The organism is Qaidamihabitans albus, assembly GCF_016464705.1.
GTDB classification, from domain to species: Bacteria; Actinomycetota; Actinomycetes; order Mycobacteriales; family Pseudonocardiaceae; genus Qaidamihabitans; species Qaidamihabitans albus.
In genome coordinates this window covers 114,971-228,141 of record NZ_JAEHOB010000010.1, presented here as the reverse complement: position 1 = coordinate 228,141, position 113,171 = coordinate 114,971, and the positions used below count along the sequence as shown (strand labels likewise).

General features: G+C 71.5%; 108 protein-coding genes and 1 pseudogene (1 of these 109 cut by a window edge). 74 read left to right on the top strand and 35 right to left on the bottom strand.

Annotated elements, in window-relative coordinates; all coding sequences use genetic code 11:
- Positions 1-155: ATP-grasp domain-containing protein (locus JAP66_RS20430; protein ID WP_199433419.1), on the bottom strand; the 155-nt coding region annotated here is incomplete at its 3' end.
- Positions 156-434: 279 nt separating this feature from the next.
- Between JAP66_RS20430 and JAP66_RS20425 the strand changes: the two genes are divergently transcribed.
- Complete coding sequence (locus JAP66_RS20425) at positions 435-1,181, top strand: GntR family transcriptional regulator (RefSeq protein ID WP_199433397.1); 747 nt, start codon at positions 435-437, stop codon at positions 1,179-1,181.
- Positions 1,182-1,316: 135 nt separating this feature from the next.
- Positions 1,317-1,505: a hypothetical protein gene (locus JAP66_RS20420; protein ID WP_235999169.1), complete on the top strand. Its 189-nt coding sequence runs from the start codon at positions 1,317-1,319 to the stop codon at positions 1,503-1,505.
- 67 nt (positions 1,506-1,572) lie between these two features.
- On the opposite strand, the gene JAP66_RS20415 is transcribed toward JAP66_RS20420, so the two are convergent.
- From JAP66_RS20415 to JAP66_RS20385, 7 genes are all read right to left on the bottom strand, one after another.
- Positions 1,573-2,577 carry a TerC family protein gene (locus tag JAP66_RS20415; RefSeq protein WP_199433396.1) on the bottom strand — a complete coding sequence of 335 codons (1,005 nt, stop codon included), beginning with the start codon at positions 2,575-2,577 and terminating at the stop codon, positions 1,573-1,575.
- Between the two features lie 31 nt (positions 2,578-2,608).
- Entirely contained in the window at positions 2,609-3,172 is a 564-nt protein-coding gene (locus JAP66_RS20410; protein ID WP_199433395.1) for a hypothetical protein, read from the bottom strand.
- A complete protein-coding gene (locus JAP66_RS20405; RefSeq protein WP_235999168.1) occupies positions 3,173-4,579 on the bottom strand; it encodes an Nramp family divalent metal transporter in 1,407 nt (468 codons plus the stop codon).
- 192 nt (positions 4,580-4,771) lie between these two features.
- Positions 4,772-6,907, bottom strand: coding sequence for an acetate--CoA ligase family protein (locus JAP66_RS20400; protein WP_199433393.1), 2,136 nt, complete (start codon positions 6,905-6,907; stop codon positions 4,772-4,774).
- A gap of 3 nt (positions 6,908-6,910) precedes the next feature.
- Positions 6,911-8,140, bottom strand: a complete 1,230-nt coding sequence (gene frc / locus JAP66_RS20395; protein WP_199433392.1) for a formyl-CoA transferase — start codon at positions 8,138-8,140, stop codon at positions 6,911-6,913.
- A gap of 12 nt (positions 8,141-8,152) precedes the next feature.
- Positions 8,153-9,892 carry a thiamine pyrophosphate-binding protein gene (locus JAP66_RS20390; RefSeq protein ID WP_199433417.1) on the bottom strand — a complete coding sequence of 580 codons (1,740 nt, stop codon included), beginning with the start codon at positions 9,890-9,892 and terminating at the stop codon, positions 8,153-8,155.
- 154 nt (positions 9,893-10,046) lie between these two features.
- Positions 10,047-10,292 (bottom strand): DUF6457 domain-containing protein, encoded by a 246-nt coding sequence (locus tag JAP66_RS20385; protein ID WP_199433391.1) that lies wholly within the window; start codon positions 10,290-10,292, stop codon positions 10,047-10,049.
- Between the two features lie 184 nt (positions 10,293-10,476).
- Between JAP66_RS20385 and JAP66_RS20380 the strand changes: the two genes are divergently transcribed.
- Positions 10,477-11,481, top strand: coding sequence for a 2-dehydropantoate 2-reductase (locus JAP66_RS20380; RefSeq protein WP_199433390.1), 1,005 nt, complete (start codon positions 10,477-10,479; stop codon positions 11,479-11,481).
- Positions 11,478-13,019: an aldehyde dehydrogenase family protein gene (locus JAP66_RS20375; RefSeq protein WP_199433389.1), complete on the top strand. Its 1,542-nt coding sequence runs from the start codon at positions 11,478-11,480 to the stop codon at positions 13,017-13,019. The genes JAP66_RS20380 and JAP66_RS20375 overlap by 4 nt, the downstream gene beginning before the upstream one ends.
- A gap of 181 nt (positions 13,020-13,200) precedes the next feature.
- Here JAP66_RS20375 and JAP66_RS20370 read toward each other — a convergent pair whose 3' ends face one another.
- Positions 13,201-14,532 carry a DUF349 domain-containing protein gene (locus tag JAP66_RS20370; protein WP_199433388.1) on the bottom strand — a complete coding sequence of 444 codons (1,332 nt, stop codon included), beginning with the start codon at positions 14,530-14,532 and terminating at the stop codon, positions 13,201-13,203.
- Positions 14,533-14,702: 170 nt separating this feature from the next.
- Between JAP66_RS20370 and JAP66_RS20365 the strand changes: the two genes are divergently transcribed.
- The 3 genes from JAP66_RS20365 to dapF are packed head-to-tail and all read left to right on the top strand — an operon-like array spanning position 14,703 to position 17,144.
- Positions 14,703-15,410, top strand: a complete 708-nt coding sequence (locus tag JAP66_RS20365) for a class III extradiol ring-cleavage dioxygenase family protein (RefSeq protein WP_199433387.1) — start codon at positions 14,703-14,705, stop codon at positions 15,408-15,410.
- The gene (gene miaA, locus JAP66_RS20360; protein ID WP_199433386.1) at positions 15,407-16,309 is read left to right on the top strand and encodes a tRNA (adenosine(37)-N6)-dimethylallyltransferase MiaA; all 903 of its coding nucleotides are present in this window, start codon (positions 15,407-15,409) and stop codon (positions 16,307-16,309) included. Before JAP66_RS20365 ends, miaA begins: the two co-directional genes overlap by 4 nt.
- 10 nt (positions 16,310-16,319) lie before the next feature.
- Positions 16,320-17,144: a diaminopimelate epimerase gene (dapF, locus tag JAP66_RS20355; RefSeq protein WP_199433385.1), complete on the top strand. Its 825-nt coding sequence runs from the start codon at positions 16,320-16,322 to the stop codon at positions 17,142-17,144.
- Here dapF and JAP66_RS20350 read toward each other — a convergent pair.
- Genes JAP66_RS20350 through JAP66_RS20340 form a run of 3 tightly spaced genes read right to left on the bottom strand, consistent with a single transcriptional unit; the run spans position 17,137 to position 19,625 of the window.
- Positions 17,137-17,976: a class I SAM-dependent methyltransferase gene (locus tag JAP66_RS20350; RefSeq protein ID WP_307849639.1), complete on the bottom strand. Its 840-nt coding sequence runs from the start codon at positions 17,974-17,976 to the stop codon at positions 17,137-17,139. The genes dapF and JAP66_RS20350 overlap by 8 nt on opposite strands.
- A gap of 14 nt (positions 17,977-17,990) precedes the next feature.
- Positions 17,991-18,350, bottom strand: coding sequence for a DoxX family protein (locus tag JAP66_RS20345; protein WP_199433384.1), 360 nt, complete (start codon positions 18,348-18,350; stop codon positions 17,991-17,993).
- A gap of 18 nt (positions 18,351-18,368) precedes the next feature.
- Positions 18,369-19,625: an MFS transporter gene (locus JAP66_RS20340; protein WP_199433383.1), complete on the bottom strand. Its 1,257-nt coding sequence runs from the start codon at positions 19,623-19,625 to the stop codon at positions 18,369-18,371.
- Positions 19,626-19,684: 59 nt separating this feature from the next.
- On the opposite strand from JAP66_RS20340, the gene JAP66_RS20335 reads away from it, so the two are divergent.
- A complete protein-coding gene (locus JAP66_RS20335; protein ID WP_199433382.1) occupies positions 19,685-20,188 on the top strand; it encodes an ArsR/SmtB family transcription factor in 504 nt (167 codons plus the stop codon).
- A 43-nt stretch (positions 20,189-20,231) separates the two neighbouring features.
- Positions 20,232-21,668, top strand: coding sequence for a GTPase HflX (gene hflX / locus JAP66_RS20330; protein WP_199433381.1), 1,437 nt, complete (start codon positions 20,232-20,234; stop codon positions 21,666-21,668).
- Between the two features lie 15 nt (positions 21,669-21,683).
- Here hflX and JAP66_RS20325 read toward each other — a convergent pair whose 3' ends face one another.
- Positions 21,684-22,385: an SDR family oxidoreductase gene (locus tag JAP66_RS20325; protein ID WP_199433380.1), complete on the bottom strand. Its 702-nt coding sequence runs from the start codon at positions 22,383-22,385 to the stop codon at positions 21,684-21,686.
- A 136-nt stretch (positions 22,386-22,521) separates the two neighbouring features.
- Here JAP66_RS20325 and JAP66_RS20320 point away from each other — a divergent pair, with 136 nt between their 5' ends.
- Together JAP66_RS20320 and JAP66_RS20315 are read left to right on the top strand one after the other, a co-directional pair.
- On the top strand, positions 22,522-23,379 hold the full coding sequence (locus tag JAP66_RS20320; RefSeq protein ID WP_307849638.1) for a helix-turn-helix transcriptional regulator: 858 nt from the start codon (positions 22,522-22,524) through the stop codon (positions 23,377-23,379).
- A gap of 66 nt (positions 23,380-23,445) precedes the next feature.
- Positions 23,446-24,444, top strand: coding sequence for an esterase-like activity of phytase family protein (locus JAP66_RS20315; RefSeq protein ID WP_235999167.1), 999 nt, complete (start codon positions 23,446-23,448; stop codon positions 24,442-24,444).
- A gap of 66 nt (positions 24,445-24,510) precedes the next feature.
- Here JAP66_RS20315 and lexA read toward each other — a convergent pair whose 3' ends face one another.
- The gene (lexA, locus tag JAP66_RS20310; RefSeq protein WP_199433414.1) at positions 24,511-25,194 is read right to left on the bottom strand and encodes a transcriptional repressor LexA; all 684 of its coding nucleotides are present in this window, start codon (positions 25,192-25,194) and stop codon (positions 24,511-24,513) included.
- A gap of 368 nt (positions 25,195-25,562) precedes the next feature.
- Here lexA and JAP66_RS20305 point away from each other — a divergent pair, with 368 nt between their 5' ends.
- From JAP66_RS20305 to JAP66_RS20290, 4 genes are all read left to right on the top strand, one after another.
- Positions 25,563-26,054: a LysM peptidoglycan-binding domain-containing protein gene (locus JAP66_RS20305; RefSeq protein WP_199433378.1), complete on the top strand. Its 492-nt coding sequence runs from the start codon at positions 25,563-25,565 to the stop codon at positions 26,052-26,054.
- Positions 26,055-26,342: 288 nt separating this feature from the next.
- A complete protein-coding gene (nrdR, locus tag JAP66_RS20300; RefSeq protein ID WP_199433377.1) occupies positions 26,343-26,837 on the top strand; it encodes a transcriptional regulator NrdR in 495 nt (164 codons plus the stop codon).
- Positions 26,838-26,871: 34 nt separating this feature from the next.
- Positions 26,872-29,730, top strand: coding sequence for a vitamin B12-dependent ribonucleotide reductase (locus tag JAP66_RS20295; protein ID WP_199433376.1), 2,859 nt, complete (start codon positions 26,872-26,874; stop codon positions 29,728-29,730).
- Between the two features lie 78 nt (positions 29,731-29,808).
- Positions 29,809-30,522 carry a ferritin-like domain-containing protein gene (locus tag JAP66_RS20290; RefSeq protein WP_199433375.1) on the top strand — a complete coding sequence of 238 codons (714 nt, stop codon included), beginning with the start codon at positions 29,809-29,811 and terminating at the stop codon, positions 30,520-30,522.
- Here the strand turns inward: JAP66_RS20290 and JAP66_RS20285 are convergent.
- The gene (locus tag JAP66_RS20285; RefSeq protein ID WP_199433374.1) at positions 30,503-32,536 is read right to left on the bottom strand and encodes a prolyl oligopeptidase family serine peptidase; all 2,034 of its coding nucleotides are present in this window, start codon (positions 32,534-32,536) and stop codon (positions 30,503-30,505) included. The two genes, JAP66_RS20290 and JAP66_RS20285, sit on opposite strands and share 20 nt — an antisense overlap.
- Positions 32,537-32,633: 97 nt before the next feature.
- On the opposite strand from JAP66_RS20285, the gene JAP66_RS20280 reads away from it, so the two are divergent.
- Both JAP66_RS20280 and JAP66_RS20275 read left to right on the top strand, forming a co-directional pair.
- Positions 32,634-33,563 carry a neutral zinc metallopeptidase gene (locus tag JAP66_RS20280; RefSeq protein WP_307849642.1) on the top strand — a complete coding sequence of 310 codons (930 nt, stop codon included), beginning with the start codon at positions 32,634-32,636 and terminating at the stop codon, positions 33,561-33,563.
- A gap of 91 nt (positions 33,564-33,654) precedes the next feature.
- Complete coding sequence (locus tag JAP66_RS20275) at positions 33,655-34,104, top strand: CBS domain-containing protein (protein WP_199433372.1); 450 nt, start codon at positions 33,655-33,657, stop codon at positions 34,102-34,104.
- On the opposite strand, the gene JAP66_RS20270 is transcribed toward JAP66_RS20275, so the two are convergent.
- Together JAP66_RS20270 and JAP66_RS20265 are read right to left on the bottom strand one after the other, a co-directional pair.
- The gene (locus tag JAP66_RS20270; RefSeq protein ID WP_307849637.1) at positions 34,075-35,076 is read right to left on the bottom strand and encodes a DUF2293 domain-containing protein; all 1,002 of its coding nucleotides are present in this window, start codon (positions 35,074-35,076) and stop codon (positions 34,075-34,077) included. The two genes, JAP66_RS20275 and JAP66_RS20270, sit on opposite strands and share 30 nt — an antisense overlap.
- 161 nt (positions 35,077-35,237) lie before the next feature.
- Entirely contained in the window at positions 35,238-36,143 is a 906-nt protein-coding gene (locus JAP66_RS20265) for a serine hydrolase (protein WP_199433371.1), read from the bottom strand.
- Between the two features lie 166 nt (positions 36,144-36,309).
- Between JAP66_RS20265 and JAP66_RS20260 the strand changes: the two genes are divergently transcribed.
- The 3 genes from JAP66_RS20260 (at position 36,310) to JAP66_RS20250 (ending at position 40,270) form a co-directional block, all read left to right on the top strand.
- Positions 36,310-38,061 carry a Xaa-Pro dipeptidyl-peptidase gene (locus JAP66_RS20260; RefSeq protein WP_199433370.1) on the top strand — a complete coding sequence of 584 codons (1,752 nt, stop codon included), beginning with the start codon at positions 36,310-36,312 and terminating at the stop codon, positions 38,059-38,061.
- Positions 38,062-38,169: 108 nt separating this feature from the next.
- Entirely contained in the window at positions 38,170-39,021 is an 852-nt protein-coding gene (locus JAP66_RS20255; protein WP_199433412.1) for a M23 family metallopeptidase, read from the top strand.
- A 181-nt stretch (positions 39,022-39,202) separates the two neighbouring features.
- Entirely contained in the window at positions 39,203-40,270 is a 1,068-nt protein-coding gene (locus JAP66_RS20250; protein ID WP_199433369.1) for a DUF4192 domain-containing protein, read from the top strand.
- Between the two features lie 146 nt (positions 40,271-40,416).
- Here JAP66_RS20250 and galE read toward each other — a convergent pair whose 3' ends face one another.
- The 3 genes from galE to JAP66_RS20235 all read right to left on the bottom strand — a co-directional run bounded on the left by galE (position 40,417) and on the right by JAP66_RS20235 (position 43,487).
- Entirely contained in the window at positions 40,417-41,424 is a 1,008-nt protein-coding gene (gene galE / locus JAP66_RS20245) for a UDP-glucose 4-epimerase GalE (RefSeq protein WP_199433368.1), read from the bottom strand.
- A gap of 168 nt (positions 41,425-41,592) precedes the next feature.
- Entirely contained in the window at positions 41,593-42,795 is a 1,203-nt protein-coding gene (gene galK / locus JAP66_RS20240) for a galactokinase (protein ID WP_199433367.1), read from the bottom strand.
- Complete coding sequence (locus tag JAP66_RS20235) at positions 42,792-43,487, bottom strand: iron-dependent transcriptional repressor DtxR (protein WP_199433366.1); 696 nt, start codon at positions 43,485-43,487, stop codon at positions 42,792-42,794. The genes galK and JAP66_RS20235 overlap by 4 nt, the downstream gene beginning before the upstream one ends.
- 138 nt (positions 43,488-43,625) lie before the next feature.
- Between JAP66_RS20235 and JAP66_RS20230 the strand changes: the two genes are divergently transcribed.
- The 3 genes from JAP66_RS20230 to JAP66_RS20220 are packed head-to-tail and all read left to right on the top strand — an operon-like array spanning position 43,626 to position 48,385.
- Positions 43,626-44,480 carry a sulfurtransferase gene (locus tag JAP66_RS20230; protein ID WP_199433365.1) on the top strand — a complete coding sequence of 285 codons (855 nt, stop codon included), beginning with the start codon at positions 43,626-43,628 and terminating at the stop codon, positions 44,478-44,480.
- An 11-nt stretch (positions 44,481-44,491) separates the two neighbouring features.
- Entirely contained in the window at positions 44,492-45,673 is a 1,182-nt protein-coding gene (locus tag JAP66_RS20225) for an acetoin utilization protein AcuC (RefSeq protein ID WP_199433364.1), read from the top strand.
- Positions 45,674-45,679: 6 nt separating this feature from the next.
- Positions 45,680-48,385, top strand: a complete 2,706-nt coding sequence (locus JAP66_RS20220; protein ID WP_199433363.1) for a bifunctional acetate--CoA ligase family protein/GNAT family N-acetyltransferase — start codon at positions 45,680-45,682, stop codon at positions 48,383-48,385.
- Positions 48,386-48,437: 52 nt separating this feature from the next.
- Here the strand turns inward: JAP66_RS20220 and JAP66_RS20215 are convergent, their stop codons facing one another.
- From JAP66_RS20215 to JAP66_RS20205, 3 genes are read right to left on the bottom strand one after another with little or no spacing between them, the layout of a single operon-like run.
- A complete protein-coding gene (locus JAP66_RS20215; RefSeq protein ID WP_199433362.1) occupies positions 48,438-50,048 on the bottom strand; it encodes a long-chain-fatty-acid--CoA ligase in 1,611 nt (536 codons plus the stop codon).
- Positions 50,045-51,121, bottom strand: a complete 1,077-nt coding sequence (locus tag JAP66_RS20210; protein ID WP_199433361.1) for an acyl-CoA dehydrogenase family protein — start codon at positions 51,119-51,121, stop codon at positions 50,045-50,047. Before JAP66_RS20210 ends, JAP66_RS20215 begins: the two co-directional genes overlap by 4 nt.
- Before the next feature lie 18 nt (positions 51,122-51,139).
- Entirely contained in the window at positions 51,140-52,321 is a 1,182-nt protein-coding gene (locus JAP66_RS20205; RefSeq protein WP_199433360.1) for an acyl-CoA dehydrogenase family protein, read from the bottom strand.
- Between the two features lie 107 nt (positions 52,322-52,428).
- On the opposite strand from JAP66_RS20205, the gene JAP66_RS20200 reads away from it, so the two are divergent.
- The 23 genes from JAP66_RS20200 to JAP66_RS20090 all read left to right on the top strand — a co-directional run bounded on the left by JAP66_RS20200 (position 52,429) and on the right by JAP66_RS20090 (position 77,279).
- Positions 52,429-52,620 carry a ferredoxin gene (locus JAP66_RS20200; RefSeq protein ID WP_199433359.1) on the top strand — a complete coding sequence of 64 codons (192 nt, stop codon included), beginning with the start codon at positions 52,429-52,431 and terminating at the stop codon, positions 52,618-52,620.
- A gap of 101 nt (positions 52,621-52,721) precedes the next feature.
- Positions 52,722-53,810, top strand: coding sequence for a Zn-dependent alcohol dehydrogenase (locus tag JAP66_RS20195; RefSeq protein WP_199433358.1), 1,089 nt, complete (start codon positions 52,722-52,724; stop codon positions 53,808-53,810).
- Positions 53,807-54,700 (top strand): 3-oxoacyl-ACP reductase, encoded by an 894-nt coding sequence (locus tag JAP66_RS20190; protein WP_199433357.1) that lies wholly within the window; start codon positions 53,807-53,809, stop codon positions 54,698-54,700. The genes JAP66_RS20195 and JAP66_RS20190 overlap by 4 nt, the downstream gene beginning before the upstream one ends.
- Before the next feature lie 13 nt (positions 54,701-54,713).
- A complete protein-coding gene (locus tag JAP66_RS20185) occupies positions 54,714-56,222 on the top strand; it encodes an aldehyde dehydrogenase family protein (RefSeq protein ID WP_199433356.1) in 1,509 nt (502 codons plus the stop codon).
- A complete protein-coding gene (locus JAP66_RS20180; RefSeq protein ID WP_199433355.1) occupies positions 56,219-56,989 on the top strand; it encodes a glucose 1-dehydrogenase in 771 nt (256 codons plus the stop codon). Before JAP66_RS20185 ends, JAP66_RS20180 begins: the two co-directional genes overlap by 4 nt.
- 26 nt (positions 56,990-57,015) lie before the next feature.
- On the top strand, positions 57,016-57,828 hold the full coding sequence (locus tag JAP66_RS20175) for an MlaE family ABC transporter permease (protein ID WP_199433354.1): 813 nt from the start codon (positions 57,016-57,018) through the stop codon (positions 57,826-57,828).
- A complete protein-coding gene (locus tag JAP66_RS20170) occupies positions 57,828-58,676 on the top strand; it encodes an MlaE family ABC transporter permease (protein ID WP_199433353.1) in 849 nt (282 codons plus the stop codon). Before JAP66_RS20175 ends, JAP66_RS20170 begins: the two co-directional genes overlap by 1 nt.
- Positions 58,673-59,992: an MCE family protein gene (locus JAP66_RS20165; RefSeq protein WP_199433352.1), complete on the top strand. Its 1,320-nt coding sequence runs from the start codon at positions 58,673-58,675 to the stop codon at positions 59,990-59,992. Before JAP66_RS20170 ends, JAP66_RS20165 begins: the two co-directional genes overlap by 4 nt.
- Positions 59,993-60,051: 59 nt before the next feature.
- Positions 60,052-61,086 carry an MCE family protein gene (locus JAP66_RS20160; protein ID WP_199433351.1) on the top strand — a complete coding sequence of 345 codons (1,035 nt, stop codon included), beginning with the start codon at positions 60,052-60,054 and terminating at the stop codon, positions 61,084-61,086.
- A complete protein-coding gene (locus JAP66_RS20155; protein ID WP_199433350.1) occupies positions 61,083-62,114 on the top strand; it encodes an MCE family protein in 1,032 nt (343 codons plus the stop codon). The genes JAP66_RS20160 and JAP66_RS20155 overlap by 4 nt, the downstream gene beginning before the upstream one ends.
- On the top strand, positions 62,111-63,307 hold the full coding sequence (locus tag JAP66_RS20150) for an MCE family protein (protein ID WP_199433349.1): 1,197 nt from the start codon (positions 62,111-62,113) through the stop codon (positions 63,305-63,307). The genes JAP66_RS20155 and JAP66_RS20150 overlap by 4 nt, the downstream gene beginning before the upstream one ends.
- Positions 63,304-64,485, top strand: coding sequence for an MCE family protein (locus JAP66_RS20145; protein WP_199433348.1), 1,182 nt, complete (start codon positions 63,304-63,306; stop codon positions 64,483-64,485). The genes JAP66_RS20150 and JAP66_RS20145 overlap by 4 nt, the downstream gene beginning before the upstream one ends.
- Positions 64,485-65,738 (top strand): MCE family protein, encoded by a 1,254-nt coding sequence (locus tag JAP66_RS20140; RefSeq protein ID WP_199433347.1) that lies wholly within the window; start codon positions 64,485-64,487, stop codon positions 65,736-65,738. Before JAP66_RS20145 ends, JAP66_RS20140 begins: the two co-directional genes overlap by 1 nt.
- A complete protein-coding gene (locus JAP66_RS20135; protein ID WP_199433346.1) occupies positions 65,735-66,217 on the top strand; it encodes an Rv1363c family protein in 483 nt (160 codons plus the stop codon). The genes JAP66_RS20140 and JAP66_RS20135 overlap by 4 nt, the downstream gene beginning before the upstream one ends.
- On the top strand, positions 66,214-66,738 hold the full coding sequence (locus JAP66_RS20130) for a hypothetical protein (RefSeq protein ID WP_199433345.1): 525 nt from the start codon (positions 66,214-66,216) through the stop codon (positions 66,736-66,738). The genes JAP66_RS20135 and JAP66_RS20130 overlap by 4 nt, the downstream gene beginning before the upstream one ends.
- A 143-nt stretch (positions 66,739-66,881) precedes the next feature.
- Positions 66,882-68,480, top strand: a complete 1,599-nt coding sequence (locus JAP66_RS20125) for a UDP-N-acetylmuramoyl-L-alanyl-D-glutamate--2,6-diaminopimelate ligase (RefSeq protein WP_199433344.1) — start codon at positions 66,882-66,884, stop codon at positions 68,478-68,480.
- Complete coding sequence (locus JAP66_RS20120) at positions 68,477-69,952, top strand: UDP-N-acetylmuramoyl-tripeptide--D-alanyl-D-alanine ligase (protein WP_199433343.1); 1,476 nt, start codon at positions 68,477-68,479, stop codon at positions 69,950-69,952. Before JAP66_RS20125 ends, JAP66_RS20120 begins: the two co-directional genes overlap by 4 nt.
- Positions 69,949-71,034, top strand: a complete 1,086-nt coding sequence (gene mraY, locus JAP66_RS20115; RefSeq protein ID WP_199433342.1) for a phospho-N-acetylmuramoyl-pentapeptide-transferase — start codon at positions 69,949-69,951, stop codon at positions 71,032-71,034. Before JAP66_RS20120 ends, mraY begins: the two co-directional genes overlap by 4 nt.
- A 37-nt stretch (positions 71,035-71,071) precedes the next feature.
- A complete protein-coding gene (gene murD, locus JAP66_RS20110) occupies positions 71,072-72,472 on the top strand; it encodes a UDP-N-acetylmuramoyl-L-alanine--D-glutamate ligase (protein ID WP_210770412.1) in 1,401 nt (466 codons plus the stop codon).
- Positions 72,459-73,934, top strand: a complete 1,476-nt coding sequence (gene ftsW, locus JAP66_RS20105) for a putative lipid II flippase FtsW (RefSeq protein ID WP_199433340.1) — start codon at positions 72,459-72,461, stop codon at positions 73,932-73,934. The genes murD and ftsW overlap by 14 nt, the downstream gene beginning before the upstream one ends.
- Positions 73,931-75,055: an undecaprenyldiphospho-muramoylpentapeptide beta-N-acetylglucosaminyltransferase gene (gene murG / locus JAP66_RS20100; protein WP_199433339.1), complete on the top strand. Its 1,125-nt coding sequence runs from the start codon at positions 73,931-73,933 to the stop codon at positions 75,053-75,055. The genes ftsW and murG overlap by 4 nt, the downstream gene beginning before the upstream one ends.
- Positions 75,052-76,473 (top strand): UDP-N-acetylmuramate--L-alanine ligase, encoded by a 1,422-nt coding sequence (murC, locus tag JAP66_RS20095; protein ID WP_199433338.1) that lies wholly within the window; start codon positions 75,052-75,054, stop codon positions 76,471-76,473. Before murG ends, murC begins: the two co-directional genes overlap by 4 nt.
- An 8-nt stretch (positions 76,474-76,481) precedes the next feature.
- Positions 76,482-77,279, top strand: coding sequence for a cell division protein FtsQ/DivIB (locus tag JAP66_RS20090; RefSeq protein WP_199433337.1), 798 nt, complete (start codon positions 76,482-76,484; stop codon positions 77,277-77,279).
- On the opposite strand, the gene JAP66_RS20085 is transcribed toward JAP66_RS20090, so the two are convergent.
- A complete protein-coding gene (locus JAP66_RS20085; protein ID WP_199433336.1) occupies positions 77,274-77,852 on the bottom strand; it encodes a GNAT family N-acetyltransferase in 579 nt (192 codons plus the stop codon). The two genes, JAP66_RS20090 and JAP66_RS20085, sit on opposite strands and share 6 nt — an antisense overlap.
- Positions 77,853-77,984: 132 nt before the next feature.
- Here JAP66_RS20085 and JAP66_RS20080 point away from each other — a divergent pair, with 132 nt between their 5' ends.
- The 13 genes from JAP66_RS20080 (at position 77,985) to JAP66_RS20020 (ending at position 92,391) form a co-directional block, all read left to right on the top strand.
- Positions 77,985-79,253: an NAD(P)/FAD-dependent oxidoreductase gene (locus JAP66_RS20080; protein ID WP_199433335.1), complete on the top strand. Its 1,269-nt coding sequence runs from the start codon at positions 77,985-77,987 to the stop codon at positions 79,251-79,253.
- Positions 79,247-79,975: a DUF1365 domain-containing protein gene (locus JAP66_RS20075; RefSeq protein WP_199433334.1), complete on the top strand. Its 729-nt coding sequence runs from the start codon at positions 79,247-79,249 to the stop codon at positions 79,973-79,975. Before JAP66_RS20080 ends, JAP66_RS20075 begins: the two co-directional genes overlap by 7 nt.
- Entirely contained in the window at positions 79,968-80,570 is a 603-nt protein-coding gene (gene sigK, locus JAP66_RS20070) for an ECF RNA polymerase sigma factor SigK (protein WP_199433333.1), read from the top strand. Before JAP66_RS20075 ends, sigK begins: the two co-directional genes overlap by 8 nt.
- Positions 80,567-81,343 (top strand): anti-sigma factor, encoded by a 777-nt coding sequence (locus JAP66_RS20065; RefSeq protein WP_199433332.1) that lies wholly within the window; start codon positions 80,567-80,569, stop codon positions 81,341-81,343. Before sigK ends, JAP66_RS20065 begins: the two co-directional genes overlap by 4 nt.
- 248 nt (positions 81,344-81,591) lie before the next feature.
- Positions 81,592-82,917, top strand: coding sequence for a cell division protein FtsZ (ftsZ, locus tag JAP66_RS20060; protein ID WP_199433331.1), 1,326 nt, complete (start codon positions 81,592-81,594; stop codon positions 82,915-82,917).
- A 102-nt stretch (positions 82,918-83,019) separates the two neighbouring features.
- Positions 83,020-83,724: a peptidoglycan editing factor PgeF gene (gene pgeF, locus JAP66_RS20055; RefSeq protein ID WP_199433330.1), complete on the top strand. Its 705-nt coding sequence runs from the start codon at positions 83,020-83,022 to the stop codon at positions 83,722-83,724.
- Between the two features lie 35 nt (positions 83,725-83,759).
- Positions 83,760-84,503 (top strand): YggS family pyridoxal phosphate-dependent enzyme, encoded by a 744-nt coding sequence (locus tag JAP66_RS20050; RefSeq protein ID WP_199433411.1) that lies wholly within the window; start codon positions 83,760-83,762, stop codon positions 84,501-84,503.
- Positions 84,504-84,581: 78 nt separating this feature from the next.
- Positions 84,582-85,187 carry a cell division protein SepF gene (locus tag JAP66_RS20045; RefSeq protein WP_199433329.1) on the top strand — a complete coding sequence of 202 codons (606 nt, stop codon included), beginning with the start codon at positions 84,582-84,584 and terminating at the stop codon, positions 85,185-85,187.
- A 31-nt stretch (positions 85,188-85,218) separates the two neighbouring features.
- On the top strand, positions 85,219-85,503 hold the full coding sequence (locus tag JAP66_RS20040; protein ID WP_199433328.1) for a YggT family protein: 285 nt from the start codon (positions 85,219-85,221) through the stop codon (positions 85,501-85,503).
- A gap of 54 nt (positions 85,504-85,557) precedes the next feature.
- Entirely contained in the window at positions 85,558-86,445 is an 888-nt protein-coding gene (gene wag31 / locus JAP66_RS20035) for a DivIVA-like cell division protein Wag31 (protein ID WP_199433327.1), read from the top strand.
- A 97-nt stretch (positions 86,446-86,542) separates the two neighbouring features.
- Positions 86,543-87,160 (top strand): hypothetical protein, encoded by a 618-nt coding sequence (locus JAP66_RS20030; RefSeq protein WP_199433326.1) that lies wholly within the window; start codon positions 86,543-86,545, stop codon positions 87,158-87,160.
- Positions 87,161-87,537: 377 nt separating this feature from the next.
- Positions 87,538-90,723: an isoleucine--tRNA ligase gene (gene ileS / locus JAP66_RS20025; RefSeq protein WP_199433325.1), complete on the top strand. Its 3,186-nt coding sequence runs from the start codon at positions 87,538-87,540 to the stop codon at positions 90,721-90,723.
- A 57-nt stretch (positions 90,724-90,780) separates the two neighbouring features.
- A complete protein-coding gene (locus JAP66_RS20020) occupies positions 90,781-92,391 on the top strand; it encodes a penicillin-binding transpeptidase domain-containing protein (protein ID WP_210770411.1) in 1,611 nt (536 codons plus the stop codon).
- Between the two features lie 22 nt (positions 92,392-92,413).
- On the opposite strand, the gene JAP66_RS33500 is transcribed toward JAP66_RS20020, so the two are convergent.
- The 3 genes and pseudogenes from JAP66_RS33500 to JAP66_RS20005 all read right to left on the bottom strand — a co-directional run bounded on the left by JAP66_RS33500 (position 92,414) and on the right by JAP66_RS20005 (position 93,715).
- Positions 92,414-92,671 (bottom strand): CysS/YqeB C-terminal domain-containing protein, encoded by a 258-nt coding sequence (locus tag JAP66_RS33500; RefSeq protein ID WP_443706213.1) that lies wholly within the window; start codon positions 92,669-92,671, stop codon positions 92,414-92,416.
- A 21-nt stretch (positions 92,672-92,692) separates the two neighbouring features.
- Positions 92,693-93,072 (bottom strand): annotated as a pseudogene (locus JAP66_RS33495) (YqeB family protein); the annotation flags it as partial.
- Positions 93,073-93,091: 19 nt separating this feature from the next.
- The gene (locus tag JAP66_RS20005; RefSeq protein ID WP_199433322.1) at positions 93,092-93,715 is read right to left on the bottom strand and encodes a TetR/AcrR family transcriptional regulator; all 624 of its coding nucleotides are present in this window, start codon (positions 93,713-93,715) and stop codon (positions 93,092-93,094) included.
- 87 nt (positions 93,716-93,802) lie between these two features.
- Here JAP66_RS20005 and JAP66_RS20000 point away from each other — a divergent pair, with 87 nt between their 5' ends.
- The 5 genes from JAP66_RS20000 to JAP66_RS19980 all read left to right on the top strand — a co-directional run bounded on the left by JAP66_RS20000 (position 93,803) and on the right by JAP66_RS19980 (position 98,025).
- Positions 93,803-94,093, top strand: a complete 291-nt coding sequence (locus tag JAP66_RS20000) for a DUF167 domain-containing protein (RefSeq protein WP_443706212.1) — start codon at positions 93,803-93,805, stop codon at positions 94,091-94,093.
- Between the two features lie 85 nt (positions 94,094-94,178).
- Complete coding sequence (locus JAP66_RS19995) at positions 94,179-95,657, top strand: potassium/proton antiporter (protein ID WP_199433321.1); 1,479 nt, start codon at positions 94,179-94,181, stop codon at positions 95,655-95,657.
- 49 nt (positions 95,658-95,706) lie between these two features.
- The gene (locus JAP66_RS19990; RefSeq protein ID WP_199433320.1) at positions 95,707-96,480 is read left to right on the top strand and encodes a hypothetical protein; all 774 of its coding nucleotides are present in this window, start codon (positions 95,707-95,709) and stop codon (positions 96,478-96,480) included.
- Between the two features lie 22 nt (positions 96,481-96,502).
- Positions 96,503-97,102: a signal peptidase II gene (lspA, locus tag JAP66_RS19985; protein ID WP_199433319.1), complete on the top strand. Its 600-nt coding sequence runs from the start codon at positions 96,503-96,505 to the stop codon at positions 97,100-97,102.
- On the top strand, positions 97,099-98,025 hold the full coding sequence (locus tag JAP66_RS19980; protein WP_199433318.1) for an RluA family pseudouridine synthase: 927 nt from the start codon (positions 97,099-97,101) through the stop codon (positions 98,023-98,025). Before lspA ends, JAP66_RS19980 begins: the two co-directional genes overlap by 4 nt.
- Here JAP66_RS19980 and JAP66_RS19975 read toward each other — a convergent pair.
- Positions 98,022-98,918 carry a sigma-70 family RNA polymerase sigma factor gene (locus tag JAP66_RS19975; RefSeq protein ID WP_199433317.1) on the bottom strand — a complete coding sequence of 299 codons (897 nt, stop codon included), beginning with the start codon at positions 98,916-98,918 and terminating at the stop codon, positions 98,022-98,024. The two genes, JAP66_RS19980 and JAP66_RS19975, sit on opposite strands and share 4 nt — an antisense overlap.
- A 159-nt stretch (positions 98,919-99,077) precedes the next feature.
- Here JAP66_RS19975 and JAP66_RS19970 point away from each other — a divergent pair, with 159 nt between their 5' ends.
- On the top strand, positions 99,078-99,425 hold the full coding sequence (locus JAP66_RS19970) for a DoxX family protein (RefSeq protein WP_199433316.1): 348 nt from the start codon (positions 99,078-99,080) through the stop codon (positions 99,423-99,425).
- Positions 99,426-99,430: 5 nt separating this feature from the next.
- Here JAP66_RS19970 and JAP66_RS19965 read toward each other — a convergent pair whose 3' ends face one another.
- Positions 99,431-100,369, bottom strand: coding sequence for an Lrp/AsnC family transcriptional regulator (locus JAP66_RS19965; RefSeq protein ID WP_199433315.1), 939 nt, complete (start codon positions 100,367-100,369; stop codon positions 99,431-99,433).
- 259 nt (positions 100,370-100,628) lie between these two features.
- On the opposite strand from JAP66_RS19965, the gene JAP66_RS19960 reads away from it, so the two are divergent.
- Positions 100,629-102,293, top strand: a complete 1,665-nt coding sequence (locus tag JAP66_RS19960; RefSeq protein WP_199433314.1) for a DUF885 domain-containing protein — start codon at positions 100,629-100,631, stop codon at positions 102,291-102,293.
- A gap of 55 nt (positions 102,294-102,348) precedes the next feature.
- Here JAP66_RS19960 and JAP66_RS19955 read toward each other — a convergent pair whose 3' ends face one another.
- The gene (locus JAP66_RS19955; RefSeq protein ID WP_307849635.1) at positions 102,349-103,020 is read right to left on the bottom strand and encodes a sortase domain-containing protein; all 672 of its coding nucleotides are present in this window, start codon (positions 103,018-103,020) and stop codon (positions 102,349-102,351) included.
- Positions 103,021-103,287: 267 nt separating this feature from the next.
- Here JAP66_RS19955 and JAP66_RS19950 point away from each other — a divergent pair, with 267 nt between their 5' ends.
- Genes JAP66_RS19950 through JAP66_RS19940 form a run of 3 tightly spaced genes read left to right on the top strand, consistent with a single transcriptional unit; the run spans position 103,288 to position 105,264 of the window.
- Positions 103,288-104,247 carry a Ppx/GppA phosphatase family protein gene (locus JAP66_RS19950; protein ID WP_307849634.1) on the top strand — a complete coding sequence of 320 codons (960 nt, stop codon included), beginning with the start codon at positions 103,288-103,290 and terminating at the stop codon, positions 104,245-104,247.
- Positions 104,248-104,253: 6 nt separating this feature from the next.
- Positions 104,254-105,048, top strand: a complete 795-nt coding sequence (locus JAP66_RS19945; protein ID WP_199433311.1) for an Fpg/Nei family DNA glycosylase — start codon at positions 104,254-104,256, stop codon at positions 105,046-105,048.
- 33 nt (positions 105,049-105,081) lie between these two features.
- On the top strand, positions 105,082-105,264 hold the full coding sequence (locus tag JAP66_RS19940) for a hypothetical protein (RefSeq protein WP_199433310.1): 183 nt from the start codon (positions 105,082-105,084) through the stop codon (positions 105,262-105,264).
- 64 nt (positions 105,265-105,328) lie between these two features.
- Here the strand turns inward: JAP66_RS19940 and JAP66_RS19935 are convergent, their stop codons facing one another.
- Together JAP66_RS19935 and JAP66_RS19930 are read right to left on the bottom strand one after the other, a co-directional pair.
- On the bottom strand, positions 105,329-107,680 hold the full coding sequence (locus tag JAP66_RS19935) for a glycoside hydrolase family 65 protein (RefSeq protein WP_199433309.1): 2,352 nt from the start codon (positions 107,678-107,680) through the stop codon (positions 105,329-105,331).
- Positions 107,677-108,411 (bottom strand): beta-phosphoglucomutase family hydrolase, encoded by a 735-nt coding sequence (locus JAP66_RS19930; protein ID WP_199433308.1) that lies wholly within the window; start codon positions 108,409-108,411, stop codon positions 107,677-107,679. The genes JAP66_RS19935 and JAP66_RS19930 overlap by 4 nt, the downstream gene beginning before the upstream one ends.
- A gap of 150 nt (positions 108,412-108,561) precedes the next feature.
- On the opposite strand from JAP66_RS19930, the gene JAP66_RS19925 reads away from it, so the two are divergent.
- From JAP66_RS19925 to JAP66_RS19910, 4 genes are read left to right on the top strand one after another with little or no spacing between them, the layout of a single operon-like run.
- Complete coding sequence (locus JAP66_RS19925) at positions 108,562-109,248, top strand: energy-coupling factor ABC transporter permease (RefSeq protein WP_199433307.1); 687 nt, start codon at positions 108,562-108,564, stop codon at positions 109,246-109,248.
- Positions 109,245-109,598, top strand: coding sequence for a PDGLE domain-containing protein (locus JAP66_RS19920; protein WP_199433306.1), 354 nt, complete (start codon positions 109,245-109,247; stop codon positions 109,596-109,598). Before JAP66_RS19925 ends, JAP66_RS19920 begins: the two co-directional genes overlap by 4 nt.
- Positions 109,599-109,601: 3 nt before the next feature.
- Complete coding sequence (gene cbiQ / locus JAP66_RS19915) at positions 109,602-110,357, top strand: cobalt ECF transporter T component CbiQ (RefSeq protein ID WP_199433305.1); 756 nt, start codon at positions 109,602-109,604, stop codon at positions 110,355-110,357.
- On the top strand, positions 110,345-111,085 hold the full coding sequence (locus JAP66_RS19910; protein ID WP_372448992.1) for an energy-coupling factor ABC transporter ATP-binding protein: 741 nt from the start codon (positions 110,345-110,347) through the stop codon (positions 111,083-111,085). The genes cbiQ and JAP66_RS19910 overlap by 13 nt, the downstream gene beginning before the upstream one ends.
- Here the strand turns inward: JAP66_RS19910 and JAP66_RS19905 are convergent.
- Together JAP66_RS19905 and JAP66_RS19900 are read right to left on the bottom strand one after the other, a co-directional pair.
- The gene (locus tag JAP66_RS19905; protein ID WP_199433304.1) at positions 111,035-111,586 is read right to left on the bottom strand and encodes a hydrogenase maturation protease; all 552 of its coding nucleotides are present in this window, start codon (positions 111,584-111,586) and stop codon (positions 111,035-111,037) included. The genes JAP66_RS19910 and JAP66_RS19905 overlap by 51 nt on opposite strands.
- Positions 111,587-111,630: 44 nt before the next feature.
- Positions 111,631-111,984: an ArsR/SmtB family transcription factor gene (locus JAP66_RS19900; RefSeq protein ID WP_372448991.1), complete on the bottom strand. Its 354-nt coding sequence runs from the start codon at positions 111,982-111,984 to the stop codon at positions 111,631-111,633.
- Between the two features lie 89 nt (positions 111,985-112,073).
- Here JAP66_RS19900 and JAP66_RS19895 point away from each other — a divergent pair, with 89 nt between their 5' ends.
- Positions 112,074-112,934, top strand: a complete 861-nt coding sequence (locus JAP66_RS19895; RefSeq protein ID WP_199433303.1) for an SCO6745 family protein — start codon at positions 112,074-112,076, stop codon at positions 112,932-112,934.
- Positions 112,935-112,953: 19 nt separating this feature from the next.
- Here JAP66_RS19895 and JAP66_RS19890 read toward each other — a convergent pair whose 3' ends face one another.
- A protein-coding gene (locus JAP66_RS19890) for a cryptochrome/photolyase family protein (protein WP_199433302.1) crosses the window boundary here: on the bottom strand, positions 112,954-113,171 show its 3' portion. 1,147 nt of this gene lie beyond the right edge of the window; 218 of the gene's 1,365 nt are visible here — the last part of the coding sequence; its start codon lies beyond the right edge, outside the window; its stop codon occupies positions 112,954-112,956.

The following is a 113,171-nucleotide window of genomic DNA, read 5'->3' as shown; positions in this document are numbered from 1 at the left end:
CCACCCGTCTTCACCTGCGCCTTCACCACAACCGGACCACCCAGTCGCTCCGCGACCGCCTGTACGCCCTCGGGGTTGTCCGCCACCTCGCCGGCCAGTACCGGGACGCCATGCGCGGCGAAGACGTCCCTTGCCTGGTACTCGTAGAGATCCAATTCAGCCAACCTTTCTCGCCGTCGTGCCGGTGTGTCGCAACCGACATCGAAGTTGAGCTGAGCATACAGTATTCTGTATGCAGAAGCGAGGTTTGCGGGAGCCTACCGCCGTAAATCCTCCGAGGAGGCAACAAGTGAAAACGAGGCCGATGTCACTCCCTGTAGTGATAGGCATCACCGGGAATGGGTATATCGCTCATTGTATGCTGTAGGCAGTCGACCAATAGCCGACGCACGTGGCCTGGTGACCGAAAGGCCGCCCGACTTTTGGAGTAGATCATGCCGTCGACCGAGTTGCCGCAGCAGGCGTCTGCACGCCGTATCGATCGACCGGTTCCGCTGCGTGAGCGTGTTTACGCGGCCATGCAGGAACTGATCATCTCGCGGCAGCTCGCGCCTGGGCAGCACCTCGTGGAGAGCGAGCTCGCGGAGATGCTCGGCGTGTCCCGCCAGCCGATCCGCGAAGCGCTGCAGCTGCTCAACTCCGAGGGCTGGGTGGACCTTCGCCCCGGCTACGGCGCCTTCGTGCACGCGCCGACGGAGACGGAGGTCGACCAGCTGCTGGCCGTACGTGCGGTACTCGAGGGCGAGTCGGCCCGGCTCGCGGCGCAGCAGGTGGACAGCGAGGGGGTTGCCCGCCTCCGCAAGCTCTGTGCCGAGGGCGAGGCTGCCCTCGCCTCGGACGACATCGACGGCATGGTCGCCGCCAACGCGGAGCTGCACCGTTGCGTCACCGAACTGTCCGGCAACCGGGTACTGCTGGACTTCGTGTCGCAGGTGGACCGGCGGGTGCGGTGGTACTACACGCCGATCGCCCGCAACCGCGGTCACCAGTCCTGGGCCGAGCACGGCAGGTTGGTCGACGCCATCGAGCGGGGCGACGCGGATACGGCGTCCCGGATCATGCGGGAGCACACGGAACGCACGCGCCAGTCCTACCTCGAGCAGCGCGAGCAGAACCCGGAGCAGGACGAGCAGCCCGCGCAGGTGCGCTCGCGCCGGCGCCGGGCCGCGCCCCGCGTCTAGCGGTTCCCTTTCTCTTTCCGCTCCCGGCCCCGGCAACGAAGCACGGGCCGTGAGCCGGTGCTGCCCGCCCACGGGACTTGCCGGCGATCGCCGGTGGGACATGGAAATAAAGCATGTCAACAAGGAGGTGAATGAATGATGAGCACCTGGAAGAAGGTCCTGAAGTTCCTCACGGACGAGCCCCGCGGCTTCAACGCCGACGGCCGCTCGCTCGGCCTGGGACTCGCGACGGCCCAGGCCGAGGCCCAGCAGCGGGCCACCGCGGAGGTCGAGGACTTCCTGCGGAGCCGTGCCGCCGAGCCGCGGACGACCACGTCGTCCTGAGAGCCCGGCGGGCCCTCAGGACGACGTGCCGAGGGGTCGTGAGGGCTGAGCTGCCGATGACGCCGGCTCAGTCCACCCTCGCTTCGGTCACGTCCTCCTCCTCGACTCCCGGCTCGTCGGCCGCGCGACGGGCGTCCTTGCGGGACTTGGCGAGGCTGGCGACGGTGGTGATCGCGAGGGTGCCCACGATCACGGCCAGCGAGGCCAGGATCGGGATCTCCGGAGCCCAGGAGACCCCGTGGTGGTGCAGGGTCTCGGAGATCAGCTTCAGGCCGATGAAGCCGAGCACCACGGCGAGGCCCACGCTCAGGTAGACCAGCCGGTCGAGCAGGCCGCCGAGCAGGAAGAACAACTGCCGCAGGCCCATCAGCGCGAACGCGTTCGCGGTGAACACCAGGTAGGGCTCCTTGGTGAGACCGAAGATCGCGGGAATGGAGTCCAGTGCGAACAACAGGTCCGTGGTCCCGATCGCGATCATGACGATGAGCATCGGCGTGACGAGGCGCCTGCCGTCCACCTTCGTGGTCAGCGCCGCGCCGTTGTAGGAGTCGGTGGCCGGCAGGAACCGTTTGGCCACCCGGAGCACGGCGTTCTCCTTGAACTCGTCCTCGTCGGCGTCGGAGTGCATCAGCAACTTCCAGGCCGTGTAGATCAGGAAGGCGCCGAACACGTAGAACAACCAGTCGAACCGCGAGATGGCCTCGGCGCCGACGGCGATGAAGAGACCGCGCAGCAGCAGGGCGATCACGATACCGATCAGCAGCACCTTCTGCCGGTACTCCCTGGGAACCACGAAGCTCGACATGATGATGACGAACACGAACAGGTTGTCCACCGACAGCGAGTACTCGGTGATCCACCCGGCGAAGAACTCGCCGCCGTACTGCGCTCCGGCGAACGCGAGCACGCCGAAGCCGAACAGCACGGCGAGCGACACGTAGCACGACACCCAGATGGCGCACTCGCGCATCGAGGGATGCCGTGGGTTGCGCGACACCAGGTAGAAGTCGAAACACAGCAAGGCACCGAGGCCGGCGACGGTCACCAGCCATGCCCACACGGGAACGTTCATCGTCGCTTGTCTCCAGGATCGTCAGCGGTGATCAGCGTTGTGTGGCTTTACTCCGGGCGGTCTGATCTCCTTTGCGGGCTTGGCGACGCGCCTCCTTGGCCCGGTAGAGCTGTGTCGCATGCTCGACATAGGCCTCGTAGATGTCCTTGGCCGCGGGGTTGCGGTCGGTGATCCGGTACCACCAGCGTGGTGCGATGCGCTCGTGCAGCCACAGGAAGCCGATGGCGAAGCCCGCACTGACGATCGCCTGGTAGGCGAGGAAACCGATCGGATCCGGAGGCAGTCCCGCCTCGCCGGTGAGAACCAGGCGGGCGAGTACCTCGTGCACCAGCCTGGCGATCGGGAAACCGGCGAGCCAGAACAGTGCCACCGGAGCGAAGGCGCCGATCCGTACCTTCCGGTAGACGAGCAGAATCCCGTACCCCGCACCGAAGATCGCGAGCGGGATACCCAGCGTCAGCATGCTCACCAGCGCCCAGCCGGCGGGCTGGCCGACGAGACCGGCCAGCCCGCCGGCGACCGCGCCGGCGATGAGTCCTACGACGAACCCGGGAAGGGCGAGTTCGGCGAGCCGGAGCAGGCGTGTCGTGTCCATCTAGCTCACGACCACGCCGAACCGGACGAGGCTGTAGAACAGCATGCCGAGGTAGAACACCGCACCGAAGCCGATGATCGCGTTCGTCCACCACTTCGGGCGGATCGGCTTGGGCAGCATCCGGTTGTTCACCAGCAGCAGCACGATGCAGTACGCACCCATGGCGAACGTGGACAGGAACGCGAGGATGTCGAGCACGCCCGCGGGACCGTCCGCCGGACCGAACAGCAGGATGAGAATACCGAAGATGATCACACCCCAGAGGAACCCTGCGTAGAGGTGCGACATCTTGAACCGGCGCGCGCCCTTGACGAAGAAGTACGTCATGTCCGCCTGTCCCCGGGAGAACGAGTCGAACAGGCCGAGCGTCGCGTTCAACCCGATCAGGGCGATGAAGCCGAAGAACAGGCCACCGAGCACCGGCCCGCCGACCGAGGCGAACGCATCGGACATCGCGCCGAGCGCCGCGTCCCGGTCGCCACCCTCGATCAGGGTCTTGACGTTCGGGTTCTCCCTGGCCGCCGACTGGGCCAGCACGGTGAACGAGACGGTCACCAGCATCGTGATGCCCCAGAAGAGCAGGAGCGCGTCGAAGGTCACCCAGCGCCGCCAGCCCTTCCACTTCCTCATCTCGTCGGCGTCGTCGGTGTCGAACATGAACCCGCGCGAGGGCATCGACTCCTCCTCGCCGGCGTGCCGCAGGCCCCGGACGCGCGGGATGTGCGCGCCCATGCCGGCCTGGCTGTCGCGCAGGTGCAGCGTGTACCACATCTGCTGCATCCCGGAGGGACCGGCGAACGCCACCGAGCCGACGATGATCGGGAACCAGGTGCTCGACATCGCCTCGGTCGGGAAGTAGCCGAAGGCGAACATGCCGGTGAGCGTGCTCGACAGGTCGGCCCAGCTGCCGACGAGCGAGGCGATGATCGCCGTGCCCACCACCAGCACGCCGATCAGGATCGACAGCACGTTCTCCAGCAGGTTGTAGATCACCTTCGCGAGGCTGAACACGATTCCCACGAGGACGAGACCGATACACGCCGTGACGAGCCAGGGAATGCCCGTTATCTCCTCGAACGCCGCGGCGCCCGCGGATAGGTGCCCTGGCCAGATATAGACCAGTATCGCCACCGCGAAGAAGAACCACATCATGGGTTTGAACACCCTGGCGGCACCCGCGAAGATGCTCTCGCCGGTGGCCATCGCGTACCGGGCCATCTCCAGCATGACCACGGCCTGCAGCGTGACGCCGACCAGGAACAGCCACCTGATCTCGGGGCCGAACACCAGTACGAGCCGCGGCCACATGTAGGACTCGCCCATACCGACACCGAGCGCGACCAGGAAGACCGTTGGCCCGAGCAGGTGGATAGCCGGTGGTGCGTCGGGCAGTTTGCGAATCGGCATGGGATCGAGCCCGCCGGCTCGCCACACCCGTTCAGTTTCGCCCGTCTCGGATCCGGCTTCACCGCCGGACGAGCCCGAAACGGGAACTTGCGAAGAATCCACCATTGGACCTCCAGTTTTCGATGTGGCAGTCCCCCTGGCGCTGCGTGTGCGAAGGGACGCCCGGCCTCCTTGCCGGGCGTCCCGGCCCCCTCAGCCGAGCAGGCCCGCCGCCCTCGCCCACTGGTACTTGGCGCCGAGCACCGCTACCGGTCGCTCGGTGGTGTAGGGGTATGCGATGACCCGGTGCTCGAACAGGTACTCGCTGGCTTTCTCGACCTCGGTGTCGCCGGCCAGCGACGCGACGACGGGTTTGTCGATGCCCTTGGCTCGTGCCTCCTCCACGACTCGTGCCGTGAGCTCCGCGAAGACCATCGGCGGAGTCACGATCGTGTGCCAGTAGCCCAGGATGAGGGCATGGATGCGGGGGTCCTCGAGCCCGAGCCGGATCGTGGCCTCGTAGGTTGACGGCGGCTCACCACCGGTGATGTCGATGGGGTTGCCCGCGGCGCCGAACGGCGGGATGTAGCGCCGGAACGACTCGTCCAGGTCCGGCGGGATGTCCATCAGCGACAGCCCGGCCTCGACGCAGGCGTCGGAGAGCAGCACGCCCGAGCCGCCTGCCCCGGTGATGATGACGACGTTCTCGCCGAGCGGCGTCGGCATCAGCGGCAGTCCCCTGGCGTACTCGAGCATCTCGTTGAGGCCGGGGGCGCGGACGACACCGGCCTGGCGAAGGATGTCGTCGTAGACCTTGTCGTCGCCGGCGAGCGCGCCGGTGTGCGAGCTCGCGGCCCGCGCGCCGAGCGCCGTGCGGCCGGCCTTGAGCACCACCACCGGCTTCTTCTGCGTCATCCGCTTGGCGGTCTCGACGAAGGCCCTGCCGTCCTTGAGGTCCTCGAGGTGCATGGCGACGGCCTGGGTGTTGTCGTCCTGCTCGAAGTAGGTGAGCAGGTCGTCCTCGTCCACGTCGGACTTGTTGCCGAGGCCGACGATGGCCGACACGCCCATCTTCGAGGTACGGGCGAAGCCAAGGATCGCCATGCCGATGCCACCGCTCTGCGAGGTGAGCGCGACCCCGCCCTTGACGTCGTAGGGCGTGCAGAACGTGGCACACAGGTTCTGCGGCGTGTAGTAGTAGCCGTAGATGTTCGGGCCGAGCATGCGGATGCCGTAGCGGTGCGCGATCTCGACGACCTCGTCCTGCAGCTCGTGGTTGCCGGTCTCGGCGAAGCCGGAGGGGATCATCACCGCGGCGGAGACGCCCTTCTCGCCGCATTCGGTGAGTGAGGCGGGCACGAACTTGGCCGGGATCGCGAACACCGCGACGTCCACCTCGCCGGGGATGTCGGTGACCGACGCGTAGGACTTGCGCCCGAGAACCGTGTCGGCCTTGGGGTTGATCGGGTGGATCTCGCCCGCGTAGCCGCCGTTGATCAAGTTCTTCATCACCGAGTTGCCGATCTTGCCCTCCTGCTCGGAGGCACCGACGACCGCGACCGAGCGCGGGTTCATCAGCCGCTGCATCACCCGCAGGATCTCCTCCTGCGGGATGCGGACGGGCTCGCTGACCTCGCCGGTCTCCACCAGGATCCGGATATCGGCGGCGCAGGCACCGTCGGCGCCCGCGAACACCGGGTTGAGGTCGAACTCGCGGATCTCCGGGAAGTCGGTGACCAGGGCCGACACCCGCTCGATCACCCCGGCCAGCGCGTCGGCGTCCGCAGGCTCGGCGCCCCGGGCTCCGCGCAGCACCTCGGCGGCCTTGATCCCGTCGATCATGGACCTGGCCTCGGCCCGGTCCAGCGGAGCGAGCCGGAAGGTGACGTCCTTGAGCACCTCCACCAGCACGCCACCGAGGCCGAAGGCGACGACCTTGCCGAATGTCGGGTCGGTGGTGGCGCCGATGATGACCTCGTGGCCGCCGCCGACCATCTGCTGTACCTGGACGCCGGTGATGGTGGCGGAGGCGTTGTACGCCTTGGCGTTGGCGACGATCTTTTCGAACGCCTCCCGCGCGGCGTCCGGACCCTCGACGCCGACGATGACTCCGCCGGCCTCGGTCTTGTGCAGGATATCCGGGGACACGATCTTGCAGGCGACCGCCTGGCCGATGTCCCCGGTCAGCGCGGCGGCCTCGTCGGCGGTGGTCGCCAGTCCTTCGCGCGGAGTGGGAATGCCGTAGGCGTCCGCGACCCGCTTGCCCTCGGGCGCAGTGAGCGCGTCCCTGCCCTCCGCACGGACCCTGTCCAGGACCTCCCGGACGGCGGCCTTGTCTGGGGCTTCCATTCCTCAGATCACTCCATTCGCTTTGAACTCCGTGTACTGCGCCTCGTCCAGGCCGAGCTCCCGCATGTAGAGGTCTTCGTTGTGCTCGCCGAGCAGCGGGGAGCGCTCCACGTCGACGGTCGAGTCCGACAGCTTTATCGGGCAGCCCACCGTCTTGAACTCGCCCCGCTTCGGATGGTCGACGTTCACCACCATGCCGTTGTCCGCCAGCGAGGTGTCCTCGATAATTTCCTTTGTGGACAGAACAGGGCCGCAAGGGATGTTGTGCTCGTTGAGCCGCGCGAGCACCTCCCACTTGCCGTGGCCGATGCTCCACTCCTCGATGAGCTGGAACATCTTGTCCAGCTTGTCGAGGCGTGCCTCGGGGGTGTTCCACTCCGGATCGTCGGCCAGCTCGGGCCTGCCGATCAGCTTGGTGATGGGCTCCCAGCCGACCGGTTGGACGATCACGTAGATGTAGTCGTTCGGCCCGCCCGGCGCGCACTTCACCGCCCAGCCCGGCTGGCCTCCGCCGGAGGCGTTGCCGGAGCGCGGCACCTCGTCGCCGAACTCCTCGTTGGGGTACTCGGCCAGCGGGCCGTGCTCCAGCCGCTGCTGGTCGCGCAGCTTGACCCGGCAGAGGTTCAGCACCGCGTGCTGCATCGCGACCGTGACCCGCTGGCCACGGCCGGTGTGCTCGCGCTGGTAGAGCGCCGCGAGGATCCCGGCGACCGCGTGCATGCCGGTGCCGGAGTCGCCGATCTGCGCACCCGTGGCCAGTGGCGGGCCGTCCTCGAAGCCGGTGGTGCTCATCGAGCCGCCCATCGCCTGCGCGACGACCTCGTAGGCCTTGAAGTGCGTGTACGGCCCTTCACCGAAGCCCTTGATCGACGCGTAGATCAGCCGCGGGTTGATCTCCTGCAGCCGCTCCCAGGTGAAGCCCATGCGGTCGACGGCGCCGGGCCCGAAATTCTCGGCCAGGATGTCGAACTTCGGCAGCATCTCGGTGAATATCCGCTTGCCCTCTTCGCTCTTCATGTTGAGCGTGACGCTGCGCTTGTTGCAGTTCAGCATCGTGAAGTAGAGGCTGTCCACATCGGGCAGATCGCGCAGCTGCTTACGGGTGATGTCACCGGTCGGCGCCTCGATCTTGACCACGTCCGCGCCCAGCCATGCGAGGATCTGCGTCGCGGACGGCCCGGACTGGACGTGGGTCATGTCGAGAACGCGAACACCCTCGAGTGCCTTTCCCATCGAGCACCGTCCTTACTTGTACATGGTCTGATTCATCGTTCCCGGCGCGTAGACCTCCGGGTCGACCCAGACGTTGATGAGTGAGGGCTTGCCGGACTCCCGCGCGCGCTCCAGTGCGGGCCGGATGTCGGCAGGGTCGCGGACGTCCTCGCCGTACCCGCCGAGCATCCGGGCGAACTCGCCGTAGGGGACGTCGCCGAGGGTGTTGCCCACCCGGCCGCGGTCGGCGCCGTACTTCTGGATCTGGCCGTACCGGATCTGGTTCATCGACGAGTTGTTGCCGACGATGCCGACGAACGGCAGATCGAAGCGGACCAGCGTCTCGAAGTCCCAGCCGGTGAGGCTGAGCGCGCCGTCCCCGAGCAGGCAGACGATCTCCTTGTCCGGCCGCGCGTACTTCGCCGCCATGACGAACGGGATGCCGACGCCGAGTGTCCCGAGTGGACCGGGGTCCATCCAGTGCCCCGGCGACTTCGGCTGCACCACCTGGCCGGAGAAGGTCACGATGTCGCCGCCGTCGCCGATGTAGATCGAGTCCTCGGTGAGGAACTCGTTGATCTCGTGCACCAGGCGGTACGGGTCGATCGGCGTGGAGTCGGAGTACTGGCGGGGCAGGCGCTTCTCGTAGGCCTGCGTCTCCACGGCCCGCAGCTCCTCCAGCCACGGCTTGCGGCCCACGGCGCCGTTGTCGACCCGGCCCGACGTGGCCTGGGTGACCGAGGAGAGGACGAGCCCGGCGTCGCCGACGATGCCGAGGTCGACGTCGCGGTTCTTGCCCACCGTGCGGTAGTCCAGGTCGATCTGGACCACCGTGGCGTCGGTGGAGAGCCGCTTGCCGTAGCCCATCCGGAAGTCGAACGGTGTGCCGACGATGATGATGAGATCGGCGTTCTGGAACGCGTAGCGGCGGGCGAGCTGCAGGTGATGCGGGTCCTTGGGCGCCAGTGTTCCGCGGCCCGAGCCGTTCATGAACGCCGGCACGTTGAGCGTGCGGACGAACTCGATGGCGGCGTCGGTCGCGCGGCACGTCCACACCTGGCTGCCCAGCAGCACGCACGGCTTCTCGGCCTGCACCACGAGGTCGGCCAGCCGCTCGATGGCCGCAGGGTCGCCCGCGCTGCGGGTCGAAGCGCGATAGGCTCCCGCCTTCGGGATCCGCGCCTTCTCCACCGGGACCTTGGCGTCGAGCACGTCACGGGGGATCTCCAGGAACGAGGGTCCCGGCGCGCCGTGGTAGCACTCGCGGAAGGCCATCGACACGATGTCCGCCGCCCGCTCGGTCGCGGGCACGCTCGCGGCGAACTTGGTGATCGGCGTCATCATGTCGACGTGCGGCAGGTCCTGGAGTGAGCCCATCTTGTGCTGGCTCAGCGACCCCTGGCCGCCGATCAGCAGCATCGGGCTCTCGGCGCGCAGCGCGTTCGCGACACCGGTCACCGCGTCCGTCGTGCCGGGACCCGCGGTGACCACGGCGCAGCCCGGCTTGCCGGTGATCCGGGCGTAGCCGTCGGCGGCGTGCGCCGCCACCTGCTCGTGCCGTACGTCGATCACGTCGATGCCCTCGTCGACGCAGCCGTCGTAGATGTCGATGATGTGGCCGCCGCACAGTGTGAAGATCACGTCGACGCCCTCTGCCTTGAGCGCTTTGGCTACCAGGTGCCCGCCGGAGATCAACTGAGGTTCGCCGTCGGTCGCCGCCAGCTCATTCGGCTGACCGGCGCTCTCCGGCTCTGTCTTGGCCGTCTGCCCCATGTGCGTCGTCATCTCCTTAGAACGTGGTGACCCGCGGTCAACACTTGTCAACACTGTGGCTACCGCATACTGCATACCATATGGAGTTATCGTGGACCTCGATCAACGCGTTGTCCAGAGGTCGGAACGGGCCCGTGCGGTTTCGCCGGGATCGCTAGTCCCCCCAGTCGATGCGGGGCCAGCGCTGGGTCAGTTCGCCGAGTCGTTGCGCGGCCTCGGCGGGTGAAAGCCCGTTCGCGACGGCCATTCCGACGAGGTAGACGGTGATGGGTGCCGCGGGCTTCGCCACGACCCGCCCCGCGTCGCGGGCCATGGCGAGGATCAGCCCGTGGTCGACGTGATCCGGGTCGAGGCCCAGATCGGAACACAGAATGGAAGTCCATTCCCGAAGGTCGTCCATTCTCGCCTCCCGGTCCGAACCCGTTGACCCGAGCCCGCCATACCGTATACTGCATACACAACGCTCGCAAGTAAATCCCCGCAGACGCGATCCGTCTCCCGGGCGTGAGCGCCCCATTCTCATCGAGCTGGCTTGAAGCGCTCAGAACACAAGACCGCCACAGACCGCCAGGAATGGAGTCAACGTGAAAGTTGCTGTTCTCGGTGCCGGCGCCATCGGCGCATATGTCGGCGCCAGCCTCCATCGCGCGGGAGTCGAGGTGTCTCTCATCGCCCGCGGTGCCCACCTGCAGGCGATCCGCGAGTCGGGTGTGCGGGTGGAGAGTCCGCGCGGCGACTTCGAGGCGCGGCCGCACGCCACGGACGACCCGGCCGAGGTCGGGCCGGTCGATCACATCTTCCTCGGCCTCAAGGCCAACCAGTACGCGAGCGCGGGACCGCTCGTCGCGCCGATGATGAAGGATGACACCTCGCTGATCGCGGCGCAGAACGGCATTCCCTGGTGGTACTTCCACGGCCTCACCGGTCCGTACGAGGGCAGGCGCATCGAGAGCGTCGACCCCGGCGGCGCCGTGAGTGCGGTGCTGCCGCCGGAGCGGGCCATCGGCTGCGTGGTCTACGCGGCCACCGAGATCGCCGCGCCCGGCGTCATCCGGCACCTGGAGGGCACCCGCCTGTCGATCGGGGAGCCGGACGGCAGCCTTTCCCGGCGCTGCACCGAGTTCGCCGACGCCATGATCGCCGGTGGCCTGAAATGCCCGGTGGAGGCGGACCTTCGCAACGACATCTGGGTCAAGCTGATGGGCAACATCGCGTTCAACCCGATCAGCGCGCTGGCGCGGGCCACGATGGCCGCCATCTGCCGGCACAGCGACACGCGCGCGCTCGTCGTCGAGATGATGCGGGAGACCCTCGATGTCGCGGCCGCGCTCGGTGTCCATCCGGACGTCTCGATCGAGCGCAGGCTCGCCGGCGCCGAACGTACCGGCGAGCACAAGACGTCCACCCTGCAGGATCTGGAGAGGGGCAAGCCGCTCGAGCTGGACGCGCTGCTCGCCGCCGTGGTGGAGCTGGCCGAGCTCGCCGAAGTCGCCGTGCCGACGCTTCGCGTGGTCAACGCCCTGACCGACCTGCTCAACGTGGGCGTCGGTGCGCCGCCCCCGGTCGCCGTGCCGGGAGGTGCTCGATGACCCTTGCGCTCAAGCCCGGTACCGAGTGGGCGAGCGTCTACGGCCGGGCGCGGGCCGCGGCGCCGGAGGCCTTCCACGACGACCGGCTGCTCAACTTCTGGGGCGGCCGCTGGCGGCGGGAGGGCGCTCCGGAGCCCGCCGTGTCGCCGATCGACGGCACCGAGATCGCCGGCCCGCCGATGCTGGACGCCGTCGCGGCGGCGAAGGCGGTGAGGGCGAGCCTCAACGAGCACCGCACGTGGTCGTTCGCCTCGCTGGCCGAACGCAGGGCACGCGTCGGCGCCGCCGCCGACGACCTGGCCGAGCACCGGGAGCTGCTCGCCCTGCTGCTCGTCTGGGAGATCGGCAAGACGTGGCGGTCGGCCACGGCCGACGTCGACCGCTGCGTCGACGGCGTGCGCTGGTACTGCGAGCACATCGACGGGATGCTCGCCGGGCGCACGCCGCTGCCCGGGCCGGTCAGCAACATCGCCAGCTGGAACTACCCGATGAGCGTGCTGATGCACGCCATGCTGGTGCAGGCGCTGGCCGGGAACGCGGCGATCGCCAAGGCGCCGACCGACGGCGGGGTCGGCTGCCTGACCCTGGCCACGGCGCTGGCCGCCCGCCACGGGGTCCCGCTCACGCTCGTCAGCGGCAGCGGCTCCGAGCTGTCCGCTCCGCTCGTCCGCTCGGACATCATCGGCTGCCTCTCCTTCGTCGGCGGCCGCAACACCGGCGGTGCGGTCGCGGCGGACCTGGTCGAGTCGAGCACCCGCCACGTGCTCGAGCAGGAGGGGCTCAACTGCTGGGGCGTCTGGGAGTACAGCGACTGGCCGACGCTGGCGGAACACGTCCGCAGGTCGTTCGAGTACGGCAAGCAGCGCTGTACCGCCTATCCCCGCTACGTCGTGCAGCGGGCACTGTTCGACGAGTTCCTCGCCGCCTACCTGCCCGCCGTCGGTGAGGTGTCGGTCGGCCACCCGCTTGCCGTCACCGCGCCGTCGGACCCGTTGCCGGAGCTCGACTTCGGCCCGCTCATCAGCGATGCGAAGGCCAAGGACCTGCGCGACACGGTCGACGACGCGATCAGCAGGGGCGGGGTGCCGATCCATCGCGGCGAGCTCGATCCCGGCCGCTTCCTGCCGGGGCAGCAGAGATCGGCGTACTTCGCGCCGGTGGCGATCCTCGAACCGCCCGCGTCGTCTCCGCTGCACCACGCGGAGCCGTTCGGCCCGGTGGACACGATCGTGCTCGTCGACACCGAGGCGGAGCTGCTGTCAGCCATGAACGCCAGCAACGGCGCGCTGGTGGCCTCCATCGCGTGCGACGACGAGTCGACCGCGCAGCGGCTGGCCGCCGACCTGCAGGCGTTCAAGGTGGGCATCAACCGGCCGCGTTCGCGCGGCGACCGCGACGAGGTGTTCGGCGGCAGGGGCGCGTCGTGGCGCGGTGCATTCGTCGGCGGCGAGCTGCTCGTGCACTCCGTCACGGTCGGCCCGCCCGGCGAGCGGCTGTACGGCAATTTTCCCTCGTACTCGCTCTATCCACCGACCTGACTGTCCCGCCNTGGCGCGGTGCATTCGTCGGCGGCGAGCTGCTCGTGCACTCCGTCACGGTCGGCCCGCCCGGCGAGCGGCTGTACGGCAATTTTCCCTCGTACTCGCTCTATCCACCGACCTGACTGTCCCGCCCTCGTGAGTGCGGAGACGAGTTCTAACTCGTCTCCGCACTCACGAGCTAGCGGTCGGCGATGGCCTTCTCGGCGGCGTCCAGCCACTCCCGCCACTGCGCGGCCTGCTCGTCGGCCTTCTTCGCCCTGCGCTCGTCCCCGGCGGCGCGCGCCTTGGCCGCCTGCGACTCGAACTGCTCGACCCGCTCGCGGAACTGCTCGGCCCGCGCCTGCGCCTCGGGATCGGTGCGCCGCCACTTCGAGTCCTCCGCCGAGCGCACCCGGTCCTGCACGGTCTTGAGCCTGCCGTCGAGCTCCCGGATGCGCTCACGCGGCACCTTGCCGATCTCGTCCCAGCGCTCCTGGATCTTGCGCAGCTGTGACTTCGCCGCGTCGAGGTTGGCCGCGGGGTCGATCTTCTCCGCCTCGGTGAGCAGCTCCTCCTTGCGGGCGGCGTTCTCGGCGAACTCCGCGTCCCGTTCGGAGAACGCCGCCGAGCGCCGGGCGAAGAACGCGTCCTGCGCGGCCCGGAACCGCTGCCACAGTGCGTCGTCGGTGTCCTTGGGCGCCCGGCCGGCGGCTTTCCACTCCGCCATCAGTTCCTTGTACCGGCCCGCGGTGGGGCCCCAGTCGGTGGAGTCGGAGATCGCCTCCGCCTCCTCGATCAGCTCCTCCTTGCGGCGCTTGGCCACCGCGCGCTGCTTGTCCAGCTCGGCGAAGTGCGAGCCGCGGCGGCGGTTGAAGCCCTCCCGCGCCTTCGAGAACCGCTTCCACAGCTCGTCGTCGGTCTTGCGGTCGACGCCCTTGATCGTCTTCCACTCGTCCAGGATCGCCCGCAGCCGGTCACCCGCGGCCTTCCACTGGGTGGACTCCGCGGCGATCGTCTCGGCCTCCTCCGCCAGCTCCCGCTTGCGCTCGATCGCCTGCGCACGCGCCTGCTCGCGCTGCTCCTTGACCTGCTCCAGCGCGCGCTCCGCGTGCCCGATGACATGCTCGACCCGTGCCCGCAGTGCCCGCAGATCCCCGACGACGGCCGCGTCGGCGAGCCCGTCGCGCAGGTGGACGGCGCTGGCGAGGGCCTGCTTGGGATCGCCCGCGCCCGAGGTCAGCCGGGTCTCCAGCAGCTCGACCTCGGTACGCAGGTCGTCGAAGCGCCGGGCGAAGTGCACAAGGCCCTCGTCGGGCGAACCGGCCTGCCAGACCCCGACCACACGCTCGCCGTCCTCGGTGCGCACGTACACAGTGCCCTCGCTGTCGATCCGGCCCCAGCGCGACGGGTGCGGTTCGGCGGCCGGTACCGGGGGTGCGGCGTGCGCCGCGCCGGCGGTACCGGCCGCGGCGTGGGGCACCTTGTGCGGGGCCGGGACGTCGGTGCCGTTCGGGGTGTTCTGCTCGGCCATTGCCGGCTCCTTCTCACCAGTCGGCCCGCGGGGGCGGGCGCCCCGCGGGCGGGCGGGGCCGGGTCTTGCGTGTTCGGTTTCCTGGGCGCATTCAAACAGGTCAGCGCGTTTCTCGGTACTCCGTGCCTCGTTCGGTGGGGCGAATCCCCCGCCGGGTAACCTCGGAACGCGTGATCACGCGAGCCGTCGTGGTGCCCCATCCTCCCCTGCTGGTACCCGAGCTGGTACCGGGTTCGGTCGAATCGACCGCTGCCGTACGCGAGGCGTGCGTCGCGGCGGCGGTCCGGCTGGCGGAGGCCGCGCCCAACTGGATCGCCGTGGGCGCAGGCCCTCGGTGGGAGACGATCGGGCCCGGGGTGTGCGGCTCCTTCCGGGGATACGGGGTGGACGTTCCGGTCAGCCTGAGCGCGGGCCCTGCCGCCGGCCCCACCGCCGACCTGCCGCTGCCGGTCCTCGTCGCGGGCTGGCTGCGGGCACAGGCCGGTGCCGGCTCGGTCCGGGCCGAGCTGCTGCCAGCCGGGGCGAGCCCGGCCGACTGCGCGGAGACCGGCACGCGGCTGGCGCGGGCCGACGGCGATCTCGGCCTCCTGGTGCTCGGCGACGGGTCGTACCGGCACGGCCCCTCGGCCCCTGGCAGCGCCGACGAGCGGGCCGGTGACTTCGATGCGAAGGTCGCCGCCGCCCTGGCCGGCGCGGACGCCGATGCACTGTTGGCCATCGAGCCGGAGCTGGCCGCCGAGCTGGGCGCGGTGGGCCGCGCGCCGTGGCAGGTGCTGGCCGGTCTCGCCCGCGCGGCCCCTGGCTGGCACGGCGAGCTGCGTTACTCGGCTGCGCCGTTCGGGGTCGCCTACCACGTCGCGGTCTGGGAGCGGTCGTGATCCGGCCGGTCGCCGTCGTCGGCCCCACCGCCACCGGCAAGACGGCGCTCGGCGTCGAGGTCGCGCTGGCCCTCGGTGGCGAGGTGCTCAACGCCGATGCCATGCAGCTCTACCGCGGGATGGACATCGGCACGGCGAAGGCCACGCCGCAGGAGCGGAGGGGGGTGCCGCACCACCTGCTCGACGTGCTGGACGTGACCGAGACCGCGTCCGTGGCCGCCTACCAGCGCGACGCCCGCGCGTGTGTCGAACGGCTGCTGGCGGCGGGCCGCGTGCCGGTGCTCGTCGGCGGCTCGGGCCTCTACATCCAGGCCGTTCTCGACGACCTGCGCTTTCCCGGCACGGACCCCGCGGTGCGCGCCCGGCTGGAGGACGAGGCGGCCGAGCTCGGCGCCGCGGAGCTGCACGCCCGGCTCACGGAGCTGGATCCGCCGGCCGCCGAGGCGATCCTGCCTTCGAACGTGCGGCGCATCGTGCGGGCGCTGGAGGTCGTCGAGATCACCGGCAGGCCGTTCTCCGCGAACCTGCCCCGGCCGGGCCCGCCGCGCTACGACACGGCGCTGATCGGCGTCGACCGGGCCGTCGCCGCGCTCGACGACCGGGTCGAGCGGCGGGTCGAGCACATGTTCGCCGAGGGACTCGTCGACGAGGTGCGGGCGCTGGAGGCGAGAGGACTGCGGCAGGGGAGGACGGCGTCGCGGGCCCTCGGCTACCAGCAGGTGCTCGAGGCGATTGACTCCGGCGCGGACTTCGCGGCCGCCGCCGCGGCGACAGCGACGGCCACCCGGCGCTTCGTGCGCAGGCAAAGATCCTGGTTCCGGCGGGACGGCCGGATCCGGTGGTTCGACGGTGCCGCCGAAGGACTGACCGAGCAGGTGCTGGCGGCGCTCGACCCGTAATCTGGTGCCCATGGGTGGTATCGAGTTCCTCAAAGGGCATGGCACGCAGAACGACTTCGTGCTGCTGCCCGACGCGTCGGGCATGCTCGACCTGACGCCCGAGCGGGTCGCCGCACTGTGCGACCGGCAACGCGGACTCGGCGCCGACGGCGTGCTCCGCGTCGTGCGCTCGGCCGCCCTCGGCCTTCCCTCGGCGGGGGAATGGTTCATGGACTACCGCAACGCCGACGGTTCGGTCGCCGAGATGTGCGGCAACGGGGTGCGTGTGTTCGCCCGCTTCCTGGTGGAGGCCGGGCTGGAGCCGGGCCCTGAGTTCGTGGTGGGCAGCCGGTCCGGGGACCGGCCGGTGCGGGTGCATCCCGACCGCTCGGTCACCGTCCAGATGGGTCCGGCGCGGATCACCGGCACCTCGGTGACGATCGTCGGCGGCCAGGAGCTCTCGGGCGTCGCGGTGGACGTCGGCAACCCCCATCTGGTGTCCACGATCGACGACGACGTCGCGACGCTCGACCTGCGCGAGCAGCCTCGCTTCGACACCGACTTCTTCCCGGACGGGGTGAACCTCGAGTTCGTCAACGTACTGGGCGAGCGGGCGCTGCGGATGCGCGTGCACGAGCGCGGCGTGGGGGAGACGCGCGCCTGCGGCACCGGGACGGTCGCCGCGGTGGCCGCCGTCCTGCACCTGGGCGGTACCGACACCGGATCGTCCACAGTAGACGTTCCGGGTGGGCGGTTGACCGTGACGGTGGAGCGGGAGACGTCCTCGCTCACCGGGCCTGCCGTGTTCGTCGCGCGCGGTGAGCTCGACGAGTCCTGGTGGAGCGCGCTCAGCTGAGCCTGGCCCGGACGAGCCAGGCGGCCGACGGGTACCGGACGCCGTCGGCCGTGGTGTGCGCGGCGATGGACTCGCGCAGGGCGCCGAGTGCGCGGGGGTGGTCGCGCTCGTCCAGCCGCGCCAGCACCGAGCGCACGTGCCCAAGACCGAGCACGAAGCGGTAGGCCCGTGCCGCGTCCGGGCCGAGGTACACGTGCTCCCGCACATCGTCGAAGGCGATCGCATTGAACCCCGCCGCGGTGAGGATCGTGCGCGTGCGGCGGGGATCGGCGAGGGCGAAGGCGCAGGGGGCGTCCGCGGGCGGACGCGGCACCGGCCCTTCACCCGCGAGTGCCCGCACGATCTCGGTGACCCACGGGTTGTGCCGCTCCTCCTGCCAGACCAGCAGCACGAGCCGCCCGCCGTCACGCAGAGCCGTGGCGATATTGGCGAACGCCGCCACGGGGTCACCGAAGAACATGACCCCGGTCCGGCTGATCGCGACATCGAAGCTTCGTCGTTCGAAGGAGTGAACCTGGGCGTCCGCCCGAACGAACGAGGCGTTGCCGATGTCCCGCTCGGCCGCGAGCCTGCGCGCCGTTTCGAGCATGCTCGACGACAGGTCGACACCGAGCACGGAGCCGGACCCGGCGAGCCGGGCGGCGTCCCGCGTGGTCTGACCGTTGCCGCAGCCGATGTCGAGTACCCGCTCGCCGCCGGTGATCCGGGTGGCCGCCAGGAAGCGCGCCCGGTACCCGGCGATGAAGTCGTCGAAGCGCGCCGCCTGCCCCGCCCAGAACTCGCCGTACTCGCCGTCCCAGGCCCTCGCCGCGTCGGTGTTGGCCGGGTCCACGCCGAAGTCGTCGATCAGAACCTCCCGATGGCCACGAACAGACACAACGCCAGCAGTGCGATGTTGACCGAGACCGCGACGGGCTCGCGGAGCCTGCTGTGCGCGACGGCGGCGCCGATCATGACGATACCGAATCCGGACGCCGCGAGCGGGGTCAGCACCGGCGCGATCCCCGTCCACCACGGCAGGACGAGGCCGGGCACGGCGAGCAGTTCGGCCGCAGCGACGATCCGGATCACCGGCAACGGGAATTCCCGGACACCGGTCTGCCCGGTGGCGAGCATCCGCTCCTTCGACATGGTGGACTTCGTGCTGCCCGAGATCGCGCAGAAGGTGGCGAGGATGCCCTGGCAGATCCACAGTGCGACGTTCATGAAACTCCTCTCCTCGTGTCAAGGAGGGGACGAGGCCGCGTCCGCGGCTGTGACAGGGACGTCCCGCATGCGGCGCAGCGGTGAGCACAGCACCCACAGCGGGGATCCGGCCATGGCGGCGGCCGTCACCCACACCGTCGCATGGACCCCGATCGACTCGCCCAGCACACCGCCGAGCAGGCTGCCCAGCGGCAGCACGCCCCAGACGAGGGTCCGGACGCTCGCGTTCATCCGCCCGAGCAGCCGGTCCGGGCAGATCGCCTGCCGGTAGCTGACCTGGGCGACGTTGTAGACGACACCGCCGTAGCCGACGAGCGCCAGCGCGGCCACCGCGAGCCCGACGCGCCAGCCGGGGGCGGAGAGCGGCACGAGGAACTGGGCCGGGAAGGTCACCAGGGGCACCAGCCACACGGCTCGTGCCTGCCCGGCGAGGCGCATCCACCAGCCGGCGGTGACCGCCCCGAGCACGCCGCCGCCACCCGCGGCGGCAAGGACCGCACCGACGCCCGCGGGCGAAAGTCCGAGGTTCCTCATCAGGAACAGCACCTCGACGGCGAGGAAGGCGCCACCTGCGAAGTTCCCCCAGGCAGTGCAGGCCGTGATGGCGCGCAGGTCGGGTTTGCCGTACACGAACCGCAGGCCCTCGGCCATCTCGGCGCGCAGCCTCGTCCCGTCCTTCCTCTCCGGTTCCGGTTCGCGCGCGCGGATACGCAGCAGGCACGACGCCGACACGAAGTAGCCGAGCCCGACAGCCGTCACCGCGTTCGCGGCGCCGAGCACCTGCGCGAGCGTTCCGGCGATGCCCGGCCCGGTCACGTTGGCCACCGACTGGCTGACCTGGAGTTTCGCGTTGCCCTCGACGAGCCTGGCCCGCCCGACCAGCGACGGCAGGTACGACTGGTAGGCGATGTCGAAGAACAGCGTGCACACGCCGACCAGCAGCGCCACGACGATCAGGTGGGACAGCGTGAGCGCGCCGGCCCACCACGCCAGTGGCACGCTCAGCAGCACGGCCCCGCGGACCAGGTCCGCACGCAGCATCAGGGGCCTGCGGCGCATCCGGTCCACCCAGACTCCGGCGGGCAGTCCGAGCACGAGGAATGCCGCGTGCTCCGCCGCCCTCAGCACACCCATTTCGAGCGGTGACGCGGCAAGCACGGTGGCGGCGAGCACGGGCAGCACCGTCTGACCGACGAACGTGCCGAACTGGCTGGCCGTGTCCCCGGCCCAGAGCCGCCGGAAATCGGGATGGAACCAGAGGGAGCCGCCGCGCACGGAGGTAGCCTGGCCGAGTGATTTGAAACTGTCAATCACTTTTGCCCTAGGCTGGCTCGGTGGCACGACAGCGACGGAAGGCGACCGAGGCGGAGGCGAGCGCCCTCGCCTCCGGAATACGGATGCGCATCATCCGGTTGACCTATTCCGAGGCACTGACCAACAAGGAGCTGGCCGAGCGGCTCGGCCGCGATCCCGCGACCACGCTGCACCACGTGCGCAAGCTCGTGGAGACCGGTTTCCTGCGAGCGCAGCCCGCGCGCCGGGGCAACCGCGGCGCGAAGGAGATCCCGTACCTGTCCACCGGCCTTTCCTGGAAGCTCGACGACTCGGCGTACGGGCCCGCGATCGGCGAGGCGGCGCTCGAGGCGTACCTCGCCGAGGTCGCCGAGATCGACCCGGCCGAGCTGGACCAATGGCGCCTGGTCGCGCAGGTACCGCCCGAGGATCGTGCGGCCTTCCGGGAGCGGCTGCAGAAGCTGCTCGAGGAGTTCGCAGCCAAGCCGGTACACCCCGATGCCGAGCGCACGGCCGTGTACATCGCGATGTACCCGAGCCGGTAATGCGTTCGGCGAATCCCGCGAACCGTGGGACGATGGAGAAACGATGACAGAACTGACACACAACGATTCGCTCGACGAGATCGAGCTCTCGCCCGGTGAGCTGGAGCTCGAGGACCGCGCGTCGCTGCGCCGGGTCGCGGGCCTTTCCACCGAGCTCGACGACGTCACCGAGGTCGAATACCGGCAGCTCCGGCTCGAGCGCGTGGTGCTCGCCGGTGTCTGGACGGAAGGCACCGCCGCGCAGTCGGAGGCGTCACTGGCCGAGCTGGCCAGGCTCGCCGAGACCGCGGGCTCGGAGGTGCTCGAGGGGCTCGTGCAGCGCAGGTCGCGGCCGGACCCGGCCACCTACATCGGGTCGGGCAAGGTGCGCGAGCTGGGCGATATCGTCCGGGCGACCGGCGCCGACACGGTGATCTGCGACGGTGAGCTCTCACCTGGCCAGCTGCGCCAGCTCGAGGCGAAGCTCAAGGTCAAGGTGATCGACCGGACCGCGCTGATCCTCGACATCTTCGCGCAGCACGCCCGCTCGCGCGAGGGCAAGGCGCAGGTCGAGCTGGCCCAGCTGCAGTACCTGATCCCGCGGCTGCGGGGCTGGGGCGAGTCGCTGTCCAGGCAGGCCGGTGGCCGTGCCGGTGGTGCGGGCGGCGGCGTCGGCCTCCGTGGCCCTGGTGAGACGAAGCTGGAGACCGACCGTCGGCGGATCAGCAAGCGGGTCGCCAAGCTGCGCCGCGAGATCGCCGCGATGGACACCATCCGGGACACCAAGCGCGGCCGAAGGCTCGCGCGGGAGGTTCCGAGCGTCGCCATCGTCGGTTACACCAACGCGGGCAAGTCGAGCCTGCTGAACGCCATCACGGGCGCCGGTGTGCTGGTCGAGGACGCGCTGTTCGCCACTCTGGACCCGACGACCCGCCGCTCGGCAACGCCGGACGGCCGGACGTACACGCTGACCGACACGGTCGGCTTCGTACGGCACCTGCCGCACCAGCTGGTCGACGCGTTCCGCTCCACGCTGGATGAGGCCGCCGGCGCGGACCTGCTCGTGCATGTCGTCGACGGGGCGGACGCCGCGCCGGAGGGCCAGGTCAACGCGGTGCGTGAGGTGCTGGCCGGAATCACCGAGCGGCGCGGTGAACCGCTGCCGCAGGAGCTACTGGTGATCAACAAGTCCGACGCGGCCGACGAGGTGACGCTCGCACGGCTCCGGCACGTGCTGCCGGGGGCGCTGGCCGTCTCCGCACGGACCGGTGAGGGCATCGGCGCGCTGGCCGAGCGGATCGCGGAGCTCCTGCCGCGGCCGCAGGTGGTCGTCGACGCCCTCGTGCCCTACACGCGCGGCGAGCTGGTGGCCCGCGCGCATGCCGACGGCGAGGTGCTCGACGAGAAGCACACGCCGGAGGGCACCAGGCTGCAGGCCCGCGTGCATCCGGAGCTGGCCGCGGCCCTGAGTGGCTACGTCGCCAACGGCACCTCGGTGTAGGTTCCGGCCCGCCCGCTACCAGGCGGCCGGGCCTGCGTTGTCGAAGAAGCCGCCGGTCGGGCCGTCGGCGCCGATGGTGGCCATGCGGACGATGACCCCGGCGCCCTCCTCGACGGTCTGGGTGCCCCGGTGGCCGTTGAGGTCGGTGGAGGTGTAGCCGGGGTCGACGGCGTTGAACCGGATGGCGGGATAGGCCTTCGCGTACTGCGAGGTGACCATGACCAGTGCGGTCTTGGAGGAGTTGTAGTCCAGCACCGTCACCTGGAACTCCACCCGGCCGGGGTCGTTGGTCGCCGCGAGCGAGCCCAGACCGCTGCTGACGTTGACGACGACCGGGGCGTCGCTTGCCTCCAGCAGCGGCAGGAAGGCGTGCGTGACACGCACGACGCCGAAGACGTTCGTGTCGAAGGTGGTCATCATGTCGGTCCCGGTGACCTCGCCGACCCGGCCGAGCTTCTGCGCGCCCACGATCCCGGCGTTGTTGACCAGCACGTCCAGGCGGCCCGCCTCGGCGCGGACGAACTCGGCGGCAGCCTTGACGGAATCCTCGTCGGTGACGTCGAGCTGAACGAAGCGGGCGCCGAGCCGCGCTGCCGCCTCCCGGCCGCGGTGGGCGTCGCGGGCCCCGGCGTAGACGGTGTGCCCGGCCTCGACCAGGCGGCGGGCCGTCTCGAAGCCGAGGCCCTTGTTCGCTCCGGTGACCAGTGTGGTCGTCATGGATGTTCACTCCGGTGATCGGTGGGGTACTGACACCTCCACCCTCACCGCACCGCGGACCGGCAGACAGTGCCCGCCGTTACCTGTGGACTGCCAGTACCAGGCTGCGCGGGCGCGACGGCCGGATACTGGGATCGTGAGCGGATCGAGGGAACTGGGCAGGGCGCTGCGTGGCTGGCGCGACCGCACGGCCCCCACCGTGGCGGGACTTCCCGCCGGCGGGGTACGGCGGGCCGCCGGGCTGCGCCGCGAGGAACTGGCGCAGCTCGCCAGCCTGTCGGTGGACTACATCGTCCGCCTGGAACAGGGCCGGGCCACCTCCCCGTCGCCGCAGGTGCTGTCCGCGCTGTCCCGCGCGCTGCGGCTGTCGGCGGCCGAGCGCGAACACCTGTATGTGCTCGCCGGGCAGACGGCGCCGGGCCCCGGGCAGGTGTCGGCGCACATCCCGCCGGGGGTCCGAAGGCTGATCGACCAGCTGGACGGCGCGCCGCTGAGCGTGTACGACGCGGCCTGGAACCTGATCCTGTGGAACCCGTTGTGGGCCGCCTTGCACGGTGACGCTTCCACGCTGCGCGGACGCGAGCGCAACATCGTCTGGCGGCATTTCGCCGGCCTGCCGAGCCACGTCAGCCACACTCCCGAGCAGGAGGCCCGGTTCGAGGCGGCCTTGGTCGCCGATCTCAGGGCGGCAACCGCCCGCTACGCCGCCGACGCCGGTCTGCGCTCACTGATCAAGGACCTGCGGAGTGTCAGCACCCGCTTCGCGGACCTGTGGGACACCGGAACCGTCGGAGTCCACGAGACGCACACCAAGACCATGCACCACGCCGAGGTCGGAACACTCGCCATCGACTGTGACGTGCTCACAGCTTCCGGCAGCGACCTGCGCATCGTCGCCTACACCGCTGCCCCCGGCAGCGACACCGCCGACCGGCTCAGGCTGCTCAACGTGATCGGCACCCAGGCCATGACCGAGGACGGCATCCCGGGGTAGCGGCACGTCTCCCGGACGCCGCCGGCCGCTACTGTGGCGACCGTGTGCTCGCGCCGTCTCGGGAGAATGCTGGCTGTGTCCGTGCTCGCCGCGTTGTTCGCGGCGGCACCCGCGCCCGCACTGGGGGCGCCGCCGGCCCCGGAGACGGTGTGCTCGGTGGAGGATCCCCGGCTCGGCGAGCTCTCCGGGCTGGTCGCCGCCGACGACGGCTGGTACGCCGTCAACGACGGTGGCACCCGGCTCGAGGTCTTCGTGCTGGACCGCGACTGCGCCGTGCGGGACGTGCTCACCGACCCCGCGGATCCCTACGACGTCGAGGATCTGGCCCGTGCCGCCGACGGCACCCTGTGGCTCGGTGACACCGGGGACAACCGCAAGCAGCGGGAAACGGTGGCCCTGCACGCGCTGCCGCCCGGCGGCGCCGCGACGCTGTACCGGCTGACCTACCCCGACGGCGCGCACGATGCCGAGGCACTGCTGCTCGACGAGTCCGGGACGCCCTACATCATCACGAAGAACGTTCTGGGCAAGGCCGATGTGTACCGCCCGGCCGGACCGCTCGCCAGCCCGGGCCCCACCGCACTGGAACACGTCGGTTCGCTGCGACTGACCTCGACCGACACTCCGGGCGGACCGGTGGGTGCGACCGGTTCGCTGCTCGTGACCGGTGCCGCCTCGGCCCACGACGGCAGCGTTGTCGCCGTGCGCACCTACACCGACGCCTACCTCTACCCGGTGCCGGACGGCGACATTCCCGCCGCGTTCCGGCGGGAGCCGGTGCGGGTGCCGCTGCCGGACGAGGGTCAGGGCGAGGCTATCGCCTTCGAGGCCGACGGCACGCTGCTCTCGGCAGGCGAAGGGGTCGGGAGTCCCGTTCGCGCCGTGCCCGGTGCCGCGGAGCTCGTTCCCGACGATCCCTCGGCAGGCGGCACGGACGGCTCGGCCGGCGATTCCGCCGCGGCTGGGGAGGAGGACTCACCGGGCCTGCCGGTGCTGCCGGGAATCGCCGTCGCGGTGTTCGCCGCCGCGTTGCTGGTCTTCGGCTTCGGCAAGCTGCGCCGCTAGCGTCAAGTCTCGTGAGTGCCCACGCGAGTGAGAACTCGTGCAGGCACTCACGAGGTGGCCGGGGCCTCAGAGCCTGCGGAGCACGGCGACGACCTTGCCGAGGATGGTCGCCTCGTCGCCGGGGATCGGGTCGTAGGCCTCGTTGTGCGGCATCAGCCACACATGCCCGTCCTTGCGCTTGAAGGTCTTGACGGTCGCCTCGCCCTCGATCATCGCGGCCACGATGTCACCGTTCTCGGCGTCCGGCTGCTGCCGGACCACGACCCAGTCGCCGTCGGTGATCGCCGCATCGATCATCGAGTCACCGGTGACGCTGAGCAGGAACACCTCACCCTCGCCGACGATGTCCCTCGGCAGGGGGAAGACGTCCTCGATGGCCTCCTCGGCCAGCACCGGGCCACCGGCGGCGATGCGCCCGACCAGCGGCACGAACGCGGGCTTCGGCAGCTCCTCGGCGGGCACCACGTCGGCCGGGAGCACCCCCACCGCGCGCGGCCGGTTCGCGTCCCGCCGCAGGTATCCCTTGCGCTGGAGCGCACGTAGCTGGTGCGACACCGACGAGGTGGAGGTGAGGCCCACCGCCTCGCCGATCTCCCGGACGCTCGGCGGGTATCCGTACCGGTCGACCCACGACCGGATCACCTCGAGCACCTGGCGCTGGCGCGGGGTGAGGTTCTCGTCCTGGTCCTCGAACTCGGGGAGGGTGTGCACCTTGCCGCCCTCGTCGCCGGCAGCTCCCGCGCCGCCGATGGCCTCGATCGCGTTACCGCCACCGCCGGCGCCGTCCTTGCCGTTGCGTGCCACTGCGTTGCCTCCCGGTCGAGGGCCGGCGGGTGCCGTACCCGGTCGTGCTCCGGTGCCGCCAGCGCCATGCCCGCCCTGCCCTGCCTGTGCTGCCGGACCGTGCGCTCCGTCACCGCTTCGTCTACCCGGCGTCGACGGTAGCTCGCCACACCGGCGATTTCAAACGTCTGTTCGATCGACACGCCGGGCCGGACTCGATTTTGTCGGTGCCTGGTGGTACACATTCGCACGGGCGTTCGATAGAACGCCTGTTCGACTCGCCGGAGCTCGCGGTGGCGGTCGGGCGTGGCAGAGCGAACTGCGAGGAGGTTCCGATGTCGGTTCTGGTGCACAGGGAGACCGGCGAGGCCCGTCCCGCCGGGCATGCCGGTACGGGATACCCGCACGTCGCGGCGCCGGCACGGCGGCCGCGACGCGGCGAGCCGCGCCGTCCGCCGACCCGCGTGCGGGTGGTCGCCGGGCACCCGCACGCGCCGGTCCGGTCCTGCGCGCCCCGCCCGGTGGCGCGTCGGTGGCCGTGGCTGCTCGCGCTCGCCGCCGCGGTCTTCGCGGCAGTGGTGGGGCTGGGACTGCTCGCGAACGGGCTCGCCGCGGGCGGCGCGGCCACCGTGCCCGAACGGACCGTTCTCGTGCCGGTGGCTCCCGGCGAGACGCTGTGGGATGTCGCCGTCGAGTTCGCTCCGGACAGCGACCCGGGTGCCGTCGTCGAGCGCATCGAGGAGCTGAACGGCTTGTCCGGCCCTGCCGTCGAGGCCGGCACACCGCTGCTCGTGCCACACCAAGGAGTGACGTCCGCCCGTCCGTGACACCCTGAACATCCCTCGTCGCGCGCCGAATATGGCCGCGGTCACCCCGTTGTGTCGCTTGCGCTTGGTACGCGCGCCTTCTAAGGTCAACCCCTACATCTAGTAGTTACACGCCTGTAGTTGGTCCACAGGTTGGGGTAGAATCGTAGGTAGTTGTCCACAGTTCGGCGGCGTTCACTCACCGGATGTCCACACGTTGATCACCAGGGTGGCGTGGCCCTGAACGTGCGGATCCCGGTAGCTGAGCAGGCTGCTGGCGGAGCCGATGGAGAGGGGAGGTGATCGGCGGTGCGGTGCCCGTTCTGCCGGCATGCCGACTCCCGCGTCGTCGACTCGCGCGAGGTGGACGAGGGGCAGGCGATCCGTCGCCGCCGGTCGTGCTCCCAGTGCGGCCGCCGGTTCACCACCTCGGAGACGATGGTGCTCGCCGTCGTCAAACGTTCCGGGGTCACCGAGCAGTTCAGCCGGGACAAGGTGGTCCGGGGGGTCCGCCGCGCCTGCCAGGGCAGGCCCGTCGACGACGACGCGCTGCAGCAGCTCGCTCAGCGCGTGGAGGAGTCGATCAGGTCGGCCGGAGTCGCGGAGATCCCGAGCCATGAGGTCGGCCTGGCGATTCTCGGCCCGCTCCGGGAGCTGGACGGGGTGGCCTACCTGCGGTTCGCGAGCGTTTATCGCTCGTTCTCCTCCGTCGAGGACTTCGAGAAGGAGATTGCGGACCTCCGTGAGGCTATGGCGGCTTCGGCCGGGCGGGACGACAGCGAGAAGGACACGGGCGACGCGTGAGGTCGCCGTGCATGCGAACGCGGGAGAGGGAGTCATGACAGAGACCGTGGGAGTGGACGCCGAGGCCGGCGGTGCATCCGGCAAATCGCGCAAGGACCGCGCGAACGGGCGTACCGGCCTCACCGTGCGGCGTGTGTTCACCACCGAGGGGGTGCACCCGTACGACGAGGTGCAGTGGGAGTCGCGCGATGTCGTGATGACCAACTGGCGCGACGGCACCGTGAACTTCGAGCAGCGCGGCGTCGAGTTCCCCGAGTTCTGGTCGGTCAACGCCACCAACATCGTGGCGAGCAAGTACTTCCGCGGCGCCGTCGGCAGCCCGGAGCGCGAGCACAGCCTCAAGCAGCTCATCGACCGCGTGGTGAAGACCTACGTCAAGGCCGGTGTCGACCACGGCTACTTCGCGGCCCCCGGCGACGCCGAGATCTTCGAGCACGAGCTGACCTGGATGCTGCTGCACCAGGTCTTCAGCTTCAACTCCCCGGTCTGGTTCAACGTCGGTACGGCGTCGAAGCAGCAGGTCTCGGCCTGCTTCATCCTCTCCGTCGACGACGCGATGGAGTCGATCCTCAACTGGTACCGCGAGGAGGGACTGATCTTCAAGGGCGGTTCCGGCGCGGGGCTCAACCTCTCCAGGATCCGCTCCTCCAAGGAACTGCTCTCCTCGGGCGGCACCGCGTCCGGCCCGGTCTCGTTCATGCGCGGCGCCGACGCGTCGGCGGGCACCATCAAATCGGGCGGCGCCACCCGGCGGGCCGCGAAGATGGTCGTGCTCGACGTGGACCACCCCGACATCGAGGAGTTCATCGAGACCAAGGCCAAGGAGGAGAAGAAGATCCGCGTGCTGCGTGACGCGGGCTTCGACATGGACCTCAGTGGCGCGGACATCTCGTCGGTGCAGTACCAGAACGCGAACAACTCGGTGCGCGTGTCCGACGAGTTCATGCGGGCGGTGGAGGCCGAGAGCGAGTTCGGCCTGCGCGCCCGGCTGACCGGTGAGGTCATCGAGCGGACCGACGCGAAGTCGCTGTTCCGCAAGATGGCGCAGGCCGCCTGGGAGTGCGCCGACCCGGGGCTGCAGTACGACAGCACGATCAACGACTGGCACACGTGCCCCGAGTCCGGCCGGATCAGCGCCTCCAACCCGTGCTCGGAGTACATGCACCTGGACAACTCGAGCTGCAACCTCGCCTCGCTCAACCTGCTGAAGTTCGTTCGCGAGGACGGCACGTTCGACGCGCAGCTGTTCGCCAGGGCCGTCGAGCTGGTGATCACGGCGATGGACATCTCCATCTGCTTCGCCGACTTCCCGACCGAGGCGATCGGCGACACCACGCGGAAGTTCCGCCAGCTCGGCATCGGCTACGCCAATCTCGGCGCCCTGCTCATGGCCACCGGCCACGCGTACGACTCCGACGGCGGGCGCGCACTGGCCGCCGCGATCACCTCCCTGATGACCGGTGTGTCGTACCGGCGTTCTGCCGAGCTCGCGGCCGTGGTCGGCCCCTACGAGGGGTACGCCCGCAACGCCGAGGCGCACCAGCGGGTGATGCGCAAGCACGCCGCGGCGAACGACCAGATCCGCACGCACCACACCAACGACGTCAACGTACGCTCGCTCGCCACGCGCGAGTGGCAGCGCGGCATCGAGATCGGCACCGCCAGCGGCTGGCGCAACGCGCAGGCCAGCGTGCTCGCGCCCACCGGCACGATCGGCTTCATGATGGACTGCGACACCACCGGGATCGAGCCGGACTTCTCGCTGGTGAAGTTCAAGAAGCTCGTCGGCGGTGGTTCGATGCAGATCGTGAACCAGACCGTGCCGCGGGCGCTGCACTCGCTCGGTTACCAGGAGGAGCAGGTCGAGGCGATCGTCGACTATGTGGCCCAGCACGGTCACGTGATGGACGCACCGGGCCTTCGGCCGGAGCACTACGAGGTGTTCGACTGCGCCGTCGGCGAGCGTTCCATCGCCCCGATGGGGCACGTGCGGATGATGGCCGCGGTGCAGCCCTTCCTGTCCGGCGCGATCTCGAAGACCGTCAACATGCCGGAGCAGGCGACCGTCGAGGACGTCGAGGAGATCTACTTCCAGGGCTGGAAGCTCGGCCTCAAGGCGCTCGCCATCTACCGCGACAACTGCAAGGTGGGCCAGCCGCTCTCCACGGGAAGGAAGGACGCGGCCGCCGAGGAGCCCGAGCGGATCGTCGAGTACCGCCCGGTGCGCAAGCGCCTGCCGAAGAAGCGGCCGAGCCAGACCGTGTCCTTCACGGTCGGCGGCGCCGAGGGATACCTCACGGCGGGCTCCTACCCGGACGACGGCCTCGGCGAGATGTTCGTCAAGCTCGGCAAGCAGGGGTCCACGCTCGCGGGCGTGATGGACGCGTTCTCGATGTCGATATCGGTGGGCCTGCAGTACGGCATCCCGCTGGAGTTCTACGTCTCGAAGTTCGCCAACCTGCGGTTCGAGCCGGCCGGGATGACCGACGACCCGGACGTGCGGATGGCGACCAGCGTGCTCGACTACCTGTTCCGCAGGCTCGCGCTCGACTACCTGCCCTACGAGAAGCGTGCGCAGCTGGGCATCTTCACGGCCGACGAGCGCTCGGCGCAGGTCGAGTCCGACTACGGCACGTCGGGTGGTGAGCAGGACAACGTGGATCTGGAGGCGCTGCGCAGCAGCGTCGACTACAGCGGCACGCGGGCCACCGTGGAGGAACAGCCGGCAGGCTCCGGCACGGGCCGGGAGGCGCACACCACCACGGAGCTGGTGGAGCTGCAGCTCGGCAAGGCGGCGGACGCCCCGCTGTGCATGACCTGCGGGACGAAGATGCGCCCGGCGGGCTCCTGCTACGCCTGTGAGGGCTGCGGCGCGACCTCCGGCTGCAGCTGAGTCCCCGATCGACGTGCCCCCAATGTGGCATTGGGTGCGTTGGACGCAACCAACGCCACATTGGGGAGATTGGGGGGCATGCTCGTGATGCGAACGGTGACCTGGCTGCGGGAGTTCGAGTCGCGGTCCGAGGCCCGGCGCGTGGAGACGGGACCGGACTGGACGGCGGGCGCCCGGCTCGCGCCCGCCGTCGTGCGCAGCGTGCAGCGTTTCCAGGTCGGTGAGTCGGGCGACGGAGCCGGTCTCGTCCGTAAGGCGGCACGAGCGGGTGATGCCGACTACACCTCCGCCGTCCGGCTGTTCGTGGCCGAGGAGCGGCACCACGCCGACCTGCTGGCACGGCTCCTGGCCGCCGCGAACGCGCCGACGATCGCGGCGCACTGGAGCGACACGGTGTTCGTCCGTTTGCGCCGGGCCCTCGGCCTGCGCCTGGAACTACTGGTGCTGATGGTGGCCGAGGTGATCGCCCTGCGGTACTACCGTGCGCTCCGGGACGGCGCGGACGACCCGCTCACCGCGGACGTGGCGGACCGCATTCTCGCCGACGAGCGGCGGCACGTTCCGTTCCACCGCGACCACCTGCGCGCGTTGTTCGCCGGCCGCGCCGGTGTGCTCCGGCCGGCCGTGGCCCTCGCCTGGTGGGCCGTGTTCCTCGGCGCCACCGTGACGGTGACCCTCGATCACGGCCGCGCGCTGCGCCACCTCGGCGTGCGCCGGGCCGGGTTCGCCCGGGACGCCGTCCGGCTCGCCGCGCCGGTGATCCGCGACGTGCTCAGCGCCCGGCGCGGTTGAGCTGCTCCCACAGGAACTCGAACACCAGCGCCCATTTGAACGCCAGTTGCGCGTTGTCCGCCGCCGCGCCGTGGCCGCCCTCGATGTTCTCGTGGTAGCGCACGTCGCAGCCGTACTCGCGCAGCAGTGCGACCATCTTCCGGGCGTGCCCCGGATGTACCCGGTCGTCCCGGGTGGAGGTCACGAACAGCGTCGGCGGGTAGTTCCGTCCACTGTGGACGTTCTGGTACGGCGAGTACTCGCCGATGTAGGCCCATTCCGCCGGCTCGTCCGGGTTTCCGTACTCCGCCATCCACGATGCGCCGGCCAGCAGCCGGTGGTAGCGGCGCATGTCCAGCAAGGGGACCTGGCTGACGATCGCGCCGAACAGCTCCGGGTACCGGGTGAGCATGACGCCGGTCAGCAGTCCGCCGTTGCTGCCACCCTGGATGCCCAGTTGCGCGGGCGTGGTGATGCCCCGCTCGACGAGGTCGGCGGCGACCGCGGCGAAGTCCTCGTACACCCGGTGCCGGTGCGCCTTGACGGCCTGGTTGTGCCAGTCCGGCCCGTACTCGCCGCCGCCACGCAGGTTCGCGACGACGTAGGTGCCACCCCTGGCCAGCCAGCCCCGGCCGATGACGCCGCTGTAGGAGGGCGTCAGCGAGACCTCGAAACCGCCGTAGCCGGTGAGCAGCGTCGGCCCCGGCGCGCCGCCGGGGGCGCGCACCACGAAGTACGGGATCCGCGTGCCGTCGTGCGAGGTGGCGAAGTGCTGTTCGGCGGAAAGGCCCGTGCTGTCGAAGAAGGCCGGCGCCTGCTTGAGCGTTTCCAGCTCGCCGCCGATGTGCCCGCGGACCAGCGCCGAAGGAGCGGTGAACCCGCTGATGTCGAGCAGGAACTCGTCGTCCCGGTGCGGCTCGGTGCCGACCAGGTCGACGGCGCCGACGGAAGGCACGCCCGCGAGCGGTTCGTCCCGCCACCCGTCCGCCCCCGGCGTGAGCACCCTGAGCCGGGTCTTCACGTCGTTCAGCGTGCCGAGTACGAGGTGGTGCCGGGTCCAGGCGTAGTAGTCGAGGGAGGTGTGCGCGTCGGGTTCGAACAGCACGGTGAGCTCCCGCGCGCCGGCCAGGAAGTCGTCGAGCCGGATCGCCAGCAGCGCGCCCGCGGGATGCTCAGCGCCGCCGGTGCGCCACGGGGAACGGGTGCGCACCAGCAGCCACTCCCGGTACAGCGAGGCGTTGGCGTCGTCCGGGACGTCCACCCGCACGAACCCGTCGCCTGTGCGCAGGTACAGCTCCGAGCGGTAGAAGTCGATGCTGCGCCGGACCACGTCACGTTCCCAGCCCTCGGTGGGATCGTGCAGACCGCGGACCGCGACGTCGTCCGGCTTGCCCTCGAACACGAGGGTGGCCGCCGCCAGCGGGGTGCCGCGCCGCCACTCCTTGACCAGCCGCGGGTAGCCCGAGCTGGTCAGCGAACCCGCACCGAAATCCGTTCCGACGTAGATCCGGTCCTCGTCGATCCAGCTGACCGAGCTCTTGGCCTCGGGCAGCTCGAACCCGCCGGGCACGAACTCGCGCCGCTCCAGGTCGAACTCGCGCACGACCGTCGCGTCGGCCCCACCGCGGGACAGCTCGACGAGGCAGCGCCGCAACCCCGGCCGCAGCACCGTCGCGCCCTGCCACACCCAGTTCTCGCCCTCGGTCTCGGCGAGGGCGTCCACGTCGAGCAGCGGCTGCCAGTCGGGATCCGGCCCGCGGTACTCCTCGAGGGTGGTGCGGCGCCACAGGCCGCGCGGGTGCTCGGCGTCCTGCCAGAAGTTGTAGAGGTACTCGCCGCGGCGGCGGACATACGGTATCCGGTCGTCGGCGTCGAGCACCTCGCGGAGCTCGGCGCGCAGCCCCGCGAACCGGTCACCGTGGGTGAGCTCGCCGACCGTCTCGGCGTTGCGCTCCCGGACCCATTCGAGTGCGCGATCACCGGTGACGTCCTCGAGCCAGAGGTAGGGGTCGTCCGCCGACGCGCTGTCAGTCATGCGCCCCAGTCTGCCAGGTGCCACCGCGTTCCCGATTCGTGATCCGGCCGGGCCCGGACCGGGATATGCTGCGTGCACCTTGGACACCTTGGACACTGTGGACGGATTCGACGACCGGCCCGGATCCTTCCCGGCCGGGCCGCCGGTCCGCAACTCCCCGTTCGCGATCGCCGGCGTGCTCGCGCTCGTGCTGGCCCTCGTCGGGGTGGTGGCGCTGGCTGGCAGGGCGACCAGGCCGGTCGCCGGCACCGCGCTGGTCGCTCCGGGTGCCGGGCCCGGGGTGGTCATCGCCCCGCCGGTGGGCCCGGCGTCCGGGGAGGCCGCCCCTCCGCGGGCCGCGGCGCTGGGGACGAATCCGCTGCTGACCGACCGGATGAGCCTGCAGGACGTGACGTGTGTGCTGCCCGAGCTCGACTGGTCACAGGCGCGGCTGCGCGGCTTCTACGAAGCGGCGCTCGGTTGCCTCGACGAGGCGTGGCGGCCGGTGCTGGAGGGCGCGGGGGCCACGTTCGACGATGCCGAGCTGGACCTCCGGCCGGACGGTGGCGGCGAGTGCGGGGACATGCCCGGTGAGGACGAGGCCACCGCGTTCTACTGCGGCAGCGACGAGACCATCTACATGCCGAGTGATCGCCTGCTGGACTACCTCGGGCTGTACCGGCCCGCCCACCTGGCGGTGCTGGCACACGAGTACGGCCACCACGTGCAGTACCTCAGCGGGATGCTGGAGGCCGTCGCGCGCGAGCTGCGGGGGGTCGAGCAGGCTGCGCCGGAGGAACTGGAGCTCACCCGGCGCATCGAGTTGCAGGCGAACTGCTTCGCCGGGCTCTTCCTCGCCAGCGCCGCCGGACGCGGTTCGGTGCCGCGCGCGCAGGCCGAGGAGGCCGTCGCGGACTTCCGCAACAGTGTCGACAGCGAGACGCACGGCACGCTGGAGAACCAGCTCCGCTGGGCGCACGCAGGTTTCGAGGCGAACTCGACCGCCGCCTGCAACACTTGGGACGCGCCGGCCGCGGAGGTCGCCTGACGACGGGCGCGGCACCGGTTGTGGCCTTTTGCCGCGTCCGGACGGGCACTAACCTGTGTGAGTCAGCTCACCTCGGGCGGGAGGAGACTTCATGCGGATTGCCGACCTGTTGCGGAACAAAGGGGCAGAGGTGGCCACGGTCACCCAGGAAACGACCGTGACCGAGTTGCTCGCCCGCCTGGCGGAACACAACGTGGGTGCGCTGGTCGTTGTCGACGCCGACGGCGCCGTCGCGGGCATCGTGTCCGAGCGTGACGTGGTTCGCCGGCTGCACGAGCACGGACCCGCACTGCTCTCCCGGGTCGTCGGCGAGATCATGACCACCCTCGTCGCCACGTGCAGTCCGCAGGACTCCGTCGACCAGCTCAGCGTGGTGATGACGGAGCGGCGGATCCGGCACATCCCCGTGCTCGTCGACCGCAGGCTCGCCGGGATCATCAGCATCGGCGACGTGGTGAAGACCCGCATGAACGAGCTTGAGGAGAACCAGGAACAGCTCGAGGCCTACATCTCAGGCGGTCCGATTCGGTCCACGGGGTGACTCCCAGCGCCGCAGCACCCGGTCGATCTGCTCGCTGATCTCCTCCCTGGCGAGTGCGCGTGGTACCCCGGACATCAGCAGGTCGTCGTAAGCGGTGTCCTGATGCCGGACGGATGCGACGACCGCGAGCCGGATCGCGTCCTCGTCGAGAGCGCGGCCCGCGGCCGAGCGGCCCACCCTGCCGCTGCCGCGGGTACCGGCGTGCTCGGCGATGGCCCTGGCGCGCTGCTCCGGGCAGCCGGGGAACAGTCGCCGGACCTCGTCGGTGAGGCGGGCCTGGAAGGCCACGTCCTGCCCGGCCCGCCGTTTGGCGTCGCGGGCCCGGCGCCGGAGGCGTGCGTCCGTGTCGGCAAGGCACTGTTCCTCGGCACGTTCCAGCGCGACCCGCTCGACGAGGATTCCGCGCCGCTGGTAACGCTTCCGCCTGCGGTCGAAGCGCAGCACGAGTACACAGAGGGTGCTCTCCTTGCGGGCGCGCCGGGACAGCGCGGCATCGCCGGACGGCAGGAACGTGAGGTGGTCGAAGTCCGCGCAGGCCAGGCAAAGCGGGTCGCCGTCCTCCTCGAGGAGGAACTCGCCTGCCTCCGCGTCCACTCCGCAGCCCGCGCAGGTCCAGTCGCGCGGCGATGAGAAGACGGCCAGGTCGGGCGCCTTGCTCTGCTGTGCCCGCAGCCGCTCGCGGCGTGTCTCGGGCAGTGCCGGTGACACCCAGTGCGTGCGGAAGGCGCATTCCGTGTCGTCGTCGCCGTTCGCGGTGAAGCGAAGCGGCCGGGTGTCCCGCGTGCGAGCGAGGTAGGCGATCTCGCTCGGCAGCAGTCCGCGTTCTTCGGCCCACTCGCGCAGGTAGCCGAGCGCGGTGGCGAGCTTGTCGTCGCCGACGGTGGCGCGGCAGGCGAGATCGGGTGCCCGGCCGGCGCGCCAGTCGTCGACCACGTTGCCGGTCAGCCAGCCGATCCCGCACAGGACGTCCACGGGCGCGACCTGGTTGCTCCGCGCGAGTTCGGTCTCGGCGGCGGCGATGACCCGCCGCTGGATCCTGGCTGCTGATGTCCCGTTCGGAAAGGGGGTGCTGCTCTCATCGCGCGGCCGAGCATAGCGCCGCCGTGAGGCGGGCTCACCACCGCTCAGTTGGCTCAGTTGCCGTCTGCGGTCAGCGTCGGTGCGAGCGCCGCGATACCGGCCGTGACGGCGGCGCGGCCCTCGGCGAAGCCGGTGCCGCCGGGCTGCCGGGTCAGCAGTGCCACCACGAACCGCCCCTCGTCACCGGCGAGCCCGGTGGAGTTGAGCACGAGTCCGTCGTCGACGCGCATCCAGCCTTGCTTGACCGCACGTCCACCTCCGGGCAGGCCCTCGGGAACGCCGAAGAGCTGGTCGAACCCGTCGGCCGCGGGGTCGGCGGGTTCGGCGAGCGCCGCGAGAACGAACTCGCGCGCGTGCCCGGGCATCGCGTCGCCGATGTACTCGTACACCGCGACCACGTCGCCCGGGCTCATCCTGGTCAACTCCCACTGGTGCGGGATTCGCGGCGGACTGGTGTGCCGCAGGCCGATGAGCCCGGCCATCTCGCTGCTGATGGCGGGGCCGCCGTGGGCGTCCCACAACGCCGAGGCGACGCCGTCGGCGCTGGCCGAGAGCATCGCCACGAGATCGTCCCGTTCCGCTCCGCCCGGCACCGTCCATTCGTCCGCACGCAGCACGTGGATGGCGATCAGGAGCTTGACCACCGATGCCGCGTAGAACTGCCGGCCGGCGTTGACGCCGGTCAGCGCCGAGCCGGTGCGGCGATCGTGGACGGCGAGCCCGATCTCGGTGCCCGGCACCACCTGGTGCACGGCCGCCGACACGGCCTCGGCGAGCGCGGACCGGTCCTCGCCCGTCACCGGTGGCCGCACCACGGGCGCCGAGACCGGCGCCGAGGGTGTCTCCGTGGCCGGCGGCGGCCCGGTGCCCCCGCCGGGGCGCGCGAGCAGCCACGCCGCACCCACGACGGCCGCCAGGCCGGCGGCCGTCAGGCCCAGGATGACCGGACGCCGTCGCACCACTCCATCGCACCACCGTTCGGCGTGATCCGCAGCCACGCTCCGGTCAAGGTGCGGCAACGGGACCGTCTTTAGTCGGTTCCTGGGCGGTATTCCTTGACACCGTCAGGCGGCGCGGTGAGGGTCGGTTCACCGATGTCCGCCGTGTCCGACTTGGGGGTCTCTGGTGAAATCCGCGCGGTTGTCCCTGCTGCTCGCCGTGGTGCTCGTGCTGCCGCTGACCTCCGTCGCGGCACAGGCGGACCCCCCGCAGGGACCGGTGTTCTCCGGTGGCGCCGCCCAGCCCGTCTTCGACCCGGCCGACGTGGTGCGGGAAAGCCTGTGGGTGCGCGCGCCCGTGGACAGCGACCACGACGGCGCCGACGACGAGGTGCACGTGGAGGTCGTCCGGCCACGAGCCACCGAGCAGGGCCTGCGGGTACCGGTCGTGTATCAGGCGAGCCCCTACTACGCGGGCGGCAACGAGATCACCAACCACGACGTCGACGTGGAGCTGTACGTGCCCGAGCGGGGCCGGCCGATGCCGCAGATCTCCTGGCGGTACGAGGAGTATCTCGTCTCCCGTGGATTCGCGGTGGTCTACGCCGAGTCGCTCGGCAGCGGTGCCTCCACCGGATGCCCGACCACCGGCGGCGAGAACGAGACCATCGGTGCGCGGTCCGTTGTGGACTGGCTCAACGGCAGGGCCGCCGCACGGGACGAGTCGGGGGCACCCGCGGTCGCCGACTGGACCACCGGCAAGACCGCGATGATGGGGGTCTCCTACAACGGCACGCTGCCGAACGCGGTTGCCACCACCGGTGTCGAGGGCCTCGAGACGATCGTGCCGATCGCGGCGATCTCCAGCTGGTACGACTACTACCGCGAGGACGGGGCCGTGGTGGCGCCGGGCGGCTATCAGGGCGAGGACGCGGACGTGCTCGCCGAGTACGTCTACACCCGTGCCGATCGCGAGATCTGCCGTCCGGTGATCGAAGGGCTCGCCGCCGAGCAGGATCGGGTCACCGGTGACTACAGCGCCTTCTGGGACGAGCGGAACTACCTGAACGACGTCGGCGACGTGCGCGCGTCGGTGCTCGCCGTGCACGGCCTGAACGACTGGAACGTCACCACCAGCCAGGTCGCGAAATGGTACGAGGCGCTGCGGGCGCACGGCGTCGAGCGCAAGATCTGGCTGCACCAGGCCGGGCACGCCGACCCGTACTCGCTGCGCCGGGATGCGTGGCTGGTCACGCTCAACCGGTGGTTCTCCCACTACCTCTACGGGGTGCCCAACGGCATCCAGTACGAGCCGAAGGCGACGATCCAGCGCGAGGACATGTCGTGGACCGACGAGTGGGACTGGCCTGCGCCCGCGGCCCGGGACGCGACCGTGCACCCGGGGACGGGGGGCGAGCTCGACCTGCGCGGCCACCACGGCCGGCCGAGGATCGAGCGGCTGACCGACGACGCGACGAAGACCATCGAGCAACTGGCCGGCCAGCCGGACTCGCCGCACCGGCTCTCCTACACCACCGATGCCGCGCGCAGGCCGGTGCGGCTGAGCGGCACGCCGGTGGTCGATCTGGCCATCTCGTTCGACCGGCCTGCGGCGAACGTGACCGGTGTGCTCGTGGACCGCGCGCCGGACGGCACGGCACACATCATCACCAGGGGCTGGACCGATCCGCAGAACCGCAGACATCCCGCGCGGACCTTGCCGATCCGGCCGGGCGTGCCCTACCGGGTGTCGTTCGAGCTGCAGCCGAAGGACTACGTCCTTCCCGCGGGGCACCGGCTGGAGTTCATGCTCGCCTCCAGCGACCACGACTTCACGCTGCGGCCCCCGCCGGGCACCGAACTGGCGATCGACCTCACCCGGACATCGGTGACCCTGCCGGTGGTCGGTGGCAAGGCGGGCCTGCGTAACGCCTTCTAGCGCAAGCACTACTCGTGAGTGTTGAGCCGAGTTCTCACTCGTGTAGGCACTCACGAGGTTTGGCCAGCGCGGCGCGTTCCCTGCTACCCGGAGGTATCGATGATCTCGATGTCGAAGCTGAGAAGGTGCGCCGCGGCCGCCGTGACGGTCGCGCTCGTCACGTTCGGGCTGGTGGTCGCCGGGCAGCCGACCGCGTCGGCCGCACCCGGTTTCCAGGTCCCGTTCAGGTGTGGCGTCACGGTCACCGCCGCGACCTTCAGCGGCCACAATCCGGCGAACTCGGTGGACTTCCAGAAAAGCGGTATCACCGGCATGCCCGTACTGGCCTCGGCCGCCGGCACGGTCACGCGGGTGGCGAACGAGGGGAGTATCAGCTACGGGCGGTGGGTCGAGGTCGATCACGGCTCCGGCTGGCGAACGCGCTACGCGCACCTGTCCGCCCAGCAGGTGAGCGTGGGCCAGCAGGTCGCGCTCGGCACGCAGCTCGGCAAGGCGGGCGCGACCGGCGGCGTCACCGGTCCGCACCTGCACTACGAACAGCGGCTCAACGGGGTGGCACAGAAGGCCGTGCTGCATGGCGTGGCGGTGCCCTACTACGGCCACACCGACTTCACGAGCCGGAACAACTGCGGTGGCAACCCGTACACGCCCGAGCAGGTCTGCGGCTCGGGGTTCTCGGTGATCGACTCGGCGGCGCTCGGAGCCGCGGGCAAGATCTATCTGCTGTACAACTCGGCGAACCGGAACAACTGCGTGACGACGCTGAAGGCCACATCGGTGGGCACCGCGTCCCCGGTCTCGGCCTTCCTCGAGGTGGAGGGCTCGTCCAGGAAGACCGACTCGGGTGACTTCGCCTACTACGCCGGGCCGGTGCGGCAGGCAGCCGGCTCGACTTGCGTGAAGTGGGGTGGCTCGGTGGGCCCGGAGTCCTACACGAGCCCCTTCGAGCACTGCGGCTGACCTCGCCGGCGGGGCTGCGGTGAGCGCGGCCCTCGGACGAGGCCGGAGAGGGTAGCGCCCACCACCGACAGAAAGCCGGTGCCGGCGCCCCCTCCGGGCAGAGTTGTTCCACCCGGACCGGGCTGTCCACAGATTCGTCTCCGACGGCGCCGACGCCGCCGGCCCGGCGCAAGGTGGACACATGACCGCATCCACCAGCGCCGCCACCACCACGGTGAGCCTGCGCGATCCAGGACAGCTACTGGCCGCGATCCCGCACCTGCTCGGCTTCCACCCTGTCGACTCGGTGCTCGTGATCGCCCACGGAGGTGAGACCGGGCGCCGGGTCGGCAACGTGGTGCGCGCGGACCTGCCCTCTTCCGGCAGTGCCGACGCCGTCACCGGCCTCGCGCACCAGCTCCGGGAACCCCTGCTGCGTGACGACTCCACCGCGGCCACTGTCGCTGTCGTCGGCGGGGCACCGGAGGAACAGGGCACCGGGCCGCCCCACCGGCCACTCGTCGCGACGATCAGGCAGGTCTTCACCGGGGCCGGGCACCACGTCGCACACGCCTTGTGGGTGCCGGAGATCCGGCCCGGCATTCGGTGGTGCTGCTATGACGACTCCTCGTGCACCGGACGGCTGCCGGACCCGGGCAGCACGGTGCTGGCCGCCGCGACCGCGCACGCGGGCATGGTGACCTTCAGTAGCCGGGAGGCGATGCAGCGCCAGCTCGCTCCCGGCGACCCTGCCGCGATCGCCCGGCGCGCAGCCCTGCTCGACGCGGCGGTCGACACGCTGCCCGGCACACCCGATCCGGCGAGAGCGGCCGAACCCGGCCGTGCGCTCGTCCGCGCCGCGCTCGCCCGTGCCGAGCAGGAGGACCCCGCGCTGACCGATGACGATGTCGTCGGCCTGTCGCTCGCCCTGTCCCTGCCGGACGTGCGGGACGCCTGTCTGGCGAGTGCACTGCCACCGGGCGGCTCACGCGCCGCGACGGCGGAACGGCTGTGGCTGGCTCTGGTCAGGGCGACACCGCCACCGGAGCGGGCGCAGGCGGCGTGCCTGCTGGGTTACTCCGCCTATGTGCGTGGTGAAGGCGCGCTCGCGGGGATGGCGTTCGCCAACGCCCTGGAGGCCGATCCGGGGCATGTACTGGCCGGGTTGCTGAACCAGGCACTGGAGCACGCGGTACCGCCCAGCACACTCACCCGGCTGGGCCGTGACTGTGCCGGTCCGCGGCTGTGGGACCCGGAGCCGCCCGGCTAGCGCGTGTCTGACAGTGCGCGGTTTCGGCAGGGCGTGAGTAGCGGCGCGCCGACAAGCACAGTCTGGTCGCGTGCCCGGAGCCGGCCGGGCACGAGCCGATCCCGGGCCGGCACCTTCCCGCCGTGTCCAGGGCACTGGAACGCGCCTCAGGCGGGGTGCGCGGCCGCCCGGTGGTCTTGGGTGAACCGCCAGGCGTCGGCGACGATGCCAGCCAGGTCGGTGCGCTCCGGCTTCCAGCCGAGCCGCTGCCTGGCCTGGTCGCTGGCCGCGACGAGCACGGCCGGGTCGCCGGCGCGGCGCTGGGCCACGGCGGCCGGGATCGGATGCCCGGTGACCTCGCGGCAGGCCTCGATCACCTGGCGTACGGAGAAACCCGTGCCGTTGCCCAGGTTGTAGATCTGGTGCTCACCGGCACGGGCGTGCTCCAGCGCGAGAAGGTGTGCGTCCGCCAGGTCGGTCACGTGGATGTAGTCCCGGATCGCGGTGCCGTCCTCGGTCGGGTAGTCCTCGCCGAAGATCTGCACCTGGTCGCGCTCGCCGGTGGCGACCTGCAGCACGATCGGGATCAGGTGCGTCTCGGTGGTGTGCCGTTCGCCGAAGCGGCCATAGGCACCCGCGACGTTGAAGTAGCGCAGGCTCACCGCGGCGATCCCGTGCGCCCGGGCGTAGGTGCTGATCGCGTGGTCGATGGCGAGCTTGGTGGCGCCGTAGGTGTTGGTCGGCCGGGTCGCCGCCGACTCCGGGATCGGCGCCGTCTCCGGCTCGCCGTAGGTCGCGGCGGTGGAGGAGAACACCAGGCGGGGCGTGCCGTGCGCGCGCATGGCGTCGAGCAGCCGGAGGGAGGTGAGCACGTTCCCGTGCCAGTACTTGCCAGGGTCCTGCATGGACTCGCCGACCAGCGACTTGGCGGCGAAGTGGAGCACCCCGTCGAAGCCATCGGCGAGCAGTGTGCGCGCGGTCTCCGCCGCGTCACCCTCGACGAAGCGGGCACCGTCGGGCACGGCGTCGGCGTGGCCGGTGGAGAGGTCGTCGACGACGGTGACCTCGTGGCCGGCTTCCAGGAGCCGTGCCGCGCAGACGCTGCCGACGTAGCCGGCGCCGCCCGTGACGACCAGTTTCATGGGCTTGCTCTGCGGCATGGTGTCGGTGGGCATCTGGTCGGGCCTTTCTCGCGTCGGGAGTACTCGTTCATCCATGCGGTGAGAACCGCGAGCGCGACCGGTGGCGGTGCGGGACGGCGGTTCTCGAAACGGCATGTCGGCAACGGCTCCGACAGTGTGCACCTGTGGCGGCGGCCCGGGAGCGCCGGGGTTCGGGCGCGGTCACCACCGGTCCCTGCCCGCACCGGCGGACGGGACCGCGGTGAACAGGCGGGGCCGGGCCAGTCGCTCGCGTTCGAAGCCGGCGATGACGGCCGCCTCGACGGCCGGCCGATCGGCTTCGTGCACCAGGGCGATCGCCGAACCGCCGAAGCCGCCGCCGGTCATGCGCGCGCCGAGGGCGCCTGCCGTGCGGGCCAGGTCGACGGCGAGATCGAGTTCGGGGGCCGATACCCGGTAGTCGTCGCGCAGGCTCGTGTGTGAGGCGTCGAGCAGTGGGCCGATCTCGGCGACCCGGCCCGCACGCAGGTGCTCGGCCACCTCGACGACGCGCGCGTTCTCGGAGACGACGTGCCGGACGAGCGGGCGCAGCTCTCCGGGCAGCCGGTCGAGTGCGGCGCCGAGGCCGGGCGGGGCGACGTCCCGCAGCGCGCGGACGCCGAGCAGCTCAGCGGCCCGTTCCGTGCCCCGCCTGCGGTCGCCGTAGCCGGACTCACTGTGGGAGTGCTTCGCGCGGGTGTCGATCACCAGCACCCACAAGCCGGTGCGCGCCGTATCGAACGGCACCTGCTCGGTCGCTCCGGAGCGCACGTCGAGGAACAACACGTGCCCGGCGGTGCAGCGCATCGACGCCGCCTGGTCGAGCGCGCCGGTGGGCACACCGACGAACTCGTTCTCGGCCCGCTGTGCCCACCGTGCGATCTCGGCGCGGCGGGCGTCACCGGACGTGCCGCCCGGTGGGTCGTCGGTCGTGTCGCTGTGGCCGGCCAGGCCGAGCAGTGCCAGCGCCACCGCACATTCGAGGGCGGCCGACGAGGAAAGCCCGGCGCCCGTGGGGACGTCACCGGCGAGGACCAGATCGGCACCACCACCACCGATGCCCTCCTCGCGCAGCACCCATGCGACTCCGGAGGGGTAGGCGGCCCAGCCGCCGGGCGAGCCGGGGCGCAGGGCCGCGATCTCGACCGGGGCGGCCCGCTGGACCCGCCCGTCGGAGCCGAGCGTGGCGATGGTGAGCAGCTGGTCGGTGCGCGGTGCCGCCGCGGCGGCGATCCGGTGCGGCAGCGCGAAAGGGAGGACGTAGCCGTCGTTGTAGTCGGTGTGTTCGCCGATCAGGTTGACCCGGCCGGGCGCCGACCAGACGCCCTGAGGTGCGCGGCCGTGCAGCGAGCGGAACGTTTCCGCCGCGAGCCGTGCGGGTTTCACCGAGCTTGCGCGAGCACCGCGTGCAGTACCGAGCTGGCCACCTGCACGGAGTGGCTGTCGTCGGACACCTCGATGGTGGACATGCCACCGTTGGCCTTGCCGACCCGCACCCGCTGGCCGGGCACGATGCCGACCGACTTCAGCTCCGTCATCAGCGACTCGTCGAGCTGGACGTGCTCGGCGATCCGCCGGATCTCGACGTCGCCGCCACCGGCGCGGGCGAACTCGTCCAGGCGCACCAGGTCGGACTCCGCCGGGGGAGCGGGCTCGCCCTCCCCGAGCTTGTCCAGCCCGGGGATCGGGTTGCCGTAAGGAGAAGTGGTGGGGTGGCCGAGCAGGTTCACCAGCTTGCGCTCCACCGCCTCACTCATGACGTGCTCCCAGCGGCACGCCTCGTTGTGCACGTGCTCCCACTCAAGGCCGATCACGTCGACGAGCAGGCGTTCGGCGAGCCGGTGCTTGCGCATCACCGCGATCGCGAGCTCCCTGCCGTGGTCGGTGAGCTGGAGGTGCCGGTCGTCCGCGACCACTACGAGGCCGTCCCGCTCCATCCTGGCGACCGTCTGGCTCACGGTCGGGCCACTCTGCTGGAGGCGCTCCGCGATACGCGCGCGCAGCGGTACGACACCCTCTTCTTCGAGCTCGTAGATGGTGCGCAAGTACATCTCGGTGGTGTCGATGAGATCGTTCACGCCTGTCCCCTTTGTTCGCGTTGCTCATGGTAGTCGCTGGACCCGACAGTTTCCGCAGGCGATCGGGTAACCGGCTGTCGTCTCCGGCGTCGCCCGCCCACGCTGCGTGAACAGCTCGCTTCCGAGGAGGATTGAGCCATGCTCCCTGTCATCTCGACCGCCGAACTCGCCGCCCTGCTGGACGCCGGGCCGTCCGCGCGGCCTGCCGTGCTCGACGTCCGCTGGCGGCTGACCGGCCCGCCGGGTGTCGATTCCTACCATCAGGGCCACCTGCCCGGCGCGGTGTATGTCGACATCGACACCGAACTGGCCAGCACTCCCGGCGCGGGCGGGCGGCATCCGCTGCCCGAGCCGGCCGCCCTCCAGCGCACCCTACGTGCCGCGGGCGTCCGCGCGGGGCATCCCGTCGTCGCCTACGACGACGGGGACTCCTCGGTGGCCGCCCGCGCATGGTGGCTGCTGCGCTGGGCCGGGCACACCGAGGTCGCCGTGCTCGACGGCGGCTTCGCGACGTGGCGAGCCGAGGGCAGGCCGGTCACCACGGAGCCTGCGGAACCGGCCGAGGGGGACATCACCGTCGAGCCGGGCGGGCTCCCCGTGCTCGACGCCGACGGCGCCGCCGCCCGCGCCCGCGCCCGCGACGGTGTCCTGCTCGACGCCAGGGCTCCGCAGCGCTACACCGGGGAGACCGAGCCCGTCGATCCCCGTGCCGGGCACATCCCCGGCGCGGTGAACGCGCCCTTCACCGCACACACCGGGCCGGACGGCAGGTGGCGCAGCCCGGCGGAGCTGGCCGAGCACTTCGCCGCGCTCGGTGTCACGCCGGACACGCAGGCCGGGGCCTACTGCGGCTCCGGGATCACCGCCAGCTCGGTGGTGCTCGCGCTGGAGCTGGCGGGCCGTCCGGAGCCCGCGGCGCTCTACGCGGGCTCGTGGTCGCACTGGTGCGCCGATCCCGCTCGGCCCGCTGCCACCGGCCCCGAGCCGCACTAGGCTGCGCTCTCATGTCAGCACCCGCCGTCGTCTGGGACTCCGCGCTGCTCGCCTACGACCTGGGTGGCGACCATCCGTTCAACCCGGTCCGGCTCGACCTGACCATCCGGCTGGCCACCGCGCTGGGGGTGCTCGACGACATCCCCCTGCTCGTGCCGGAGCCCGCCGTCGAGGCCGAGCTCCACCGGGCGCACGCCGCCGAGTACCTCGAGGCGGTCAAGCAGGCACCGATGGCGGGCTGGGACGTGGGTCACGGACTTGGCACCGACGACAATCCGGTCTTCACGAACATGCACGAGGCGGCGTCGCTGGTGGTCGGCTCGACGCTGCTCGGCGCCCGGAGCATCGCCCAGGGCAGGGCGCGGCGGGCGGTGAACATCGCGGGCGGGCTGCACCACGCGATGCGCGACCACGCGGCGGGCTTCTGCGTCTACAACGACTGTTCGGTGGCCATCTCGTGGCTGCTGGACCACGGCTTCGACCGCATCGCCTACATCGACACCGACGTGCACCACGGCGACGGCGTGCAGGCCGCCTTCTACGGCGATCCGCGGGTGCTGACCGTCTCGCTGCACCAGCACCCGTTGACGCTGTGGCCGGGCACCGGCTACTCGGCGGAGACCGGGGCCGAGGGCGCCGAGGGCAGCGCGGTGAACATCCCGCTGCCTCCGCGGACGAAGGACGCGGGCTGGCTGCGGGCCTTCCACGCGGTCGTGCCTTCGCTGCTCGCGGAGTTCCGGCCGCAGGTGCTGGTGAGCCAGTGCGGCGTCGACTCGCACGCCGAGGACCCGCTCGCGGACCTGTCCCTTTCGGTGGACGGGCACCGCACGATCTACCGCACCCTGCGCGAGCTCGCGGACACCTACGCCGATGGCCGCTGGCTCGCGGTCGGTGGCGGCGGCTACCAGCTGATCCGCGTGGTCCCCCGCTCGTGGACGCATCTGCTGGCGACCGTGCTCGACCGCGACGTGCCGCCGGAGACGCCGTTGCCGTCGAGCTGGACCGAGCTGGTGCGCGCCGCCGCGCCGCACGCCGAGCTGCCGTCCTCGATGGGCGACGGCGCCGACACCGGTTTCGCGCCGTGGGGCGATGACCTCGACGACCTCGACGACGCCGTCGACATCGCGATCCGGGACACCCGCCGCGCCGTCTTCCCGCTGCACGGGCTGGAGCCCGACGATCCGAGGGACTGACCGACCATGACCAGCGACAGCAGTACCCAGGCCCGCGACCCGTTCGACTACCCGCGGCACTGGGAGGCCGACGTCCTGCTCTCCGACGGCGGGACCGTCCACCTCCGGCCGATCATGCCCACCGACGCCGACGGGCTCGTGGCACTGCACGGCAGGCTCTCCGAGCGCACCCGGTACCTGCGCTACTTCGGCGCCTACCCGCGCATCCCGGCGCGGGACCTCGAGCGGTTCTCCACCGTCGACCACCACGACCGGGTGGCGTTCGTGGCGCTGCTCGGGGACGACATCGTCGCGGTGGGCCGCTACGAGCGCCTGGACGCCGAATCGGCCGAGGTGGCCTTCGTCGTGGACGACGCCCACCAGGGGCGCGGGCTTGGCTCGATCCTGCTGGAGCACCTGGCCGCCGCCGCGTCGGAGTGCGGGCTGCGCCGCTTCGTCGCCGAGGTGCTGGCCGAGAACTCGCACATGGTCCACGTGTTCCGCGACGCCGGCTACCAGGTCAGCCGGGCGATCGAGGAGGGCGTGCTGCACCTGGAGTTCGACATCGATCCCACCGAGGAGTCGCTGGCCGTGGCCCGTGCCCGCGAGCAGGCCGCCGAGGCGCGCAGCGTGCACAACCTGCTGCACCCTGGCTCGGTCGCCGTCATCGGCGCGTCCACCGAGCCTGCCAAGATCGGCTACGCGGTGCTGACCAACCTGCTGTCCGCGGACTTCGCGGGCACCGTCTACCCGGTGAACCCGGAGCACCGGTCGGTGCGCGGCGTGCGCGCGTACAGGTCGGTGCTCGACATCCCGGACGCGGTGGACCTCGCCGTGGTCGCGGTGCCCGCGGACCAGGTCGAGTCCGTGCTCGACGGTGCGCTGGCGAAGGGCGTCAAGACCCTGCTGATCGTGTCGAGCGGGTTCGCCGAGGCCGGGTCGCACGGCCTGCACGCCGAACTCCGGCTCGTCGGGGAGGCCAGGGCCCACGGCATGCGGGTGGTCGGCCCGAACGCGCTCGGGGTGCTGAACACCGATCCCGCGGTGCGGCTGAACGCCACGCTCGCACCGAGGCTGCCGAAACGCGGGCGGACCGGCTTCTTCTGCCAGTCGGGCGCGCTCGGCATCGCGATCCTCGCCGACGCCGAGGCCCGCGGGCTCGGGTTGTCCACGTTCGTCTCGGCAGGCAACCGGGCCGACGTCTCCGGCAACGACCTATTGCAGTTCTGGGAGACCGATCCGAACACCGACCTCGTGCTGCTGTACCTGGAGTCCTTCGGCAACCCGCGCAAGTTCGCCCGGCTCGCGCGCAGGCTGGCGCGGAGCAAGCCGATCGTCGCCGTGAAGTCGGGCAGGCACGCGGTACGGGCGCAGCTCGCGGCGACATCCGTCGAGGTCGATGAGGCGAGCGTGCAGGCGCTGTTCGAGCAGGCGGGTGTCGTCCGCGTGGACTCGCTGGCGCAGCTGTTCGACACCGCGCTGGTGTTCGCCCACCAGCCGCTGCCGTCCGGCTCGCGCATCGCGATCGTCGGCAACTCCAGCGCGATCGGGATGCTCGCCGCGGACACCGCGCGGGCACAGGGGCTGCGGCTGGCGCACGATCCGGTCGATGTCGGCTCGCAGGCAGGCCCGGAGGAGTTCGCCGCCGCCGTCGGCGAGGCACTGAACTCGCCGGAGGTGGACGCGCTGGTCGTGGTGTTCGTCCCGCCGATCGCCATTCCCGGCGCCACCTACGCGCGGGCGCTCAGGGAGACGGTGGTCGAGCAGGGCAAACAGCGGGAGAAGCCGATCGTCTCGACGTTCCTCGCCGCCGAGGGCGTACCCGCCGAGCTCGCCGTGCTCTCCGACGACGGCGCCCCGACGTTCGGCTCCATCCCCTCCTATCCGAGCCCGGAGCGGGCCGTGAACGCGCTCGCCCGCACGGTGCGGTACGCGGCGTGGCGGCAGCGGCCGCAGGGCACGATCGTGCGCCCAGGAGGCATCCACACCGAGCACGCGCAGGGGATCGTGCACGACCTGCTGGCGGAGGCGGACGGGCACGTGGCGGCGCTCTCCGACGACCAGGTGCTGCGGCTGCTCGGCTGCTACGACATCGAGGTGGTGCCGTTCCGGGTGGTGTCCAGCGCGGACGACGCAGCCGCCGCGGCAGCCGAACTCGGCTACCCGGTGACGCTCAAGGCCGTCGACGAGCGCCTGCGGGGCAGGCCGGACCTCGCCGGTGTCCGGCTGGACCTCACCTCCGAGGACTCGGTCCGGGTCAGCTACCGGGACGTGTGCGAGGTCTCCGCCGGGGACGAGGTGTACGTGCAGCGGATGGCGCCGAAGGGCCTTTCCTGCGTGATCGGGCTGCAGGACGACCCCTCGTTCGGCAGCCTGGTGCGGTTCGCGCTTTCCGGGGTGGTCAGCTCGCTGCTCGGCGACCAGGCGTTCCGGGCGGTCCCGCTCACCGACGTCGACGCGGCGACGCTGGTGCGGGAGCCGAGGACCGCGCCGCTGCTCACCGGCTACCGCGGGGACGAACCGGCCGATCTGGCCGCGTTGCAGGACCTGGTGCTGCGGGTGGCGGCGCTGGCCGAGGACAACCCCGAGGTGCGCTCACTGACGCTCGACCCGATCCTGGCCTCGCCGGAAGGCGCGTTCGTGACCAACGCCAGGATCGTGCTCGGCCCGCCGCCGAGCCGCCCGGACACCGGCCCGCGCCGGCTGCGGCCGATCAACGCGGCCCCCGACTGAGCGGGCGGGCGCGGCGTTGTGCCTGGTCACCGCTCGTGAGTGTTCAGCCGAGTTAGAACTCGTGTCGCCACTCACGAGTCGACGGCGGTAGTTCGTAAATCGGTTCCGTGCCGGGGCGCCACCATACCGGATCGGAGCAGTGCGGCCCCTCGCGCGACAGCTCCCGTTTCAGCACCTTGTAGGTGGATGTTCGCGGTAGTTCGTTGACAATTCGCACGAACCGCGGCAGCTGCCTCGGTCCGAGGTCGGGCTGCGCGGCCAGGAAGTCGCCGAACTCGGCGAGGGTCAGCGTGGCCTCAGGGCGGGGCACCAGCGCGGCCATCACCTGGTCGCCGATCCGGCCGGGGACCGCGTACACGGCGGCGTCGGCGACACGGGGATGCCGCAGCAGCACCCGCTCGATGGGCGCCGTGCCCAGGTTCTCGCCGTCGACCCGCAGCCAGTCCCCGCGGCGGCCGGCGAAGTAGCAGTACCCTTCGGCGTCGACATAGGCCAGGTCACCGGTGAAGTACCGGCCCTGTCGCACCCGCTCGGCGTCGGCCTCCGGATCGCCGTAGTACCCGGCGAACCAGCCCGTGCCGGAGGTGTTCACGATCTCGCCGACGGCCTCGGCGGCGTTGCGCAGCGTGCCGTCCTCGGCGAACTCGGCGGGCGGGCAGGGCAGCCCGGTGTCCGGGTGCAGCACCTCGACGCCCTCGGTGAGCCTGCCCAGCGAGCCGCTCGGCGTGTCCGGGGTGCGGGCGAACCCGACACCGCCCTCGGTGGAGCCGAACGCGTCGACGACGTGGCAGCCGAAACGGTGCCCGAACGCGGCGAGGTCGGCTTCGGCGCCCTCGTTGCCGTACACGATGCGCAGCGGGTTGTCGGCGTCGTCGGGCCGCGGCGGCGTGGCGAGCACGTAGGACAGCGGGGCGCCGACGTAGTTGGCGTACGTCGCGCCGAACCGGCGCACGTCGGCCAGGAAGCCCGACGCGGAGAACCTGCGGCGCAGCGCGATCGTGGCACCGGCGGCCAGTCCCACCGACCAGCCCGCCATGATCGCGTTCGAGTGGAACATCGGCATCGACACGTACACGGTGCCCGCCCTGGAGAGACCGAAACGCTCGGCGAGCATCCGCCCGGGGAAGGCGATCTTGCCGTGCGTGCAGCGCACCGCCTTCGGCGCGCCGCTCGTGCCGGAGGTGAAGATCAGCATCAGCAGGTCGCCTGCAGCGGCGGCGACGGGGGCGATCTCGGCGCCCCGGTGGGCGGCGAGCCGTTCCGCCCACTCGGCGCCGTCCAGGTCGAGCACCCGCGCGCCGCCGAGGTCCAGCCCGGCCAGCAGCGGCAGGTACCGGGACTCCGCCAGCACGAGCGCGCAGTCGGCGAGCCGGACGTCCCTGGCGAGCGCCTCGCCGCGCCGGGTGGGGTTCAGTCCGGCCAGCACGCTGCCGGAAAGCGCCGCGCCGCCGAGCAGGAAGGAGAACGCGGGCACGTTGTCGGCCAGCACGCCGACATGCGGCGGCGCACCGGGAGGAAGCAGTGCGCGCAGTGCGGCGGCGTGCTCGGCGCCCGCCAGGACGCACTCCGCCCACGACCACGACTCGTCCTCGAACAGCAGCCCGGGATGCTGCTCGCCCGCCCGCGCGAGCAGCAGGTCGGTGACGGTCGGCACGCCGGTCATGCCAGCAGCCCGCCGAGGTGCCGGAGCTGCGCGGTGGCGCCGCCGAAGGTGAACTCGTGCCGCTTGGCCGCGACGAAGTAGCGGTGCACCGGATGGTCGACGTCGATGCCCACGCCGCCGTGGACGTGCACCGCGGTGTGCGCCACCCGGTGCCCGGCCTCGGCGGCCCAGTACTTCGCGGTGGCGACCTCCTCGGCGGCGTCCTCCCCGGCGGAGAGCCGCCACGCGGCCTGCCAGAGCGTCAGCCGGACGGCCTCGACGTCGACGTAGGCGTCGGCCAGCCGCTGCCGTACCGCCTGGAAGCCGCCGATGGCCTGGTCGAACTGCCTGCGCTCGGCGGCATAGGCGGCCGTCAGCTCCAGTGCCCGTTCCAGTACGCCGAGCTGTTGCGCGCACAGCCCGGTGGTCCCGTGCAGCCGCAGCCACTCCGCCACGGCGGTGCCGAACACGGCGCCGGGATCGACCACGACATCGGCCGCCTCGACCAGTGCGGCGTCGGCATGGTCGACGGTCCGCTGCGGGGACACGGTGAGCCCGGGGTGATCGGTGCCCACCAGCACCACCACCTCGCCTTCGGTGCTGCCGGCCTGCACGAGCAGGCCGTCGGCGAAGGCGGCGAAGGGCACCGCGGTCTGCGCGCCGGAGAGCCGCCAGCCGGAGCCGGTGCGCTCGGCGGTGAACCCGGTGGGCGTGCCGGTGTCGGGCAGCGCGACGGCGAGCACCCGGTCGCCGCGCACGGTGGGCACGAGCCACCGTTCGAGCTGCTCCCCGGTGCCGAACTCGGCGAGCGCGGCGGCGGCCATGGTGATGCTCGGCAGGTAGGGGACCGGGGCGACGGCGCGGCCCAGCTCGGTGAGCACCGCGCACTGTTCGAGCAGGCCGAAACCGCCCCCGCCGACCGCTGAGGGCAGTGCGGCGTCGAGCACTCCCGCCTTGGCCAGTTGTGTCCACAGTGCACCGTCGAAGCCACCGGAGCCGTGTTCGCCAAGGGACTCAGGGGTGACCTGGTCGGTCGCGATGCGGCGGGTGAGCTGGGCGAGGTCGTGCTGCGCCTCGGTGTGGTTGAAGTCCATCGGCACGCTCTTTCCGGATCAGCGGGTGACGGGCAGGCCGAGTGCGGTGGCGGCAACGATGTCGCGCTGCACCTCGTTGGTGCCGCCGCCGAAGGTGAGGATCAGCGACGAGCGGTGCAGGCGTTCGACGCGCCCGCGCAGCAGCGCCCCCGGGGAGTCCTCGCGAACCACCGCGCCGGCGCCGAGCACCTCCATCAGCAGGCGGTAGGCCTCGGTGGCGAGTTCGGTGCCGAACACCTTGGTGGCCGACGCCTCGGCAGGGCCGAGCTCGTTCCCGGCCGCCGCCCAGGCGATCTTCCAGTTGCGCAGCTTCAGGTTCTCCGCATGGGCGTGCACGCGGGCCAGGTGCAACCGCACCCACTCGGCGTCGAGCACCCGGCTGCCGTCGGCCAGCTTGGTCTCCCGCGCCCAGTCGCGCACCTCGGACAGCGCGTGCCGGATGGGTGCGGCCGAGGTCAGCGCCACGCGCTCGTGGTTGAGCTGGTTGGTGATCAGCGGCCAGCCCTCGTTCTCCCCGGCGACCCTGGCGCTCGCCGGGACGCGCACGTCGGAGTAGTAGGTCGCGCTGGTGCCGGGGCCCGCGACCGTGCGGACCTTGGTCCAGGAGAAGCCCTCGGCCGAGGTGGGCACGACGAGAATGCTCAGCCCCTTGTGCTTGCGCGCCTCGGGATCGGTGCGTACCGCGAGCCAGACGTAGTCGGCGTACTCGATGAGGCTCGTCCACATCTTCTGCCCGTTGATCACGTACTCCTCACCGTCGCGCACCGCCCGCGTCCGCAGCGAGGCCAGGTCGGTGCCTGCCTCCGGCTCGGAGTAGCCGATCGAGAAGTGCAGCTTTCCGGCGGCGATCCTCGGCAGGTAGAACTCCTTCTGCTCCGCGGTGCCGAAGCGCATGATCGTCGGACCGATGGTGTTGATGGTCAGGAACGGCACCGGCACTCCGGCGACGGCCGCCTCGTCGGTGAACACGAGCTGGTCGAGCATCGTCCGCTCGTGCCCGCCGTACGCCTTCGGCCAGCACAGCGCGAGCCAGCCGTCGCGGCCGAGCTCGCGCACGATCTCCTTGTAGGCCGAGCCGTCCCCGTACTCGCCGCCGGTACCGCGCAGGGCCTCGCGCCGCTCGGGCGTCATCAGCCCGCTGAAGTACGACCGCAGCTCCTCTCGCAGCCGCTCCTGCTCGGGCGCGTAACCGATGCGCATCTGATCCTCCCGCTCGCCGTTGACCTGGTGTCGGGTGTGGCCGCGGCGCTAGTGTAGAACAAGTTCTACTTTATTGGAGGAGCCGACCGGAAAGCGAGGTGCTGTTCGTGGAGGTCAGGGTCGACCGGACACTGTGCGAGGCCAACGAGGTGTGTGTGGCGATCGCTCCCGCCGTCTTCGAGCTGGACGACGAGGAGGAGCTGCGTATCGTCCAGCCGAACCCTCCCGAGGGGGAACTAGAACGTGTTACTCATGCTGTCGCGTCGTGCCCGAAGAATGCCCTGCTCATCACCGACTAGGGCGCCCAAGATGAGGGTTGCCGAAGACGAGAACAGATTCTAGTCTTTGGTGTGAGTCGCGGACCAACGGCGGTCCGCGCGACCTCTGGGAGGCGCATCGGATGAGAGCGGCCGTACTGAACGCGATCGGTGACGACAAGCTCGAACTGCGCGATGACGTCACGACGGTGGACCCCGGGCCGCACGAGGTCCGGATCCGGGTGCGCGCCTCGGGCATCTGCCACAGCGACCTGTCCGCGATGGACGGCACGCTGCCCGCGCTCGCCCCTGGCGTCATCGGCCACGAGGGTTCCGGGGAGGTGCTCTCGGTCGGTGCGGGGGTCGATCACCTGGCGCCAGGCGACCACGTCACCGTGTCCTTCGTCCCGCCCTGCGGGAGTTGCCCGAGCTGCCTGCGCGGCGAGCCGAACCTCTGCGCGGTGCACGCCATCGCGGCATTCACCTCCCCGCGCTTCAAGCAGGGCGACACGCCGCTGTTCGGCTACGCCGGGCTCGGCACGTTCGCCGAGGAGGTCGTGGTCCCCGCGTCCGGTGCCATCAAGGTGGACGCCGACGTGCCGTTCGAGACGGCGGCGTTGATCGCCTGCGGGGTGCTCACCGGCGTCGGGGCCGTGCTGAACACCGCGCGGGTGCAACCCGGCTCCACCGTCGTGATCATCGGCTGCGGCGGTGTCGGGATCTCGGTCATCCAGGGTGCCCGCATCGCCGGTGCCACGACGATCGTGGCGGTCGACCCGGTGGAGGCCAAGCACGACATCGCCCGGCGGTTCGGCGCCACGCAAGCCACCACGCCGGAGGGGCTCGAGGAGCTCAAGCAGAGCCTGACCGCGGCGGAGGGCTTCGACCACGCCTTCGATGTCGTCGGGCTGCCCGCGACGATCCGCTCGGCCTGGGACCAGGCCCGCCGCGGTGGCTCGGTCGTGATCGTCGGCGCCGGCCGGGGCGACGCGATGGTGCGGTTCAGCGCGCAGGAGCTGTTCCTGCACGACAAGAAGATCCTCGGCTCGTTCTATGGCTCGGCGCACGTGCACCGCGACACCGCGCGCATGCTCCGGTTCTGGCGGGCGGGCCTGCTCGATCTCGACGGCATGATCTCCCGCCGCCTCGGCTTCGCCGAGATCAACGACGGCCTGCGTGTGCTGCGCGAGGGCAGCAGCGACGTGATCCGCCAGGTGGTGACACTCGAGTGAGCTCCACCAGCCTGGCGGGCCGGGTCGCGATCGTCACCGGCGCCGGTGCGGGCCTCGGCCGGGCGGAGGCCCGCGCGCTCGCCACCGCCGGTGCCGCAGTGGTGGTCAACGACGTTTCCGACGCGGCCGGGGCCGTGGCGGAGGAGATCGAGGCCGCGGGCGGCAAGGCGCTGCCGGTCACCGGCGACGTCGCCGAGCGTTCGACCGCCGACGCCCTGCTCGCCGCGGCCACCGAGCACTTCGGCGGCCTGCACGTCGTCGTCAACAACGCCGGGGTGCTGCGCGACCGCATGGTGTTCTCGATGTCCGACGATGAGTGGGACACGGTGATCCGCGTGCACCTGCGCGGGCACTTCCTGCTCTCCAGGGCCGCGTCCGCGCACTGGCGCGAGCAGTCCAAGATGGAGGGTGGCCCGGCCTACGGCCGGATCGTCAACACCGCGTCCGAGGCGTTCCTCGTCGGTTCGGCGGGCCAGCCGAACTACGCGGCGGCCAAGGCGGGCATCGCCGCGCTCACCGTGGCCACCGCGAGGGGGATGAGCCGCTACGGCGTTCGCGCCAACGCCATCTGCCCCCGCGCCCGCACCGCGATGACCGAGAACGTCTTCGGCGAAGCGCCCGCGGACGGCACGGACCCGCTGTCGGTGGATCACGTCGCGCCGTTCGTGGCGTTCCTGGCCTCGCCCGCCGCGGAGCGGGTCACCGGCCAGGTGTTCGTGGTGCACGGCGGCATGGTCGCCCTGCTGAAACCGCCGGAGGTCGAGCGGAGGTTCGACACCGCGGACGGGACCTGGACCGCCGCCGGGCTCGCGGAGAGCGTCGGCGGCTACTTCGCCGACCGGGAACCCGACCGCATGTTCGCCGCCACCGAGATCCTTTCCCTGCCTTGAGGAGAACCTTGTCATGACGTTGACCGTGCAGCCGCACCGTGAGTCGGTCGGGCTCAAGACCGGCCAGCTCTACATCGACGGGCAGTGGGGACCGGCCGCCGACGGCGCCACCTGGACCCACCACCACCCCGCGACGGGCGAGGCGGTCGGTGACTTCGCCAGCGGCGGCGCCGCGGACGTGGCCGCCGCCGTCGCGGCCGCTCGCCGCGCCTTCGACTCGGGCACCTGGCCGAATGCGCGGGCGGGGGTCCGCATCGGTGTGCTGCACCGTTACGCCGACCTGCTCCGCAAGCACGCCGATGAGCTCCGCGCACTCCAGGCACTCGACAACTCGGTGCCGCTGTCGTTCGGTTCCATCTACGCGACCTCGGTCGGCGCCGCGGCCGACGTGTTCGACCACCACGCCGGATGGGTGGACAAGGTCGGCGGGCAGACCCTGCCGCCGTACCAGGGCGGCGACCACCTCGCGATGACCTTCCGCGAGCCGATCGGCGTGGTCGCCGCGATCCTGCCGTGGAACGCGCCGTTCCTGCTGTTCGCGCAGAAGGTGGCGCCCGCGCTCGCCGCGGGCTGCACCATCGTGCTCAAGCCGTCGGAGTACTGCACGTTCTCGGTCCTGCGCATGGTCGAGCTGCTTGCCGAGGCGGGCGTGCCGGACGGCGTCGTCAACGTCGTCACGGGTGCAGGCGACCCCGTCGGCGAGGCCATGATCACCCATCCCGATGTCGACAAGGTGAGCTTCACCGGCAGTAGAGCCGTCGGCAAGCACATCGTGGAGGCGTCCGCGGGCACGCTCAAGCGCGTATCGCTCGAGCTCGGCGGCAAGAGCCCGGCGCTGGTGTTCGGCGACGCGTCCAATGTGGGCCTTGCCGCCGCCACCGTGGTCGGCGCGGTGACCATGGGCCTGTCCGGCCAGGCCTGCGTGGCCAACACCCGCGCGCTGGTCCACCGGGACGTCTACGACGAGTTCCTCGGTGCCGCGCAGGGCATGGCCGCGGCGGTCACCTACGGCGACCCCTTCGATCCCGGCGTGATCTCCAGCCCGCTCATCAACGAGCGGCAGCTGGAGCGCGTGCTCGGCTACATCGAGCGGGGCAAGGAGGAGGGCCGCCTCGTCACCGGCGGCGAACGCCTCGGCGGCGACCTCGCCAGCGGCAACTTCGTGGCGCCGACGATCTTCGCCGACGTGGACAACTCGGCCACCATCGCCCAGGAGGAGATCTTCGGGCCCGTGCTCGCGGTCGTGCCGTTCGACGACGAGGACGAGGCGATCGCGCTCGCCAACGACACCGAGTACGGTCTCGGCGCGGGGCTGTTCACCGCCGACGTGCAGCGGGCGTTCCGCGTCTCGCGCAGGCTCCGGGCCGGAACGGTGGGCATCAACGGCTTCCAGATCGAACCGCACCTGCCCTTCGGCGGGTTCAAGCAGTCCGGGCTCGGCCGGGAAGGCGGGCGGACCGCGTTCGAGGCCTACACCGAGCTCAAGTCCGTGTTCATGCCACTGACCGAGGAGATGATGTGAGCGGCACGGGCCGGCTGGACGGCAAGGTCGCCCTGATCACGGGGGCCGCTCGCGGGCAGGGCGCGGCGGCGGCCCGCCGCTTCGTGGCCGAGGGCGCGAAGGTGATGATCGCCGACATCACCGACACCGACGGCAAGGAGCTGGCCGACGAGCTCGGTTCGGCCGCGCGGTACGTGCACCTCGACGTGGCCGACGAGGACGACTGGGCGCGGGCGACCGAGCGCACCGTCGCCGAGTTCGGCGCACTGAACGTGCTGGTCAACAATGCCGGTGTGCTGCACTTCGCCCCCCTCGCCCAGACCAGGCTGGCGGACTACGAGCGGGTGATCAGGGTGAACCAGACCGGGGCGTTTCTCGGGATGCGCTCGGTCGTTGAACCGATGTCCGCCGCCGGTGGCGGGTCGATCGTCAACGTGTCCTCTGTGGAGGGGCTGGCCGGTATGCCGTTCCTCGTCGCCTACACCGCGAGCAAGTTCGCGATCCGGGGGATGACGAAGGTCGCCGCGCTCGAGCTGGGGGAGAAGGGCATCCGGGTCAACTCGCTGCATCCCGGGATGATCGACACCAAGATGGTGCGGGACGCCGCCGGAGGGGCCGAGGTGGACTTCTCCGGCATCGCCCGCAAACTCGCGCTGCGCCGTGTCGGGCAGCCCGAGGAGATCGCGGACGTGGCACTGTTCCTCGCGAGTGACGAGAGCTCGTACTGCACGGGCGGCGAGTTCGTCGCCGACGGCGGCGCGACCGCCACCCATGCGTTGAAGATCTGATCGACCCGGCGGCCTGCGGAGGTGTGATGCGCGCACAGCGGGGCTCGACCGCGCAGTCGGCGCGGCCCGCGTTCCCAGGCACCGCCGCGCTGACCCAGGTGGGCCGGCTCGCGACGCTGGCCTGGGAGGTGCTGCGCGCGATTCCGCGCCGGCCGTTCCAGACGAGGGAGTGGATCGAGCAGTGCTGGTTCTTCGCCAGCGTCACGATCCTGCCGACCGCACTGGTCGCGATCCCGTTCGGCGCGGTCATCGCGCTGCAGCTCGGCTCGCTGACCCAGCAGATCGGTGCGCAGTCGTTCACCGGCGCGGCCAGCGCGCTCGCGATCGTTCAGCAGGCCAGCCCGCTGATCACCGCACTGCTGGTGGCCGGTGCCGGGGGCAGTGCGGTTTGCGCGGACATCGGCGCGCGCAAGATCCGCGAGGAGATCGACGCCATGGAGGTACTGGGCGTCAACCCGATCCAGCGGCTCATCGTGCCGAGGGTGCTGGCCGCGATCGTCGTCTCGGTCCTGCTCAACGGCCTGGTCAGTGTGGTCGGCGTGCTCGGCGGGTACTTCTTCAACGTCGTCATGCAGGGCGGCACCCCGGGCGCCTACCTGGCCAGCTTCAACGCGCTCGCGCAGCTGCCGGACCTGTGGGTCAGCGAGATCAAGGCATTCCTGTACGGCTTCGTCGCCGGGGTCGTCGCCGCGTTCAGAGGGCTGAACCCGGCGGGCGGACCGAAGGGGGTCGGCGACGCCGTCAACCAGGCGGTCGTCATCACGTTCCTGCTGCTGTTCCTCATCAACGTCGTGCTGACCGCGATCTACCTGCAGATCGTTCCCCCGAAGGCGTTGTGATGGCCACCGAGGAGCGAGTGACCGACCGGACCCTGGAGATCATCGCCCGCCCCGGTGCGAGCCTCGAGGGTTTCGGCAAGCAGCTCTCCTTCTACTTCCGGGCGCTGGCCTGGGCTCCGCGCACGGTGCGCCGCTACAGCAGGGAGATCCTGCGGCTGCTGACCGAGGTCAGTTTCGGCACCGGTGCGCTCGCGGTGATCGGCGGAACGCTCGGCGTGATGATCGGGATGACCCTGTTCACCGGCCTCATCGTCGGCCTGCAGGGCTACTCCGCGCTGAACCAGCTCGGTACGGCCGCGCTCACCGGGTTCATCTCGGCCTACTTCAACACCCGCGAGGTGGCGCCGCTTTCGGCCGGGCTCGCGCTGTCGGCGACGGTCGGCTGCGGGTTCACCGCGCAGCTCGGCGCGATGCGGATCTCGGAGGAGATCGACGCGCTGGAGGTGATGGGCGTGCCGAGCCTGCCCTACCTGGTCACCACCCGGGTCCTGGCCGGGATCACCGCGGTCATCCCGCTGTACGCGGTCGGGCTGCTCTCGTCGTACCTGGCCTCGCGGCAGATCACCGTCTGGTTCTACGGCCAGTCGGCGGGCACCTACGACCACTACTTCAACCTGTTCCTGCCGCCGGAGGACGTCCTCTGGTCGTTCCTCAAGGTGGTCGTGTTCAGCGCGCTGGTGATCCTGTCGCACTGCTACTACGGCTACACCGCCAGCGGCGGTCCCGCCGGGGTGGGCATCGCGGTCGGCCGGGCGGTGCGGACGTCGATCGTGCTGATCGTCGTCATCGACTTCTTCCTCAGCCTCGCCATCTGGGGCTCCTCGACGACCGTACGGATCTCCGGATGACCCCGGGCAGGGCCGAGCTGTTGCGGCGTCTCCGGCACCAGGTCCTCGGCCTGGCGTTCCTGCTGGTCGCCGCCCTGTTCGTGCTCACCTGCGTGGCCGTCTACAACAAGCAGTTCGTCTCCTACGTCGGCGTGCGGCTGGAGACCGACCGGGTCGGCAACCAGATGCGCGAGGGCGCCGACGTGAAGGTCCGCGGCATGGTGGTCGGTGAGGTGCGCACGATCGGCACCACCGGGGACGGCGCGCACCTCGAGCTCGCCCTGCAGCCGGACAAGGTGGACGTGATCCCGGCAAACGTGTCGGCGCGGCTGCTGCCCAAGACGCTGTTCGGCGAGCGCTACGTCGCGCTGCAGGTGCCGGAGACACCTGCCCCCGAGCACATCGCCGCCGGCGACGTGATCGGCCAGGACCGCAGCAGCTCCGCCATCGAGCTGGAACGGGCGCTCGGTGACGTGCTGCCGCTGCTGCGCTCGGTGCAGCCGCAGAAGCTGGCCAGCACCCTCAACGCGGTGTCGACGGCGCTGGACGGGCGAGGCGAGCAGTTCGGCGACACGCTCGTGCAGCTGTCCGACTATCTCGGGGAGCTGAACCCTTCGCTGCCGGACCTTGAGGCCGACATCACCGGGCTGGCGAACGTGACGGGCACCTACAACAGCGCCGCACCGGACTTCCTGCGCGCGCTTTCCGATCTCACCACCACGACCCGCACCATCGTCGAGAAACAGCGCGACCTCACCGATCTCTACGCGAGCGTGACCACCGCCTCGGTCGACCTCGACCGCTTCCTCCAGGTCAACAAGGACAACCTGATCGCACTCACGACGACGGCGCAGCCGACCCTCGACGTGCTGGCGAAGTACGCGCCGGAGTACCCCTGCCTGCTGCGCCAGCTCGCAGAGGCGGTCCCCCGCGCCGAGAGGGCGTTCGGCAAGGGCACCGACGAGATGAACCACGTGACCATCCGCATCACCGCCAGCCGGGGCAAGTACCTTCCCGGCGTCGACGAGCCCCGCTACGACGACAAGCGTGGACCGCGCTGCTACGAGCAGGTGGAGCCGCCGGGCGCGTTCCCGCAGTACCCGCCCGGCGGTCCGATCCAGGACGGTTCGACGCATCCGGCTCCGCCGAAGCAGGCGGGCTACGGCGGTGGCTCCACCACCGCCGGAGTGCCGTCGTTGGCGAACTCCGCCCCCGAACAGCGGCTCATCGCCGCACTGACCGCGCCGCAGACCGGGCTGGCCCCGGAGGAGACGCCGGGCTGGGCCAGCCTGCTGGTCGGCCCGCTCTACCGCGGAGCGGAGGTGACGCTCGGATGACCGATCGAGAACCAGCGGATCGGGCGGCACGGCGGGTGCGCGTGAAATCCCGGGGAACAATGAGATCGATCTGGCCGCCACTGCTCAAGATCGGGGTCTTCGCCGCGGTCACCGTGCTGCTCACGGCCGTGCTGGGAGCGACGATCGCGAACACCAACTTCGGCCCGGCCTCCGGCTACACCGCGCTGTTCACCGACGTCTCGGGGCTGCGCGAAGGCGACGACGTCCGCATCGTCGGCGTGAAGGTGGGCCAGGTCGACCTGATCACGGTCACCGAGGACCACCTCGCCGAGGTCCACTTCCAGGTCGAGTCGGTGCGCAGCCTGCCTGCCGACGTGACCGCCACCGTCAAGTACCGCAACCTGATCGGCCAGCGCTACCTCTCGCTCGGCACCGACGTCGCGGGCGAGGAGAAGCTGGCGGCGGGCGCGCAGATCCCCGTCGAGCGCACCCAGCCCGCGCTCAACCTCACGGTGCTGTTCAACGGGTTCAAGCCACTGTTCGAGGCACTGAACCCGAAGGAGGTCAACCAGCTGTCCTACGAGATCATCCAGGTGCTTCAGGGGGAGGGCGGCACGATCCGCAGCCTGCTCGCGCACACGGCGTCCGTCACGTCGACGCTCGCGGACAAGGACGAGGTGATCGGCCAGGTCATCGGCAACCTCAACCAGGTGCTCGGCACGATCAACGAACGCGGCCCCCGCGTCGGTGAGCTGATCGACGCGACCCAGCAGCTCGTGACCGGCCTGGCCGAGCAGCGGAAGCCGATCGGCGACGCCGTTTCGGCACTCGGTGAGCTGACCGACACCACCGCGGGACTGCTCACCGACGCGCGGCCGCCGCTGAAGCAGGACATTGCCGCGCTCGGCGAACTGTCGGGCAACCTGGCCGATTCCGAGGAGCTGCTCGAACACCTGCTCCAGGTCATGCCGAGCAATCTGGAGAAGTTCACTCGAACGCTGAGCTACGGGAGCTGGTTCAACTACTACCTCTGCGGGCTCACCGGCACGATCGGCGTCTCGTCGCTGAACATCACGATGCCGTGGCTGCCGCTTCCCGCGACCGAGCAGCCGGAGAGGTGCAAGACCTCATGAAACCCCTCAGGGAAAGGAACCAGGCCACCGTCGGCGCGGTGACGCTCGTGCTCGTCGTGCTCGTCACGCTGACCGTGTACTACTCCGACGACCTGCCACTGCTCGGTAACGGCACCACCTACTCCGCGCGCTTCGCCGAGTCGGCGGGGCTCGCGCCCGGTAACGAGGTGCAGGTGGCCGGGGTGAAGGTCGGCGAGGTGGACGACGCCGTGCTGGACGGCAAGAAGGTGCTGGTCACGTTCACGGTGGAGGGAACAAGGGTCGGGGAGGCGAGCACGGCCGCCATCGAGATCAAGACCCTGATGGGCGAGAAGTTCCTCGCGCTGCGGCCCCGCGGTGAGGGCACGCAGAACCCGGACGAGCCGATCCCGCTCGAACGCACCAGCTCCCCTTACGAGATCCAGGACGTGTTCACCGACCTCACCGGGACCGTCGGCGACATCGACACCGACCAGCTCGCGCGGAGCTTCGACGTGATCTCCGAAAGCCTGCGCGACACCCCGCAGCACATGAAGGACGCCCTGAACGGTCTGTCCGCGCTGGCGCGCACGGTGTCCTCGCGCGACGACGAACTGGCGCGACTGCTGTCCAACACCAGCCAGGTGTCGAAGACGCTGTCCGACCGCAACACCCAGCTGCGGCAGGTGATCGAGGACGGCAACCTGCTGCTGTCGGAGCTGCAGAGCCGCGAGCAGGCGATCGACGCGCTGCTGAGCGGCACCCGGCGGCTGTCGGCGGAGCTGTCGGGGCTGGTCGCCGACAACCGGGAGCAGCTCGCGCCGACGCTGCGGCAGCTCGGCACCGTCACGGACCTGCTGCAGCGAAACCAGGACAACCTCAACCGCAGCCTCGAACTGCTCGCACCGTTCACCCGGATCGGCGCGAACGCGACCGGCAACGGGCGCTGGTTCGAGGGCTACATCTGCGGCCTGCTGCCGCCGGTGATCACCGCGGGCGGGGTGCAGATCAACCCCGAGGGTTGCTCGCCGCCCGTCGCCGCGGAGAACCAGGGGGTGGACAACCCGTGACGATCAAGACGCGGACGGAACGCAGCCTCTACAGCTGGTTCGCGCTGGCCTGCGTGGCCGTGCTCGTACTCGCCACCGGCATGTGGTGGGTGCTGCGGGACTCCGGCGGGCCGCGGTTGAGCGCGTACTTCGGCAAGACGGTCGGGCTCTACGAGGGTTCGTCCGTGCGAGTGCTCGGCATCGACGTCGGCGAGATCACCGCGGTGACCCCGCAGGGCGGCGCGGTTCGTGTCGACATGAGCCTCGACCCCGGGGTGCAGCTGCCCGCCGACGCCGGTGCCGTGGTGGTGGCGCCGAGCCTGGTCAGTGACCGGTACGTGCAGCTGACCCCGGCCTACGACACGGGCCCTGTCCTGGAGACCGGCGCGGTGATCCCGAAGGAACGCACCGCCACCCCGGTGGAGCTCGACGACCTCTACAACAGCCTGAACGAGCTTTCGACCAGCCTCGGCCCGGACGGCGCCAACTCCTCCGGCGCACTGTCGGACGTGCTGGACACGGCGGCCGCCAACCTGGAGGGCAACGGGCGCAACCTCAACGACACCGTCGCCGACCTCGCCGAGCTGTCCCGCACGCTCGAAGGGTCGAAGGGCGACCTGTTCGCCACCGTGCGCAACCTGCAGTCGTTCACCACGATGCTCGCCAGGAGCGACACGCAGCTGAACGAGTTCTACGACCGGCTGGCCGACGTCGCGGGTTTCCTCGCGGAGGACTCCGCCGAGGTGTCCGCCGCACTGTCCGAACTGGGCGGCTCGCTCGGCGACGTACAGCAGTTCGTCAGCGAGAACCGGGAGCTGCTCTCGGACAACCTCGACAAGCTGGCCGGCATCACGGGCGTGCTGGTGGATCAGCGGGCCGCGCTGGCCGAGATACTCGACGTCGGGCCCACCGGCATGACGAACTTCATCAACACCTACGACGCGGCGTCCGGCAGCATCCAGGTGCGCTACAACGCCAACGAGATCGCCCACCCGCTGGTGCAGACCCTGTGCCGGCTGGTGAGCGCGGGCACCCCGGCCCAGCTGCCCGACGCGCTCGGGGCGCTGTGCGAGTCGCTGGCCCCGGTGCTCGACGGCACGCTGAAGCTGCCATCGCTGCCGCAGACCCTGTCGTCGCTGCAGCGGGGCGAGTTGCCGCCCCTGCCGCTTCCGCTCGTGGACCTGCTCACCACGCCGCTGGACGGTGGCCGATGAGGCGGCTGGCGGTGGCCCTGATGGCGAGCGTCCTGCTGCTCGCCGGCTGCGGGGACGGCGGGTTCTCCGGGCTCTACAACGCGCCGCTGCCGGGCGGTGCCGACATCGGCGAGCACCCGTACCGGATCACCGCGCGGTTCTCCGACGTGCTGGACCTGGTGCCGCAGGCCGGGGTCAAGGTGAACGACGTCCCGGTGGGCAGGGTCGAGAAGGTGGAGCTCGCCGAGGACACGAAGTCGGCGATCGTCACCATGATCGTCAACGGGGACGTGGCACTGCCCGCGAACGCGGCGGCCGAGCTGCGCCAGTCGAGCCTGCTCGGCGAGAAGTTCGTCGAGCTGCGGGAGCCGGCCGGGGAGCCGGCGAGCGGCCGGCTCAGTGACGGCGCGGAGATCCCGCTCGCGCGCACGAATCGCAACGCCGAGGTGGAGGAGGTGCTCGGCGCGCTGTCGCTGCTGCTCAACGGTGGCGGCATCGACCAGCTGCAGAACATCGTCCGGGAACTCAACAGCGCGCTGTCCGGCAACGAGGCGGACATCCGTGCGCTACTGTCCAGAGTGGACGAGCTCGCCACCGAGCTGGACGGCCAGAAGGGCGAGATCGTCCGCGCGATCGACGGGCTGAACCGGCTCTCCAGCACACTCGTCGCGCAGACCGGCGATCTCAACAACGCGCTCGACAACCTGGCGCCGGGGCTGCGGATCGTCACCGCGCAGCGCGATCAGCTCGTCGGGATGCTGCAGGCGCTCGACTCGCTGTCCGGCGTGGCCGTCGACACGGTGCGGCAGAGCCGCGACGAGCTCATCGGCAACCTGCGTGCGCTGCAACCCACGCTGCGCAAGCTCGCCGAGGCGGGCGAGAACCTGCCGATCGCCCTGCAGATTCTGCCGACCTACCCGTTCCCGGACGTGGCGGGCGCCGTGATCAAGGGCGACTACGCGAACGTGACCGCCCGTGTCGACCTGAACCTCGACTCGCTGGTGCAGAACTTCACCAGCTCGTCGCAGCCGCCGCTCCAGCCGCCTCCCGACCTCGCCGACACGCTGAACCCGCTGCCGCTCGACTCCGACCCCGGCGGCTCGCCCGCCCCGGCGCTGCCGCTGCCGCGGACCGAGCCGCCGGCGGGGGACTCCCGTGGGCTCGGCGGCCTGCTCGGCAGCCTGCTCGGAGGTGGCTGATGCTCTCCGGAAAGCACCGGCTCAAGCTGCTCGCGTTCCTGGTGATCGCCGTGGCGTCCGTGGTCTACGCCGGCGGCAACTACGCCGGGCTCGACCGGCTGTTCGGAACCCGCGGCTACGCGGTGCTCGCGCAGCTGCGCGACTCCGGCGGCATCTTCGTCAACGCGGAGGTCACCTACCGCGGGGTTGCGGTCGGCAAGGTCGCGGAGATGAACCTCACCGAGCGCGGTGTCGAGCTCACCCTGGACATCGACTCGGATTCCCCGCCGATCCCGGCGGACACCGGGGCGGTGGTGGCGAACCGGTCGGCGGTGGGTGAGCAATATGTCGACCTGGTGCCGGAGCACGAGAACGGCCCGTACCTGTCGGAGGGCTCGGTGATCGAGCAGCAGCGGACGTCGATCCCGCTGTCGCCGGACACCGTGCTGTCCAACCTGGACCGGCTGGTGACCAGTGTGGACACCGAGTCGCTGCGCACCGTCGTCGACGAGACCTACGAGGCGTTCGCCGACGCCGGGCCGGATCTGGGTGAGCTGCTCGACACCGCGGGCTCGTTCACGGAAACGGCGACCGAGAACCTGCCGCAGACCAGGGCGCTGCTCTCCGACGGCCGGATCGTGCTGGACACCCAGCAACGGCAGGCCGACGACATCACCGCACTGGCCGGCGGGCTGCGCACGATCGCGGAACGGCTGAAGGCGGCCGATCCCGACCTGCGCACGGTGATCGACGAGGCACCGAAGCTCAGCCGTGAGGTCAGCAGCGTGCTGGCCGAGTCGGGAACGGACGCGGGAGTGGTGCTCGCCAACCTGCTGACCACCTCGCGGATCACCACGGCCCGCACGGACGCGATCGAGCAACTGCTCGTCGCCTACCCGGTGATCTCCGCGTTCACCCGCTCGGTGACGTCCAACGGCGAGGGGCATCTCGGGTTCGTTCTCAACCTGTTCGACCCGCCCTCGTGCACCAAGGGCTACGAGGGCACCCGGCAGCGCCCCGCCAACGACACCAGCGAGGCACCGCCCAACACCGGCGCCTACTGCGCCGAGCCGCCGGGCAGCCCGATCGGCGTGCGCGGGGCGCAGAACGCGCCGTACGCGGGCAACCCGGTGGACGTGCCTACCGCGGCCGAGCAGCAGCAGCCGCCGTCGCCGCACGGCGAGCCACGGCAGGACACCCTGCCCGGTGTGCTCGGACTGGCGACCGGATCGGGGCCGGTGGACGTCGGCCGGCTGCTGGGGTTGCCGGAATGAGGGTGCTCGCCACGCTGGCCGTGCTCGCCGTGCTCGCGGCGGGCTGGTCCGGCTGGTCGTGGTGGAGTGCCGCGCAGGACGAGGGGCTCGCGGTCGCGGGGGAGCGCGACGCGGTGCTGGCGGCGGTGTCGGACGCGCTGGTGGCGCTGCACACCATCGACCACCGCACCGCGGCCGCGGACGTCGACCGGTGGGTCGAGGTGAGCACCGGCCGGCTCGGTGCGGACCTGTCCGGTGACCGCCAGTTGCAGCTCGACCGTGCCGAGGGCACGAAGACCGTGGCGACCGCGACGCTGCTGGACGCGGCGGTCACCGAGCTGGACCACGAGGCGGGCACGGCGCGGCTTGGCGCGGTCCTCGACGTCCGGGTGAGCGCGCACGGGGACCCGCCCGCGGAACACCGCAGCCGCCTGACTGTGGCGGCGGAGCGAACCGAGCGGGGCTGGAAGGTGAGTGACGTCCAGGCGGCCGGGCCATGAGCGAACGTGCGGCGCAGGGCAGGCGTGCGACGGTGCTGGCGGCGCTCGCGGCGGTCGTCGTGCTCGGGATCGGGGCCGCGGTGTGGGCCGGGCTGGAGGCCTCACGGCTGCGGGAGCCCGGCGGCAACGTGGCCCTCGCCGACGAGGCGGCGACCCGCGAGGTCACCGACCAGGTCGGCGCGGGCCTGAAGGCGGTCTTCTCCTACGACTACAACAACCTGGCGCGCACCGAACGGGCCGCGGAGCGGGTGCTCGTCGGCAAGGCGGTCGGCCAGTACCGCGAGCGGTTCGCCGCGGCCAGGGAGCAGGCCGTGCGCAAGCGGCTGGTGCACACCACGACCGTTCGCTCGATCGGGGTCAAGGAGCTGCGCGGCGACACCGCACGTGTCCTCGTCTTCCTCGGCCAGCAGACGCTGGCCGAGGGCGAGCAGGCGCGGCAGGATCCGGTCACCGCCGTGCTGCGCGTGGTGGCCGAGAAGAACGGTGGCCGCTGGCAGATCGCCGAACTCACGACCCTCTGACCCGTGTCCGCGCTCTGTGCGCACGTGTCCGCGCCGCACGCGCCCGGCAGCCGTGCGAGACGCGCGGACACGCGTACGGGGAGCGCGGACACGGTGGCCAGGGCGGGCGAATCGGCGGAGTGCGCCGCCGGTAGCCTTCCGGCGTGTCTGTCAACCACGACGGGCCTGCCACGCCCGGGAGGCAGGTCCCGGACAGCCCGGCGAAGGTCGTCGCCGCGCCGCCTCGACCGAGCCTGATCGAGCCGGTGCCGCTCACGACCGTCGTGGCGCGTGCCGATGCCCGCCTCATCGCGGACCCGGGCGCGCCCGAGGTCGCGGTCACCGGCGCCACGCTGCGAGCCCACCAGGTGCTTCCCGGTGACCTCTTCGCCGCGCTGCCCGGCGCCCGCACGCACGGCGCCGACTTCGCGGCGGAGGCGATCGCCGCGGGCGCCGCGGCGGTGCTCACCGACGAGGCCGGTGCCGAACGGCGTGCGCTGGTGGAGGCCGACGTGCCGGTGCTCGTGCACGCCGACCCGCGTGGCGTGCTCGGTTCGGTGGCGGCCTGGATCTACGGCGAGCCGTCGCTGAAACTGTCCGTGCTCGGCGTCACCGGCACGTCCGGCAAGACGACCACCGCCTACCTCGTGGAGGCCGGCCTGCGGGCCGCAGGGCGTACGACCGGCCTCATCGGCACCGTGGAGACCCGTATTGCGGGTGAGCGCATCACCAGCGCGTTCACGACGCCGGAGGCGCCCGACCTCCAGGCGTTGTTCGCCGTGATGGTCGAGAACGGCGTCACGCACGTGCCGATGGAGGTTTCCAGCCACGCGCTGGCGCTGGGCAGGGTGAACGGCACCCGGTTCGCCGTCGGCGCGTTCACCAACCTCTCCCAGGACCACCTGGACTTCCACCGCGACATGGAGGAGTACTTCGCCGCCAAGTCGCTGCTGTTCGACGGCCGCTCGACCATCGAGGCCGTCGTGATCGACAGCGCGTGGGGCCAGGCGCTGGTGACCCCGCAGACCGTCACCGCCTCGACCGAGCCGGAGACGCAGGCCGCCTGGCGCGCCACCGACATCGCGATCACCCCGGCCGGGGAGCAGTCCTTCGTGCTGCACGGCCCGGACGGCAGCAGCGCGGCGGCGACCCTGCCGCTGCCAGGCGAGTTCAACGTCGCCAACGCCGTGCTGGCCGCCGCGATCCTGGACAGCGCCGGTGTGTCCCTCGACCAGATCGTGACCGGCCTCGCCACCGTCGAGGTCCCCGGCCGGATGGAACGCGTCTACCTGGGCCAGCCGTTCACCGCGGTCGTCGACTACGCGCACAAGCCCGCCGCCGTCACGCAGGCGCTGCAGGCCCTGCGCACCCGCACCAACGGCCGCATCATCACCGTGCTCGGCTGCGGCGGCGACCGCGACACCGCGAAGCGCCCGATGATGGGCGAGGCCGCCGCGCGCGGCAGCGACCTGGTCATCGTCACCGACGACAACCCGCGCAGCGAGGACCCCGCCGTGATCCGGGCGGCCATGCTCGCCGGGGCCCGCACGGTCGAGCCTGCCCACGGCGGTGAGGTCATCGAGGTGCCCGACCGGCGCGCGGCGATCGCCGCCGCGGTCGAGCACGCTGAGGCGGGCGACGTCGTGCTGGTCGCCGGGAAGGGGCACGAGACGGGACAGGAGGTCCAGGGTGTCGTGCACCCGTTCTCCGACCGCGACGAGCTGGAGGCGGCCATCCGGGAGAAACTCGAGGTGAACGTGTGATCGCGCTGAGCCTGGCCGAGATCGCCGAGATCGTGGGCGGCCGGCTGCACCGCACGGACGGCGCCGAGCGGGTGACCGGCGGGGTCGAGTTCGACTCGCGGCGGCTCACCGAGGGTGGCCTGTTCGTCGCCCTGCCCGGTGAGCACGTCGACGGGCACGCCTTCGCGGCGCGGGCCGTCGCGGACGGCGCGGCCGGGGTGCTCGCCGCCAGGGAGGTCGACGCGCCCGCGGTCGTGGTGCCTCCGCTGCCACCGGGCCAGGCCCACGAGCGCTCCGTCGCCCTCGCCGGGGACACCGACGGCTCCGGCGCCGCGGTGCTCGCCGCGCTGGCCACGCTGGCGCGGCACGTCGTCACCGAGCTGTCCCGGGACGAGCTCACGGTCGTGGGTGTCACCGGCTCCTCGGGCAAGACCTCGACGAAGGACCTGATCGCACAGCTGCTGGAACCGCTCGGCCCGACAGTCGCCCCGCCCGGCTCGTTCAACAACGAGCTCGGCCACCCGTGGACCGCGCTGCGGGCCGACGAGACGACCCGGCATCTCGTGCTGGAGCTCTCCGCGCGCGGCCCGGGGCACATCGCCGAGCTCGCCGCGGTCGCGCCGCCCCGGATCGGGGTGGTGCTCAACGTCGGCAGCGCGCACGTCGGCGAGTTCGGTTCGCGCGAGGGCATCGCCAAGACCAAGGGTGAGCTGGTGGAGGCGCTGCCGGAGGACGGTGTCGCCGTGCTCAACGTGGACGACCCCCTCGTGGCGGCGATGGCGAGCCGCACGCGCGCCAGGGTGGTCGGGGTCGGGGAGGGGCCCGCCGCCACCGTCCGGGCCGCCGACGTGACGCTCGACGAGCAGGCCCGCGCGTCGTTCCGGCTGGTCACGCCGGCCGGCGAGGCAGCCGTCACGCTTCCGCTGTTCGGCGAGCACCACATCGGCAACGCGCTCGCCGCGGTGGCCGTCGCGCTGGAGCTCGGTTGTCCCGTCGCCGAGGTCGCGCGGCGGTTGAGCGCGGTCGAGCGCCGCTCCGCAAGGCGGATGGAGGTCCGCACCCGCACCGACGGCGTCACCGTCGTCAACGACTCGTACAACGCCAACCCGGAGTCGACGCGCGCGGCGCTCAAGACGCTCGCGTCCATGTCGGCGAGGCGGCGACGATCTTGGGCCGTCCTCGGTGTGATGGGCGAACTGGGTGCCGATAGCGTGTCCGCGCACGACGAGATCGGCCGGCTCGCCGTCCGGCTCAACATCAGCCGGCTCGTGGTCGTCGGCGGCGGTGACCCGGCGGTCGCCGCCATGCACCACGGCGCGAGCCACGAGGGTTCTTGGGGAGAGGAGTCGGTCCTGGTGCCCGACACCGACGCCGCGCTCGCGCTGCTGCACGAGGAGTTGCGTCCCGACGACATCGTCCTGGTGAAGGCCTCCAAGGTCGCCGAGCTGTGGCGCGTGGCGGACGCGCTGCTCGGGGAGGGCGGTCACGCGTGATCAGCATCCTGATCGCGGCCTCGATCGGCCTGCTGGTCTCCATCCTGTTCACCCCGTACCTCATCCGCGCCTTCTCGCGGCAGGGCTTCGGGCAGGAGATCCGCGAGGAGGGCCCGCAGGGGCACAAGTCCAAGCGCGGCACGCCGACGATGGGCGGCGTGGCCATCATCGTCGCGATGGTGGTCGGCTATTTCGCCGCCCACGTCATCGACTGGCTGCGCGGCTCCCGCAACGACGGTCCCACCGCGTCCGGCCTGCTGGTGCTCTTCCTCGCCGTCGCGCTGGGCCTCGTCGGCTTCCTCGACGACTTCATCAAGATCCGCAAGCAGCGCAACCTCGGGCTGAACAAGACGGCCAAGCTCGTCGGGCAGCTGGTCGTGGCGGTCGCGTTCGGCATCCTGGTGCTCCAGTTCGCCGACGAGAACGGGCTCACGCCCGCGTCGCAGAACCTGTCGTACGTGCGGGACCTGACGCTCATCTTCATGCCCGTCCCGATCTTCATCATCTTCACCTACCTGCTGATCTCCGCCTGGTCGAACGCGGTGAACTTCACCGACGGCCTGGACGGGCTCGCGGGCGGCGCGGCGGCGATGGTGCTGGCCACCTACGTGGTCATCTCCTTCTGGCAGGCGAGGCTGAGCTGCGTGGAGACGCCCCAGGCGGCCTGTTACGACGTACGTGACCCGCTCGACCTGGCCGTGGTGGCCGCCGCGGCGACCGGCGCCTGTGTCGGCTTCCTGTGGTGGAACGCCGCGCCGGCGAAGATCTTCATGGGCGACACCGGCTCGCTGGCCCTCGGCGGGCTCGTCGCAGGGCTGTCCATGACCACCCGCACGGAGCTGCTCGCGATCGTCATCGGCGGCCTGTTCGTGGTCGAGATGATCTCGGTGGTCGCGCAGATCGCGGTGTTCCGCACCACCCGGCGCAGGCTGTTCCGGATGGCGCCGTTCCATCATCACTTCGAGCTGGCCGGCTGGGCCGAGACCACCGTGATCATCCGGTTCTGGTTGCTCGCGGCGATCTGCTGCATGTTCGGACTCGGCCTGTTCTACAGCGAGCAGCTGGGGCTCGGCGGAGGCTAGCGGCCCGGTGAGCGAGCGAGGGACGAGCGAGGCGAAGTTGACGACGGAACTGGCCGGACGCCATGTCCTGGTCGCCGGTGCCGGGGTCACCGGCCGGTCGGTGACCACCGCGCTGGCCGGCACCGGCGCGGTCGTGACGGTGACCGACGGCGACGCCGCGCGGCTCGCCGAGCTGGAGGGCCTCGACGCGCACCTCGTGCCCGGGCTCACCGAGCCACCGGAGGGCACCTCGCTCGTGGTGACCAGCCCCGGCTGGCGGCCCACCGCGCCGCTGCTGGTCGCGGCGTCCGCCGCCGGCATCGAGGTGATCGGGGACGTGGAGCTGGCCTGGCGGATCGGCCGGGACCGCGAGCGCCCGCCGGTGTGGCTCGCGGTGACCGGCACCAACGGCAAGACCACCACCGTCGGCATGCTGGAGGCGATCCTGCGCGCCGCCGGGCTCGACGCCGTGGCCTGCGGCAACGTCGGCTTCGCGGTTCTCGACGCTGTGCTCGCCGGGCACGAGGTGCTCGCGGTCGAGCTGTCCAGCTTCCAGCTGCACTGGTCGAGCACGCTCGCGCCCCGCGCGTCCGTGGTGCTCAACGTCGCCGAGGACCATCTCGACTGGCACGGCTCGCTCGCCGACTACGCGGCGGCGAAGGGGACCGTCCACGAGCGGGCCGGCACGGTCGTGCACAACGTGGCCGAGGAGTGGTCGCGGAGGCTGGCCGACTCCTGCGCGCCCGCGGGCGCCACCCGGGTCGGCTTCACCCTCGACGCGCCGCGTCCCGGCGAGCTCGGCGTCGTCGAGGACCTGCTGGTGGACCGCGCGTTCGTCCCGGATCCGGCCCATCGCGCCGAGGAACTCGGCTGCCTGGCCGACGTCCGCCCGCCCGGCCCGCACAACGTCGCCAACGCGCTCGCCGCGGCGGCGCTGGCGCGGGCGTGCGGTGTGCGCACGGAGGCGGTGGCGAAGGGGCTGCGCGCGTTCCGTCCCGGCGCCCACCGCGCCGTCGAGGTCGCCGAGATCGACGGCGTCCGCTACGTCAACGACTCGAAGGCCACCAACCCGCACGCCGCCGTGGGATCGCTGCTCGCGCACCGGCACGTCGTGTGGATCGCGGGCGGCCAGCTCAAGGGCGCCTCGGTCGACGAGCTGGTCGCCACGGCCGCCGGGCGCCTGCGCGGCGTGGTGCTGCTCGGTGCGGACGCCGAGGTGATCAACGCCGCTGTGGCGCGACACGCGCCGGATGTCCCGGTGAAGCGGCTCCGTCCGGGTGACGATGAGCCCATGACTGCGGCGGTGAGTGCGGCCCGTGCCCTGGCGCGACCCGGGGATGTCGTGCTGCTCGCACCCGCCGCCGCGTCGCTGGACATGTTCCGCGACTACGGCGAGCGCGGTGACGCGTTCGCCGACGCGGTCGGCGCGCTACGGGGACGTCCCGGTGACGGTGGTTGACGACGCCCGCGAGAACCAACGGCGGCGGGAGCGCGGTCAGCGCCGCTCCCGGGAACGGGCCGAGCGCGGCTTCGCGGCGGTCCGCACCACGCTCACCGCGTGGCTGTCCCGTCCGCTCGCCGACTTCCACCTGATCCTCGCGACGTGCGGCACGCTCGGCGTGATCGGCATCGTCATGGTGCTCTCGGCCTCCTCGGTCACCTCGTACAACCCGGAGAACGACGCGTCGGTATACGCGCTGTTCCAGAAGCACCTCCTGTTCGCCGTGGTCGGCATGATCGTGTTCTGGCTCGGCGTGCGCGTGCCGCTGCGCCGGATCCGGCAGTTGTCGTCCACCGGGATGGTCGGCTGCCTCGGGCTGCTCGCGCTCGTGCTGACGCCGCTGGGCACCAACGTGAACGGTTCGCAGGGCTGGTTCGTGCTCGGGCCGCTCTCGCTACAACCGGTCGAGGTGGCCAAGGTCGCGCTGGCGCTGTGGGGCGCGCACATCTTGGTGACCAAGTACAACGTGCTGCACCAGTGGCGGCACCTGCTGGTGCCGTTGCTGCCCGCGGCGCTGCTCATGTTCGCCCTGGTCATGGCGCAGCCGGACCTCGGCGGCACGATCACGCTCGGCGTGGTGCTCGTCGCGCTGCTCTGGTTCGCCGGAGCGCCGAAGCGGCTGTTCGCCGTGATCATCGCGAGCGGGCTGGCCGGGGTGGTGGTGCTCGCGCTGGTCGCTCAGTACCGGCTCGACCGGATCATGACCTTCCTCAATCCCGACGCCGATCCGCTCGGCAAGGGGCTGCAGGCCAACCAGGCCCTGTACGCACTCGCCGACGGCGGGCTGTTCGGCAAGGGGCTCGGCCAGGGCCAGTCCAAGTGGATGTACCTGCCCAACGTGCAGCACGACTTCATCTTCGCGCTGATCGGCGAGGAGCTCGGCTTCGTCGGCTGCATCGTGGTGATCGGCCTGTTCGGCCTGCTCGCCTCGGTCGGCCTGCGCATCGCGGTACGCAACCTGGATCCGTGGATCCGCATCGTCGCGGGCACGCTGACCGTCTGGCTGGTCGCGCAGGCGGCCATCAACATCGGCTACGTCGTGGGCCTGCTGCCGGTCACCGGGGTCACGCTGCCGATGATCTCCTACGGCGGCACCTCGCTGATCGTGACGATGCTGCTGTTCGGCATCCTCGCCAACTGCGCGCGGCACGAGCCCGAGGCGGTGGCGGCGCTGCGCACGCAGGGGCCGGGTAAGTTCGGGCGCCTGATGCGGCTGCCCGCACCGGACCCGTACCGGCCGCCCGCGAAGCGCCGGGGCGGTGGCCGCGGGAGCGCCGCGAAGGGCGGCCGTCCGGCGGCGCGCAGCGCTCGCTCGGCTTCGGCGCCCGACCGCAGGCGGGCCGCGCCGGAGTACGGTCGACGTGCCACGCAGCGTGGCGTGGGCAGACGGGGAACTGCAACGCGGAGAGGACGCAGGTGAGCGAGCCGGTTAACCGGACGGAGCGGAGTGCGGCGCGCGGGGCGCCCACCGTGGTGGTCGCCGGTGGTGGCACGGCGGGGCACATCGAACCCGCCCTCGCGCTCGCCGACGCGGTGAAACGGCTGCGGCCGGACGCGTCGGTGGTGGCGCTGGGCACGGAGCGCGGGCTGGAGAGCAGGCTCGTGCCCGCGCGGGGATACCCGCTCGAGCTGATCCCGCCGGTGCCGATGCCCCGCAAACCCACCGCGGACCTGCTGCGGCTGCCGCTGCGGGTGCGCGACTCGGTGCGGCGCACCCGGCAGGTGCTCGACCGGGTCGGCGCGGACGTCGTCGTCGGCTTCGGCGGCTACGTCGCCCTGCCCGCCTACCTCGCCGCCCGGGGCCGCGTGCCGATCGTGGTGCACGAGGCCAACAAGCACGCGGGGCTGGCGAACAAGGTCGGCGCCCGGTTCGCCCGGCGGGTCGCGGTCGCGGTGCCCGGCACCACCCTGCCCGGTGCGGAGGTTGTCGGCATCCCGCTGCGGAGCTCGATCACCGGGCTCGACCGCCCCGGCCTGCGGGCCGAGGCGCGCGCCCATTTCGGGCTCGACCCGGACGCGCCCACCCTGCTGGTGTTCGGCGGCTCGCAGGGCGCCCGCTCGCTCAACGTCGCGGTGTCCGGTGCCGCCAAGGAACTGGCCGACGCCGGGATCGGCGTGCTGCACGCGCACGGGCCGAAGAACACGCTCGCCGTGCAGGAGTTCCCCGGCCGTCCCGCCTACGTGCCCGTGTCGTACCTGGAACGGATGGACCTGGCCTACGCCGCCGCCGACATGGTGCTGTGCCGGTCCGGTGCCATGACCGTGGCCGAGGTGTCGGCGGTCGGCCTGCCCGCGGTGTTCGTGCCGCTGCCGCACGGCAACGGTGAGCAGGCGCTGAACGCCCAGCCCGCGGTCGACGCGGGCGCGGCGCTGCTGGTCGACGACGCGGAGCTGACCCCGGCCGGAGTGGCCGAGCTGGTGGTACCCCTGGTCACGGACGCCGACCGGGTGGGGAAGATGAGTGCGGCGGCGGTCGGTCTCGGTCACCGGGAAGCCGACGAGGTACTGGCCAGGATGGTGCTGGAGGCGGCTGGGACATGACAGAGCAGACGAGCACGGACGTTCCCGAGGCGCTGCGGCGGGCACACCTGATCGGCATCGGCGGAGCAGGCATGAGCGGGATCGCCAGGATCCTGCTGGCCCGCGGCGCGCGGGTGTCCGGGTCCGACGCCAAGGACTCGCGGGCCTTCCTCACCCTGCGCGCGCAGGGCGCCGAGATCGCCGTTGGACAGCACGCGGACAACCTCGACGCGCTGCCGGGCGGGCCGAGTGCGGTGGTGGTGTCGACCGCCATCAGGGAGACCAACCCGGAGCTGGTGGCCGCGCGCGAACGCGGCATCCCGGTGCTGCACCGGGCCGAGGCGCTGGCCGGGCTCATGGAGGGGCACCGGGTCGCGTGCATCGCGGGGACGCACGGCAAGACGTCGACCACGTCCATGCTCACCGTCGCGTTGCAGCAGTGCCGGCTGGACCCCTCGTTCGCGATCGGCGGTGACCTCAACGAGTCCGGCGCCAACGCCCATCACGGTGAAGGGGGCGTGTTCGTCGCGGAGGCCGACGAGAGCGACGGCTCGTTCCTGACCTACTCGCCGTCGGTGGCCGTGGTGACCAACATCGAGCCCGACCACCTCGACCACCACGGCACCGCCGAGGCCTACGTCGCGGTGTTCGCCGAGTTCGCGCGCCGCATCGAGCCGGGCGGGGTGCTCATCGTGTGCGGTGACGACGCGCCCGCCGCCGAGCTGGCGGCCCGCGCCGAGGCCGACGGGGTCCGGGTGCGCCGCTACGGCCGTTCGGCCGGCGGCGAGGGCGACGCGTGCGTGCTCGCCTACGTCCCCGGCGAGGACGGCGGCACGGCACGGATCTCGCTGGGCGGCGAGGAGATCGAGGTCCGCGTGGCGGTGCCGGGTGAGCACATGGCGTTCAACGCGGTCGCCGCGCTGCTCGCCGGGCTGGAGCTGGGTGCGCCGGTCGACGGTCTCATCCAGGGGCTCGCGGCGTTCGGCGGCGTTCGCAGGCGGTTCGAGTTCAAGGGCCGCGCCGGTGACGTGCGGGTCTACGACGACTACGCGCATCACCCGACGGAGGTCGCCGCGCAACTGAAGGCGGTGCGGCACGCGGCGGGTCTCGGCCGGGTGGTCGTCGTGTTCCAGCCGCACTTGTACTCGCGCACCAGGGCGTTCTCCCGCGAGTTCGCCGAGGCGCTCGGGCTCGCCGACGAGGTCGTGGTGCTGGATGTCTACGGTGCGCGGGAGGAACCGGAGCCCGGCGTGACCGGTGAGCTGGTCGCCCGCGAGATCACCGGCGCGAACGTGCACTACGAACCGGCGTTCGACCGTGCCGTCGGGCTGGCCGCCGACCTGGTCAAGCCTGGTGACCTGCTGGTGACGATGGGGGCCGGTGACGTCACCCAGCTCGGCCCCGAGATCCTCACCGAGCTGGACCGCCGCGGCGAGTAGGACCGCAGATGACCACGACCAGGCAGCGCACGACCCGCGGGCGCAGGCCGCCGCGGCGGGAGGACGGTCCCGCGCCGCGCAGCAACCGTGGTCGCCGGCCGGACAGTTCCAGGGCGAGGACCGGCAACAGCCCGGCCCGGCGGAAGGTCCTGCGCCGGCGCTGGGTCGCGGTGCTGAGCGTGCTGACCGTGGCCGGGGTGGCCTACGTGCTGTTGTTCACCTCCATGTTCGGCGTGCGCTCGGTCGAGGTCAGCGGGGCCGAGACGGTGTCCGCGGAGGCGATCCGCTCGGTGGCGAAGGTGCCCGAGCAGCGGGCGATGCTGCGGGTGGACACCGACGCGATCCGCGACCGGGTCGCCACCCTGCCCGCCGTCGCGACGGTCGTGGTGGCGCGCTCGTGGCCGTCGACGATCGAGATCACCGTCACCGAGCGAAGCCCGATCGGCTTCTACGACACCGGCGAGTCACTGCACCTGGTGGACGGCGGTGGTGTCGTCTACAAGGAGGTCGCCGAGCCGCCGAAGGGCCTGCCGGAGCTGCGGCTGGCGAGGGTCGGCCCGGACGATCCCGCGACGCGGGCGGTGACGGCGGTGCTCGGCACGCTCCCGCACGAGCTGCGCGAGCGGGTCACGTCCGCCGGTGCGCAGACCGCGCACGGTGTCGAGTTCACTCTGGACAGCGGCAAGTCGGTGCGGTGGGGAGACGTCGGGCAGAGCGAGCGCAAGGCGAAGGTGCTGGGCGTGCTGCTGACCCGGAAGGGCCAGACCTACGACGTGTCGAGTCCCGAGCTGCCCACCGTCTCATGACGGACGGGAGTGGCGATCCGGCCCGGCCCAGTCGATCCGGTGCAGCTCGTACTCCACCTCGCCGTGCTCGGCGCCGTCGATGGGTTCGTCCCACCGCGGGTAGAAGGTCCGCACGTACCTCAGGCCGGCCTTCTCCAGCACCCGGCGCGATGCGAGGTTGACCGCCATCGTCTCGGCGAACACCCGTCGCACGCCGAGTTCGGTGAACCCCTTGCGGATCAGCGCGCGGGTTCCCTCGGTGGCGTAGCCCCGGCCCCAGCTCGCCGCGCGCAGGCGGTAACCGAGTTCGGCGTCCCCGCTGCTGTCGTTGTCCGGTGGCCGCAGCGCGAACCAGCCAAGGAACTCCCCCGTGGACCGTTCGATCGCGGCCCAGCGCCCTGCCGGGCCGCGGTCGTACTCGCACAGGATGCCGGGCAGGACCTCGTTCTCGATCACCGCCCGCGGAGTCGGCTTGCCGCCGGTGAGCAGGCGCATCACCTCGGGGTCGCCGTCCAGCCGGACCAGGTCGTCCACGTCGGCCTCGGTGAACCGGCGCAGCGTGAGCCTGCCGGTCTCCAGAACGACGCGCGGCATCGGCTCCTCCGGCGGCGTGGCAACGGCGGTGACGCTCGTGAGTGCGCACGCGAGTTCTAACTCGGCTGCGCACTCACGAGCGGAGTGGGGTACGGCACCAATCCGGGCCGCCGGTGGCGCCGAAACACCAGTGTGCACACTACGGGAGAACGTGTCGGGGTCATCGGCGCCGGGGTCGCCGGCCTGACCGCCGCCTACCTGCTTCAGCGCCGCTACGACGTCCTGCTTTTCGAGGCCGACGACCGTCTCGGCGGGCACGCGCACACCCACGACGTGCCGAGTGCCCGCGGCGGCATGGTCGGCGTGGACTCCGGTTTCATCGTCCACAACGAACGGACCTACCCGCGCCTGCTGCGGCTGTTCGGTGAGCTGGGTGTCCGCACCCAGGACGCCGAGATGTCGATGAGCGTCCGGTGCGCGGGCTGCGGCCTCGAGTACGCGGGAGGACGCGGACCCGGCGGAGTCCTCGCCCGTCCGCGTAACGCGGTGAACGGCGACTTCCTCCGGATGCTCGCCGAGGTCAGGCGGTTCCACCGGCACGCGGAGCGGGTGCTGCGTGCCCCGGAGGCCGGAGACGTGCCGATCGGCGCCTTCCTCGCCGTCGGCGGCTACAGCCGCTACTTCGCCGACCACTTCCTGCTCCCGCTCGTGTCCACTGTCTGGTCGGCCGACCGTGCCGACACGCTTCGCTATCCGGCGCGCTACCTGTTCGAGTTCCTGCGCAACCACGGCATGCTCGCCGTCACCGGTTCGCCGCGCTGGCGCACCGTCACCGGCGGGTCCCGCGAGTACGTCGAGCGCGCCGCCAAGCAGCTCACCGCGGTGCACCTGTCCACCCCGGTGCGGGCGCTGCGGCGCACCGCACGCGGCGTGGAGATCCGGGACGACGTCGGCAATCCCCATCTCGTCGACCGCGTGGTGGTCGCGACGCACGCCGACCAGGCGCTGCGGCTGCTCGCCGACCCGAGCCCGGCCGAGCGGGAGGTGCTCGGCGCGTTCCGTTACTCCCGCAACGAGGCATGGCTGCACACCGACGCGTCCGTGCTGCCGTCGGCGCCTGGCGCGCGGGCGGCGTGGAACTACACGGCCACCGGCTGCGGCGCCGACCACGGTGCCGCAGGAGTCAGCTACGACATGAACCGGCTGATGCGGCTCACCGAGCCCGCCCGGCACGTCGTCACGCTCAACCCGGCCACGCCGCCGCCCGCGCACACGGTCATCTCGCGCATCGAGTACGAGCACCCGGTCTACACCCCGGAGTCGGTGGCCGCGCAGCGGCGCCTTCCCGGCCTCGGTGACGGCGTGCTCGCCTACGCGGGCGCCTATCACGGCTGGGGTTTCCACGAGGACGGCTGCGCCTCCGGGGCGCGCGCCGCGGCATCGCTGGGGGCACCGTGGTGACCCCGGCGCTCTACGACGCCACGGTCGCGCACGTGCGGCGGATCGCCCCGCCGCTGTCCTTTGCGCACCGGTTCTACCTGTGGCTGGTCGACCTCGACGATCCGCCACGGCTGCCGCGCGGCCTGCGCGCGTTCGCCCGCTTCGACGGACGCGACCACTTCGCCCCTGGCGACGCCCGCGGGATCCGCGTGAAGCTCGACGAGTGGCTGGCCGGACGCGGTGTCGACCTCGCGGGCGGGCGCGTGCTCATGCTGACCGGCGCGCGCGTGCTCGGGCACGTCTTCAACCCGATCACCGTCTACTGGTGCCACCGGCCCGGCGGGGAGCCGGCCTGCGTCGTCGCCGAGGTGCACAACACCCACGGCGGCAGGCACGCCTACCTGCTCTTCCCGGACGAACGTGGCGCGGCCCGCGCGGACAAGGAGTTCTTCGTGTCGCCGTTCCAGTCGATGGCGGGGCAGTACCGGATGCACCTCCCGCGCCCGGACGCGCTGCTGGCCGCGACCGTGACCCTGCGCAGCGACGGCGAGGTCGCGCTGACCGCCACGCTGCGTGGTGTGCGCGTCCCCGCGACCCCCGCCGCCCTGCTGCGTATGCTGCTGTGCAGGCCGTTCGTTCCGCAGCGGGTCTCGGTGCTGATCCGCCGGCATGGAGCCGGGCTGTGGTCGCGCCGTGCGCCGAGGCCACGCGTGAGGAGCAGGCTTGGAGCACTCGATGGATGACCCGGTACGGCGGCCGACGCCGGTCAGGGACAGCGGGCCGCCCGAGGGCCCGACGGCGGAGGAGCTGCTGGTCGAGGTCGCCAAGGGCGACGAGCGGGCGTTCGAGCAGCTCTACGACCGTCTCGCCGGCCCGGTCTTCGGGCTGGTTCGCCGCATCCTGCGGGACCACGCGCAGTCGGAGGAGGTCGCGCAGGAGGTCCTCGTCGAGCTGTGGCGTACCGCCACCAGGTACTCGCCCGACAAGGGCAGCGCGCTGAACTGGGCGATGACGCTCGCGCACCGGCGGGCCGTCGACCGGGTGCGCTCGGCGAGGGCGAGTACCGACCGGGAGCAGCGGGCCACGTTCGAGGCTGGCCGCGGCAGGCCGTTCGACGAGGTGTCGGAGGCGGTCACGGCGAGCTGGGAGCGCCAGCAGGTGCGCCGCTGCCTGTCCCACCTGACCGAGCTGCAGCGCGAGTCCGTGCTGCTCGCCTACTACCAGGGGTACACCTACCGCGAGGTCGCGGAGGTCCTTTCGGCCCCGCAGGGAACGATCAAGACACGCCTGCGCGACGGGTTGATCCGGTTGCGAGACTGCCTGGGGGTGACGGCATGACATCGCCCGACATGCACACGCTTGCCGGAGCGTACGCGCTCGACGCGCTGGACGAGCACGAGCGTGCCCGCTTCCGGCGGCATCTCCAGGAATGCCCGGCGTGCTCCGAGGAGGTCCGGGAGCTGCAGGCCACGGCCGGACGGCTCGGGGCCGCGTCGGCCGAGGAGCCGCCGCCCGGGCTCAAGGGGCGGGTGCTCGCCGAGATTCGCGAGACCCGGCAGCAGGCGCCCTCGGCAGGTCCGGACCCGCAGGAGCGGTCGCGCCGCAGCGCCGGCCCGCCGCGCTGGTTACTCGGCCTCGCGGCGGCGGCCACGGTGGTGGGCCTCGCGCTGGCTGGGGTGTTCGGCGGCGTCGCACTGCACACACAGAACCAGCTGGAGAGCGCGCAGGAACGGATGGAGCAGACGAGGGAGCGGTACGAGCCGGTCAGCGACCTGCTGACCGCGCCGGATCTGCGGACGATGCAGGCGGAGACCTCCATCGGCGGGTCCGCGACCGTGCTGGTCTCCCAGTCGCGGAACGCGATGATGGTGCTGGGTTCGGAGCTGCCGCCGCACGATCCGGGGCACGACTACGAGTTGTGGATGCTGGGCCCGGGAGACGAGCTGCGCTCGGCGGGCGTGCTGCCCGCGCCGAGCGAACCCGGCTCGCTCGTGCTGGCGGAGGGCGTGGACAACACCGAAGCGGTGGCGATCACCGTCGAACCCGCGGGTGGCTCCCCGACGGGCGAGCCGTCGACGCCGCCGATTCTGAAGGTCGACATGCCCGCGTGAGTCCGCTTGACTGTGCGGTGGGCGTGGCGGTGGGAAAACGCTGTGGCGAAACACGTTTGCGACACACGGCGTGGCTGCTGGATTCGCGCCTTCCTGATGCCTACCGTCCTGCATACGTTGGTAGTTGACATAACTCTAAGCCTCGACTTGAGGTTGAGAGTTTCCCAGGGAAGAAGAGCTTTCGGCCCCAGGCGTCGACATCCAGCGGAGGCAGGAACAGCACCACCACGATCAGGAAGGCGGATCCGATGACGCCCCCGCACAATTACCTCGCGGTGATCAAGGTCGTCGGCATCGGCGGCGGCGGCGTGAACGCCGTGAATCGCATGATCGAGGTCGGCCTGAAGGGCGTCGAGTTCATCGCGGTGAACACCGACGCACAGGCACTGCTGATGTCCGATGCCGACGTCAAGCTCGACATCGGCCGGGAACTGACCCGTGGCCTCGGTGCCGGAGCCGCCCCGGATGTCGGCCAGAAGGCCGCCGAGGATCACCGCGAGGAGATCGAAGAGGTCCTCAAGGGCGCCGACATGGTGTTCGTGACCGCCGGTGAGGGCGGTGGCACCGGTACCGGTGGCGCGCCCGTGGTGGGCCAGATCGCCCGCAAGCTCGGCGCGCTCACGATCGGTGTGGTCACCCGGCCGTTCTCGTTCGAGGGCAAGCGCCGCGGCCGGCAGGCCGAGGACGGTATACAAGCCCTCCGCAACGAGTGCGACACGCTGATCGTCATCCCCAACGACCGGCTGCTTCAGCTGGGGGACATCGGCGTCTCGCTCATGGACGCGTTCCGCTCGGCGGACGAGGTCCTGCTCTCCGGTGTCCAGGGCATCACCGACCTCATCACCACGCCCGGTCTCATCAACCTCGACTTCGCCGACGTCAAGAGCGTGATGTCGGGGGCGGGCAGCGCGCTGATGGGCATCGGCTCCGCGCGAGGCGAGGGCCGTGCCGTGCAGGCCGCCGAGAAGGCGATCAACTCGCCACTGCTCGAGGCGTCGATGGACGGTGCGCACGGCGCCCTGCTGTCGATCGCCGGTGGATCGGACCTGGGGCTGTTCGAGATCAACGAGGCCGCCTCCCTCGTGCAGGAGTCCGCGCACCCCGAGGCCAACATCATCTTCGGCACGATCATCGACGACTCCCTCGGCGACGAGGTGCGCGTGACGGTGATCGCGGCCGGCTTCGACGCCGGCACGCCGACGCACAAGAAGCTGGATCCCGCCGCTTTCGGCTCTGGTTCCCGCGGTTCCACCGCCACGGCCGAGGCCGGCCAGGTCGGGGGCGGCGCGCCTCCCGCGGGCCAGCCGCGGCCGGCTGGTGGCCAGCAACAGCCCGCCGCGGAGAGCGGCGGTTACCCGGCATCCGGCGGCCAGCGGCCGCAGGTCCCCGCCACGGGCAACGGCCACCCGCCGCAGTCGGGAACGCTCCCGCCGCAGCAGGGCACCGGGCGCGGCTACCCGCCGCCCGCGTCGTCCGCGCCGCGTGGCCAGGGCAGCCTGCCTGGCCGGGCGATGCCGGTCACCGACGACCCGTCCGACGACGACGTCGACGTGCCCCCGTTCATGCGCAGGTAGCCCGGGCACGTGGCTGCTCGCACCGGACCGGCGGTCGATAGGCTCGCGGAGGTTCGGTCGGCCGGGGCAGGCCGGAGTCGGCGCAGTGGAGAGGTTGCTGTCTTGCGCATCCGTCGGGTGGTCACGACCAGGGCGGGCGGTGAGTCCCGGCCGCCCTTCGACTCCTTCAACCTCGGCGGCCATGTCGGTGACGACCCGGCGGCCGTGGCGGCCAACCGCAGGCGGATGGCCGCGGAGCTCGGACTGCGCGAGGACCGGTTCGCGTGGATGGAGCAGGTGCACGGACGCACGGTGACGATCGTCGACGGCACCGAGCGACGGCCTGCCGAGGCCACCGATGCGCTGGTCACGGCACGCCCCGGGGTCGCACTGGTGGTGCTCGTCGCCGACTGCGTCCCGGTACTGCTCGGTGACCCGGAGGCCGGTGTGGTCGCCGCCGTGCACGCCGGGCGTGTCGGGGTCCGGGTGGGCGTGGTGCCCGCCGCACTGGAGGCGATGCGTTCGGTGGGCGCCCAGCCGCACCGCGTCGATGCCCTGCTCGGTCCCGCCATCTGCGGCCAGTGTTACGAGGTCCCGCGGGACATGGCCGACGACGTCGAGGCACACGTGCCCGGCACCGCGTGCCGCACCCACAAGGGAACGCCGGGCCTGGACCTGCGGGCAGGGCTGTGGCGACAGCTCGCCGACTCCGGCGTCGGCCGGATCGGCACCGACCCGCGGTGCACCGCCGAGGACGAGAACCTGTTCAGTCACCGCAGACAGCGGCCAACCGGCAGGCTCGCGGCGGTGACCTGGATCGAGGTCTGAGGACGGCGGCCGTGCCGGAAGCGGGGGAAGTGAGCATGCAGGACCATGCCGGGGCCCGGCGGGCGGAGCTCGCCGACGCGCTCGCCGCCGTCCGTGACCGCATCGACCGCGCGTGTGCGGCGGCGGGCCGGGCGCCGGGGGAGGTGCGGCTGCTGGCGGTCACGAAGACGTTCCCGGCCTACGACGCCGCCCTGCTCGCCGATCTCGGCGTGACCGATCTCGCGGAGAACCGCGACCAGGAGGCGGCGGGAAAGGTCCGCGAGGTCGCGGGCCTGCGTCCGGATACGCCGATCCGGTGGCACATGGTCGGCAGGCTGCAGCGCAACAAGGCGCGGTCGGTCGCCCGGTGGGCGGCGGAGGTGCAGTCGGTCGACTCGCCACGGCTCGTCGCTGCGCTGGCCCGCTCGGTGCGGACCGCGGTGGAGGCAGGCGAGCGGGAAGGCCCGCTCGATGTGCTGCTGCAGGCGAGCCTCGATGCCGCCCCGGGTCGCGGCGGCTGCCCGCTGGACGAGCTCGGCCGCCTCGCCGCGAGTGTCACCCACGAGGGTGACTTTCTGCGGCTTCGTGGCCTGATGGCCGTGGCGCCGCTCGGCGTCGATCCGGAACCGGAGTTCGCCCGGCTCGCGGTCGCGGCGGAGGGGCTGCGGCGCGATCATCCGGAGGCCACCGAGGTCTCCGCTGGTATGAGCGGTGATCTCGAGCAAGCGGTGGCCCACGGCTCCACGTGTGTGCGTGTCGGAACCGCGTTGCTCGGCGGTCGCGGTCTAGCCTCGCCGTAGACGGTTCACCCAGCGGCGTCCGCGCGCGTGACTCAGCGTCAAGGGGTGGGGCGAAGGCCGCGAGGGCGAAGGAGAGGCATGAGCGCGCTGCAGAAGCTGAAGGCCTACTTCGGGATGGTCCCTGCCGAGGACGAGTACGACTTCGACGACGAGTACCGGCGCGGCTACGCCGAGGACGGCTACAACCCCTATGACGCCTACGACGAGCCGCAGCCTCGGCGGACGCGCACCCGTTACCACGTCATGGACGAGTTCGACGAGCCGGAGCCGCCGGTGCGCGGCCGCCGCGGAATGGTGCCGAGTGACACATCGGTGCACGGCGCGCTGGCGGTCGACCGTCAGCCCGAGCCCGTCTCGCGGCTGCGGTCGGTGCCCGAGCCGTCACGTGCGCCCTCGCGGGACCCGCTGAGCCGGATAGTCACTCTGCACCCGACCAGTTACGCAGAGGCACGGGAGATCGGGGAGGCCTACCGCGACGGGCTCCCGGTGATCATGAATCTCACCGAGATGGAGAACGCGGACGCCAAGCGGCTGGTCGACTTCGCGGCCGGGCTGGCGTTCGCGCTGCACGGCTCGATGGACAAGGTGACCAACAAGGTGTTCTTGCTCTCACCTCCCGATGTCGACGTGACGGCCGAGGACCGTCGGCGCATCGCGGAGGGCGGGTTCTTCCTCCGCCACTGAGCCCGGGGCGGACGTATGGCAAAGTGGTGTCGTGAACGCGGTCTTGCTCATCCTGTATTTCCTGCTCTTCGGCTTCTGGCTCCTGCTAACGGCCCGTATCGTGGTGGAGCTCGTGCGCGCGTTCGCTCGCGAGTGGCGTCCGTCGGGAGGGGTTGCGGTCGCGCTCGAGACCATCTACACAGTGACCGACCCACCAGTCCGTTTGGTCCGCCGGATTATTCCGGTGGTGCGGATCGGCGGCGTCGGACTGGACTTATCGATTATGGTGCTGCTGTTGGTTGTGTTCATACTGATGCAACTGGCGTATCCCGGGTGACGGGGACGGGGACCCGGGACGTCCGGCAGGCCATGGAGTGCGTGAGGTGATCTGATGTCGTTGACCCCTGCTGACGTGCATAACGTCGCGTTCAGCAAGCCTCCAATCGGCAAGCGGGGCTATAACGAGGACGAGGTGGATGCGTTCCTCGACCTGGTGGAGACCGAACTTGCCCGGTTGATTGAGGACAATAACGAGCTGCGGCAGCAGGTCGAACAGCTCGATGCCGAGTTGGAATCGACCCGTGGCGAGCTGGAGACCGCGAAGGCGAACGCCGGTTCGGCGCCGTCCCACCCCGTCCGCGAGGAGGCTCCGTCGCGCAGGCTCGCGCCGGTACCACCACCGCCGACATCCGCGATGGAGCAGACCCAGGCCCACGGGTTCATGGGTGACAACGGCGAGCCCAACGTCCAGGCGGCGAAGGTGCTCGGCCTGGCCCAGGAGATGGCCGACCGGCTCACCGCCGAGGCCAAGACGGAGTCGGACGGGATGCTCGCCGAGGCGCGCACCAAGTCCGAGCAGTTGCTCTCCGACGCCCGCTCGAAGGCGGACTCCATGGTCAACGAGGCGCGCACCCGCGCCGAGACCATGCTGAACGACGCCAGGACCAGGGCGGAGACGCTCGAGCGGCAGGCGCGCGACAAGGCGACCACGATGGATCGCGAGGCGCAGCGCAAGTACACCGAGACGATGAACAACCTGAACAGCGAAAAGGGCGCGCTGAACAAGAAGATCGAAGAGCTGCGCACCATCGAGCGGGAGTACCGTACCCGCCTGCGCGGGTTCCTCGAGTCCCAGCTCCGCGAGCTGGACGACCGGGGTTCCGCGGCACCTGCGTCGGCGTCCTCCTCCGCATCGGCTTCCGGGCAGTCCGGTGGCAGCGGGGGAGCCGGCGGCAGCGGCCAGGGTTACTCGTTCGGTCCGAGGGCCGAGGCGGGCTGACCGAGGTTCAGCGATCTTCGTAGCGGACGGAAACGGTTCCGACACTCCGAGTGGAGGGTCGGAACCGTTTCGTTTGCGGTCCGTGCTGTAATTCACCGTGCTCTACATCGTCCTCATCCTGCTTCTGGCCGCCCTCGGACTGGTGGTCACGGCCCTTGTCACGGCCAGCTCCCTGTGGGCCTGGATCTCGCTCGGCACCTCCGGCCTCGCCGGGGCCGTCCTGATCGCCGACCTGCTGCGCAGGCGCTCGAAGGCGCGGACCGGTGCCGCCGAGCGCGCCGAAGCGGACACCGAAGCAGCCGGGGAAGCCGACGGCACCGGGGACGGCAAGGACACGGCGGACAGCAAGGACACCGCGGACACCGAAGGGACTGCGGGCGAAACTGCGGAGCCCGACAAGCCGGAACCGGCCAGGCAGACGGCACTGCTGCCGTCCTCCGGTGAGCTGCGGTCGGTCGAGGGGGATCCGGCCGAGGAGGAGACCGACGCCGCCGACCTGCTGGTGGTCTCGCAGCTGGAGGTGGAGGTGCTCGTCGTGGACGAGTACCCGCGCTATCACCTCGCCGAGTGTGCGTGGCTCGAGGACCGGGACACCATTCCGATCCCGGTGGCGGAGGCACGGGACCTCGGCTTCACCCCGTGTGCCCGGTGCGGCCCCGACGCCAAGCTGGCCGCCGAGCACCGCCCCAAGCGCAAGTCCCGCGCCGAGGGCTGAGAAGCTATTTCCGCAGGTCACCGGTCGTGAGTGAAGAGCCGTGTTCTAACTCGGCCGAACACTCACGAGAGGTGACCAGCCGCAGTGCCGCGCGGAGGGCCGGGGCCCTGGCGGAATCCGATTGCGGGTGCCGGTTAATCTGGAACCACACGGCGTCGATCCGGCCATCACCGGGGAGCCTCCGGAAGAACGGGTGGCCCGGCCACCTCAGTAGAACCGGACGGGACGCGGCCCGTCACAGCCGCTGAACGAGAGGCTCGCGCCCTGGCGCGGGCAAGCGGGGTGGTACCGCGGAACGTGCGCCAACGGCGCCGTCTCGTCCCCGTGTGGGCTCGCGAGCCCGTACGAGAGAGACGAACCGCGAGGAGCGCACCCGGATGTACCCCAAGGCTTCCGTCGGCGACCAGGCAGCCGACCAGGTCCCTTCCCAGCCGTCGTTCCCGGCGCTGGAGAAGGACGTGCTGGCCTACTGGGAGGCCGACCGCACCTTCACCGCCACCGTCGAGGCCCGCCCGGCGGGCGAGAACGGCGGCAACGAGTACGTCTTCTACGACGGGCCGCCCTTCGCCAACGGCCTGCCGCACTACGGCCACCTGCTCACCGGCTACGTCAAGGACATCGTCCCGCGCTACCAGACCATGCGCGGCAAGCGGGTCGAGCGCCGGTTCGGCTGGGACACCCACGGCCTGCCCGCCGAGCTGGAGGCGGAGCGGCAGCTCGGCATCACGGACAAGTCCCAGATCGACGAGATGGGGATCGCGGCGTTCAACGACGCCTGCCGGGAGTCCGTGCTGCGCTACACCGACGAGTGGCGGAACTACGTCACCCGCCAGGCCCGCTGGGTGGACTTCGACAACGACTACAAGACGCTCGACGTCACCTACATGGAGTCGGTGATCTGGGCCTTCAAGCGGCTCTGGGACGCGGGCCTGGTCTACGAGGGCCACCGGGTGCTGCCGTACTGCTGGCGGGACGAGACGCCGCTGTCCAACCACGAGCTGCGGATGGACGAGGACGTCTACCAGAGCAGGCAGGACCCGGCGGTGACCATCGGCTTCCGCGCCGAGGGCAACGACGGCCCGCTCTCCGAGCTGAACGGCGCTCACCTGCTGATCTGGACCACCACGCCGTGGACGGTGCCGTCCAACCTGGCCACCGCCGTGCATCCGGACGTCGACTACGTGCTCGTCGAGGCGGGCGGGCACCGCTACCTGCTCGCCGAGGCCCGGGTCGCCGCGTACGCCAGGGAGCTGGGCGAGCAGCCGCCGGTGGTGGCGCGGTTCAAGGGCACCGACCTGCTCGGCACGCGGTACGCGCCGCCCTTCCCGTACTTCGCCGGCCAGGAGAACGCCCACCGCGTCCTGGCGGCCGACTACGTGACCACCGACGACGGCACCGGAATCGTGCACATCGCTCCCGCCTACGGTGAGGAGGACAAGGCCGTCACCGACGCCGCGCACATCGCACCGGTGACGCCGGTCGACTCGAAGGGGCGCTTCGACTCGCAGGTGCCGGACTACGCGGGGCAGAACGTCTTCGACGCCAACGCGAACATCATCCGGGACCTGAAGAACGGCACTGGCTCCGCCGGGCGGCAGGGCGCGATCCTGCTCCGGCACGAGACCTACGAGCACTCGTACCCGCACTGCTGGCGCTGCCGCAACCCGCTGATCTACCGGGCGGTGTCGTCCTGGTTCGTCGCGGTGAGCGAGTTCAAGGACCGGATGGTCGAGCTCAACCAGCAGATCACCTGGTACCCCGAGCACGTGAAGGACGGCCAGTTCGGAAAGTGGCTGGAGAACGCCAGGGACTGGTCGATCTCCCGCAACCGCTACTGGGGCACGCCGATCCCGGTGTGGGTCTCCGACGACCCGCGGTACCCGCGTACGGACGTCTACGGATCGCTGGACGAGCTGGAGCGCGACTTCGGCGTGCGGCCCGCGGACCTGCACCGGCCGCACATCGACGAGCTGACCAGGCCCAACCCGGACGACCCGACGGGTGCGTCGACGATGCGCCGCGTGCCGGAGGTGCTCGACGTCTGGTTCGACTCCGGTTCGATGCCCTACGCCCAGGTGCATTACCCGTTCGAGAACGCGGACTGGTTCGAGCACCACTACCCGGGTGACTTCATCGTCGAGTACATCGGGCAGACCCGGGGCTGGTTCTACACGCTGCACGTGCTCGCGACGGCGCTGTTCGACCGGCCCGCGTTCCGGACGTGCGTGTCGCACGGCATCGTGCTCGGTTCCGACGGGCAGAAGATGTCGAAGTCGCTGCGCAACTACCCGGACGTCACCGAGGTGTTCGACCGGGACGGCTCCGACGCGATGCGCTGGTACCTGATGGCCAGCCCGATCCTGCGCGGCGGGAACCTGATCGTCACCGACAAGGGCATCCGCGACGCGGTGCGCCAGGCCGTGCTGCCGCTGTGGAACTCCTACTACTTCCTCGCGCTGTACGCGGGCGCGGAGGGCGTCGAGGGACACGTCCGCACCGACTCCGCGCATGTGCTCGACCGCTACGTCCTCGCCAAGACGCACGAGCTGGTGACCGATGTGCAGCACGCGCTGGACACCTACGACGTCGCCGGCGCCTGCGCGACCGTGCGGGAGTTCCTGGAGGTCCTCACCAACTGGTACGTGCGCCGGTCGCGGGACCGCTTCTGGGCGGGCGAGCAGGACGCCATCGACACGCTGCACACGGTGCTGGAGGTGGTGTGCCGGGTGGCGGCGCCGCTGCTGCCGCTGACCACGGAGGTGGTGTGGCGCGGGCTGACCGGCGGCCGGTCGGTGCACCTCGCGGACTGGCCCTCGGCGGGGGCACGGGGCGAGCTGCCCGCGGACGCCGCGCTGGTCACCGCGATGGACCGGGTGCGCCAGGTGTGCTCGTCGGCGTTGTCGCTGCGCAAGGCGGGCAAGCTGCGGGTGCGGCTGCCGCTGGCGCGGCTGCTGGTGGCGGCGGAGGACGCGGAGGCGTTGCGGCCGTTCACCGACGTCATCCGCGACGAGGTGAACGTGAAGTCGGTGGAGCTGACCACCGACGTCGCGGCGCACGGCGGCTTCGAGGTCGTGGTGAACGCGAGGGCGGCCGGGCCGCGGCTGGGCAAGGACGTGCAGCGGGTGATCAAGGCCGTCAAGGCGGGGGAGTGGTCGACCTCGCCGGAGGGCGCCGTCGTCGCCGCCGGGATCGAGCTGCGCGAGGGCGAGTACGAGCGGCGCCTGGTCGCCAAGGACACCGGCGCGGCCGCGGAGCTGCCGGGCGGTTCGGGGCTGGTGCTGCTGGACACCGAGGTCACGCCCGAGCTCGCCACCGAGGGCATGGCCAGGGACCTGGTGCGGGTGGTGCAGCAGGCACGGCGGGACGCGGCGCTGGACGTCGCCGACCGGATCACGCTCACCGTGGACGCGCCGGACGACGTCGTCGCCGCGGCCAGGGCGCACGAGCAGTTCCTGGCGGCCGAGACACTCGCCACCGGGGTGTTCTATGGTGCGGTACCGAACGGTTTCACCGGCGCGGTCGGTGACGGCGTCAAGGTCACCGTGGCCGTGGCCGCCTCGTGAGTGCGCACCCGAGTTAGAACTCGGGTGCGCACTCACGAGCTTGACTGGGGGTAGTGGATGCGGGTGGGTGCGAGACGCTGGATCCTGGGCTCGGCGGCGCTGGCCGTGGTGGCGATCGTCGCGGCCGCGGCCGTCGTGCTGTGGGGCGGGCCGAGCCCGGGCACGGAGCCGCGGAGGCAGGAGGTCAGGGGACCGGGCGCTGTCGCGGCCGACTACCTCGCCGCGTTCGCGCGGGGTGACCTCGCCGCGGCCGCGGCGCTCACCGACGATCCCGCCGCCGCGCGTTCCGCGCTCGCCGACGCGCCCGCCGGGCTGGAGGCGGACCGCGTGGAGGCCGCGCTGGCCCCGCTGCCGGAGATCGCACCGGACGCCGAGCGGGTGGACGGCACCGCCACGCTCACCTGGACTCTCGGCAAGGGACGTTCGTGGACGTACGACACGGCGGTCGGGCTCCGCCGGGACGAGCGCGGCTGGGCCGTGCACTGGAGCCCGGCATTGATCCATCCTGAGCTCCAAACCGGCCAGAGCCTGCTGCTGCGCACCCGCGCGGGCAGCCCAGCCGTGCTCGACCGGCAGGGGCGGGCACTGCTGACCTGGCAGGCGGACGGCCCGGTCGCCGCCGCAGATGCCGGGGCGCCGATCCTGCTGCCCGCGATGGGCCGCGTCGCCGCGGAGCAGGCCGACGACGACTGGTCGGTCACGCTCGCCGACGAGGCAGGCAACGAGCTGAAGACCCTGCACGGCACCCCGCCTGCCGAAGCCGAACCGCTGATCGCCACCCTCGACGGCCCCGCGCAGCGCGCGGCGCAGTCCGCCGTGGACGGCGTCGGCGCGCCGGCCCTGCTGGTGGCGTTGCAGCCGTCGAGCGGCGACATTCTCGCCGTCGCGCAGAACGCCGCCGCCGGCGCAGCCCCCGATGCGCTGATCGGGCTGTACGCACCCGGCTCGACGTTCAAGATCGCCACGGCTACGGCGGTACTCGGGCAGGGCGGCGTCGGTCCGGGCACAGTGCTGCCATGCCCTGGCACGGCGCGGATCGGTACCAGGACGATCCCGAACGACGACGAGTTCGACCTCGGCTCCGTGTCGCTGCACACGGCGTTCGCCCATTCGTGTAACACAACGTTCGCGCGGCTCGCGGCTGATCTGCCGGCCGACGCCCTCGCCCGCGCGGCCGACCGGCTCGGGCTCAACGCCGACTTCGGCATCCCCGGCCTGACCACCGAGGCCGGCGGCGTGGCTCCCGCACCGAGTCCCGTGCAGCGCCTCGAGGACGGCATCGGACAGGGAAAGGTGCAGGCCAGCCCGTTCGGGGTGGCGCTGATGGCGGCGACCGTCGCGAACGGCACGGCCGTCACCCCCCGCCTGTGGCGCGACCTCGACACCGCCGTCAACGTCGGCTACGAGCCGCCGTCGCAGGCCGTCCTCGACCAGCTCCGGCCGATGATGCGGGAGGTCGTCACCAGCGGCACGGCTACGGCACTGAACGGACTCGGTGACGTCCACGGCAAGACGGGAACGGCGCAGCTGCCCGACCCCACCCAGGCGCACGGCTGGTTCGCTGGGTTCCGTGGCGACGTCGCCTTCGCGGTCCTCGTCCAGGGCTCGGGCACGTCCGCGCCCGCGGTGGACGCCACGGCGGCCTTCCTGAGCGGCCTGCCCGGCTGAGCCGCGCCGGACAGGCCGCGGTTCACCGTGAGCCGGTGTGGCGGTACTGCTGCGCCCCGTCCCTGTCCCGGACGGCGAGCCCTCGCGCGCGCAACGCGTCCAGCGCGTTCTCCGCGGCCCCGCTCTGTTTGTCCGCCAGGGCCCGTTTGCGGGTCCGCAGCAGCGCGTGGGTGCTCTCGTCGAGGTCCGGGCTGCCGTCGACCCAGCGGGCGAAGTCGGCCTCGTGCGGATCGGACGTCCCGCGCCACGGGTAGGCGAAGCGCTCGAAAGCCTCGCGCAGCCGGGTGGCAGGCAGGTCGATCGCGCGGGCGCGGGTGAGCTCGCCTCCGCCGTGGTCGAGGACGACGAGGTCCCGCCCGTCGGTGAACACCGCGCCGACCCGGTCGCGGCGCAGATGCAGCCCGGCGCCGCCCTCGTCGATGCCGATGTGGTCGCGGTGCACCGTCACGGCGGGGCTCTCCCCGCGGGCGACCGACGCCAGCCACATACCCGCCACGGCGCCTGCGACCGTCAGCACGGGCACCGCCCACACCGTCGGCAGCTGCGCGGCGAGCCGGAGCGGACCGGGGCCGAACCGGTGAGGTCCACGAGCCAGTTCGCGAGCGGCGCGACGCCGAAGCCCGCGCCGAAGCCGAGTGCGGCGCCGCCGATCCGGAGCAGCCACAGCCACCTCACGGGCATCGTCACCGTGACGGTGTCGTCATCCGTCCTCGTTCCCATCACTTCCCCCTGTGTCCTCCGGTCGTGGTCTCAGGTAGCGCTCGACGGTGCGCCGGAGCGCGGGTGCTGGGTCGCGAGCCGGATCGGCGTTGAGGTAGACGGCGTCGACGATCGTCTGGATCCAGGCGGCCGCCTCGTCCGGGTCGAGTGCCGCGTCGACCGCTCCGTCGGCGATGCCGCGGGCGATCAGTCCGGCGAGGCCCTCCCGCACGATCCGGGCGTTGCGGGTGACGACGGCGACCAGCTCGGGATCACGGCCCGCCTGCCGCAGCAGCTCGACCAGCAGGCCGGAGGCGCTCGGGTCGCGGGCGTCGGCGGCGAGTTCGGCGACGAACTCGAGGACCGCCGCCACCGGCCGCTCGGCGTCGGCGAAACGGGCGACGAGCTCTCTCGAAAGGGGCAGATCCCGCTCGAACACCGCCCGGAACACCGCCCGCTTGTCGGGGAAGTAGTAGAAGACGCTGCCGGCGCTGAGGTCCACCGACCGGGCGATGTCCGCGACGGTCGTCTGCTCGAACCCCTGTGTCGCGAACAACCGGGCCGCGGCGAGCGTGATCGCCTCCCGCCGCCGCGCCGCCTGTTCGGCGTCCACGGTCCGCGCCACCGCTCTCGCCCTTTCATTAACTGATTGATCGATCAAAGAATATCTTCGGCGCCGGACCCGCGCAACCGGATCGGTTACGGTGAGCTCATGAGCGCGCTGCGGTTCGCCGTCCGGGTGAAGCCGGGCGCCAAGCGGGACGCCGTCGGCGGGCGCTGGGACGGCGCGCTGGGTGCCGCCCTCGTCGTGGCGGTCCGGGCTCCGGCGGTGGACGGCAAGGCGAACGACGCGGTGTGCCGGGTGCTCGCCGGTGCGCTGTCCGTGCGTGCCCGTGATCTCGTTGTGGTGAAGGGACGACGCGCGCGGGACAAGGTGGTCGAGCTGGACGACGCGCCCCCGGAGACTCCCGAGCGGCTGGCGTCGTTGCTCCGGTCACATTGACCGCGCGCCAGGAGTCGCTGCCCGGCGGGGCACGTGGCCTTCTCTATTGTGGTGCCACGACAACCGGGCGGGACGGGAGGTGTGAGTGGACGACCTTCCGATCATCCTGGGAGCGGGTGCCGCCGTCCTGCTCGCCTCGGTGCTCGCCGTGCGCGTCTCGATCCGGCTCGGGCTGCCCTCGCTGCTGCTGTACCTCGCGATCGGTGTCTTCATCGGGGAGGCCGGCCTCGGCGTCGAGTTCGACAACCCCACCCTCACGCAGGGACTGGGCCTCGCCGCACTGGTGATGATCCTCACCGAGGGCGGGCTGACCACGCGGTGGCCGGTCGTGAAACCCGCTCTCGGCCCGGGAATCGCTCTGTCCACAGTGGCTGTCGCGGTGACGATCGCGATCACCGGGGCGGCGCTGCACTGGCTGCTCGGCCTGGAGTGGCGCGCGGCGCTGCTCTGGGGTGCGGTGCTCGCCTCCACCGACGCGGCGGCGGTGTTCTCGGTGCTGCGCACGTCCGGCATCGGCAGGCGGCTCGCCGGGACGCTGGAGCTGGAGTCCGGCCTGAACGACGCGCCAACCTACATCGCCGTGGTACTGCTCGCCAGCGGGGCCACTGTGGACTGGAGCCTGCCGCTGGTGGTGGTGTACCAGCTCGCCGCGGGCGCGGTGATCGGCGCGGTGCTCGGCAGGCTCGGCTCGGAGATGCTGCGCCGGGCCGCGCTGCCCGCCACCGGGCTCTACCCGCTGGCGACCGTGGCTGTCTGCGTCGCCGCCTACTCGGCCGGGCAACTCGCGTCCGCCTCGGGCCTGCTGGCCACCTACATCGCCGGCGTGGTGCTCGGCAACACCCGGTTGCCGCACCGCTCGGACACGTTGTCCTTCGCCGAAGGGCTGGGCTGGATCGCCCAGATCGGCCTGTTCGTGCTGCTCGGCATGTTCGCCTCGCCGGGGCGGCTGCTGCACGCCGTGGTGCCCGGCCTCATCGCCGGTGCGGTGGTGCTGCTGCTTGCGCGCCCCGTGGCCGTGCTGTTGTCCACGGCGCCGTTCCGTGTTCCGTGGCGTGAACAGGTGTTCCTGTCGTGGGCAGGGCTGCGCGGGGCGGTGCCGATCGTGCTCGCGACGATCCCGCTCGCCCAGGGCCTGCCCGGTGCGCAGCGGCTGGTGGACGCCGTGTTCGTGCTCGTCATCGTGTTCACGCTGCTGCAGGGGGCGCTGTTGGGACCGCTGGCAAGGGTGTTCCGCCTGACCTCGGCTTCCGAGCCGACCGAGGTGCAGGTCGACGCCGCGCCGCTGGACGAGCTTGACGCCGAACTCCTCCAGGTGCGGATCCAGCGGGGTTCGCGGCTGCACGGCGTGTACCTGGCGGAGCTGCGGCTGCCCGCCGGTTCGGGGGTCAGCCTCGTCGTCCGGGAGGGCAAGGGGTTCACCCCGCAGGACACCACCCGGCTGCAGGAGTACGACCAGTTGCTCGTGGTGACGACCCAGCGCGTGCGGGACGCGACGGAACGCCGGCTCCGCGCCGTCGACCGCGCGGGCCCGCTCGCCAGGTGGCGGGGCGAGCGGGGCGGCTGACCGGGCGGCCGAGCCGTCGCTACCCTGGCCGCGGCGAAAGGAGCTGGGGGTGCGGATCGGGCGCTACGAGTTCTGGTTTCCGCTGGCACTGACAGGCTTCGTCCTGCTGGGCATCCTGACCTTCGCGATGAACGCCGGCGGGGGCTGGTTCGCCTACGCACCGCCCCCGGCGTACGTGAACGCGGGTGTGGACCAGTTCCTGGTCGCCGTGCGGGGCGTGCCCTTCTCGGAGTACGAGAGCCTGGAGCCACCTCCGCCGGTCGCCTGGGGCGAGCTGTCGGGTGTTCTCGCGCTGTTCCTCGTCACGGTGGCCTGGTACGCCTGGCGGGCGCGGCGGGCGGGCACGCCGGTGCGGTCGCGGCGGTTGATGCTGGTTACCGGGGGCGGCGTTCTCGCGGTGATCGCCGGTTACGTCGTCCTGGACGGCGCCGACACGCTGCTGGAAAGCGGCCGCCTCGCCCGGGCGCTCGCCCTTCCGCTCCTGCTGCTGGGGGTGTGCTTCGGGGTGTTGGCGTACTTCAGCCGCGGCAGGTGGCGGCGGATCGCCGCCGCCACGAGCGGCACCGTGCTCTCGGTGACCCTGCTGATCGTGGCCGTGCCGGCGCTGCCGGACTCCCCTCTGGTGCCGACGGTGGTGGCCGGGTTGACCGTGCTGGCCTGGCTGGAGCGCAGTGTACTGCTCGCCGTGGTGACGGCGGGTTTCCTGCTCGCAGCGGCCGCCGCGAGATTCGAGCCGCTCACGTTGCTGCTGCCCGCGGCGGTGCTGCTGGCCGGGGCGATGGCCGCGCTGCTGTTGCGCGGGCGGCCGGATCCGGCGAGCTGAGCGCGCAGTGGACAATGGGCAGGTGAGCACCGAGCACGGACCAGAGCGCGCGACCGGCCCCGCGGAGCCGGACCCACCGCCGCCGAAGCGGCGTGTCGGCCTGGTCGCCATCGTCGCGCTGGCCGCGTATGCGGTGGACCTGCTGACGAAGATCCTCGCGACGTCGGAGCTGGAGGGCGCCGAACCCGTCCGGATCCTCGGCGGGCTCGTGTACCTGGACCTCGTGCGCAATCCCTACGCCGCTTTCGGCATGGACCTCGGCGGTACGTGGATCCTGGCGGTCGTCGCGATGATCGTGGTCGGCGTGATCGTCTGGTTCGCGCGGCGGCTGCGCTCGGTCGGCTGGGCGATCGGGCTCGGGCTCGTGCTGGCCGGGGCGCTCGGCAACCTCACCGACCGGATCTTCCGCGCCCCAGGCCCGATGCACGGCCACGTGGTCGACTTCATCTCGGTGTTCGGCCCGCGCGGCGAGTACTTCCCCGTGTTCAACGCCGCCGACTCGGCGATCAGCATCGGCGCGGTGCTGATCGTGCTGCTCTCCCTGCTCGGCAGGGACTACGACGGCAGTGTTCACAGCAAGTCCAACAGCAAGCCCGACCGCGAGCCAGGGGACGACGAGTGAGCGCGCGGATGCTGCCCGTCCCGGACGGGCTCGACGGCATGCGGGTCGACGCGGGGCTGGCGAAGCTGCTGGGCCTCTCGCGCACCGCCGTTGCGGAGCTGGCCGAGTCGGGTGAGGTCCTGCTCGACGGCAGGCCCGCGGGCAAGTCGGACCGGCTCGCCGCGGGCGGCTTGCTCGAGGTGACGCTGCCGGACGTCGCCCCCGCCGTCGAGGTGGTCGCCGAGCCCGTCGAGGGCCTGCGGGTGCTGCACGCCGACGACGACATCGTGGTGGTCGACAAGCCGATCGGCGTCGCGGTGCATCCCAGTCCCGGCTGGACCGGGCCGACCGTGATCGGCGGCCTCGCCGCCGCCGGCCTGCGGGTGTCCACCTCCGGCGCAGCCGAACGGCAGGGCGTGGTGCACCGGCTCGACGCGGGCACCACCGGCGTCATGGTGGTGGCGACCAGCGAGCACGCCTACACCGTGCTGAAGCGTGCGTTCAAGGAGCGCACGGTCGAGAAGGGCTACCACGCACTGGTGCAGGGCCACCCCGACCCGACCCGCGGCACGATCGACGCACCGATCGACCGGCACCCCCGGCACGACTACAAGTTCGCGGTCGTGGCCGGTGGCCGCCCGAGCATCACGCACTACGAGGTGATCGAGGCGTTCCGCGCCGCGTCGCTGGTGGACATCAAGCTGGAGACCGGGCGAACGCACCAGATCCGCGTGCACTTCTCCGCCCTGCGCCATGCCTGCGTCGGCGACCTGACCTACGGTGCCGATCCCGTGCTGGCGCGCAAGCTCGGCCTTTCGCGGCAGTGGCTGCACGCGCGCAGGCTCGGTTTCGCGCATCCCGCCGACGGCCGGTGGGTCGAGTTCACCAGCGACTATCCGGCCGACCTCGCCGCCGCGGTCGAGACGTTGCGCGCCGAGAACTAGTTTCCTGAGGCGCTCCCGGCCGGCACGGTAGCCAGCGGCAGCAGACGGAGGCGGGCAGGGTCACCGATCACCTCGATCTCCGTGATGCGCCCGCCGGCGACCGTGAGCAGCAGGACGGCGAGCAGCCGCCCGCGAGGTGCGACGACGATCCCCGGTCTCCCGTCCACGAGCGCCACCTCGGCGGTACGGGCTCGGTGGGCGAACACCCGTGTCTCCTCGGCGACGGCGCGGGCTCCGCGGACCTCGGTCACGATCTCCTCCGGCACCGCGAACCGGTCGGCCCGGCGAACTACGTCGGGTGCGAGCAGCTCGACCAGCGTGCTCAGGTCACCGTCGCGCGCGGCGAGGAGGAACGCCTCCACGACGGCGTGATTCCCGGCGAGGTCGGCCCTGGTGCCGGTCGCCTCCGCGCCCCGGACCCGTTTCCGGGCACGACTGGCGAGCTTCTTGGCCGCCACCGGTGACCGCCCCACGGCCGTCGCGATCTCGCCGAACGGCACGCCGAACACGTCGTGCAGCACGAAGGCGACCCGCTCGGCCGGGGCCAGCCGCTCCAGCACCACCAGCAGGGCGACGCCGACCGACTCGGCCAGCACCGTCTCCTGCTCGGGCTCCGTGCCGCCGTCCCGCTGGACGAGTGTGTCGGGCGTGAGCGGTTCCTCCCGCCGCGCTCGGCGGGTGCGGAGCATGTCGAGGCACACGCGGGCGACGATCGTCGTCAGCCAGCCTGCCGGGTTCTCGATCCCGCGTGCGTCGGCGCGGTCCACCCTCAGCCAGGCACGCTGTACGGCGTCGTCGGCCTCGTCCAGGGAACCGAGCATCCGGAACGCGACCCCGCGCAGGTGGTCGCGGTGGGCCTCGAAACGTGCGGCCGCCCCCTCGGATTCGTTCACAGGTCACCTTTCCCGTCCGGCATCCGTCAAAGAGGTGACGAACCGATCCCTGACGATCCGAGGGCAGAGGAGACGACCGATGAGTGTACAGCTGATCCGTTCCGCGGTGGGCGCGCCGACCGGCGAGGTTTCCGGGTGATCGAGCCGGGGGTAGCACCGATGTTCACCGCCTACATCGTCGTCGCCGTGCTGGCGGCGTCGGCCAATGCCGGTATCGCCGCGCTCGACTTCCGCCGCTCCGGGTGGGTGCTCGCCAACATGGACAGGGTGGGCGTGCCGCGTTCGTGGCTGTTCTCCCTGGGTGCGCTCAAGGCGGCCGGCGCCCTGGGCCTGCTGGTGGGCATCGGCGTGCCACCGATCGGGGTGGCGGCCGCGGCGGGCCTGGTCCTGTTCTTCACCGGCGCCGTCATCACCCACCTGCGCGCCCGCGAGTACTCGTTGTCGTACCCGGCGGCGTTCCTGCTGCTGGCCGCCGGCTCGCTGGTGCTCCGGCTCGGCTCTTACTGAGCGGCTCAGTCGTCCAGGGACCAGGTGAGGGTGCGCTCGTCGGGTTCAGGGCGGGGACTCCAGCGGACGGAGGCGATCCGGGTGTTCTCGGGCAGCACGTACACCGTGTGCCCGCCCGAGGTCTCGCCCGGCTGCACGCCGATCTTGTGCGGCGGGCGGGATGTCAGCGACACCGGTGCCTTCGTCACCGCCTTGCCGTCGCCGGTGATCAGCTCGAGATAGTTGTCGGGCAGCGAGGCGAACGGCACGGCACCCCGGTTGGTGATCTCGGTGTGCACGACGACGGCGCGCTCGCCCTGTTCGAGCCGGTAGCCCGCGGCGCCGAACAGGTAGTCGGCGGGGTCCTGAACCTCCAGCAGCTGGATCGCCAGCCGCTCGCCCTCCAGACCCTGCGTCTTCAGCGTGTCGCCGGGGCGGCCTGCGGGCTTGGGCGGCGCCGCCCGCTGCTCGTCCCCGCGAGCCCACGACGCGCTCTGCGGAGGTCCCCAGGTGCTGATCACCGGGTCCGGCTGTGCTGGCTGTGGTTGTGACGGCGGCGGCGCTGCCTGCGGTTGCGGCGGCCGCTGGGGTGGTGGCTGGTACGGCCGCTGCGGCGGCATACCGCCAGGTGGCGGCCGGTAGGGCCCGGAAGGTGTGCCGTGGGCCTGCTGAGGCCCGCTGGGCATGCCCTGGGCGGGATAGGGGCCGCTGGGCGTGCCGTGGACGGGGTAGGGGCCGGACTGCGTGCCCTGGGCGGGGTTGGCGGCGAGTGCGGCGCGCAGGCCGTTCGGGTCGCTCTCCACGCCGACGAGCAGGGGGAGCCCGCTCGCCGAGAGCCCGACCAGGCGGTACGCGACCTCGCGGGGATCCATGCCCACCTTGGCGGCGAGCTCGTGCACGGCTGCCTTGCCCACCTCCGCCAGTGCGGCGAGCAGGCGGGCGTCGACGGGATCGGTGACAGCCACGGTTCCCGAGCGTAGCCGCTCGAGGGAAGGGGAACCGGTGTGCCCGAGTGGCGGAGCGAGGTCACACGCCGAGCGAGGTACGAGTGAGGCCGATGGATGCAGCGCGTAGCCGCTCGAGGGAAGGGGAACCGGTGTGCCCGAGTGGCGGAGCGAGGTCACACGCCGAGCGAGGTACGAGTGAGCGTCGCTGCGCGGCGATTCCGGCCGCCCCGCCTAGTCTCGGGAGCGCACCGTGTCACCGACCCGTCGAGGATGGACCATGACCGATGTCGCCGCGCTCGCCGACGAGTTCGTCGAGCTGCAGTTCGACGCCGAACCGCTGCAGCCCGCCGTGCTCGGGATCGACTCGACCCGGCCGGGACTCGGCGACGTCGGTGAGTACGCGGAGCAGGCACATCGCGCGAAGCTGGTGGCGCTGGCCGAGCGGGCGCGCGCGATCGACCCGGCGGGGCTCGGTACCCAGGACCGGGTGACCCGGGACGTGCTGCTCAGCCAGGCGGCGGCCGAGGTCGCGCAGATCGACGCCCGGCAGATCGAGTTCTGCGTCAGCGACTTCTTTGTCGCCCCGGCGGCCGGGCTGCTCACCATCCTCCCGATGGTCGCGTTGCGCGGGCCGGAGGACGGGCAGGCGCACCTGGACCGGCTGGCCGCGATCCCGGACTTCCTGGCGCAGGTCGCCGAACGGCATCGCGCGGGAGTCGCGGCGGGCCGGGTGCCGGTCGCGCATCTCGTGCAGGCGGCCATCGACCACCTGGACCGCTATCTCGCCGATCCCTCGGCCGACCCGTTGCTGCGCCAGCCCGCGCCGGACGACGACTTCGCCGCACGGCGGGCGCGGTTGCTCACCGACGTGGTGCGGCCCGGCTTCGCCGCCTACCGCGATGCGCTCGTCGCCGACATCGTGGGGCACGGCCGCCCTGAGGATCGGCCCGGTGTGTGCCACCTGCCCGACGGCGAACGCATCTACGCGTCGCTGGCACGGGTGCACACCACCACCGACCGTGACCCGGAGGAGCTGCACCGCACCGGGCTCGAGCTGATCGAGCAGCTGGCCGGGGAGTACGCGGAGATCGGTGGGCGGGTGTTCGGCACGAGGGAGCTGCCGGAGATCTTCATGAGGTTGCGCACCGATCCCGCGCTGCGCTGGAAAGACGCGGAGGAGCTGCTGGCGACGGCCCGTGCGGCGATCACCAGGGCCGAGGAGGCCGCGCCGCGATGGTTCGGCCGGATTCCGCCGCAGCCGTGGGTGGTGGAGCCCATCCCTGCCGCCGAGGCTCCCGGCGCGGCGCCGGCCTACTACCTGCTGCCTTCGGCGGACGGGTCGCGGCCGGGCACGTACTTCGCGAACACCCACCAGGTCACCGAGCGCTTCCGGCACACAGCGGAGGTCATCGCCTTCCACGAGGCGATTCCCGGGCACCACTTCCAGCTGAGCACGGCGCTGGGCCTGACGGACCTGCCGCTGCTGCGCCGCATCGGCGGCTTCAACGCCTACAGCGAGGGCTGGGGCCTCTACTCGGAGCGGCTGGCGCACGAGATGGGGCTGTACTCCGGCGACGTGTCGCTGCTCGGCATGCTCAGCATGGACTCGATGCGGGCGGGCAGGCTCGTGGTGGACACCGGGATGCACGCGAAGGGCTGGAGCAGGCAGCAGGCGATCGACTTCCTGAAGGAGAACACCCCGATGCCACTGGTGGAGCTCTCGTCCGAGGTCGACCGCTACATCGGCTATCCGGGGCAGGCGCTGTCGTACATGGTGGGCAGGCTGGAGATCCAGCGGATCCGCCGTGCGGCGGAGCGGGCGCTCGGGGAGCGCTTCGACATCCGGGCGTTCCACGACCTCGTGCTCGGCGGCGGCGCGGTGCCACTCACCGTGCTCGACGACGTGGTGACCGAGTGGTTTTCCCCTGGTCACCGCTCGTGAGTGCGGAGACGAGTTCTAACTCGGGTCAACACTCACGAGCGGTGACCTGCGGGCGCTAGGTGAGGGCCACGTCGGTCAGGCGGGCGAACACGACGACCGTGTCCCGTTGCCCGCCGGACGAACGGCCGAACTCGACGGAGGCGGTGAGCAGCCGCAACTCGGGGTGGCGGGTTTGCCCGGCCGGCGCGAACGTGGTGGACGCGGGCCGCGTCTCGACGCGGTACACGGTGAACACCGCTTCGGCGCCGTCCTGCCGCCGCACCGAAACCGTGTCGCCCGGCCGCAGCCGGTGCAGCCGGTGGAACGCGCCCCGTTCGTAGGCGAAGTCGGCGTGCCCGGTGAGCACCGCCGCGCCGCGTTCCCCCGGCGTCGGGTTCTCGGCGAACCAGCCGACGGCGCCCGCTGTCCCGGGCACCTCCGCCGTCCCTGCCGGGGTGCGGCCCAGTTCGATCAGAGCGCCGGTGTCCAGGTCGATCGCCGGAATGCTGAGCCCGGTCGGCCGTGCCGGGGGCAGGGCACCGTGGGAGTCCGGTACGGCGCCGGTGGTCACCTCGCCGGTGCGCGGGGCGGACGTGTCCGGACCGGACGGTCCGGCGCTGTCGCCGAGCGCCTGGTCGGAGCCCGACCGGACCAGGGTGGCGGCGGTGAGCACCGCGGCGAGTGCGACGACGACGGCGGCTGATGCGGCGCCCAGGCGGCCGAGTTCGGCGCGGCGCGCGTTGGTCACCGCCGGTCGTCGCCCGGAGCGCATACAGCGGGCATGGCACACGTCATGCGAGGTCCCCTCCACGATCACATTCCGATATCTACTGATCGCTCCGACCACGGTGTGCTGTTACCAGGGGAGCAATCGCCCGGCCAAAGGTCACCCGAACGGGTTATATACTCGTTATTCGACCCTGTTCGTACTCGCACAGACGTGCGACTGCCGTGTTTGAAGCTCGTTCGGCGGGGAATATCTGGTACTCGATCGGTTGATGTGGAGGTGGAAGCGGTGGCGGAGACGGCGACCACGGTGGGCGTGCTGGATGTCGGCTGCTTCAGCGCCCGGCTGCTGGTCGTACGCAGTGGCGGCTCGTTGCTCGACCCGGTGTTCAGCCACAAGTCCCGGCTCCGTCTCGACCGCTCGCTCGACGCGTCGGGCCGTATCGGCAGGGAAGGCATCGACTCGATCATCGCGGCGGTCGCCGAGGCGGGCCGCGTGGCGGCGCGACGCGGGGTCGACCATGTGTTCCCGCTGGCCACATCGTCGATCCGGGACGCCCGCAACGCCACCGAGGTCGTCGAGCGCGTTCGCCGGGAGACCGGCATCGAGCTGCGCTTCCTGTCCGGCAGGCGGGAGGCCGAGCTCTCCTACCTGGCCGCCCGCCGCTGGTACGGCGCCTCGGCAGGCCCGTTGGTCGTGCTCGACATCGGTGGCGGGACGGTGGAACTCGCCGCCGGGGACGGTGAACAGGCCGCCTTCGCCCGCTCGCTGCGCCTCGGTGCCCGGGAGATGACCCGCACCTGGCTGGACGCCGAGGTGCCGTCTGGCGAGCGGATCGCCGCGCTCCGCGGGCACGCGCTGAACCGGGTGCGCGCGGCGCTCGACGGCGACGAGCAGGTCCTGCGCGGCTTCCGCACGGTCGGCTGCTCGAAAGTGCTGCGCCAACTGGCCAGACTCGCCGGTGCGCGGCCACACAAGGACGGTGCCGCCAGGCATCTGCACGTCGAGGACCTGCGGACCTGGATCCCGCGACTGGCCGTGCTGCCCGCGTCGCGGCGGTCGGAACTGCCCGGAATCTCCCGCTCCCGCGCCAGGCAGGCGCTGGCGGGCGCCGTCGTGGCCGAGGCACTGCTCACCGTGGTCGAGGGCCCTGCGGAGATCTGCCCCTGGTCGACCACCCAGGGCCTGCTGCTGAGCCTGCTCGACGGGCCGGGGCAGCACTGTTCCGCCCAGCGATCGGTGGCCTGACCGGCGATGCCGGAACTGCCCGATGTCGAGGGCTTCCGGCGGGTGCTCGCCGAGCACGCCGCCGGGCGGACCGTGCGCGACGTCGAGGTGCTCGACAGCCAGGTGCTGCGGGGATTCGGCCCCAGGCGGCTGCGCGACACCGTCCGTGGCCGGCGATTCGCCGAGCCGTGGCGGCACGGCAAGTGGCTCGTCGCACCGGTACGCGGCGAGGGCCGCGGCGCTCCGGCGCTGCTGTTGCATTTCGGCATGACCGGTTCCCTCCGCTGGGCGGACGGGGACGAGCCGCGGCACCGGCACGACCGGGTGGTGTTCGTGTTCGGCGACGGCGAGCTCCGTTACCGGGACATGCGCAAGCTGGCCGGCCTGAGCCTGGCCGCGAACGGCGAGCAGCGGCGTGAGCTGCTGGCCGACCTCGGCCCCGACGCCATGACGATCTCCCGTGACCGGCTCGCTGAGGTGCTCGGCGGCAGGCGGCGGCAGCTCAAACCCGCGCTCGCCGACCAGTCGGTCGTCGCGGGACTCGGCAACCTGCTCGTCGACGAGATCCTCTGGCGCGCACGGATCGACCCGCGCCGGTCCACCGCGGAACTGGACCGGGCGGACCTCGACCGGCTGCACCGCGATCTGGGCACGGTACTGCGGCAGTCCGTCAAGGCGGAGCGGGTACCTCCGCGCAAGTCCTGGCTGACCGGGCGGCGTGACGAGCCGTCAGGTAGCTGTCCCCGCTGCGGCACGACGCTGCGGCGGGCGCGCGCCGGTGGCCGCGGCACCGTGTGGTGCCCGCGGTGCCAGCCCGCATGACAAGTCCCGGGAGAAAGGAGTACACGTCGAGGTATGCGGAAGTACGAGGGAAACCCGCGGGAGCCGGATCCGCGGCTGTACCCGGACATTCCGGCACCGCCGAACCCGGACATCGAGCAGGACGCGGACGAGGTCCCTGAGCCGCCGAACAAGAACGAGGTGCAGCCCGGCGACGACGTGAATCCGGAGGCGGGAACGACCGAGCCTCCGGACTAGTGCGCCTGGTCACTGCTCGTGAGTGCGGAGACGAGTTCTAACTCGCGTAGGCACTCACGAGTCGTCAGGTGGCCTTGCGCTGCAACGGTGCCCGGCCGGCCGGCTGGGTGGGCCGCTCGGCCGGGATCACGGTGGGGATGGGCAGCGTCGCCGCCTCGCCGGAAAGCGTGATCGGCGTGTCGTAGTGCCTGATCGTCACCGGCTCCCCGTGCAGCAGCCGGTAGACCGCCTTGTCCAGGTGGATCTCGACCACGAACTGGGCGCCGTGGTAACACATCCGGAACGTGATCCGCTCCAGCGCCCCTGGCAGTCGCGGCTGGAAGGTCAGCTCACCGCCGTGGTCGCGCATCCCGCCGAAGCCGGCCACCATCGCGAGCCAGGAACCCGCCAGCGAGGCCAGGTGCAGGCCGTTGCGTACGTTGTTGTGCACGTCGTGCAGGTCGGTAAGGGCCGCTTCCGAGAGGTAGTCGTAGGCGAGGTCGAGATGCCCGCACTCGGCAGCCAGCACGGCCTGCGTGCCCGCCGACAGTGAGGAGTCCCGCACGGTCAGCGCCTCGTAGTAGGCGAAGTTGCGCTGCTTCTGCTCCAGCGAGAACGCGTCGCCGCGCAGGTGCATCGCGAGCACCAGGTCGGCCTGCTTGATGACCTGCTTGCGGTAGAGATCGAAGTAGGGATAGTTCAGCAGCAGCGGGTAGTTCTTCACCGGGGTGGCGGCGAAGTCCCAGCGGGCGTGCTCGGTGAACCGTTCCGCCTGTGGGTGCACGTCGAGCAGCTCGTCGTACGGGATCAGCATCTTCCGCGCGGCCTCGCGCCAGCCCGCGATCTCGATGTCGTCGACGCCGAACGCCTCCGCGATATCCGGGTGGCGCTCACACGATTCGGCCGCCTCCCGCAGGTTCTGCTGGGCCATCAGGTTGGTGTAGACGTTGTTGTCGGTGATGGCGGAGTACTCGTCCGGCCCGGTGACACCGTCGATGCGGAACCCGCCGTGCGGATCGTGGTGCCCGAGCGAGGTCCACAGCCGGGCGGTCTCCAGCAGCAGTTCGGTACCGGCGAGGCGTTCGAACGCGGTGTCGCCGGTCGCCGCAAGGTAGCGCCGGACGGCGTCGGCGATGTCGGCGTTAACGTGGAAGGCCGCCGTTCCGGCCGGCCAGTACGCCGAGCACTCGGCACCGTTGATCGACCGCCAGGGGAAGGCGGCGCCGCGGAGGCCGAGCTGCCGGGCGCGATCCTTGGCCTTGTCCAGTGTGGAGTGACGCCAGCGCAGCGCGTCGCGTGCGGCGTCCGGCATCGTGTACGTGAGTACCTGCAACACGAACGATTCGCTGTCCCAGAAGGCATGCCCGTCGTATCCCGGCCCGGTCAGGCCCTTGCCCGGGATGGCCCTGCTCTCGCCGCGGGCGGCCGCCTGCAGGACATGGAACAGCGCGAACCGGATCGCCTGCTGCAGCTCCGGGTCACCGTCCACTTCGACGTCGGCGGTCTCCCAGAAGTGGTCGAGGTAGCGGCGCTGCTCGTCGAGCAGGCCCTCCCAGCCGGTCTGCAGCGCGCCGGCCAGCGCGGCGTCGACCTGCGCACGCAGCGCCGGTATGGAGCGCTGGGCCGACCAGCCGTAGCCCAGGTACTTGATGAGTCGCAGCTTCTCGCCCTTCGGCACGTCCACCGCGATGGTCAGCCGTGCCAGGTCGTCCTCCACGGTGATGTCGGTGCGCAGCCCGTTGTTGGTGAACAGCTGGTGATCCATCGCGGCCGCGACGCGCAGCCCCGAGCGCCTCGTGCGGTGCACGAGCACGGCGCGGTAGTCCTTGGCGTAGCTGAGCTCGTTGGCCAGCGGCGAGGCCAGGGCGGCGGACACGCGCGGATCGCTGGTGTCGGACTCGATCGGTTCGTTGGCCAGCAGGTCGGACTGGGCGACGATCTGGATCTCGTCGTCGAGAGGCTCGACCTCGTAGGAGATCGCCGCCACCGCACGCTGGGTGAAGGACACCAGCCGCTCGGTGTGCACCCGCACCCGGCGCCCGGTCGGCGAGGTCCACACGGTGTCCCGGTGCAGGGTGCCCGACCGGAAGTCGAGCATGCGGCTGTGCTCGGCGGTGTGGCCGTAACGCACGTCGAGGGGCTCGTCCTCGACCAGTAGCCGGATGATCTTGCCGTCGGTCACGTTGACCACCGTCTGCCCCGCCTCGGGGTAGCCGTACCCGGCCTCGGCATAGGGCAGCGGATGTTGCTCGTAGAAGCCGTTGAGATACGTGCCGGGCAGCCCGCGCGGCTCGGCCTCCTCCAGGGTGCCGCGTAGCCCGATGTGCCCGTTGGACAGCGCGAAGGTCGATTCCGTCCGCTGCAACTGGTCGACGTCGAGACCCCGCCAGCGCAGGTGCCACGGCGCGCACTCGTAGCCGTGTTCGGTACTGCTCACGTCCGTTCCTCCAGTAGTTCGGCGAGATCGCCGACCACGACGTCCGCGCCGTGCTCGCGCAGCGCGTCGGCCTGGTCCCCCCGGTTCACCCCCACCACGTATCCGAAGCCCCCCGCTCTGCCGGCCTGCACGCCCGCCTGTGCGTCCTCGAAGACGGCCGTGTTCTCCGGCGCCACGCCGAGTGCCTCGGCGCCGGCGAGGAAGGAGTCCGGTGCAGGCTTGCCCGCCATGCGGTCCCGCCGGATCACGAGGCCGTCGATGCGGGCCTGCACGAACCGGCTGAGGCTGGCGGCGGCGAGGACACCCTCGCCGTTGGCCGACGAGGTGACCACCCCGATCGCGAAGCCGGCGTCCCTGGCCGCCTCCAGATAGCGCACCGAACCGGCGTAGGGGCTGACGCCACGCTCCTCGATGATGTGCAGGACGAGCTCGTTCTTGCGATTGCCGACCCCGTGCACCGTCTCGGCGTCCGGGGGGTCGCCCGGGCCGCCCTCGGGCAGCTCGATCCCCCGGGAGCCGAGGAAAGTCCGTACGCCGTCGAGCCGGGGCATGCCGTCCACGTAGGCCATGTAGTCACGTTCGGTGAACGGTGCGAAGCCCTCGCCCTCGCGCGTCCGGAGGAAGGCATCGAAAGTCTCCTTCCACGCCCGCATGTGCAGCTCGGCGGTGCCGGTGAGCACGCCATCCAGGTCGAAGAGGCACGCGGAGATGCTGTCCGGCAAGCCGATCATGGCTCCACGCTACTGGCGGGGTAACCACGCCGCCACGCAGTAACACCTGCGCAACTGCAAAGATGATGAAACAAACCGGCGCAGACCCTGGCGGCGCGGCGGTGTCGCCTCCTAGCCTCGACTGAACCCCGGTACGGCAGGGAGGGCGGTATGAGCGCGATCGCGATGCACGCGAGCGACGGACTGTTCGACGCGCCGACCTCACTGCTGTTCGCGGCCGTCGCCGTTGCCGGGATCGGTGCCGCCGTGCTCGGCGCGCGCCGCGACCTGGACGACCGGACGGCCCCGCTGGCCGGACTGGTTGCCGCGTTCGTGTTCGCCGTGCAGATGCTCAACTTTCCCGTGCTGCCAGGCGTGAGTGGCCATCTTCTCGGCGGGGCGCTCGCGGCCATCCTCGCCGGGCCGTGGGTCGGCGCGCTCTGCGTGGGCATCGTGCTGGTCGTGCAGGCGCTCCTGTTCGCCGACGGCGGCCTGACCGCGCTCGGCGCGAACGTCACCAACATGGCACTGCTCGGCACGGCCGCCGGCTACCTCGTCGCGGTCGCCCTGCGCGGTCTCGCGGTCCGTTCGCGGGCCGGGCTGCTCGGGGTGGCGTTCACCGCGGCGCTGGTCAACACGGTGGTCGCCGCGCTCGGATTCGTCCTCGAGTACGCCATCGGCGGGCAGGGTGCGGTGTCCCTCGGTGGTCTCGCGACGGCGCTGGTGGGCGTGCACGTGCTGATCGGCATCGGGGAGGGCCTGATCACCGCGCTCACCGTCGGGGCGGTTGCCGCCGTCCGGCCGGACCTGGTCTACCTGCTGCGGCAGCGAGCGGCAACGAGGGAGGCGGTGGCATGACGACGGTCCGGCGCCGTGGGGTCTGGTTGTTCACCGGGGTCGCGCTGATCTGTCTCCTGCTGGCCGGAGGTGTCTCCTACCTGGCGGACAGCGCCCCGGACGGGCTCGAGTCCGTCCTGGACGACGGCTGCACGGAGACCGGCGGCGAGCTTCGTGGCTCCTGTGCGGGGCAGCACGCGCGGGACCACGCGCTGGCCGACTCACCGCTGGCCGACTACGCGGTGGCCGGCAACGACAGCCTGACCGGTGTCGCCGGCGTACTGGGGGTGCTGGCGACATTGGCGGTCGCGGGGGGCCTGTTCCGGCTGTTGCGCCGGCGAGCAGGGAAACCGGCCGGGCCGGACGGGTGAGGGATGAGCGCGTCGGTGCTGTACCGGCCCGGTGACTCCGTCGTGCACCGGCTCCCGGCACACGTCAAGATCGTCGCCGCGTTCGCCGCCGTGCTCGGTGTCGTCGCCACCCCGCGGGAGGCGGCGTGGGCGTTCGGTGCCGACCTGGTCGTGGTCGTGGCGGTCTGGGCGGTTGCGGGCGTGCCGGTGGGGTGGTTCGCGCGGCGCGCGGTCATCGAGATCCCGTTCGTGCTGTTCGCCGTGCTGCTGCCGTTCGTCGGCGGCGGGCCGCGCACGGACGTGCTCGGAGTCTCGGTGTCGGTGGAGGGCTCGCTCGCCGGGTGGAACATCGTCGCGAAGGGCACCCTCGGTGTGCTCATCTCGCTGACCCTGGCGGCCACCACGCACCCGCGGGACCTGCTGGCCGGGTTGCGGCGGCTGCGCGTGCCGCCGCTGGTGACCACGATCGCGAGCCTGATGCTGCGGTACGTGGAGGTGATCGTCGCCGAGGCCCGCCGCATGCGCCTCGCGCGCCTGTGCCGCGGCGACGACTCGCGGTTCCTCTGGCAGGCGGCCGCGGTGGCGCGCGGCATCGGCGTGCTGTTCCTGCGCAGCTACGAGCGCGGGGAGCGGGTGCATCTGGCGATGCTGGCGCGCGGCTGGACGGGAACGATGCCCGCCCCGCCCGCCGCGCCGCCCGGTGCCGCGCGGTGGCTGGCCGGGGTGAGCCCGGCCGTGCTCGTGGCGGCCGGCTGCGGGGTGGCGCTGTGGGTGACGTGAACCCGGCCCTCTTGGTCAAGGACCTGGAGTACGCCTATCCCGACGGACACCGGGCGCTCGCCGGGATCGACCTGCGGGTCGAGCCGGGCGAACGGATCGCGGTGCTCGGCCCGAACGGGGCGGGAAAGACCACGTTGACCCTGCACCTGGTCGGCGTGCTCGGCGGCGGTGGCGGCCGGGTCGAGGTTTCCGGGCTGCCGGTGGACCAGCGCAACCTGCGGGAGGTCAGGCGCCGCGTCGGCGTGGTGTTCCAGGATCCCGACGACCAGTTGTTCATGCCGACCGTCGCCGAGGACGTCGCGTTCGGGCCCCGCAACTTCGGCGTGCCCGAGCCAGAGCTCCGGCCGAGGGTGCGTGCGGCGCTCGACGCCGTCGGCATGGCCGCGCACGCGGAACGTTCGCCGATGCACCTGTCGGCGGGGCAGCGGCGGCGGGTCGCGCTCGCGACGGTGCTGGCCTGCGATCCGGAGATCCTGGTCCTCGACGAGCCGTCGTCGAACCTGGAACCCGTCGCGCGCCGCGAGCTCGCCGAGGTGCTGCTCTCGCTCGACCGCACGATGCTCATGGTGAGCCACGACCTGCCCTACGCGCTGCAGCTGTGCCCGCGCAGCGTGCTCGTCGACGGCGGCCGGATCGTGGCCGACGGGCCGACCCGGGAGCTGCTCGCCGACAGCGCGTTACTCGCCGCGCACCGGCTCGAGCTGCCGTGGGGATTCCGGCTGGACTGACGGCCCCGAGTACACCGACGGCAAGGGACGCGCGGCTTCCGTCCCCCAGACGAGGTCGGTCACGATGCGCACCGCCTCGTCCACGGCGGCGGCGACCGGTTCGCTGAGCCCGAGCCCCCTGGTGCGGACGGGTTCACAGCCGACGACGAGCACCTCGCCGGCGTCACCGCCGACGACCTGCAACAGCCGCAGGGCCGCCTCGGGCCGGATGCCGTGCGAGTCGAGCAGCGTGGGCAGTGCCGAGGGGTACTCGCCGAGCTCCGCCGCCAGCACGTAGACCTCGGCGGGGCGCCTGCCGTGCCGGGTGGCGTCGATGAGGATCGTGGTGTCGTAGCCGCCGAGCAGGTCGGTGGTGACGCGCCCGCCGCCGATGCCGAAGTCGGCGATCTGCACCCAGCTGGGCAGGACCATGTCCTCCAGCCGGTGGATCACCTCCGCCGCGAAGCCGTCGTCGCCGAGCAGCACATTGCCCACACCCGCGACCAGAACCCGTGGCCTCATGGGTCCACGGTAGAACCGTGAGCGGCGTCACACAATCCGCCGAATCAGTCGGTGTCCGGATGCGGGCGCACGTGGTGGATGAGTTCGTGCATGGTGGCGTCGGCCAGCCGGTAGTACACGACCCGTCCGCTGCGGTGTGCGGTCACGAAGCCGTGCGCGCGCAGCAGCCGCAGCGCCTGCGAGACGGCCGTGTCGCTCATCCCCGCGGCCGCCGCGAGGTCGGTGACGCAGATCTCGCGTGCGTAGTGGATGCACACCAGCAGGGTGAGGCGGGACGGGTCGGCGATGATCGAGAACCGTTCCGCCCACTGCTGCAGAGTCTCGCGGTCACCGAGGCCCGAGACGGCCGCCTCCACCCGCTGCGGGTCGATCAGGCGGCGTTCGTGGTCGATGGGCACCCACCCATGATCGCACCGCTCGCCAGTGGACCGGCGAGGCGATCCGCCGGCGGCTCCCGTTCCGGGCTCCACCGCCGCATAATCGGCGGATGAGCGCCGATGACGCGGTGGCCGCCCGGTCCTTGTGGGTGTCCCTGGAGACCGTCCACGACGTCACCTACTTCACCCCGCAGGCGCGGGTCGCCCACGAGGCGGTGGGCCTGCGCGGTTTCTGGCGCGGCTACGTCGCGATGCGGTCGGCGCCACTCGGCGCGGTGGGGGCCGCCACGGTGACCGCCGTGTTCCACAACTTCGCCCCCTCGTTCCTCGCGCGTTCGTTGCCCGCGGTGTGGGAGGTCGTGTCGCCGGCGGCCGCTCTCGCCGCACGTGCCGAGGGGGCAGCCGCCGCGCTGGACGCGTACGTGCCGTGGCTGCGTGCCGACTCCAGGTTGCCCGAGGTCCTGGACGTGCTGCACCGGCTGGTCTCCGCCGTCTCCTGGGCGGGACGGCCGCTCGCCGCCGCCAACGGCGGCCTCGACCGGCCGGAGGATCCCGTCGCCGTGGTGTGGCAGGCGGCGACGACGTTGCGTGAGCACCGCGGTGACGGGCACGTCGCCGTCCTGGTCGCCGAGGGCATCGACGGGGTGGAGGCACACGTGCTGCGCGACGCCGCGGACGGCAGCCGCTCGCTGACCCTGCCCAACCGGGGCTGGACGGACGCGGCCTGGGCCGAGGCGGCCGGGCGGCTGGCCGCGCGCGGGCTGCTGGCACCGGCGGGCGGGCTGACCACCGAGGGCGCCGCGCTGCGCGAACACATCGAACGTCGCACCGACGAGCTCGCCGCGGGGCCCTATGCCACCCTGCGGCCCGGCGAGCAGGCGCTGCTGGAGGAGGTGCTCCGCCCTGCCGCGCGCACCCTGGCCGGTGCGGTCGTCCCGTTGCCGAACCCGGTCGGCGCACCCGCGCCCTGAGTGCGCGGCGCGGGGCAGCTCAGCGCTTGCCGCGCGCGGTCAGGAACCGGTCGCTGCCGTCCCGCAGGTCGACGATCGGCCGCGGGTAGCCGAGCCGCTCGCGCTCGTCCTCCGGTAGCCGCCACGGTTCGTGCACCCGCGCGCCGCTCACCCCGGCGAGCTCGGGAACGTAGCGCCGCACGTAGTCACCGTCCGGGTCGTATCGCCGCGCCTGCGCCAACGGGTTGAGCACCCGGT

Bases quoted from the DNA above. Each gene is read 5' to 3' on its own strand.
- JAP66_RS20160 (WP_199433351.1), top strand. From the start codon at position 60,052: ATGAGATCGATCTGGCCGCCACTGCTCAAGATCGGGGTCTTCGCCGCG.
- JAP66_RS20155 (WP_199433350.1), top strand. From the start codon at position 61,083: ATGAAACCCCTCAGGGAAAGGAACCAGGCCACCGTCGGCGCGGTGACG.
- JAP66_RS20290 (WP_199433375.1), top strand. From the start codon at position 29,809: ATGCTCGTGATGCGAACGGTGACCTGGCTGCGGGAGTTCGAGTCGCGG.
- JAP66_RS20175 (WP_199433354.1), top strand. From the start codon at position 57,016: ATGCGCGCACAGCGGGGCTCGACCGCGCAGTCGGCGCGGCCCGCGTTC.
- JAP66_RS20390 (WP_199433417.1), bottom strand. From the start codon at position 9,892: ATGGGGCAGACGGCCAAGACAGAGCCGGAGAGCGCCGGTCAGCCGAAT.
- JAP66_RS20415 (WP_199433396.1), bottom strand. From the start codon at position 2,577: ATGAACGTTCCCGTGTGGGCATGGCTGGTGACCGTCGCCGGCCTCGGT.
- JAP66_RS20050 (WP_199433411.1), top strand. From the start codon at position 83,760: ATGCAGGACCATGCCGGGGCCCGGCGGGCGGAGCTCGCCGACGCGCTC.
- JAP66_RS20230 (WP_199433365.1), top strand. From the start codon at position 43,626: ATGCTCCCTGTCATCTCGACCGCCGAACTCGCCGCCCTGCTGGACGCC.
- JAP66_RS20255 (WP_199433412.1), top strand. From the start codon at position 38,170: ATGTCGAAGCTGAGAAGGTGCGCCGCGGCCGCCGTGACGGTCGCGCTC.
- JAP66_RS20130 (WP_199433345.1), top strand. From the start codon at position 66,214: ATGAGCGAACGTGCGGCGCAGGGCAGGCGTGCGACGGTGCTGGCGGCG.
- JAP66_RS20250 (WP_199433369.1), top strand. From the start codon at position 39,203: ATGACCGCATCCACCAGCGCCGCCACCACCACGGTGAGCCTGCGCGAT.
- JAP66_RS20085 (WP_199433336.1), bottom strand. From the start codon at position 77,852: ATGCCGCGCGTCGTTCTGGAGACCGGCAGGCTCACGCTGCGCCGGTTC.
- galE (WP_199433368.1), bottom strand. From the start codon at position 41,424: ATGCCCACCGACACCATGCCGCAGAGCAAGCCCATGAAACTGGTCGTC.
- JAP66_RS19940 (WP_199433310.1), top strand. From the start codon at position 105,082: ATGCGGAAGTACGAGGGAAACCCGCGGGAGCCGGATCCGCGGCTGTAC.
- JAP66_RS20220 (WP_199433363.1), top strand. From the start codon at position 45,680: ATGACCAGCGACAGCAGTACCCAGGCCCGCGACCCGTTCGACTACCCG.
- JAP66_RS20185 (WP_199433356.1), top strand. From the start codon at position 54,714: ATGACGTTGACCGTGCAGCCGCACCGTGAGTCGGTCGGGCTCAAGACC.
- JAP66_RS20420 (WP_235999169.1), top strand. From the start codon at position 1,317: ATGATGAGCACCTGGAAGAAGGTCCTGAAGTTCCTCACGGACGAGCCC.
- JAP66_RS20370 (WP_199433388.1), bottom strand. From the start codon at position 14,532: ATGGCCGAGCAGAACACCCCGAACGGCACCGACGTCCCGGCCCCGCAC.
- JAP66_RS20305 (WP_199433378.1), top strand. From the start codon at position 25,563: ATGTCGGTTCTGGTGCACAGGGAGACCGGCGAGGCCCGTCCCGCCGGG.
- JAP66_RS20145 (WP_199433348.1), top strand. From the start codon at position 63,304: ATGAGGCGGCTGGCGGTGGCCCTGATGGCGAGCGTCCTGCTGCTCGCC.
- JAP66_RS20325 (WP_199433380.1), bottom strand. From the start codon at position 22,385: ATGACGACCACACTGGTCACCGGAGCGAACAAGGGCCTCGGCTTCGAG.
- JAP66_RS20140 (WP_199433347.1), top strand. From the start codon at position 64,485: ATGCTCTCCGGAAAGCACCGGCTCAAGCTGCTCGCGTTCCTGGTGATC.
- JAP66_RS20000 (WP_443706212.1), top strand. From the start codon at position 93,803: ATGAGCGCGCTGCGGTTCGCCGTCCGGGTGAAGCCGGGCGCCAAGCGG.
- JAP66_RS19960 (WP_199433314.1), top strand. From the start codon at position 100,629: ATGACCGATGTCGCCGCGCTCGCCGACGAGTTCGTCGAGCTGCAGTTC.
- sigK (WP_199433333.1), top strand. From the start codon at position 79,968: ATGGATGACCCGGTACGGCGGCCGACGCCGGTCAGGGACAGCGGGCCG.
- JAP66_RS20020 (WP_210770411.1), top strand. From the start codon at position 90,781: ATGCGGGTGGGTGCGAGACGCTGGATCCTGGGCTCGGCGGCGCTGGCC.
- JAP66_RS20295 (WP_199433376.1), top strand. From the start codon at position 26,872: ATGACAGAGACCGTGGGAGTGGACGCCGAGGCCGGCGGTGCATCCGGC.
- JAP66_RS20410 (WP_199433395.1), bottom strand. From the start codon at position 3,172: ATGGACACGACACGCCTGCTCCGGCTCGCCGAACTCGCCCTTCCCGGG.
- JAP66_RS20090 (WP_199433337.1), top strand. From the start codon at position 76,482: ATGACCACGACCAGGCAGCGCACGACCCGCGGGCGCAGGCCGCCGCGG.
- JAP66_RS20400 (WP_199433393.1), bottom strand. From the start codon at position 6,907: ATGGAAGCCCCAGACAAGGCCGCCGTCCGGGAGGTCCTGGACAGGGTC.
- JAP66_RS20065 (WP_199433332.1), top strand. From the start codon at position 80,567: ATGACATCGCCCGACATGCACACGCTTGCCGGAGCGTACGCGCTCGAC.
- JAP66_RS20045 (WP_199433329.1), top strand. From the start codon at position 84,582: ATGAGCGCGCTGCAGAAGCTGAAGGCCTACTTCGGGATGGTCCCTGCC.
- JAP66_RS19930 (WP_199433308.1), bottom strand. From the start codon at position 108,411: ATGATCGGCTTGCCGGACAGCATCTCCGCGTGCCTCTTCGACCTGGAT.
- ftsZ (WP_199433331.1), top strand. From the start codon at position 81,592: ATGACGCCCCCGCACAATTACCTCGCGGTGATCAAGGTCGTCGGCATC.
- JAP66_RS20205 (WP_199433360.1), bottom strand. From the start codon at position 52,321: ATGCGCATCGGTTACGCGCCCGAGCAGGAGCGGCTGCGAGAGGAGCTG.
- JAP66_RS20165 (WP_199433352.1), top strand. From the start codon at position 58,673: ATGACCCCGGGCAGGGCCGAGCTGTTGCGGCGTCTCCGGCACCAGGTC.
- JAP66_RS19970 (WP_199433316.1), top strand. From the start codon at position 99,078: ATGTTCACCGCCTACATCGTCGTCGCCGTGCTGGCGGCGTCGGCCAAT.
- JAP66_RS20405 (WP_235999168.1), bottom strand. From the start codon at position 4,579: ATGCCGATTCGCAAACTGCCCGACGCACCACCGGCTATCCACCTGCTC.
- JAP66_RS20135 (WP_199433346.1), top strand. From the start codon at position 65,735: ATGAGGGTGCTCGCCACGCTGGCCGTGCTCGCCGTGCTCGCGGCGGGC.
- JAP66_RS19905 (WP_199433304.1), bottom strand. From the start codon at position 111,586: ATGAGGCCACGGGTTCTGGTCGCGGGTGTGGGCAATGTGCTGCTCGGC.
- wag31 (WP_199433327.1), top strand. From the start codon at position 85,558: ATGTCGTTGACCCCTGCTGACGTGCATAACGTCGCGTTCAGCAAGCCT.
- JAP66_RS20215 (WP_199433362.1), bottom strand. From the start codon at position 50,048: ATGACCGGCGTGCCGACCGTCACCGACCTGCTGCTCGCGCGGGCGGGC.
- cbiQ (WP_199433305.1), top strand. From the start codon at position 109,602: ATGAGCGCGTCGGTGCTGTACCGGCCCGGTGACTCCGTCGTGCACCGG.
- JAP66_RS20315 (WP_235999167.1), top strand. From the start codon at position 23,446: ATGCTGGCTGTGTCCGTGCTCGCCGCGTTGTTCGCGGCGGCACCCGCG.
- murC (WP_199433338.1), top strand. From the start codon at position 75,052: ATGACAGAGCAGACGAGCACGGACGTTCCCGAGGCGCTGCGGCGGGCA.
- hflX (WP_199433381.1), top strand. From the start codon at position 20,232: ATGACAGAACTGACACACAACGATTCGCTCGACGAGATCGAGCTCTCG.
- JAP66_RS20170 (WP_199433353.1), top strand. From the start codon at position 57,828: ATGGCCACCGAGGAGCGAGTGACCGACCGGACCCTGGAGATCATCGCC.
- ileS (WP_199433325.1), top strand. From the start codon at position 87,538: ATGTACCCCAAGGCTTCCGTCGGCGACCAGGCAGCCGACCAGGTCCCT.
- JAP66_RS19945 (WP_199433311.1), top strand. From the start codon at position 104,254: ATGCCGGAACTGCCCGATGTCGAGGGCTTCCGGCGGGTGCTCGCCGAG.
- JAP66_RS20425 (WP_199433397.1), top strand. From the start codon at position 435: ATGCCGTCGACCGAGTTGCCGCAGCAGGCGTCTGCACGCCGTATCGAT.
- JAP66_RS20285 (WP_199433374.1), bottom strand. From the start codon at position 32,536: ATGACTGACAGCGCGTCGGCGGACGACCCCTACCTCTGGCTCGAGGAC.
- JAP66_RS20375 (WP_199433389.1), top strand. From the start codon at position 11,478: ATGACCCTTGCGCTCAAGCCCGGTACCGAGTGGGCGAGCGTCTACGGC.
- JAP66_RS20385 (WP_199433391.1), bottom strand. From the start codon at position 10,292: ATGGACGACCTTCGGGAATGGACTTCCATTCTGTGTTCCGATCTGGGC.
- JAP66_RS20275 (WP_199433372.1), top strand. From the start codon at position 33,655: ATGCGGATTGCCGACCTGTTGCGGAACAAAGGGGCAGAGGTGGCCACG.
- JAP66_RS20195 (WP_199433358.1), top strand. From the start codon at position 52,722: ATGAGAGCGGCCGTACTGAACGCGATCGGTGACGACAAGCTCGAACTG.
- JAP66_RS19925 (WP_199433307.1), top strand. From the start codon at position 108,562: ATGAGCGCGATCGCGATGCACGCGAGCGACGGACTGTTCGACGCGCCG.
- dapF (WP_199433385.1), top strand. From the start codon at position 16,320: ATGGGTGGTATCGAGTTCCTCAAAGGGCATGGCACGCAGAACGACTTC.
- JAP66_RS20345 (WP_199433384.1), bottom strand. From the start codon at position 18,350: ATGAACGTCGCACTGTGGATCTGCCAGGGCATCCTCGCCACCTTCTGC.
- JAP66_RS20210 (WP_199433361.1), bottom strand. From the start codon at position 51,121: ATGGACTTCAACCACACCGAGGCGCAGCACGACCTCGCCCAGCTCACC.
- frc (WP_199433392.1), bottom strand. From the start codon at position 8,140: ATGGGAAAGGCACTCGAGGGTGTTCGCGTTCTCGACATGACCCACGTC.
- JAP66_RS19920 (WP_199433306.1), top strand. From the start codon at position 109,245: ATGACGACGGTCCGGCGCCGTGGGGTCTGGTTGTTCACCGGGGTCGCG.
- JAP66_RS20225 (WP_199433364.1), top strand. From the start codon at position 44,492: ATGTCAGCACCCGCCGTCGTCTGGGACTCCGCGCTGCTCGCCTACGAC.
- JAP66_RS19895 (WP_199433303.1), top strand. From the start codon at position 112,074: ATGAGCGCCGATGACGCGGTGGCCGCCCGGTCCTTGTGGGTGTCCCTG.